Annotated in this window: 96 protein-coding genes and 3 pseudogenes (1 of these 99 running past the window's edge); 42 read left to right on the top strand and 57 right to left on the bottom strand. The window is 70.4% G+C overall.

The window, feature by feature from the left end; translation table 11 throughout:
* Nucleotides 1–115 precede the first annotated feature (115 nt).
* On the bottom strand, nt 116–643 hold the full coding sequence (locus ABZS51_RS05630) for a pyridoxamine 5'-phosphate oxidase family protein (RefSeq protein WP_355436797.1): 528 nt from the start codon (nt 641–643) through the stop codon (nt 116–118).
* Nucleotides 644–905: 262 nt separating this feature from the next.
* Nucleotides 906–1,760: a MarR family transcriptional regulator gene (locus ABZS51_RS05625; protein ID WP_355436794.1), complete on the bottom strand. Its 855-nt coding sequence runs from the start codon at nt 1,758–1,760 to the stop codon at nt 906–908.
* A 140-nt stretch (nt 1,761–1,900) separates the two neighbouring features.
* Here ABZS51_RS05625 and ABZS51_RS05620 point away from each other — a divergent pair, with 140 nt between their 5' ends.
* Nucleotides 1,901–2,791: a haloalkane dehalogenase gene (locus ABZS51_RS05620; protein ID WP_355436792.1), complete on the top strand. Its 891-nt coding sequence runs from the start codon at nt 1,901–1,903 to the stop codon at nt 2,789–2,791.
* 544 nt (nt 2,792–3,335) lie between these two features.
* Entirely contained in the window at nt 3,336–8,129 is a 4,794-nt protein-coding gene (locus ABZS51_RS05615; protein ID WP_355436789.1) for a HEAT repeat domain-containing protein, read from the top strand.
* A gap of 341 nt (nt 8,130–8,470) precedes the next feature.
* On the opposite strand, the gene ABZS51_RS05610 is transcribed toward ABZS51_RS05615, so the two are convergent.
* From ABZS51_RS05610 to ABZS51_RS05595, 4 genes are all read right to left on the bottom strand, one after another.
* Nucleotides 8,471–9,100: a maleylpyruvate isomerase family mycothiol-dependent enzyme gene (locus ABZS51_RS05610; RefSeq protein ID WP_355436786.1), complete on the bottom strand. Its 630-nt coding sequence runs from the start codon at nt 9,098–9,100 to the stop codon at nt 8,471–8,473.
* A gap of 133 nt (nt 9,101–9,233) precedes the next feature.
* On the bottom strand, nt 9,234–9,662 hold the full coding sequence (locus ABZS51_RS05605) for a crosslink repair DNA glycosylase YcaQ family protein (RefSeq protein ID WP_355436783.1): 429 nt from the start codon (nt 9,660–9,662) through the stop codon (nt 9,234–9,236).
* Nucleotides 9,649–10,782, bottom strand: coding sequence for an epoxide hydrolase (locus ABZS51_RS05600; RefSeq protein ID WP_355436779.1), 1,134 nt, complete (start codon nt 10,780–10,782; stop codon nt 9,649–9,651). Before ABZS51_RS05600 ends, ABZS51_RS05605 begins: the two co-directional genes overlap by 14 nt.
* Nucleotides 10,783–10,949: 167 nt before the next feature.
* Nucleotides 10,950–12,068, bottom strand: a complete 1,119-nt coding sequence (locus ABZS51_RS05595) for an epoxide hydrolase family protein (protein WP_355436776.1) — start codon at nt 12,066–12,068, stop codon at nt 10,950–10,952.
* A gap of 125 nt (nt 12,069–12,193) precedes the next feature.
* Here ABZS51_RS05595 and ABZS51_RS05590 point away from each other — a divergent pair, with 125 nt between their 5' ends.
* Nucleotides 12,194–13,177, top strand: coding sequence for a YafY family protein (locus tag ABZS51_RS05590; protein ID WP_355436773.1), 984 nt, complete (start codon nt 12,194–12,196; stop codon nt 13,175–13,177).
* A gap of 81 nt (nt 13,178–13,258) precedes the next feature.
* On the opposite strand, the gene ABZS51_RS05585 is transcribed toward ABZS51_RS05590, so the two are convergent.
* Together ABZS51_RS05585 and ABZS51_RS05580 are read right to left on the bottom strand one after the other, a co-directional pair.
* On the bottom strand, nt 13,259–14,095 hold the full coding sequence (locus ABZS51_RS05585) for an NAD(P)H-binding protein (RefSeq protein WP_355436770.1): 837 nt from the start codon (nt 14,093–14,095) through the stop codon (nt 13,259–13,261).
* A 141-nt stretch (nt 14,096–14,236) separates the two neighbouring features.
* Entirely contained in the window at nt 14,237–15,640 is a 1,404-nt protein-coding gene (locus tag ABZS51_RS05580; protein ID WP_355436767.1) for an MFS transporter, read from the bottom strand.
* A gap of 200 nt (nt 15,641–15,840) precedes the next feature.
* On the opposite strand from ABZS51_RS05580, the gene ABZS51_RS05575 reads away from it, so the two are divergent.
* Nucleotides 15,841–16,155, top strand: coding sequence for a helix-turn-helix domain-containing protein (locus ABZS51_RS05575; protein ID WP_355436764.1), 315 nt, complete (start codon nt 15,841–15,843; stop codon nt 16,153–16,155).
* Nucleotides 16,156–16,517: 362 nt separating this feature from the next.
* On the opposite strand, the gene ABZS51_RS05570 is transcribed toward ABZS51_RS05575, so the two are convergent.
* Entirely contained in the window at nt 16,518–17,468 is a 951-nt protein-coding gene (locus ABZS51_RS05570; protein WP_355436761.1) for a helix-turn-helix transcriptional regulator, read from the bottom strand.
* A 238-nt stretch (nt 17,469–17,706) separates the two neighbouring features.
* On the opposite strand from ABZS51_RS05570, the gene ABZS51_RS05565 reads away from it, so the two are divergent.
* Both ABZS51_RS05565 and ABZS51_RS05560 read left to right on the top strand, forming a co-directional pair.
* Nucleotides 17,707–18,552 (top strand): SDR family oxidoreductase, encoded by an 846-nt coding sequence (locus ABZS51_RS05565; RefSeq protein ID WP_355436758.1) that lies wholly within the window; start codon nt 17,707–17,709, stop codon nt 18,550–18,552.
* Between the two features lie 236 nt (nt 18,553–18,788).
* On the top strand, nt 18,789–19,769 hold the full coding sequence (locus ABZS51_RS05560) for an aldo/keto reductase (protein ID WP_355436755.1): 981 nt from the start codon (nt 18,789–18,791) through the stop codon (nt 19,767–19,769).
* A gap of 312 nt (nt 19,770–20,081) precedes the next feature.
* On the opposite strand, the gene ABZS51_RS05555 is transcribed toward ABZS51_RS05560, so the two are convergent.
* From ABZS51_RS05555 to ABZS51_RS05520, 8 genes are all read right to left on the bottom strand, one after another.
* The gene (locus ABZS51_RS05555) at nt 20,082–20,915 is read right to left on the bottom strand and encodes an ABC transporter permease (protein ID WP_355436753.1); all 834 of its coding nucleotides are present in this window, start codon (nt 20,913–20,915) and stop codon (nt 20,082–20,084) included.
* A complete protein-coding gene (locus ABZS51_RS05550) occupies nt 20,912–21,805 on the bottom strand; it encodes an ABC transporter ATP-binding protein (protein ID WP_355436750.1) in 894 nt (297 codons plus the stop codon). The genes ABZS51_RS05555 and ABZS51_RS05550 overlap by 4 nt, the downstream gene beginning before the upstream one ends.
* 121 nt (nt 21,806–21,926) lie before the next feature.
* Nucleotides 21,927–22,409 (bottom strand): Clp protease N-terminal domain-containing protein, encoded by a 483-nt coding sequence (locus ABZS51_RS05545; protein ID WP_355436747.1) that lies wholly within the window; start codon nt 22,407–22,409, stop codon nt 21,927–21,929.
* Nucleotides 22,406–22,639: a hypothetical protein gene (locus ABZS51_RS05540; protein WP_355436745.1), complete on the bottom strand. Its 234-nt coding sequence runs from the start codon at nt 22,637–22,639 to the stop codon at nt 22,406–22,408. The genes ABZS51_RS05545 and ABZS51_RS05540 overlap by 4 nt, the downstream gene beginning before the upstream one ends.
* A gap of 10 nt (nt 22,640–22,649) precedes the next feature.
* Nucleotides 22,650–22,832 carry a hypothetical protein gene (locus ABZS51_RS05535; protein ID WP_355436742.1) on the bottom strand — a complete coding sequence of 61 codons (183 nt, stop codon included), beginning with the start codon at nt 22,830–22,832 and terminating at the stop codon, nt 22,650–22,652.
* Nucleotides 22,833–22,960: 128 nt separating this feature from the next.
* Nucleotides 22,961–23,593 (bottom strand): hypothetical protein, encoded by a 633-nt coding sequence (locus ABZS51_RS05530; RefSeq protein WP_355436739.1) that lies wholly within the window; start codon nt 23,591–23,593, stop codon nt 22,961–22,963.
* A gap of 20 nt (nt 23,594–23,613) precedes the next feature.
* Nucleotides 23,614–24,399, bottom strand: coding sequence for an FAD-dependent monooxygenase (locus ABZS51_RS05525; RefSeq protein ID WP_355436818.1), 786 nt, complete (start codon nt 24,397–24,399; stop codon nt 23,614–23,616).
* Between the two features lie 37 nt (nt 24,400–24,436).
* Nucleotides 24,437–25,165, bottom strand: coding sequence for an FAD-dependent monooxygenase (locus tag ABZS51_RS05520; protein WP_355436736.1), 729 nt, complete (start codon nt 25,163–25,165; stop codon nt 24,437–24,439).
* A gap of 76 nt (nt 25,166–25,241) precedes the next feature.
* Here ABZS51_RS05520 and ABZS51_RS05515 point away from each other — a divergent pair, with 76 nt between their 5' ends.
* The gene (locus tag ABZS51_RS05515; RefSeq protein WP_355436733.1) at nt 25,242–25,907 is read left to right on the top strand and encodes a TetR/AcrR family transcriptional regulator; all 666 of its coding nucleotides are present in this window, start codon (nt 25,242–25,244) and stop codon (nt 25,905–25,907) included.
* 112 nt (nt 25,908–26,019) lie between these two features.
* Here ABZS51_RS05515 and ABZS51_RS05510 read toward each other — a convergent pair whose 3' ends face one another.
* Entirely contained in the window at nt 26,020–26,616 is a 597-nt protein-coding gene (locus ABZS51_RS05510; protein WP_355436730.1) for a helix-turn-helix domain-containing protein, read from the bottom strand.
* A 173-nt stretch (nt 26,617–26,789) separates the two neighbouring features.
* Here ABZS51_RS05510 and ABZS51_RS05505 point away from each other — a divergent pair, with 173 nt between their 5' ends.
* On the top strand, nt 26,790–27,935 hold the full coding sequence (locus ABZS51_RS05505; RefSeq protein WP_355436726.1) for an NAD(P)/FAD-dependent oxidoreductase: 1,146 nt from the start codon (nt 26,790–26,792) through the stop codon (nt 27,933–27,935).
* 12 nt (nt 27,936–27,947) lie between these two features.
* Here ABZS51_RS05505 and ABZS51_RS05500 read toward each other — a convergent pair whose 3' ends face one another.
* On the bottom strand, nt 27,948–29,345 hold the full coding sequence (locus ABZS51_RS05500; RefSeq protein ID WP_355436723.1) for a PLP-dependent aminotransferase family protein: 1,398 nt from the start codon (nt 29,343–29,345) through the stop codon (nt 27,948–27,950).
* An 83-nt stretch (nt 29,346–29,428) separates the two neighbouring features.
* Here ABZS51_RS05500 and ABZS51_RS05495 point away from each other — a divergent pair, with 83 nt between their 5' ends.
* Together ABZS51_RS05495 and ABZS51_RS05490 are read left to right on the top strand one after the other, a co-directional pair.
* On the top strand, nt 29,429–30,022 hold the full coding sequence (locus ABZS51_RS05495; protein ID WP_355436720.1) for a dihydrofolate reductase family protein: 594 nt from the start codon (nt 29,429–29,431) through the stop codon (nt 30,020–30,022).
* A 31-nt stretch (nt 30,023–30,053) separates the two neighbouring features.
* A complete protein-coding gene (locus ABZS51_RS05490; RefSeq protein WP_355436717.1) occupies nt 30,054–31,247 on the top strand; it encodes an MFS transporter in 1,194 nt (397 codons plus the stop codon).
* A gap of 31 nt (nt 31,248–31,278) precedes the next feature.
* Here ABZS51_RS05490 and ABZS51_RS05485 read toward each other — a convergent pair whose 3' ends face one another.
* On the bottom strand, nt 31,279–31,788 hold the full coding sequence (locus ABZS51_RS05485) for a helix-turn-helix domain-containing protein (RefSeq protein WP_310712589.1): 510 nt from the start codon (nt 31,786–31,788) through the stop codon (nt 31,279–31,281).
* A gap of 79 nt (nt 31,789–31,867) precedes the next feature.
* Between ABZS51_RS05485 and ABZS51_RS05480 the strand changes: the two genes are divergently transcribed.
* Nucleotides 31,868–32,707: an NAD(P)H-binding protein gene (locus ABZS51_RS05480; RefSeq protein ID WP_355436714.1), complete on the top strand. Its 840-nt coding sequence runs from the start codon at nt 31,868–31,870 to the stop codon at nt 32,705–32,707.
* Here the strand turns inward: ABZS51_RS05480 and ABZS51_RS05475 are convergent.
* Together ABZS51_RS05475 and ABZS51_RS05470 are read right to left on the bottom strand one after the other, a co-directional pair.
* Entirely contained in the window at nt 32,679–33,203 is a 525-nt protein-coding gene (locus tag ABZS51_RS05475; RefSeq protein ID WP_355436711.1) for a hypothetical protein, read from the bottom strand. The two genes, ABZS51_RS05480 and ABZS51_RS05475, sit on opposite strands and share 29 nt — an antisense overlap.
* A 70-nt stretch (nt 33,204–33,273) precedes the next feature.
* The gene (locus tag ABZS51_RS05470) at nt 33,274–34,023 is read right to left on the bottom strand and encodes a 2OG-Fe(II) oxygenase (protein ID WP_355436707.1); all 750 of its coding nucleotides are present in this window, start codon (nt 34,021–34,023) and stop codon (nt 33,274–33,276) included.
* Between the two features lie 260 nt (nt 34,024–34,283).
* On the opposite strand from ABZS51_RS05470, the gene ABZS51_RS05465 reads away from it, so the two are divergent.
* Nucleotides 34,284–34,601, top strand: a complete 318-nt coding sequence (locus ABZS51_RS05465; RefSeq protein WP_355436704.1) for a hypothetical protein — start codon at nt 34,284–34,286, stop codon at nt 34,599–34,601.
* A gap of 157 nt (nt 34,602–34,758) precedes the next feature.
* Here ABZS51_RS05465 and ABZS51_RS05460 read toward each other — a convergent pair whose 3' ends face one another.
* The 12 genes and pseudogenes from ABZS51_RS05460 to ABZS51_RS05405 all read right to left on the bottom strand — a co-directional run bounded on the left by ABZS51_RS05460 (nt 34,759) and on the right by ABZS51_RS05405 (nt 48,650).
* A complete protein-coding gene (locus tag ABZS51_RS05460; RefSeq protein WP_355436701.1) occupies nt 34,759–36,624 on the bottom strand; it encodes a hypothetical protein in 1,866 nt (621 codons plus the stop codon).
* A gap of 2 nt (nt 36,625–36,626) precedes the next feature.
* The gene (locus tag ABZS51_RS05455; RefSeq protein WP_355436698.1) at nt 36,627–37,457 is read right to left on the bottom strand and encodes a carbohydrate ABC transporter permease; all 831 of its coding nucleotides are present in this window, start codon (nt 37,455–37,457) and stop codon (nt 36,627–36,629) included.
* Complete coding sequence (locus tag ABZS51_RS05450; protein WP_355436695.1) at nt 37,447–38,382, bottom strand: sugar ABC transporter permease; 936 nt, start codon at nt 38,380–38,382, stop codon at nt 37,447–37,449. The genes ABZS51_RS05455 and ABZS51_RS05450 overlap by 11 nt, the downstream gene beginning before the upstream one ends.
* 7 nt (nt 38,383–38,389) lie before the next feature.
* Nucleotides 38,390–39,652 (bottom strand): sugar ABC transporter substrate-binding protein, encoded by a 1,263-nt coding sequence (locus ABZS51_RS05445; RefSeq protein WP_355436692.1) that lies wholly within the window; start codon nt 39,650–39,652, stop codon nt 38,390–38,392.
* A gap of 19 nt (nt 39,653–39,671) precedes the next feature.
* On the bottom strand, nt 39,672–41,276 hold the full coding sequence (locus ABZS51_RS05440) for an FAD-dependent oxidoreductase (protein ID WP_355436689.1): 1,605 nt from the start codon (nt 41,274–41,276) through the stop codon (nt 39,672–39,674).
* 8 nt (nt 41,277–41,284) lie between these two features.
* Nucleotides 41,285–42,298 carry a LacI family DNA-binding transcriptional regulator gene (locus tag ABZS51_RS05435; protein ID WP_355436686.1) on the bottom strand — a complete coding sequence of 338 codons (1,014 nt, stop codon included), beginning with the start codon at nt 42,296–42,298 and terminating at the stop codon, nt 41,285–41,287.
* Between the two features lie 349 nt (nt 42,299–42,647).
* The gene (locus tag ABZS51_RS05430) at nt 42,648–44,960 is read right to left on the bottom strand and encodes a molybdopterin-dependent oxidoreductase (protein ID WP_355436682.1); all 2,313 of its coding nucleotides are present in this window, start codon (nt 44,958–44,960) and stop codon (nt 42,648–42,650) included.
* 414 nt (nt 44,961–45,374) lie between these two features.
* Entirely contained in the window at nt 45,375–45,833 is a 459-nt protein-coding gene (locus ABZS51_RS05425) for an EF-hand domain-containing protein (protein ID WP_355436815.1), read from the bottom strand.
* 18 nt (nt 45,834–45,851) lie between these two features.
* Nucleotides 45,852–45,926: pseudogene (locus tag ABZS51_RS05420) on the bottom strand (hypothetical protein); the annotation flags it as partial.
* Between the two features lie 277 nt (nt 45,927–46,203).
* Entirely contained in the window at nt 46,204–47,382 is a 1,179-nt protein-coding gene (locus tag ABZS51_RS05415; protein WP_355436678.1) for an erythromycin esterase family protein, read from the bottom strand.
* Between the two features lie 102 nt (nt 47,383–47,484).
* On the bottom strand, nt 47,485–47,868 hold the full coding sequence (locus ABZS51_RS05410; protein WP_355436674.1) for a PPOX class F420-dependent oxidoreductase: 384 nt from the start codon (nt 47,866–47,868) through the stop codon (nt 47,485–47,487).
* A gap of 188 nt (nt 47,869–48,056) precedes the next feature.
* Nucleotides 48,057–48,650, bottom strand: coding sequence for a dihydrofolate reductase family protein (locus ABZS51_RS05405; RefSeq protein ID WP_355436671.1), 594 nt, complete (start codon nt 48,648–48,650; stop codon nt 48,057–48,059).
* Between the two features lie 91 nt (nt 48,651–48,741).
* On the opposite strand from ABZS51_RS05405, the gene ABZS51_RS05400 reads away from it, so the two are divergent.
* On the top strand, nt 48,742–49,194 hold the full coding sequence (locus ABZS51_RS05400; RefSeq protein WP_355436668.1) for a helix-turn-helix domain-containing protein: 453 nt from the start codon (nt 48,742–48,744) through the stop codon (nt 49,192–49,194).
* Between the two features lie 126 nt (nt 49,195–49,320).
* On the opposite strand, the gene ABZS51_RS05395 is transcribed toward ABZS51_RS05400, so the two are convergent.
* Nucleotides 49,321–50,064: a response regulator transcription factor gene (locus ABZS51_RS05395; protein ID WP_355436665.1), complete on the bottom strand. Its 744-nt coding sequence runs from the start codon at nt 50,062–50,064 to the stop codon at nt 49,321–49,323.
* Entirely contained in the window at nt 50,045–51,232 is a 1,188-nt protein-coding gene (locus ABZS51_RS05390) for a histidine kinase (RefSeq protein WP_355436662.1), read from the bottom strand. Before ABZS51_RS05390 ends, ABZS51_RS05395 begins: the two co-directional genes overlap by 20 nt.
* Nucleotides 51,233–51,395: 163 nt before the next feature.
* Between ABZS51_RS05390 and ABZS51_RS05385 the strand changes: the two genes are divergently transcribed.
* The gene (locus ABZS51_RS05385) at nt 51,396–52,370 is read left to right on the top strand and encodes a hypothetical protein (RefSeq protein ID WP_355436660.1); all 975 of its coding nucleotides are present in this window, start codon (nt 51,396–51,398) and stop codon (nt 52,368–52,370) included.
* Between the two features lie 37 nt (nt 52,371–52,407).
* Here the strand turns inward: ABZS51_RS05385 and ABZS51_RS05380 are convergent, their stop codons facing one another.
* Complete coding sequence (locus ABZS51_RS05380; protein ID WP_355436657.1) at nt 52,408–53,166, bottom strand: SDR family NAD(P)-dependent oxidoreductase; 759 nt, start codon at nt 53,164–53,166, stop codon at nt 52,408–52,410.
* A 209-nt stretch (nt 53,167–53,375) separates the two neighbouring features.
* On the opposite strand from ABZS51_RS05380, the gene ABZS51_RS05375 reads away from it, so the two are divergent.
* Nucleotides 53,376–53,879, top strand: a complete 504-nt coding sequence (locus ABZS51_RS05375; RefSeq protein WP_355436654.1) for a hypothetical protein — start codon at nt 53,376–53,378, stop codon at nt 53,877–53,879.
* A 134-nt stretch (nt 53,880–54,013) separates the two neighbouring features.
* Here the strand turns inward: ABZS51_RS05375 and ABZS51_RS05370 are convergent, their stop codons facing one another.
* On the bottom strand, nt 54,014–54,163 hold the full coding sequence (locus ABZS51_RS05370) for a hypothetical protein (RefSeq protein ID WP_355436651.1): 150 nt from the start codon (nt 54,161–54,163) through the stop codon (nt 54,014–54,016).
* A 129-nt stretch (nt 54,164–54,292) separates the two neighbouring features.
* Between ABZS51_RS05370 and ABZS51_RS05365 the strand changes: the two genes are divergently transcribed.
* Together ABZS51_RS05365 and ABZS51_RS05360 are read left to right on the top strand one after the other, a co-directional pair.
* Nucleotides 54,293–55,243 carry a sugar ABC transporter permease gene (locus tag ABZS51_RS05365; RefSeq protein WP_355436648.1) on the top strand — a complete coding sequence of 317 codons (951 nt, stop codon included), beginning with the start codon at nt 54,293–54,295 and terminating at the stop codon, nt 55,241–55,243.
* Between the two features lie 11 nt (nt 55,244–55,254).
* Complete coding sequence (locus tag ABZS51_RS05360; protein ID WP_355436645.1) at nt 55,255–56,136, top strand: carbohydrate ABC transporter permease; 882 nt, start codon at nt 55,255–55,257, stop codon at nt 56,134–56,136.
* A 43-nt stretch (nt 56,137–56,179) separates the two neighbouring features.
* Here the strand turns inward: ABZS51_RS05360 and ABZS51_RS05355 are convergent, their stop codons facing one another.
* Nucleotides 56,180–57,571 carry a DUF4832 domain-containing protein gene (locus ABZS51_RS05355; RefSeq protein WP_355436642.1) on the bottom strand — a complete coding sequence of 464 codons (1,392 nt, stop codon included), beginning with the start codon at nt 57,569–57,571 and terminating at the stop codon, nt 56,180–56,182.
* Between the two features lie 146 nt (nt 57,572–57,717).
* Between ABZS51_RS05355 and ABZS51_RS05350 the strand changes: the two genes are divergently transcribed.
* The 3 genes from ABZS51_RS05350 (at nt 57,718) to ABZS51_RS05340 (ending at nt 61,866) form a co-directional block, all read left to right on the top strand.
* A complete protein-coding gene (locus ABZS51_RS05350) occupies nt 57,718–59,088 on the top strand; it encodes a sugar ABC transporter substrate-binding protein (protein ID WP_355436639.1) in 1,371 nt (456 codons plus the stop codon).
* Between the two features lie 79 nt (nt 59,089–59,167).
* Nucleotides 59,168–60,661, top strand: a complete 1,494-nt coding sequence (locus ABZS51_RS05345) for a glycoside hydrolase family 36 protein (RefSeq protein ID WP_355436636.1) — start codon at nt 59,168–59,170, stop codon at nt 60,659–60,661.
* A gap of 56 nt (nt 60,662–60,717) precedes the next feature.
* Complete coding sequence (locus ABZS51_RS05340) at nt 60,718–61,866, top strand: ROK family transcriptional regulator (protein WP_355436633.1); 1,149 nt, start codon at nt 60,718–60,720, stop codon at nt 61,864–61,866.
* Nucleotides 61,867–61,941: 75 nt separating this feature from the next.
* On the opposite strand, the gene ABZS51_RS05335 is transcribed toward ABZS51_RS05340, so the two are convergent.
* The 4 genes from ABZS51_RS05335 to vanY-N all read right to left on the bottom strand — a co-directional run bounded on the left by ABZS51_RS05335 (nt 61,942) and on the right by vanY-N (nt 65,395).
* Nucleotides 61,942–62,697: a GntR family transcriptional regulator gene (locus tag ABZS51_RS05335; RefSeq protein WP_355436630.1), complete on the bottom strand. Its 756-nt coding sequence runs from the start codon at nt 62,695–62,697 to the stop codon at nt 61,942–61,944.
* Nucleotides 62,694–63,509, bottom strand: coding sequence for a tryptophan synthase subunit alpha (trpA, locus tag ABZS51_RS05330; RefSeq protein WP_355436627.1), 816 nt, complete (start codon nt 63,507–63,509; stop codon nt 62,694–62,696). The genes ABZS51_RS05335 and trpA overlap by 4 nt, the downstream gene beginning before the upstream one ends.
* Complete coding sequence (trpB, locus tag ABZS51_RS05325) at nt 63,506–64,711, bottom strand: tryptophan synthase subunit beta (protein ID WP_355436624.1); 1,206 nt, start codon at nt 64,709–64,711, stop codon at nt 63,506–63,508. Before trpB ends, trpA begins: the two co-directional genes overlap by 4 nt.
* Before the next feature lie 111 nt (nt 64,712–64,822).
* Complete coding sequence (gene vanY-N / locus ABZS51_RS05320) at nt 64,823–65,395, bottom strand: D,D-peptidase/D,D-carboxypeptidase VanY-N (protein ID WP_355436621.1); 573 nt, start codon at nt 65,393–65,395, stop codon at nt 64,823–64,825.
* A gap of 190 nt (nt 65,396–65,585) precedes the next feature.
* Between vanY-N and ABZS51_RS05315 the strand changes: the two genes are divergently transcribed.
* From ABZS51_RS05315 to ABZS51_RS05305, 3 genes are read left to right on the top strand one after another with little or no spacing between them, the layout of a single operon-like run.
* Nucleotides 65,586–66,260 (top strand): response regulator transcription factor, encoded by a 675-nt coding sequence (locus ABZS51_RS05315; protein WP_355436618.1) that lies wholly within the window; start codon nt 65,586–65,588, stop codon nt 66,258–66,260.
* Nucleotides 66,261–66,267: 7 nt separating this feature from the next.
* The gene (locus tag ABZS51_RS05310) at nt 66,268–67,740 is read left to right on the top strand and encodes a HAMP domain-containing sensor histidine kinase (protein ID WP_355436615.1); all 1,473 of its coding nucleotides are present in this window, start codon (nt 66,268–66,270) and stop codon (nt 67,738–67,740) included.
* A complete protein-coding gene (locus tag ABZS51_RS05305) occupies nt 67,737–68,222 on the top strand; it encodes a hypothetical protein (RefSeq protein ID WP_355436611.1) in 486 nt (161 codons plus the stop codon). Before ABZS51_RS05310 ends, ABZS51_RS05305 begins: the two co-directional genes overlap by 4 nt.
* Before the next feature lie 9 nt (nt 68,223–68,231).
* Here ABZS51_RS05305 and ABZS51_RS05300 read toward each other — a convergent pair whose 3' ends face one another.
* The gene (locus tag ABZS51_RS05300) at nt 68,232–69,767 is read right to left on the bottom strand and encodes an MDR family MFS transporter (protein WP_355436609.1); all 1,536 of its coding nucleotides are present in this window, start codon (nt 69,765–69,767) and stop codon (nt 68,232–68,234) included.
* A gap of 6 nt (nt 69,768–69,773) precedes the next feature.
* The gene (locus ABZS51_RS05295; RefSeq protein WP_355436606.1) at nt 69,774–70,367 is read right to left on the bottom strand and encodes an NAD(P)H-dependent oxidoreductase; all 594 of its coding nucleotides are present in this window, start codon (nt 70,365–70,367) and stop codon (nt 69,774–69,776) included.
* Between the two features lie 121 nt (nt 70,368–70,488).
* Here ABZS51_RS05295 and ABZS51_RS05290 point away from each other — a divergent pair, with 121 nt between their 5' ends.
* On the top strand, nt 70,489–71,214 hold the full coding sequence (locus tag ABZS51_RS05290) for a TetR/AcrR family transcriptional regulator C-terminal domain-containing protein (protein ID WP_355436603.1): 726 nt from the start codon (nt 70,489–70,491) through the stop codon (nt 71,212–71,214).
* A pseudogene (locus ABZS51_RS05285) lies at nt 71,214–71,339 on the top strand (ABC transporter ATP-binding protein); the annotation flags it as partial. The gene ABZS51_RS05290 and the pseudogene ABZS51_RS05285, both read left to right, overlap by 1 nt.
* Nucleotides 71,340–71,354: 15 nt before the next feature.
* Here ABZS51_RS05285 and ABZS51_RS05280 read toward each other — a convergent pair.
* Complete coding sequence (locus tag ABZS51_RS05280) at nt 71,355–72,347, bottom strand: YafY family protein (protein ID WP_355436600.1); 993 nt, start codon at nt 72,345–72,347, stop codon at nt 71,355–71,357.
* An 81-nt stretch (nt 72,348–72,428) separates the two neighbouring features.
* Between ABZS51_RS05280 and ABZS51_RS05275 the strand changes: the two genes are divergently transcribed.
* Nucleotides 72,429–73,136, top strand: coding sequence for an alpha/beta hydrolase (locus tag ABZS51_RS05275; RefSeq protein ID WP_355436597.1), 708 nt, complete (start codon nt 72,429–72,431; stop codon nt 73,134–73,136).
* A 92-nt stretch (nt 73,137–73,228) separates the two neighbouring features.
* On the opposite strand, the gene ABZS51_RS05270 is transcribed toward ABZS51_RS05275, so the two are convergent.
* Nucleotides 73,229–73,876 (bottom strand): nitroreductase family protein, encoded by a 648-nt coding sequence (locus ABZS51_RS05270; protein ID WP_355436594.1) that lies wholly within the window; start codon nt 73,874–73,876, stop codon nt 73,229–73,231.
* A gap of 225 nt (nt 73,877–74,101) precedes the next feature.
* On the opposite strand from ABZS51_RS05270, the gene ABZS51_RS05265 reads away from it, so the two are divergent.
* Entirely contained in the window at nt 74,102–74,581 is a 480-nt protein-coding gene (locus ABZS51_RS05265) for a MarR family winged helix-turn-helix transcriptional regulator (protein ID WP_355436591.1), read from the top strand.
* A gap of 188 nt (nt 74,582–74,769) precedes the next feature.
* Nucleotides 74,770–75,249, top strand: coding sequence for a hypothetical protein (locus tag ABZS51_RS05260; RefSeq protein ID WP_355436588.1), 480 nt, complete (start codon nt 74,770–74,772; stop codon nt 75,247–75,249).
* Here ABZS51_RS05260 and ABZS51_RS05255 read toward each other — a convergent pair.
* Both ABZS51_RS05255 and ABZS51_RS05250 read right to left on the bottom strand, forming a co-directional pair.
* On the bottom strand, nt 75,203–75,523 hold the full coding sequence (locus ABZS51_RS05255; protein WP_355436585.1) for a hypothetical protein: 321 nt from the start codon (nt 75,521–75,523) through the stop codon (nt 75,203–75,205). The genes ABZS51_RS05260 and ABZS51_RS05255 overlap by 47 nt on opposite strands.
* A gap of 81 nt (nt 75,524–75,604) precedes the next feature.
* A complete protein-coding gene (locus tag ABZS51_RS05250; protein WP_355436583.1) occupies nt 75,605–76,555 on the bottom strand; it encodes a YafY family protein in 951 nt (316 codons plus the stop codon).
* Nucleotides 76,556–76,718: 163 nt separating this feature from the next.
* Here ABZS51_RS05250 and ABZS51_RS05245 point away from each other — a divergent pair, with 163 nt between their 5' ends.
* The gene (locus tag ABZS51_RS05245) at nt 76,719–77,168 is read left to right on the top strand and encodes a carboxymuconolactone decarboxylase family protein (protein ID WP_355436580.1); all 450 of its coding nucleotides are present in this window, start codon (nt 76,719–76,721) and stop codon (nt 77,166–77,168) included.
* Nucleotides 77,169–77,295: 127 nt separating this feature from the next.
* Nucleotides 77,296–77,943: a YdeI/OmpD-associated family protein gene (locus tag ABZS51_RS05240; protein WP_355436578.1), complete on the top strand. Its 648-nt coding sequence runs from the start codon at nt 77,296–77,298 to the stop codon at nt 77,941–77,943.
* Between the two features lie 100 nt (nt 77,944–78,043).
* Here ABZS51_RS05240 and ABZS51_RS05235 read toward each other — a convergent pair whose 3' ends face one another.
* Nucleotides 78,044–78,289, bottom strand: a complete 246-nt coding sequence (locus ABZS51_RS05235) for a Tn3 family transposase (RefSeq protein WP_355436812.1) — start codon at nt 78,287–78,289, stop codon at nt 78,044–78,046.
* A gap of 415 nt (nt 78,290–78,704) precedes the next feature.
* On the opposite strand from ABZS51_RS05235, the gene rox reads away from it, so the two are divergent.
* Nucleotides 78,705–80,129: a rifampin monooxygenase gene (rox, locus tag ABZS51_RS05230; RefSeq protein ID WP_355436809.1), complete on the top strand. Its 1,425-nt coding sequence runs from the start codon at nt 78,705–78,707 to the stop codon at nt 80,127–80,129.
* 322 nt (nt 80,130–80,451) lie between these two features.
* On the opposite strand, the gene ABZS51_RS05225 is transcribed toward rox, so the two are convergent.
* Entirely contained in the window at nt 80,452–81,156 is a 705-nt protein-coding gene (locus ABZS51_RS05225; RefSeq protein ID WP_355436576.1) for a helix-turn-helix domain-containing protein, read from the bottom strand.
* Nucleotides 81,157–81,254: 98 nt separating this feature from the next.
* Between ABZS51_RS05225 and ABZS51_RS05220 the strand changes: the two genes are divergently transcribed.
* From ABZS51_RS05220 to ABZS51_RS05205, 4 genes and pseudogenes are all read left to right on the top strand, one after another.
* Nucleotides 81,255–82,193 (top strand): NADP-dependent oxidoreductase, encoded by a 939-nt coding sequence (locus ABZS51_RS05220; RefSeq protein ID WP_355436573.1) that lies wholly within the window; start codon nt 81,255–81,257, stop codon nt 82,191–82,193.
* Nucleotides 82,194–82,228: 35 nt separating this feature from the next.
* Nucleotides 82,229–82,909 carry an SDR family NAD(P)-dependent oxidoreductase gene (locus ABZS51_RS05215; RefSeq protein ID WP_355436570.1) on the top strand — a complete coding sequence of 227 codons (681 nt, stop codon included), beginning with the start codon at nt 82,229–82,231 and terminating at the stop codon, nt 82,907–82,909.
* Nucleotides 82,910–83,103: 194 nt separating this feature from the next.
* A pseudogene (locus ABZS51_RS05210) lies at nt 83,104–83,346 on the top strand (DoxX family protein); the annotation flags it as partial.
* Between the two features lie 37 nt (nt 83,347–83,383).
* Nucleotides 83,384–83,593: a hypothetical protein gene (locus ABZS51_RS05205; protein ID WP_355436567.1), complete on the top strand. Its 210-nt coding sequence runs from the start codon at nt 83,384–83,386 to the stop codon at nt 83,591–83,593.
* A 24-nt stretch (nt 83,594–83,617) separates the two neighbouring features.
* Here the strand turns inward: ABZS51_RS05205 and ABZS51_RS05200 are convergent, their stop codons facing one another.
* Nucleotides 83,618–84,823: an erythromycin esterase family protein gene (locus ABZS51_RS05200; RefSeq protein WP_355436565.1), complete on the bottom strand. Its 1,206-nt coding sequence runs from the start codon at nt 84,821–84,823 to the stop codon at nt 83,618–83,620.
* 327 nt (nt 84,824–85,150) lie between these two features.
* On the opposite strand from ABZS51_RS05200, the gene ABZS51_RS05195 reads away from it, so the two are divergent.
* Nucleotides 85,151–85,822: a hypothetical protein gene (locus ABZS51_RS05195; RefSeq protein WP_355436563.1), complete on the top strand. Its 672-nt coding sequence runs from the start codon at nt 85,151–85,153 to the stop codon at nt 85,820–85,822.
* The gene (locus tag ABZS51_RS05190; protein WP_355436560.1) at nt 85,726–86,010 is read left to right on the top strand and encodes an amidohydrolase family protein; all 285 of its coding nucleotides are present in this window, start codon (nt 85,726–85,728) and stop codon (nt 86,008–86,010) included. Before ABZS51_RS05195 ends, ABZS51_RS05190 begins: the two co-directional genes overlap by 97 nt.
* Nucleotides 86,011–86,169: 159 nt before the next feature.
* Here ABZS51_RS05190 and ABZS51_RS05185 read toward each other — a convergent pair whose 3' ends face one another.
* The 5 genes from ABZS51_RS05185 to ABZS51_RS05165 form a co-directional block, all read right to left on the bottom strand.
* On the bottom strand, nt 86,170–87,354 hold the full coding sequence (locus ABZS51_RS05185; RefSeq protein ID WP_355436557.1) for an NAD(P)/FAD-dependent oxidoreductase: 1,185 nt from the start codon (nt 87,352–87,354) through the stop codon (nt 86,170–86,172).
* Between the two features lie 321 nt (nt 87,355–87,675).
* A complete protein-coding gene (gene infA / locus ABZS51_RS05180; RefSeq protein ID WP_310714548.1) occupies nt 87,676–87,900 on the bottom strand; it encodes a translation initiation factor IF-1 in 225 nt (74 codons plus the stop codon).
* A 208-nt stretch (nt 87,901–88,108) separates the two neighbouring features.
* Nucleotides 88,109–88,879, bottom strand: coding sequence for a GNAT family N-acetyltransferase (locus ABZS51_RS05175; RefSeq protein WP_355436553.1), 771 nt, complete (start codon nt 88,877–88,879; stop codon nt 88,109–88,111).
* A 401-nt stretch (nt 88,880–89,280) separates the two neighbouring features.
* Nucleotides 89,281–89,700, bottom strand: coding sequence for an MFS transporter (locus ABZS51_RS05170; protein ID WP_355436549.1), 420 nt, complete (start codon nt 89,698–89,700; stop codon nt 89,281–89,283).
* Entirely contained in the window at nt 89,697–90,644 is a 948-nt protein-coding gene (locus ABZS51_RS05165) for a zinc-binding dehydrogenase (RefSeq protein WP_355436546.1), read from the bottom strand. The genes ABZS51_RS05170 and ABZS51_RS05165 overlap by 4 nt, the downstream gene beginning before the upstream one ends.
* Before the next feature lie 90 nt (nt 90,645–90,734).
* On the opposite strand from ABZS51_RS05165, the gene ABZS51_RS05160 reads away from it, so the two are divergent.
* The 5 genes from ABZS51_RS05160 to ABZS51_RS05140 all read left to right on the top strand — a co-directional run.
* Nucleotides 90,735–91,421, top strand: a complete 687-nt coding sequence (locus ABZS51_RS05160) for a TetR family transcriptional regulator (RefSeq protein WP_355436543.1) — start codon at nt 90,735–90,737, stop codon at nt 91,419–91,421.
* A gap of 202 nt (nt 91,422–91,623) precedes the next feature.
* Complete coding sequence (locus ABZS51_RS05155) at nt 91,624–91,842, top strand: ferredoxin (protein ID WP_355436541.1); 219 nt, start codon at nt 91,624–91,626, stop codon at nt 91,840–91,842.
* Nucleotides 91,839–93,242, top strand: coding sequence for an FAD-dependent oxidoreductase (locus ABZS51_RS05150; protein ID WP_355436538.1), 1,404 nt, complete (start codon nt 91,839–91,841; stop codon nt 93,240–93,242). Before ABZS51_RS05155 ends, ABZS51_RS05150 begins: the two co-directional genes overlap by 4 nt.
* 59 nt (nt 93,243–93,301) lie before the next feature.
* A complete protein-coding gene (locus ABZS51_RS05145; RefSeq protein ID WP_355436535.1) occupies nt 93,302–94,564 on the top strand; it encodes a cytochrome P450 in 1,263 nt (420 codons plus the stop codon).
* 489 nt (nt 94,565–95,053) lie between these two features.
* Nucleotides 95,054–97,063: the 5' portion of a prolyl oligopeptidase family serine peptidase gene (locus tag ABZS51_RS05140; RefSeq protein WP_355436532.1), read on the top strand. 96 nt of this gene lie beyond the right edge of the window; the window shows 2,010 of its 2,106 coding nt (coding positions 1–2,010); its start codon is at nt 95,054–95,056; the stop codon falls past the right edge of the window.

Genomic DNA, 97,063 nt, shown 5'->3' with positions numbered 1-97,063 from the left:
TATTTTTTTCGTTTTCTCCCCCCGCGGGGGGCGCTGCCGCGCCCCTGCCCCCCCCGCGGCCGTTTGATCAGATCCCTCAGCAGGTGACCGGTCTCGACGCGGCCCGTGCCGCAGATCAGGACCGGGACACCCCGGTGAGCTTGTCGATGCCGGGGGCGTAGGCGGTCATCCAGTGCGGATGCAGCCGGTAGTAGACCACATCGTTGTCCCAGTCGAAGTAGTCGTCGCCGTAGAAGTCCTTGAAGTAGGCGAGCAGGTCCGGCCAGTCGGCGGCCGGCTCGCCGTTGTCAGGGTTGAGGATTTCCACCGTGCCGTGCGTGAACACGCCCAGGTCCTCACCGCGCATGTGCGCAATGCTGACAGCGGGGCGGGCAGCGAGATGGCGGGCCTTGGCGGCGCTGCGCGCCGTGCCGAAGTGCCACCTTCCGTGCAGGAAGTGCCCGTCCACACCGCTGATCCGCGGCTCTCCCTTCGCCGTCACGGTGGACAGGGCGAGGGTGCACATGCCGGTCAGGATGTGGGTGACCTGCTCCGCGGTCAGGGTGTTCGCGGTGACGATCGAGCGGAGGTGCGAGGTCGAGCGGGAAAGGGAGGTTTCGAGGAGAGCCTGAAGCTCCTTGAGCTCCTCGGGCGTTTCGCGCATTGAAGTCCTTGTCTATCCGTGAGGCCCCGGTCCACACCCACATCGGCGCCGACCGGTGGATTCATGATTCCTCTGAAACCCGACGCCTCGTGTCATGTTTTCCAGCCGTTCTGCGGACGCCGTCAGGTCGCCCTCCAATGAGCAGATGGAGCGGCTTCGGTCGTATCCGGACGTCGGCAGTTCATCTGGTCGGTGCCGCAGGCGGCGGTACAGCCGCTGGCGAACCAGCTGGCGGGGTTTCCGGGGGCCCTGCGGACCCGTGCTACAGCAAGAGCTTGGTGAGAAGGGTGCGAAGTTCTTGAGCGCCGTCCGGGCCGAGGATGTCGTCGATGTCGCGCTCCATGCTCTCCAGGGCTTCACGCACTCTCGGGATGCGGGCGCGGCCGAGGTCGGTGAGTTGCAGGGCATAGCGGCGCCGGTCGTGCGGGTCCTGGCCGCGGGATACGATGCCGGCCTGCACCAGCTCCTCGATGAGTGATGCGGTGGCCGGTTCGGTGAGGTGCAGGTATCGGGCCAGTTGCTCTTGCGGGCAGGGGGCGAGCCGGTCCAGGGCGGGCAGCAAGGCGAAGTGGCGGGTGCGCAGGCCGTGCGCCGCGAGCCGATGATCGCCGAGACGACGCAGCCGGTAATGGGCTTGAGCTATCAGGTGCTCGATGCTGTGGATGGCGGATGGCCCGTCGTCGGCGACGAGCTTGGTCAGCAGCGCGGTGAGGCGCTGCCGTTCGGGCTCGGTGAGTGCGCCGGTGAGCCGCGCGTCGCGAGCGGCGACGGCGTGGCGCATGCCGTCCAGGGCGGCACGGCCCGCCTCGGTCAGCGACAGCACGTAGGTGCGGCGGTTGGCCGGGTTGCGGGTGCGGACGACATGGCCCGCCTCCTGGAGCCGATCGAGCAGCCTGACCATGATCGTACGGTTGATGCCAAGTCGGTGGGCGAGGTCCTGCTGGGAGGGGGCGTCCTCATCGGCGAGGATGTCGAGCACCACAAAGTCGCGCGACTGGGGCCCGTCCTGCACGGCATGAGCGGTGACGGCAGTGAATACGCGGCGCATCAGGTGGCCGGTAGTTGCATGCAGCGGTCCGGATTCGTCGTCGACGACGCTCCCTGTCTGGTCGGGCACGAGCCTCACCTCCGGGCGTGATGTTAGCAGGCTGATGATTCCGCTGGTGACGGTTGGGCCAAGATTAGTTGGGATGTTGACAGTTGGATAAGTGCGGTCCTAGAGTCCAGACGCCAACTCAGCGAAGGGTCTGAACGATCATGCGTACTGTCGCCGTCATCGACTCCCATCTCGCCTACGCGGAGACCGGGCAGGGCGAGTCGCCCGTGGTGTTCCTGCACGGCAGCCCCACCTCGTCCTACATCTGGCGCAACGTCATCCCGCACGTCGCCGATCGCGCCCGGGTCCTGGCCCCTGACCTGATCGGGATGGGCGCCTCCGGAAAGCCCGACATCGGTTACCGCTTCGCCGACCATGCCCGCTACCTGGATGCGTGGTTCGAAGCCGTGGGGCTGGAGGAGGCCGTCCTGGTCGGCCACGACTGGGGCGGCGCACTGGCCATGGACCGTGCCGCCCGCCACCCCGGTCAGGTGCGCGGCGTCGCCCTCCTGGAGACGTTCCTGCGGCCGCAGATGTGGGCCGAACTGCCGCAGGACGTGATCGACCACTCCAAGGCGCTACGCACCCCCGGGCTCGGCGAGCGGCTACTGCTGGAGGAGAACGCCGCCATCGAATACGCCCTGCCCCACCCCTTCGCCATCAAGACAGGCCTCAGCCCGGAGGACCACGACGTCTACCGCGCGCCCTACACCGACCCGGCGTCGCGCCGTCCGCTGCTCCAGTGGCCTCGCGAGATCCCTTACGACCGCGAACCGGCCGATGTGGCCGAGCGCATGGACGCCTACGGTAAATGGCTCGCCACCAGCCCCGAGGTACCCAAACTGCTCCTCACGGTTGAGGACGGTGTCGGTATCGCCTCCCCCGAAATCGTGGACTGGGCCCGCCAGAACATCGCCGCCCTCGAGATCGAAGGGATTGGACCTGCCGGTCACCAGGCCCCCGAGGACCAGCCGCACGCCATCGGCCAGGCCATCGCCAACTGGCTGGATCGCCATCACCTCCTCTCTCCGACGTCGCCCTCCCGGACATGACCCCAGTCCCGCACCACCCGGCCTGCGCCGTCACGGTGGTAGGGGAGTGGTAGATGCTCCAGGCGGGCGAGGCCCGCTCGAACCCGTGCGCGCGACGTCGACCTCGTCTGCGGAGCCGGCCGGACGGCCCCCGGACGAGGCTCAGCCTGGCCCAGGTCGTCATCGCGGAGGACTACCCGGCATGCGTCGCCGAATACGGCGAGCTCGCCTGGTCACAGGGGCTGCATGGCGGCTGGGGAACCGTTCGGGAGGCGGTGGTTCACGAGGGCGTCCCGCCATCGGCACCCTTTCGTCGACTAGTAAATCTACAATGTAAAGGCGCCGGGCTTGGTAAAAACCCCAAAACACCACAAAAGGGACGGGCTTCGCCCGTACGTCCAACAACAACCGGGGCGCCGCCTGTCGTGGGTCGCAGCGGCGCGTGGCCATGGGACGACGGGGCACCCAGTCGACCCGGCCGTGAGCGCGTCCCGTCCGGGTCGGGCGTGGCGAGCGTTTCGCTACGCTTGGCGGTATTCGCTGGTCCGGCTGGAGTTGATAGCGCATGACGTCGGTCGACGATGCGGTCCTTACCGCCATACGCCGCGGTGATGTGGATGTGCTTTCTGCCGGCCTTGATCCGTTGAGCTGTCCGCCGGCCACCCTGCGGCTTCTCATCAGGCATGAAGACCCACGACTGCGGGGACTGGGCCTGGTCGGCCTTGCCGAACGCCTTGACGCGAGGCGAGCTGAAGACCGTTGCGAGCAGGCCGCATTCGCGGCGTCGTTGCCGGGCTCGCTGGAGGGTCCGCCGGAGGCGGCGCTGGCTCTGGCCCACCTTTATCTCCGGCTTCGGGCCCACGTCCGTCCGCGGCCCTGGCCGCAGTGGCGCGCGGCGGATGTGCCGGCCCGGGTTCACATCGCCTGGCTGCGCGCCGAGATCACTGACCGGCCTGAGATCCTGCGCAACGAACCCGTGGGTGAGCTGCTGTACCAGGCTGTCCGCGGGATCGGTGCGGTCGATGTGGAGGAACCAGAGGGTTTCGTCCGGGAGTTGTCGGGCCGGCAGGATCTTGTGTTGTGGTCGGAGGCTCTGCGGGTCACGCGCGAGGCCGTACACGCCGGTCTGCTGGCACCGGCGCGGGCCCGGCGGCTCGTGGTGGGGCTCGTCGGGTCGATTGTCAGGGAACCGGGCGGTGAGCCCGGTGCGGGCGCTGCCGGGGCTTGCTTTGCCGCGGCAGCGCTGCGTGAGCTGTCTGAGCCGTGGGCCGCGTTGGATCCGTTGCCGCAAGAGCTCCTGTATCGGCTCCTCGACATCGAGCCTGGTTCTGCCGTCTGCGCGGTGGCCGACGCGGTGATCGATGCCGCGGCGCGTCACGGGCATCGGGACGTGCTCCGCGACGTGGCCGCCGACCGGGATCGGCCTTCGGGGCTCCGGGGGCGCGCGCTGGAGCTGCTTGGCGACCTTGCGAGCCGCGATGACGTCCGTGATCTCGTGGGCATCGCGGCGGTGGATCCGCTCATGCTCGCCGGGCCGGCCATGCGGTGCCTGCGCGGACTGCACCGGCGTGGGCATTTCCCAGCGGGTGAGGACGTGCCGGCGATCGTGTGTCTGGCGCTCGCCGACCACTCGGTGCCTGCGGGTGAGGTGGCCACTGTCTTGTTCACGTGCCGGCGACAGATGCTGCAGGAGCTGACCACGGCGGCCGTGGACGATACGCACTGGCCGCGGCGGCTGGAGCTTCTGGTCGCTTTGGCTGCTCAGGGGGCGGGGGATCTGCCGGTGGGGGAGAGGGTCGCCGGCCTGTTGCGTGTCGCGCCGGATCCGCGGCCGTTCCTGGGGGCGATTCGTGCGCTGCGCCACACGGCGGGTGAGGACGCTGTCCTGGCCGTGTTACCGCGGTCATCCGCGGCGGCGCTGGAGGCTCTTGAAGCGGTGGGCGGTGCCCGGACGGTCTCGGTGCTGCGAGCCGGTCTGGGTCTGGACGCGCCGGAGGGCGCAGACGTCGCGGGCGGTGTGGTGTCGTATCTGCGGCCGGTGCGCCGCCGGGCCTTGGAGGTGCTGTGGCATCTCACCGAGGACCCTGACGGGCGGCAGTCGATCCTGGTGCGGCTGGATCCGCGGGATGTGCCTGGTCGGATCGCCGTCGATCTGGGTGGTCCGGACGAGCGGGAGCTGGCGTTGCTCCGGGCGGCTTTGGACCGGGACGAGCCTGTGGCTGCTCTGTGCAGGCTGGCGCGAAACGGTGGTTCGGCCACGGTGCCCGCCATCGCCGACCTGCTGTTGCGGGTGGTGTCGGATCTCGCGGCCTCCTGGGCGCCGGGGGCGTCGGGCGGTGGCGGCGAACCGGAGGTGCCGTCGGAGGTCGTCGCGGCTGTTGCTGATCTTGGTGGTCGTCTCCACGACAGGGGGAAGATCCGGCCGCGCTGTCTTCTGGACGCCGGGGACGCGCGGGAGGCCGGCGACGCGCTCGTGGCGGGTATCGCGCTGGATCTGCTGGACCGTCCGGCGCTCACGGCGGCTGAGCAGATGATTCTGCTCCGGCTGCTTCTGGAGACGTCTCATCGTGGAATCCGGTCACGAGTGCATGGGCTGCTGCGCCATCGTGACCGTCATGTTCGTAAGCACGTCATCGCGCTGCTCGCCCGCGACGCCGACGGCGAGGACGCGCAGGCGTTGTCGGCGAGCCTGATCCCGCTCACCACTGCTCCGGATGTGCAGACGGTACGGCAGGCGCTGCTCGCGCTCGGGCATGCGCGCGCGTGCTGGGCGGCCGCGGCGATCGCGGCGTGTCTCGACCATCCCAACATGAATGTGAAGAAGACGGCCGCGACTGTGCTGGTCCGTGCCGGTGCCCCGGTGGCCGTGCCGAAGCTGTTGTTCTGGCTTGGTCGGCATGACAATCCGGGCCTGCGGGCGGCGCTGGTCGAGGCGTTGCGGGCGATCCTCGGCGACGCCTATGCCGCGACTGTCGTCGCTGCGGCTGACGGTGCCGTGGATGACCGTACCCGTGACCTGCTGCTGGGGGGTCTGGATGGGGCGTTGTCCGCGCGTGCGGTCGGCGCGCTTGCCGACCAGGGGTCGTCGGCCGGGGCCGGCTTGATCCGTCTCGTTGCCGCGGGCCGGCTCGCCCTTGGTTCGGGTACGGCTGCGGAGTTGGCGGAGCGGATGGCAGTGCGCGGTGTCTCGCTGCCGGCCGCTCCGATGGCCGCTCTGCCGGATGCTGATGTCGTCGCCCTGGCGGGTCGTGGTTGGGACGCCGAGATCGCATGGCGCCTGGTGGAGGGGTATGAGCGTTACCCTGACGGGCCGGCCGTGCATGGGCTGGGCGGGCTGCGGCCGGTGCTGGCACGTTGGCTGGAGTTGGCCGCGGAAGGGGCAGAGCGTCGTGGTGGCGTCCTGCGGTTCGTTTTGGCGCTGTGCCCGCCGCCGTGGACGGCCGGCGAGATGGAGGTCTTGGTCCGGTCGGCGCGGACGCTGGTCGCGGGGTTGGCCGACGTCGGTGATGCTCATCGCGGTCGTCTGCTGGCGCTGCTTGAGGACATGGTCGCGCGGCCGTCGTTCGCTGATTTGTCCTGCACGGAGAGGTTCGACATCGCCGCGCGGATTCGCGCGCTGCCGTCGGGGGCAGCGGGGAGCCGGTCGATGCTGGTGCTGTTGCGCCGATGCGGCGCGGTGCTGACCCGTACCGATCTTGGGCGGGCGCTGGCTGCCGCCCGTGCGGGTGCGAACGCGTGGCTGGCTGAGGAAGAGGTGTTGTGGGAGGCGTTCGGGCTGTCGCGGCCGGTCACCGGCGTCGCGTCGGGGGGCGTCGCATCGAGTGGCAGGGGTGAGGTGGATGAGGGTCCCGCCGTACGCCGATGGCGTGAGGCCCTGGCTGTGGCCGCCCGCACGCCGGACGCCCTCGGGCGGTTCCGTCTCGCGGACCGGTCGATGGACGGTTTCGACTTCTCGGGCTCTGTGGGTTCGCGTGATCGGCTCAGCGCACTGATCGGTCTCTTCGCGGCGGCCGGCACGGGGGTGCGGGACGTCCTGCTGGACTGGATGATCGAGCTGCAGCCGTTCGACGCGCCGCCGTGGACGATCTCGGAGGGCGCCCGCCGGTCCGGGTCGGGCGTCGGTGTCCCTCGTCCTGCTGATAGGGGCGGGCTCCGCTCGGCGGCTCTGCGTGAGCGGCTGTTGGAGATGCTCGACGATCCCGTGCGGGATCAGCGGGTTGCCGCGGCTCGGGTCTTGCTGGCCTGGCCCGAACCCGGGTTCCGGCTCACGGTGCTGCGTGCCTTCGTCCGTGGCCGGGTCGATCTGGCCGTCACCGCGGATCTCGCGTATGCCTTGACCCTCATGGGTGAGACCGAACTGCGTGAGGCCGGCGGGCTCGGCTCGGGTGGCGACGCGGTTCGTGAGCGGATCGCCAGGGTCGCCGCCCTCCTGGATCCGCCGGACGTGGAGCAGCTCGTTCCCCTGCTGTTGTCATGGTGGGAGCGGGGTGGGCCGGCCCTGCGCGCGTCGGCCGAGCGGGCGTTGCGCGGGGCGGAGCCTGATGTCCTGGCCGAGGTTCTGTCCGGTCGCCTCGAAGCCGGGGCGTGGGGGCTGCTCGATCTCGTCTCCGGCGTCGCGCTGCTGCGTACGCCGGCGTTGGTGCGGGTGCGCCGGCGGCTGCGCGAAGAAGGACGTGACGACCTCGCGGACAGGGTCGTGCTGGTGGAGGGGCCGCTGCGTCATCCCGATGCGGCCCGGCAGGATTCCGCTGTTCTCTCGGCGTTGCGTAGCCGAGCTGGTGTCCCGCTTGTGGCGGCGCGGGAGCAACGGCCGCCCCGGGCGGAGCTGCTCCGCCTGGCCCGTACGGGCGGTCCTGAGCAGATCCGCCGGGCGTTGACGCTGCTCGCCGAGTGTTACGACGACGACCCTGCTCGCCTGCGCCGGCACGACGGGGACCGGCGGGCGGGTCGCGGTGCCGAGCGGCGGGATCTGGAGTTCGAGGAGTTGCTCGTCGAGTCGCTTGGCCATCCCGAGGCGAGAGTCCGGCTGCATGCCCACCGGATCTCCCGCAAGGTGCTGAGTCGCGGGGACTATCTGGAGCAGACTTCGCTGCTGCTGGACGATCGGCAACCCGACATCGTGCGTTCGGCGGTCAGGATCTTGTGTCACGCGGCGTGGGAGCCGGCCATCCCCGCGTTGGTCGGCTTGCTCACGCACTCCCATCCCGTGGTCCGAAGGGCTGCCTGCGACGGGCTCGTTCTTCTGGGCGCGCCGGCGATCCCTGCGCTGAGGTATGCCGCGGGGAGGGCGCGTCCGGACAGGCGGCAGCTGTTCACCTCTGTGCTGGAGAGGATCGTGTCTTCGGGCGCCGCTGGGTGATCGAGGTGTTCGGGGCGACTCAGGTCCAGATCAGGTCTCGCCGGGGCACGTCCCCGGCCGCGTCGTCCGCGTGATCGCGGCCAACCGGGGCGACCGCCTGGAAAGGTTCCAGCCCTCGGCCGACCCCGCCCGGCGTGACTCTGCCCGGCGCCGGGTCTGGGTCACCCGCTACATGCGCTCAGGGCACGGCGATGAGTTCAGCGCCCGCGACGCCATGTCCGCCGCCCGCGCGGCAATGACCTCGGTCAAGGACATGCACCGCGCCACCACCTTCGAAGCCGCCAACCCCCACTCGATCGCCCGCAAGGAGTTCGAAACGATGGCCCAGGCCGCCGACGAGGTCATGTCATGTCGCGCCGATCGCGCAGGATTTCGACGCCGTCGCCGTCAAGCTCATCACAGAACACCGAGCGTCCGGTCGTGGCCATCACCAGCGCCAGGGTGGTGCCGGACACCAGCGGGCCGGAGCCCGTGGTGAAAGGGCCGTCGGTGGCGACGAGTCGCAGGCCGGCGATCCGTCTCTTGGCGGCGACGACCAGGTCCGAGCTCCGGTAGTACTCGGCTACCCGAGTGAGGGTCTCGATCGGGTACGCATAGCGAATGCCCAGCGGTCGCCGGATGTCCTCGGCATGCACGATCGTCTCACCCAGCATCGCAATGACCGGGAGAGGCGGCTTGGTGGTGCTCGTGATGATGCGGCGGAACCTGTCATGCGTCTCAGCCGCGGTCGCGCCCAGCTGCTCAGCCAGCCGCATGGCGACCTGCTTGTCGAAGTCGAACCGGCAGCGGATCACCCCCGCCAGCCATCGCACACCATTAAGGCTCGCCCCTGCAGTGAGGTGCGCCAGCACCTCCCGCACCGTCAACCCGGCACACAACGACGGCGTCGCCCACTGCTGGTTGACCAGATCCACCAGGTCGCCCGCCAGGGCCGCTCGCTCGGCATGCACCAGCGGCCAGAGGTCAGCCATGCGACTGCCCCGTGCCTTCGGTGCCGGACTGGTCATGTCAGACAGCCTTTTCTCGTCAGTCACAGGAGTCCTCGCGTCAGGTCGGTTAGGACGGTCAAAGGTGAAGACTTCCGCCAGGGGGCGAAATCGTCGCTCATGAGCGACGATTCTGGCCAGGTTGAGGCCGGGTCAGTGTCCGGCCGGTCAGCAGCTCGGTGGCCGCCGCTGCCAGCTCGGCAGGGTCCAGGTCGGCGGTCTGCCTGCCGAAGGCGGCCTGACGGCCGCGGGCCAGGGCGGGTTCGATCAGCCGACGCAGCCACCAGTAGTCGTCGGCGCGCACCAGGTGCTGGGTCCCGCGCAGCATGGAGGCCCGTACGAGTGACCGGTCGGTGAGGCGGTCGCTCAGATCGGCCAGGGCGAAGCCGGCGAGCCGCGTCCACAGACCGAGGTAGGGGTCGTTGCTCGCCTGGGCCTGTGATCCGACGAGCCGGCCGACCGCCTCCAGGGGCGGCATCGGCGAGCGTCGCAGCAGGAGTTGCCGCTCAAGCGTCACCCGGTTCAGCGTGCGATCATCGATACGCACGCAGGAACTCCCGCAGGTCCTGAGCCAGCAGTTCCGGCACCTCCAGCGCTGGGAAGTGCCCGCCGCGGCCGAACTCCGTCCAGCGTGCCGCTGTCTTCGCGGGATCGACGAGCGAGCGGATCGAGTGGTCGGTCGCGAACACCGCCACCCCCATCGGCACGCCGCCCGGCGCGAGTGTTGCCGCGCCCGGGTCTGTGTTCGCGTGCTCGGCGAACGCGCGGAAGGCCTGCATGCCCTCGTAGGTGAAGTGCGCCGAGGACGCGCCCGAGCGGGTGAACCAGTACAGGCTCACGGTGGTCAGCAGGTCGTCCACGTCCATGGGCACGTCGCTCCACTCGGTGAACTTCTCGGTGATCCACGCGAGCTGCGCGATCGGCGAGTCGGTCAGCGCGTAGGCGAGTGTGGCGGGCCGGGTGGACAGCAGGTGCAGGTAGCCGAGCCCGTCGCGCTGGAACTGGTTGAAGCGTGCGGCCCGCGCGGCGTCGGCCTCGCTCAGCCCCTGCGGGTCCACCGGGGGTCCGAACGGGTACGGGCCGGGGCCGTTGATGTGCGTGGCGACCACGCGTCCCGGCGCGGCCATCGGCAGCATCCCGGTGATCCCGGCGCCGACGTCGCCGCCGTGCGCGGCGAACCGCTCGTAGCCGAGCCTGGTCATGAGCTCGGCCAGCGCCGAGGCGACGCGGAACAGGTCGCCCCATCCGCTCTGCCGTACGGGCGTGGAGAACGCGAAGCCCGGCAGGGAGGGGATCACCACGTCGAAGCCGTCGGTGGTCAGCGGCTCGACGAGGGGGAGCAGTTCGGCGAACGAGCTGGGGTAGCCATGGATGAGCAGGACCGGTAGCGCGTTCGCGGCGCCGGAGCGCACGTGCACGAAGTGGAGGATTTGGCCGTCGAGGTCGGTCACGTACTGGGGGAAGGTGTTGAGCCGCGCCTCCTGCGCCCGCCAGTCGAATCGGTCACGCCAGTGCTCGGCCAGGGCGCGCAGGTCGGCGAGGGGGACACCGCGGCCGGACCCGGCGCCGCGCGGCTCGTCCGGCCATCGGGCCTGGGTGAGCTGCCGCCGCAGGTCGTCGAGGTCGGTCGTGGGGATGGCGATGCTGAAAGGTTCGATCGCGGTCATGGTGATCACGGTAGGAGGTATTGCGGCAGGGATCGTTCCGCGATTTCCGGACGGGCATGCCGAGGTCACCACTCGGACCTCCGGCTCGGAGGTGACCGCGTACGGATCTCCTCCGAACCGTCTCTGACGTCGCGGGTACGGCTGCGCTGGGGCTCCCGGTCGGATGTTCAGCGGACGGTGCGGAAGAAGGTGCGTACTTCGTCGGTGAACAGGTCGGGGACCTCGAGCGCCGCGAAGTGCCCGCCGCGGTCGTACTCGGCCCAGTGGGTGATGGTGTTGAGGGGTTCGGCGAAGCGGCGGATCGCGATGTCCTCGGCGAAGTTGGCCACGCCGGTGGGCACCTGTGAGGGTGTGGGCCAGGTGCGGGTGTGCAGGGATTCGTAGTACATCTGCGCCGAGGAGGCGCCGGTGTTGGTCAGCCAGTAGATCATCGCGTGGGTGATGACGGCGTCCGGTCCGATGGAGCCGGCCGGGTGGGCCCAGCCGTGGAACTTCTCGCCGATCCAGGCGAGCTGGCCGACGGGGGAGTCGGCGAGGCCGAAACCGAGTGTGTGCGGACGCGTCGCCTGGATCTGGAAGTAGGCGTTGCCGTCGGAGAGGAACCGGTTCATCCGGTCGAGCCGGGCCTGTTCGGCGTCGGTGAGCTCCGTGCCCTCGGGCACGCCGCCGAACGGGATGAATCCGGCGGTGGCGGCGTTGACGTGCACGCCGGCGACGTGTTCGGGGTCCACGCGCCCGAGGTCGGGGGCGATGAACGCGCCGAAGTCGCCGCCTTGTGCCCCGTACCGGTCGTAGCCGAGCCGGGCCATCAGCTGGGCGTAGGCGCCTGCGATGCGACGGGAGTCCCAGCCCGCCGTGGCCGGGCCGGTGAAGGCGAAGTTCGGGTGTGAGGGGATCACGAGGTGGAAGGCGTCGGCCGGGTCGTCGGGGTTGGTCAGCGGCTCGATCACCTCCAGGAACTCCGCGACGGAGCCGGGCCAGCCGTGCGCGAGGATCAGGGGGAACGCCTGCTCGTGGCGCGAGCGGATGTGCAGGAAGTGGATGTCCAGTCCGTCGATCTCGGTGGTGAACTGGGGGTGGTGGTTGATCCGCTTCTCGGTCGCGCGCCAGTCGTAGGTCGTGGTCCAGTATTCGGTCAGTTCCTTCAGGTACGTCAGCGGCACGCCGCGGCTCCAGCCGGCGTCCGGGATCTGGCTGGGCCAGCGGACGGCGGTCAGGCGTCGCCGCAGGTCGTCCAGGTCGGCTTGGGGGATGTCGACGCGGAACGGCTTGATCTCGCTGTTCAAGAGATGGCTCCTGGGGTCGACGCGAGGTGTTCGGCCTCGCGCGGGGGTTCGGTGTGTGCTCTGCGAGACGATTGTGTCGGCCAAGGAGGTCAGGTGCGGTCCTCGTTGCCGGGCACAATGCAGGGGTGCTTGAAACGTCTGCGCGGTTGCTTCGGTTGTTGTCGTTGTTGCAGCAGCATCGGGACTGGTCCGGTCCGCAGCTGGCCGACCGGTTGGGGGTGACGGTGCGCACCGTGCGCCGTGACGTCGATCGGCTACGTGAACTCGGTTACCCGGTGCACGCCACGATCGGCAACATCGGCGGGTACCGGCTGGGCGCCGGGGCGGCCATGCCGCCGCTGTTGCTCGACGACGAGGAGGCCGTGGCGGTCGCGGTGGGGTTGCGGACGGCGGCGAACGGGACGGTGGCGGGGATCGAGGAGACGTCGGTGCGGGCCCTGGCGAAGCTGGAACAGATTCTGCCTCCGCGGCTGCGCTCCCGGGTCTCGGCGTTGGACGGGGCGACCGTGGCGCAGCATCGGCCGGCTGCGGTGGTCTCGGCGGAGGTGCTGACCACGATCGCCGCGGCCTGCCGCGGCCATCAGCGGCTGCGTATGGACTACCGCGGCCACGACGGCACCGACAGCACCCGTACGGTGGAGCCGCACAAGCTCGTCCATGCCGGGCGCCGCTGGTACCTGGTGGCCTACGACCTCGACCGGGACGGCTGGCGTACCTTCCGGGTCGACCGGCTGCAGCCGAAGGTCCCGTCCGGCCCGCGGTTCACGCCGCGCGAGCCGCCGGCCGGCGACATCGGCGGGTACGCGTCCTGGGCGGTGGGTGTCGACCGGTATCGCTACCAGGCGCGGTTCACGATGTACGCCCCTGCGGCGCAGGTGGCCGAGCGGGTGCCGGCCGACGCTGGGGTGGTCGAAGCCGTCGATGAGCGCACCTGCACCTTGCGGGCCGGCTCCAACTCCCTGGACGGGCTCGCCCTGCACGTGACCCTGCTCGGCTTCGACTTCACCGTCCACGAGCCGGCCGAGCTCGTCGAGCATTTCACGACGTTGCACGCGCGCATCGGCCATGCGCTCGGCACGCCGAGCGAGGGCGGCCCGCCGGCCGGATGACCGGCGGGCCCCGCCAGGCGGACGCTGCCAGGCGGACGCTGCCAGGCGGACGCTGATCGGCCGGGAAACGGCCTGCCTGCTTCAGGAGAAGTCGGCGGCGCGGTCGGCGGCCCACTGGGCGAAGGTGCGGGCGGGGCGGCCGGTGAGCCGCTCGACGGTGTCGTACACCGGCGCGGGATGGCCGACCGACTGCTCCCACTGCTCGAACAGGGTGTCCAGGACGAACGGCGGCATGAAGCGGCTCATCTGCTCGCGGGCGACCTCGGGGGTCAGCTCGTGGTAGGCCAGCGGGCGGCCGAGTGCCTGGCCGATCAGGGCGACCTGCTCGGCGGCGGTGAGGGACTGCGGGCCGCTGAGGGGGTAGACCTGGCCGGCGTGGCCGTCCTGCGTCAGCGCGACGACGGCGACCTCGGCGAGGTCGGCCTCGTGGACGGGTGCGCTGGTGGCGCCGGCGTAGGGGGCGCGGACGACGTCGCCGGCGCGGATCTGGCCCGCCCACGGCAGGGCGTTGGTGGCCATGTGCGCCGAGCGCAGGAACGTCCAGGCCGGCTCGGCGGCGCGCAGCGCCTGCTCGATCTCGGCGTGGTAGGCCGCGATCGGGTTTGCCTGCTCGGTGGCGGTGTCGTCGACCCCGTTGGACGACAGCAGGACGACACGCTCGACCCCGGCCCGCCCAGCCGCCTGGGCGAAGGCCGGCCCGCTGCCCGGCACCGCGTACAGGAACGCGCCGGTGACACCGTCGAGTGCCGCGGCGAGGGTGTCCGGGCGGGACAGGTCGCCCTCCGCCACCTCGACGCCCTCCGGCAGGTCGGCCCGCTGCGGGTCCCGCACCAGCGCCCGCACCTTCTCACCACGGGCGAGGAGCCGCTCGACGACGATGCGTCCGACGTTGCCGGTGGCGCCGGTGACCAGGAACATGCTCACTCCACAAGGTGTTCGGGCCCGGACCGGATGTCCGCTGCCGTGCTGAGAACTCTGTCAGCCAAGCAGGACAGTTCCGGTCCTCGTTGAGCCATGACGTCGCGTATTTTTCTCGGCGGGGCTGTGGGGCGGGCGATGTCAGGAGGGCGTCGTGACCGTGGGTGAGTCGGTGGATCGGGCATGCGGCGTGGAGCCCTGCGCCGGCTTGGACCTCACCAGCCACAGGCCGGTGAACACGGCGCTGACCAAGGTGACGGCACCGGCCGCGATGAAGGCGCTGTTGAGGCCGGATTCGAAGGAGGCGCCGCCGGATTGCCGGGTGCGGACGATCGCTCCGAGCACTGCCACGCCGAGCACCGCGCCGATCTGCCGGGTGGTGCTGCTGACGCCCGAGGCGAGGCCTCCTTCCTGGGGACTGACCGCCTGGATGGAGGCGCCGGTCAGCGGGGACATGGTCAGAGCGAACCCGATGCCGACGACCGCCAGCCGCCACCACACGTTCCCGTAGCCGGTGTCGGCGTGGACGTTGCCCAGCGCCAGCAGCCCCAGTCCGGCCAGCGCCAGGCCGGCGGTGACGACGATCCGGAAGCCGTACCTGGCGGCGAAGCGGCCCGCGAACGGGCTGACGATCACCATGGCGAGGGTGGCGGGCAGGGTCCGCAGCCCGGCGACCAGAATGGAGCTGCCCTGGACGTAGACGAAGAACTGGGAGAAGAAGAACGACGAGCCCATCAGCGCGAACCCGACCACGACCATCGCCGTGTTGGACACCGTGAACAGCCGCTGCCGGAACAGTCGCAGCGGCAGCATCGGCGTCGACACACGACCCTCGACCACGACGAACGCGGCCAGGAGCGCCAGCCCGGCGGCGAAGCTGCCGAGGATCACCGGTGAGGTCCAGCCTCGGGAACCGCCCTCGATCAGCCCATAGGTCAGCGCTCCCACGCCCAGGACGGACAGGACCGTCCCCGGGATGTCGATCGCCGGCGCGTTCGGATTGCGGGACTCGCCCAGGACACGCAGACCGGCCAGCAGCAGGACCGCGCCGATGGGCACGTTGACGAGGAAGATGGCGGGCCAGCCGAAGGCGTCCACCAGGACGCCCCCGGCCAGCGGTCCGGCGGCCAGGCCGATGCCGCTGAATCCGGCCCACAGGCCGATCGCCTTGACTCGTTCCTGCGCGAGGGGATAGGCGGCGGCGAGCAGGGCCAGCGAGGCGGGGCTCAGCGCCGCGGCCCCGACGCCCTGCACCACCCGTCCGGTGATCAGCCAGCCGATGGAGGGGGCGACGGAGCAGAGCACGGACGCGAGGGTGAACACCACGACGCCGGCCAGGAACACCCGCTTGCGGCCGAACCGGTCGGCGAAGACGCCGCCGGACAGCAGCAGCATGGCCACCAGCAGCACGTAGGCGTCGACGATCCACTGCAGCCCGGTCAGCCCGGTGTGGAGCCGCTGCTGCATGTCGGGTAGCGCCGCGCCGACGATCGTGCTGTCGAGCAGCACCATGAACTGGCCCAGGCAGGTCACTGTGAGCAACACCGCCCGGTTCGATCGAATGCCTCCGGCCTCCGGCGATCCGGCCTTTGTCGTGCTTTCGTGTGCGGTCAACGTGGTCCCTCTCACGATGCGGATGCTCTTTCCATCATAGTTCCATAATTCCGAACTATCGAAGCATCGGGTAGTGTGGAGGCATGCGACCGCTACCCGAGCCGGCGCGCGAGTCATTGACCCTCGCGCCGGTGCTGCACGCGCTCAGTGATCCGGTTCGCCTGGAGCTGGTGCGGCGGGCCTGGGCCACTCCCGGGTTGACCTGTGCCGTTCTCGCCGACGGTTTGGAGGTGCCGGTGTCGACGCTGTCCAATCACTGGCGGATCCTGCGCGAGGCGGGGCTGATCAGCATGACCGTCGAGGGCCGGCACCGGCGGATCCGGCCGCGCGAAGCCGATATGAGCGAGCGCTTCCCGGGCCTGCTGGAGCCGATCATGCGCCTCGGCGCGGCCGAGTCGCCGGACAGCGCTCCGCTGCGAGGCCGCTTCCCGACGTCCGCGGCCTGATCCCGCCGCACTGGGCACATGTCGTCCCGTGCGGGGGAGCCGTCACTGGCCGGCGCGGCCGTCGACGCATTCCCGCAACAGGTCGGCGTGCCGCGGTTCCTGGCCTACTCCTCGATCATGTGTCCCAGGAGCTCCCTGACGGCCGCTCCACGATCTACAAGTTTCTGCCCGAGCTCAAGCCCACGGTCCTACGGCCATCGAGATCCCGCTTGCACGGGTCGAGCTGGAAGCCCCTGGTGGGTGATGATTGAGTGGCGCTGGCCGCCCGTGAGGTCATGGTCGCTTTGGGCGCCCCGACATCGGCAAGGTCCACGAGGTCGGCCGGCGTCAGGTGCGCAGTGCGGCGCGCAGTGCGTCGGCGATCAGTCTGTTGTCTCGGCCGATTCGGGGTCGTTGGTCGGGGCGTGCTTGTCGATGGCGTCGTGGGTTGCGGCCCAGCTGGCCAGGAGATTCAGGGCGTCCTGGGTGGGTGAGACGGGTTCGGCGGTGTAGGTGAGGAGGAACTGGCTGGGGTCGGCGCCCAGAGGGAAGGTCTCGAACGGCAGGTCGAGGTCGCCGACGACCGGGTGGTGGAGGAGCTTCACGCCAGTGGTGTGGATCCGGACGTTGTGGGCTGCCCAGCGGCGACGGAAATGCTCGCTGCGGGTGGACAGCTCGCCGATCAGGTCTGTGAGTCGCCTGTCGTACAGGTCGCGGCCAGCTTCGGCGCGGAGCATGGCGACGGTGTCGCCTGCGACCTTGTCCCAGTCGCGGAAGAACTCAGTCGCCTGCGGGTCGAGGAAGACGAACCTGGCGTTGTTGGGCGGCCGTACCGGGCCGGCGTAGACCGGGGAGAACAGGGCGCGCCCGAGAGGGTTAGTGGCCAGGATGTCCCCGCGTCCGTTGAGGATGAACGCGGGTGTGCCGGTCATGGAGTCCAGGACGCGCTGCACCGGGGGGCGGACGCGTTGCTGGACCGGGCGGCGGCGTGGTGGGCGGGGCGGGCCGGCACCGCGCAGGAGGTCGAGCAGGTGGATTCGTTCGGCCTCGTCGAGCTGTAGCGCTTGGGCGATGCCCTCGATGATGCTCTCGGAGACACCGGTGGCGTCGCCGCGTTCCAGCCGGGTGTAGTACTCGCTGGAGATGCCCGCGAGCAGGGCCACTTCCTCACGGCGCAACCCGGTGACCCGCCGGCGCTCTCCGCCGTACACGGGCAGTCCGGCCTGCTCGGGGGTGACCTTGGCCCGTCGCGTGCCCAGGAATTCCCGGATCTCCGCCCGAAAATCACCACGAAAGTCGCGATTAGTGCCATAAGGGTCGTTTCTGCTCGCCATGTGCTCCACTCTATGAGCGCTTCATTCTGCCTGGGGGTCCCTCTCAGTGACCCCCTCATCAGTGACTCCCACACTCCCGTGACAACGGGTTTTATTGGTAGTGCGCCGCCCCGCGGTGGCGTGAATGGGCCGGATACGGCGCTTGTACCGCTGGTTTCCAGCCTTCTGCGGCGCCGTCGGCCGCTGTGATCATTGAAATCACCCAGGTGCCCGATCAGGGCGCCTGAAAGGAAATCTCATGAGCAAGGTCATTTTTGTCACGGGTGCCGGACGCGGTCTCGGCACGGACATCGCCCGCGAGGCCCTCGCCGCGGGCCACCAGGTCGTCGCCACCGGCCGCCGCCCCGAAGAGGTCGAGAAGACCCTGGGCGGGCCGCAGGACAATCTGCTGGTCGCCAAGCTGGATGTCACCAGCCTCGAGGACGCGCAGGCCGCCGCGCAGGCCGCCGTCGACCGTTTCGGCCGCATCGACGTCCTGGTCAACAACGCCGGGAACCTCTTCACCGGCTACTTCGAGGAGATCTCTCCCGCGCAGATGCGCCAGCAGTTCGAGACCAACCTCTTCGGCCCGATGAACGTCACCCGCGCCGTCCTGCCGCTCATGCGCCGGCAGCGCGCCGGCCACGTCGTCACCATCACCTCGACCGCCGGCCTGGTCGGCATGGAATTCACCGCCGCCTACGCCGCCTCGAAGTTCGCAGAAGAGGGCTGGATGGAGTCCCTTCGCCACGACGTCGAGCCCTACAACATCCATACCACGGTCGTGGAACCCGGCTACTTCCGCACCGAACTCCTCACAGACGGCTCCACCACCTGGCCCGAGCTGTCCATCGACGACTACGCCCCGCGCACCGCCCGGAGGATCGAGGGCATGGTGAGCATGAACGGCCGGCAGCCCGGCGACCCCGCCAAACTCGCCCGCGCCCTGCTCACCATCGCCAACCAGGACAAGCCTCTGCAGCGCTTCGTCGCCGGCGCGGACGCCATCGAGGCCGCCCAGGCCAAAGCGAAGGAACTCCTCGCCCAGGCCGAGGCCTCCCGCGAGCTGGGCGGCAGCCTGGCCTACGACGATAGCCAGGCTTGAGCAACACGCCCCGCACCCCGGCGAGACGGAGGCCGCCGCCGGGTAGGCCTGCGTCAGCTGACCCGCTGTCCGGGGAACGGCACCGGCGCCGGCAGCGCGGGCCACCGAAGCACGGCCCCTCGAAGCACGGCCCCTCGAAGCACGGCCCTTCAGCGGGTGGGCACCGCACTGGTCATGGCGCGCACAGGCCATGACCACCGACCGGGCCTGATGACCGCTACGACAAGGAGTACCTGATGAAGCACGTATCACTGGGTGGGCTTGATGTCTCCCGCATCGGCCTGGGAGCCATGACCATGGCCGGGACCTACACCACGGGCGGAGGGCTCGATGACGCCGAGTCGATCCGCACCATCCACCGGGCGCTGGAACTGGGGGTCACCCACATCGACACCGCCGAGATCTACGGCCCCTTCCACAGCGAGGAAATCGTCGGCGAGGCCATCAAGGGCCGGCGCGACGACGTTGTTGTGGCGACGAAGTTCGGCCTGGTTTCCCACTCCGGTGGTGGCCCCGGCGTGATCGACAGCAGCGCCGCCAACGTGAAGGCCGCGGTCGAAGGCTCGCTCAAGCGGCTCGGCACCGATCACATCGACCTCTACTACCAGCACCGCGTCGACCCGAACACGCCCATTGAGGAGACCATCGGCGCGCTGGCCGAGCTGGTCGCCGAAGGCAAGGTGCGCCACATCGGACTCTCCGAGGCCGGCCCCGAGACGATCCGCCGGGCACACGCCGTGCATCCGGTGGCCGCGCTCCAGACGGAATACTCTCTGTGGACCCGCGACGTCGAGGCCGAGATCCTCCCCCTGCTGCGCGAGCTCGGCATCGGGTTCGTGCCCTACTCCCCGCTCGGCCACGGCCTGCTGACCGGGCAGATCCGCACCGTCGAGGACTTCACCGATGACGACTGGCGCAAGACCAACCCGCGGTTCACCGGCGAGAACTTCCAGCGCAACCTGCGCATCGTCGACGAAGTGCAGGCCATCGGCGCCGAGATCGGAGCCACCCCGGCACAGACCGCGCTGGCGTGGCTGCTGACCCGCGGCGACGACATCGCCCCGATCCCCGGAACCCGGCGGGTCTCGCGCGTCGAAGAGAACACCGCCGCCGACGGCATCGAACTCAGCGCCGCTCAGCTCGACCGGTTGAACAACCTCACGCCGGCCGCGGGCGAGCGCCATGACGAGGCGAACATGGCCAGCATCGATCGGTGACCGTCGGCGCCGCTGCGCACGCTTGAAGAGGCAGAGGTCACGAATCCGCGGCTGCGGTTGCCGTTCTAAGCACCCGCTCACGGCCGCAGAAACCCATCCCGTACGGGCGCATGTATGGCGTGTACTCGCAACGCCACCACAGCGCCGGCCCGGTGCCGCAGCCGCCCCGCATCGAGGTCGACCTGCACCAGCCGCGTACGGCGGATCTGGCCGCGAGCCTGCCCGGCGTCACCCGGAGCGGGCGCACCATCACGCCCCGGGCCAGGTCCGGCGCCAGGGACCGGCCGGTCACCGTCGTGACGGTCACGGCCTTCACCCGACCCGCTGCAGGGCACGCTCACGGCGTGCCGCCACCGTCGAGCCGGACTCCCCGCGTGCCGTCCGCCGCAGCACGACCGGCGCCAGGAGCAGGCCGAGCACCGCCCAGGCGCCCAGCACGCCGGCGGTCTCCAGGTGCCGCCACGACTCGCCGATCTCGACGGCGACCGCCGAGTCCGGCAGCAGGGCCGACCGCATGCCGAGCCCCATCCAGTAGATCGGGAAGACCTGGGCGATCCACTGCAGCCACTCGGGCAGCGAGCTGATCGGGTAGAAGATGCCGGAAATCCCGATCAGCGCGAGGAACGGAAGCTGGACCAGCCCCTGGGCACGGGCGCTGGTGAACACCGAGCCCAAGACCGCGCCGATCGGCAGGGTCGCGACCAGGCCGAGCGCCAGCGCCCAGGCCAGTCCGGGCCAGGAGCCCGGACCGATCCGCAGGCCCTCGACGAGGAGCACGGCGGGCACGAGGAAGATCACCAGATCGGCCAGCAGGCCGCCGGAGACCGAGATCACCTTGCCGATCAGGTAGGCGGGCATCCCGTGCGGGGTCGCCTTGGCACGCAGCAGCGTGCCGTCCTCGCGGTCGGCGGTGAGCTGCTGGCTCATGCTGATCATGCCGGTCGCGGCGTTCATGCCGAGGATGCCGGGTAAGGCCAGGGTGCCGAGCAGGAGAGCGCCGACCGACAGGTCCCGGATGAAGAACAGCGTGGCCACCATCAGCCCGGGCCACAGGAAGTGCGACAACAGCTCGGTGCCGTTGGTGAACGACTGCCGCAGCTCGATCAGGCCCCGGGACCATCCCGCGCGCACTACGGTCGCGTTCATCGGGCCACCCCCTCGGCCTCGCGCACCAGCGCCAGGTACGTCTGCTCCAGCGAGGCCCGGTGGACCTCCAGCTCCCGGACGTCGTCGCCGTAGCGGGCGAACAGCTCGCGGGCGAACGTGGTGGAGTCGGGCGTCCTGTCGACGTACCGCCGCCCGTCGCGCACCCAGCGCACCTCGTCCTCGCCGGCGATTCGCCGCGCCAGCTCGGCGGCGGTGCCGTCGGCGACGATCCGGCCGCCGTTCAGCACGAGGATGCGGTCGGCCAGCTTCTCGGCCTCGTCCAGGTCGTGGGTGGTGAGCAGGACGGTGGTCTCGCGGGCGTCGGCCAGGTCGCGTACGAGATCGTGGAAGTCGGACCTGGCCTGCGGGTCGAAGCCGGTGGTCGGCTCGTCGAGGAACAGCATCTCGGGGCGCCCCACGAGGCCGATCGCCACGTCGAGCCTGCGTCGCTGGCCGCCCGACAGTGTCTTGAGCTTCTTGCCGGCGTGCTCGGTCAGGCCGACCCTCTCGATCAGCTCGTCGGGGTCCCAGGGCCGCGGGATCCCGCGGACGGCGTAGGGGGCGTAGTAGGTGCCGAGGTGGGCGAGGAACTCGCGTACCCGCCATTTGCTGTGGTCGCGCCAGGACTGCAGCACGATCCCGAGCCTGGCCCGCCACCGCTCGTCGCCGTGCGTGGGATCGGCGCCGAGCACCGAGACCCGGCCCTGCGACCTTGTGCGGAAGCCCTCCAGGATCTCGATCGTGGTGGTCTTGCCCGCGCCGTTCGGCCCCAACAAGGCCAGAACCTCGCCGTGGCGGGCCTGGAACGTGACGTCGTGCAGGACGTCGAGCGAGCCGTAGCGCATGCGCAGCCCGTCGACGTCGAGCACGATACCGTTGCTGTGCGTCATGATGACCTCTGTTTGTGATCGGATGACCTCGTGCCGGAGCACATGCCGGCGGAAGCCCGGCACGAGGGCATGACGCATCGCGGCCCGAGCCGGGGCCGGAGCGTGGGGGCAGGGGTGCTGGTTACCAGCTTTCGTGCGTGAGCGTCTCCTCGACGCGATCGATCAGGCCGGCGCGGTCGACGCCGGCCAGGGCGAGCGCGCGCGGCACGGTGCCGACGTCGGCGCTCAGGACGCCGAGCAGCAGATGGGCGGGACGCAGGTCCTTCTTGCCCTTGGCGGCGGCGAAGCCGCGTTCGAGCGCGAGCCGGGCGGAGGCGCCGGGCTTCGGGTGATCTGTGGGGTCGCGGAAGGGCTTGGGAAGGTCGTAGGAGGCGAGGGACACCCCGACCGCGTCGAGGCTGTGCTCGAACTCCCGGTCCAGCGCATCCCTGATCGCCTGCCGCCTGAGCCCCGCCGCCGTCAGCACGCCGTGCGCGGCGGTGCCCTCGACGGCGGCGATGGCCAGCAGGAGGTGGTGGGCCTCGGTGGCGGCAGAGCCTTCCTCGCGCGCCTCGGCCGCCCCCCGCATGATGATGTCGTTGATGTAGTGGTCGATCGTGCTCACTGTCGTCTCCTCAGCGTCACGCCGGCGGCGATGAGCCGCTTGGCGTGCTTCTTGTGGACGGCCTGGCGGGTGACGCCGAGCGCCTCGGCGACCTCCGGCCAGCCCCACCCGGCGCGCATGGCCTGCTCCACGGCGGCGTCCTCGAGCTGGTCGGCCAGGCGCCGCAGCGCCGTGACCGCCGCGAGCGCGTCGGCTGGATCCTGGGGTGCGGGTACGTCTTCTGCCGACATGTAAGCAACCTTAGTTGACTGATCCGCCGATAGTCAACTGTGGTTGCTTAAACTGCCCGAGGCTGTTGAGTGCGCCGTCGTAGGCGAACACGGCGGCGGCCGACGGCCTGGAGAGGGGCGGGGCGGCGATGGCGGACTGATGGGTCTCGGCCAGCCGCAGCGTCGCCGCAGCACCGGTGAACTGATCGCCCATCGGGCCGGCTCGGGCGCCGGGATGTAGTCATCTTCGGCGGTCTTGGTGGTCGTGGTCGTCGTCCGCGGCAGCGCGTATGGGATCGGCGTCCCCGCCGTCCTTCCAGGGTCCGGGGCATCACGGGTTGATCAGGAAGGTGGTGCCGGACTCGTTGACCGGTGTGGGGCGCAGCGGTCGCCGGCCGGCGTCCAGTTCGGCGAGTTCCGCTTCGATGTCGACCTCGATGAAGAGGTGATGCGCAGGCTGGGCATGAGGATGACGGCGGCCAGGGCCGGCAGGCCGCCAAGGCCGCCGATCCAAGCAAGGCTGGTTCCGATGCCGGTCGTGACGGCGTCTGCGATGGCCTCGGGGCCGTTCGGGGTGAGGTGGTGAGCGAGCAGGGATTGGCCGCAGGCGAGGCTGACGGCGCCGCCGAGCTGGGAGACGCCGGCCCGGCCCGCGGACATGCTGATGAACATGAAGGTCTCCGCGGCCACGTCGACCGGCAGCCGCAGCGCGTCGTGATCGGGCTCCATCAGGTCGGTCAGGGCATCGCGGATCACGGCCATGGACTCGGCGCGGCTGCCGGCGCCTTGGCCGCGGTGCTCGGCCCGCTCGCCTCGGTGTCCGGAGGTCATCAGCGCTCCGGCGACCGCGCCCATCCGCCGCATGTGGGGCTGCATCGCGTCCAGGGCCTCGGTCAGGCGCTCGGCGAGCGGTTGCTCCAGGCAGATGCAGGCCAGTTCGCGCAGCAGGCCCGCGGGATTGGCGGCCTCGGCCACACCTGGGACGCCACGTTCGATCAGGGGTCTTCGCGCGCCTGCGTGCCCGGGCCGAACCAGCGGGTGAGGGCTGTCTCCAGGCTGTCGGGGTCGGCGCCCGCCCAGGCGACGTAGCCGTCGGGCCGGATGAGCAGTGCGGGTGCCGGGGGGTCGTCGGCGGTTGCGGTCACGCGGTGCACCCGGCCGTTCCAGGGCTCCGCGGCGGCGGCGAGGTCGTTCCCGCCGGTGAGGTCGAGAAGCAGGGGGCGGGCCTCGCGCAGGAGCTGGGCGAGCCGCCGTGTGTGCCCGTCGCCGGTGGTGAGGTCGAGGGGCGGCGCGAACCAGCCGGTGGGCGCGGCGGGGTGTTCCTCTCCCATGTCGTGGCGGACATCGGCGCCCGCCATCAGGGCGGCGACCATGTGCGTGTTCTCGGTGCGGTCGAGGAGTTCCGCGAAGAGCAGGCGTAACGCGGTGACATCGTCTCCGGGGGCCATCAGGGCGGCCCCGGCTCGGGTATGCATGAGCACGCGTTCTCCGCTCGCGCGGCGTTCGGTCTCGTAGCTGTCCAGCAGGCCTTCCGGGGCCCATCCCTGCAGCGTGGCGGCGAGTTTCCAGGCGAGGTTGGCCGCGTCCTGCAGTGCCGCGTTCAGCGTCGGACCATGGCTGACGTGCGCCGCGTCACCGGCGATGAAGACTCGACCGTCGCGGTAGCGCTCAGCCAGCCGCCAGTTGCGGCCGCACAGGCGGCGAAGCAACGTGGGGGCGCCCTCGGGCGGGGGAGTCAGGGGCAGGCGCACTCCGAGGACCCGTTCGATGCTCTCCTCCATCTCCTTCAGCGTCATCGGCGCACCCGGCCCCGGGAAGTCACCCGCCGGGTGATCCTCCCATTCGGCCGTGTTGACCAGCGGCCGCTCCGGGTCGTGCGCGAGAAGGGTGAAAACGCCCCGCTCGGTGCGGTGGAACATCGCCGGGATCTCGCCGAGGCCATCGATCACCACGCGTCCCCCCCGTCGCGAGACGGAACCGGTCACTCGGCCCGATCAGGGCCGAGCGGTCGACGACGTTGTCGTCGCCGGTGCCGGGGAAGGCGATTCCTGCCTGCCTGCGCGTCAGGCTGCGGCCGCCGTCGCAGCCGACGAGGTATCGGGTGGTGTATGTCGTCTCGATGCCGTCGGAGCCGCGTGCCACGACGTCGACCTGGTCATCGGTCTGGCTGAAGGACAGCACCTCCCAGCCTCGCCGGACATCCGCGCCGAGTTCTGAGGCGCGCTCATGGAGCACATGTTCAAGGTCGCGCTGGTTGACCGGGAGGAGATACATCGGGTTCTCCTTGCCGAGCATGTGCAGAGGCAGCGGCATCCCGCCGAAGAAGAGCCCAGGCGCGGGCGCCGGTGCCCCTCGGCCCCCGCAGCGTTCGAAGAGGCCGCGGTTGTCCAGCAGTCGCACGACCTGGCCGGCGAGGCCGTGTGCCTTGTCCGACAGGTCTGGTCGCGGCCGTCGTTCCAGCACCAGGGGCTGGACTCCCGCGAGGCGGAGCTCGCAGGCCAGGAAAAAGCCGGCGGGTCCACCGCCGACGACGATGACGTCGAACATCACTGACATCCCCCTTTTAAGATACGCGTATGTATCTAACGGGGGCCACCGTAGGTGAGGGCGATAAGATACGCAAGTGGCTCCAAACCACGAGCAGATCGCGGCGGAACGCCGTGCCGGCGGCGGCTCGACCCGTGACAGGACCCGTGACGGCGGCGCATCGCGTCGACGCGGCGCCGAACTCCAGGACGCGATCCTCGCCGCCGCGTGGGACGTGCTGATCGAGCACGGATACCACGGCTTCACCTTCGAAGCGGTCGCCGCGCGCGCCGGCACGAGTCGTCCCGTGCTCTACCGGCGCTGGCCGCAGCGCGGCGATCTGCTGATGGCCACTCTCACCGCGTTCTGGCAGCCGATCGCGGTGCCCAAGACCGGCGGCCTCCGCGACGACGCGATCGGCTTCCTGCGCAACGCCAACGCCGACCGGGCGCCCACGATCACGTTGCTGAGCGTGCAACTGGTGGACTACTTCCGCGAGAGCGGTACCAGCTTCAGCGAGCTGCGCGACACCCTCCTGCCGCCGGGCGAGGAGAGCGCCTTCGAGACGATCGTCGCCCGCGCGGTCGAGCGCGGCGAGCTGCCCGACGTGCCACGATCGTCTCGCGTGGTGAACCTGCCGTTCGACCTGTTGCGCCACGACATGCTGACGACGATGCGCGCGGTGCCGGACGAGTCGATCGTCGAGATCGTGGAGGAGGTGTGGCTGCCGCTGCTGGGGGTGCCTGGAACCCCGTCGCCCTGAATCACTCGTACCGATCCCGCGCAGGCCCCACCCCTCACTCCGGCGCGTCCGCCATCGCCATCGTCGGCGCCGCGCCGGTCGCCTGCTCCACCATCGCGCGCGGCTCCGCCCGTCATGGTGATCGCCTTGGGCGAGGCGGGCGCCAGCCGTGTGCGAGGAGGTCGAAGACCTCCTCGACGGCCGTTCGAGGATCCTGCCGGCCTCGGCTGAGTGCCGGTATCTCCAGGATGAACCGGGCGAGCGCGTGGCAGGCGACGTCGTCATGGCTCACGCCGGCGTCATCGGCGATGGCCGCGCCGAGCGCGGCGGTGTGCCGGGTCCACATGCGTTCGGCGTACTCCTGCAGGGCCGGCGTGGAGTCCACGAGCTCGGCGAATTCGGCCCAGCGCGGGTGGGTCGCGACCGGGAGCCAGGTCGTGAGGACGTGCTCGCGGAGCGCATCGATGACACCCTGACCGGCGGGGCGGCGACGGACCGCCGCGATCAGCTCCGCCTCGCGGTCTTCGTCCTTGTCGAAGACCAGTGCCTCCTTGCCCGGGAAGTGTTTGAACAGCGTCGTGGTCGAGACGTCAGCCGCTTCGGCGATGTCTCTGATGCTCACCCGGTCGTAGCCCCGCTCCAGGAACAGGCGCAGGGCGGCGTCGGCGATCGCTTGACGGGTGGCCGCCTTCTTGCGTTCGCGGCGACCGACGACAGGTGTCTTCTCCATGCACGCACCCTACCAAAAAGTGGTCGCGAGCAATTAGTGGACTTGTTGCACTTTTTGCCTCGTTCTGCTTTTCTGGTGTCGCGGCGTCGTCCGCGGCCTCGGGATCGCGAGGACGACGTGCACGAACGCGCCGCGCCGCGGCTCCCACCACCCTCATGACGAGAGGAACAGTCATGGACTCACCAGCACCGGCCACCGCGAGGATCAGCATCGTCGGAGCAGGCCCCGGTGGCCTCACCTGTGCCCGCATCCTGCAGCGGCACGGCATCCCCGTGACGGTCTATGACCGCGACCCGCACCCGCAGGCGCGCCCTCAGGGCGGCACCCTCGACCTGCACGCGGGCGACGGGCAGCTCGCCCTGCGCGAGGCCGGCCTGATCGACGAGTTCTTCGGGCTGGCACGCCCGGAGGGGCAGGAGATGCGCCGGTTGGATCCGACGGGGCGGATCCTGAGCCACCACGTCCCGGCCGAGGGCGAGCTCTACAAACCGGAGATCGACCGGGGCCAGCTGCGCGATCTGCTGCTCGGCTCGCTGGAGCCGGGGACCGTGCGGTGGAACCACGCCGTCGAGAAGGTCGCCGGCCCGGCCGGCGGGCCGCGGCGGGTGCACTTCCTCGACGGCGCGAGCGTCGAGACGGACCTGGTCATCGGTGCCGACGGCGCGTTCTCCCGAGTCCGCCCGGCGGTGTCGCCGGCCGCGCCGCGGTACACCGGGGTCAGCTTTCTGGAGGCCTGGTTCCAGGACGTCGAGAACGCGCATCCCGACCTCGCCGCGCTCGTCGGCCAGGGGAGCGCCGCCGCGGCCGACGGCGACCGCGGCCTGTTCGCCCAGCGCAACAGCGGCGACCACATCCGGGTCTACATCATGCAGCGCCTGCCCGCCGACTGGATCACCGCGAGCGGCCTGCGCGCCGACGACACCGCCGGCATCCGCGCCCGGCTGCTCGACGCCTTCTCCGGCTGGTCGCCACCCATGCTCCAAATGATCACCGACAACGACGGACCGTACGTCGATCGTCCGTTGTTCGCCCTGCCGGTCCCGCACGCCTGGGAGCACACGCCGACCGTGACCCTGCTCGGCGACGCCGCCCACCTCATGCCCCCGCTCGGCGTGGGCGCCAACCTGGCCATGCTCGACGCCTGCGAGCTTGCCCTCGCGCTGGCCGGCTCCACCACGGTCGGCGAAGCCGTCCGCGCCTACGAGAAGACCATGCTTCCCCGTGCGGCGGACGCGGCCCGGATGCTCGAAAACGGCGCCGAGGCCCTGCTCGAGCGCCACGACAGCGGCGAGATCGCAGGAGCCGGGTGGAACGGCTGACGTAAGGTTCCCTCAGCGCAGGAGGTCCGCGATGCGGGCTATGCCGGACCGGATGGCGTGCTCGCTGAGGTCACCGAAGCCGAAGACGACGGCCGGCGGTTCGCTGCCGCGATCGACCCGGTAGCGCCGCATGCCGTGCAGGTGGATCGAACGCCGTCCGGCGGCCGCGATGACCGCGGCCTCGTCCGTGCCCTCGGGCAGCGCCGCCGCCGCGTGGAAGCCGGCGTCGAGTCCGGTCAGCCGCAGGTGGGGGGCATGCCGGCGCAGCGCTTCGGCGAGGGCGACCCGCTTGGCGGCGTACGCTCTGCGCATCCGGCGCAGGTGGGCGTCGTACCGGCCGGACTCGATGAGCCGCGTGAGCGCGAGCTGGTCGAGGCCGGGTGATCCACGGTCGCTGCGGTGTTTCTCCTCGGCGATGGCCGGCGCGAGATGCGACGGCGCGAGGATCCACCCCAGTCGCAGGGTCGGTCCGAGGGATTTGCTGACCGACCCGATCAGCACCACCCGGTCGGGCGCCAGACCCTGCAGCGCCCCGACCGGCCGGCGGTCGTAGCGGAACTCCGAGTCGTAGTCGTCCTCGATCATGACGCCGTCGCGTTCCTCGGCCCACCGCAGCAGCTCCTGGCGTCGGCCGGGGGCGAGCACGACGCCGGTGGGTGTCTGGTGGGCCGGGGTGAGGATGACGGCTGTGGCCGGGGTCCGGCGCAGCTCGCCGACGCGCACGCCCTGCGCGTCGACGGGCACCGGCACCGGGGTCAGCCCGGCGCGGCGGACGTGCATGGCCATCTGGGGGTGGCCGGGGTCTTCGACGGCCACGGTCTCGGTGCCCTGTTCGCGCAGCACGTCGAGGGTGAGTGCCAGGCCCTGGGTGAAGCCGTTGCAGACGATGACGTCGTGGGCGCTGATCGACGCGGCGCGGACCCGCTGGAGGTAGGAGGCGAGCACGTCGCGCAGACGTGGTGAGCCGGCTGCCTCGCCGTAGCCGATGTCGCTGCGCGACGCGGTCCGCGCGGCCTCGCCCCAGGCCCACAGCCAGTCCCGCATGGGAAAGCTGCCCAGGTCCGGCCGGCCCGGAACGAACGCGATGCCCGCCTCGACCGGTGAGGAGAGCGTGACCTGCTCGACCGTCGACTGCCGCAGGGCCAGGGCGACCCGTGTCGTGCCACCGCCCGTGGCCGTCAGGTATCCCTCGGCCGCCAGCTGCTCGTAGGTGCCCTGGACCAGTCCGCGCGAGACGCCGAGGTCCGCCGCCAGCTTCCGCGAGGACGGCAGCCGCTCGCCGGCCTGCAGCCGTCCGGACCGGATCGCGGTACGCAGTGCCTCCTGCAACTGCGCGCCGAGGGTGCCGCGGACACCCCGGTCCAGGTGCAGCATGATCTCCGGGGTGAGACCGGACCATTCGACTGCCATGGAAGTGGACCTTAACAATGTGCCAGTGGCCCCCGTACGGTCGAGTCACCGAACCCCAGGGCGCTGATCACAGGAGGCCACGCATGCACGACACCGAGCCGCAGACCGCAGGGGGGAAGGTGCTCTGGCACTTCCTGATGTCGCTGGACGGTTTCGTGGCGGGGCCCGGGCACGAGATGGACTGGATGGCCGGGTTCTCGGTCCGTCCGGGCCTGCACCAGGAGTACATCGAGACCACGGGCGCCGTGCTGGGGGGCCGCGATGGCTGGGACGTCGTGAACAACAGCCGCCCGTACGGCGGCGCCTGGCAGGGGCCGATCTTCGTGCTCACGCACCACCCCGACGACGCGACGCCCGCCGACGATGTCACGTTCCTGAGCTGCGGCCCCGCTGAGGCGGTACGGATCGGCCTGGAGGCGGCCGGCGGCAAGAACCTCGAAGTGTTCTCGCCGACCATCGGCCGTCAGCTGCTGGAACTGGGCCTCATCGACGAGATCGACCTGCACATCGCGCCGATCCTGCTCGGCGAGGGCATCCGGCTGTACGACAACCCCGGCAGTGCGCCGATCCGCCTGCACCGCCTCGGCGAGGACGATCCCATGTCGGTGGTCAACGTACGGTACCGGCCCACCACAACGGCGAAGATCCCGGCCGGGACACCACAGGCAGCGCACTGACGGCGGACGAAAGGTCAGGAGAGCGCCGCCCATGCAGACCTACCGGGAGCTGTTCCGCACGCCCGAGTTCACGCCGCTGTTCGCGGCCTCGTGCGGGCACGTCGCCTCCACCACGCTGAACGGGCTCGCGCTCGCCACGCTGGTGTACGCCCGCACGGACTCCCCGCTGCTGGCCGCGTTGAGCATGTTCGGGCCGTCGTTCGCCGAGCTGATCGGCGCCACCATGCTGCTGTCCGTGGCCGACCGGGTGCGGCCGCGTGCGGCGCTGACGCTGATCGCGCTCGCCGGCGGCGCGGCCGGCCTGGTACTGGCCATGCCGGGCATGCCGCTGTGGGCGATGTTCGCGGTGATCCTGGCGCTGGGCCTGGTCACCTCGGTCGGCGGCGGCGTCCGGTACGGCCTGCTCAACGAGATCGTGCCGCAGAGCGGGTACGTGCTCGGCCGCTCGGTCCTCAACATCTCGGTCGGCGCGATGCAGATCGCCGGCTTCGCGCTCGGCGGCGTCCTGCTGGCGGTGGTGTCGCCGCGGACGACGCTGGCGATCAGTGCGGCGCTGGCCTTCGGCGCGGCGCTGGTCCTGCGGTTCGGACTCGGCTCCCGGCCGCCGCGGGCGGCCAGCCGCCCGTCCGTCGCGGTCACCTGGCGGGTCAACCGGCACCTGCTGTCCACACCGGCCCGCCGGGCCGTCTACCTGTCGATGTGGGTGCCCAACGGCCTGGTGGTGGGCTGCGAGGCGCTGTTCGTGCCCTACGCGCCGCACGCGGCGGCCGCGCTGTTCGTCGCGGCGGCGCTGGGCATGCTGCTCGGCGACCTGGCCGCCGGGCGGTTCCTGCCGCCGGACACGCGCTGGCGGTTCGTCACCCCGCTGCGGTTCCTGCTCGCGCTGCCGTACCTGCTGTTCGCGTTGCCGCTCGGCACACCGGTGGCAGCCGGCGCGGTCGCGGTGGCCTCGATCGGCTTCGCCTCCACGCTGTTGTTGCAGGAGCGGTTGATCGCGCTGATCGGCGAGGATGTTCGCGGCCAGGCGCTCGGCCTGCACGCCTCCGGCATGAAAGCGATGCAGGCGGTCGGCGCCACGCTGGCCGGCCTGACGGCGCAGTACCTGCCGGCCGGCGTGACGATGACGGTGATGGCGGTGGCGTCGCTCGCCGTCACGGCGGCGCTCACTCCGGGCCTGCGGCTGTCGGACAGCGAACCGTCGAAGCTGGAGCTCGGAAGGCTGTGACCCGACGGGAGGCGGCTGCCGCCGCGGCAGGCTAGCGCCGGTCGAGGCCGTCGAGCATGAGGGGCAGGAAGCGCTCCGGGATGACGCCCGGGTGGCAGGCGAACACGTTGAGCAGCTCCATGAGGTCGCCGGTGCCGACATCCGCACGCATCGCACCGTCCGCCTGCGCCTGCCGTACCAGCTCGTCGAGTCGCTGCACCAGCGCCTGCCTGGCCTGCGGCGCGGAGGTCCCGGCCAGCGCGGCCGCGATGGCGCCGCGGCTCTCGGCCACGCTGTGGAGGACGAAGGCGCGAACGGCCGTCCACGCGTCGGGCTCGGCCGCCACGGCGCTGTCGAGGGCGTCCATGAGCCCGTGGACATACTGCTCCGCCAGGGCGGCGAGCAGCGCGCCGCGGTCGGGAAAGCGGCGATAGAGCGTGCCGACGCCGACGCCGGCCCGGCGGGCGATCAGCTCCATCGGCGCGTCCGTGCCGCGCTCGGCCACCGCGTCACGTGCCGCCTCCAGAATCCTGTCCCGGTTGCGGCGGGCATCGGCGCGCATCGAACTCCCCTTGAACTGGACGACAGGCTTCCGCTTAGTATAGAACAGGAAGCCTACATTCCGCTTAGGGGGCTGCGCGATGATCGTCGTTACGGGTGCGACAGGCACGATCGGGCGTGCGCTGATCGAGGAACTCGGTGGTGCGGTGCGAGCCGTGGTACGCCGCGTGGAACAGGGCGAGGAGCTGGGATGCGACTACGTGGTCGGCGACCTGGAGCGGCCGGAGAGCATCCCTCTGGAGCCGGGTGACCGGCTCTTTCTCAACAGCGCGCTGTGGCCGGGTTTCGTGCGAGCCCACCGAGCCGTCATCGATCACGCGGCGACCGCGGGCGTGGCGCAGGTGGTGACCGTCTCCGTGCGTGGCGTGACGTCGGGCAGCCTGCTCGGGTTCGGCCAGCACGGGCAGGTCGACGAGCATCTCAAGGCATCGGGAGTGCCGTGGTCGATCCTGGCGCCCGTCGGGTTCATGCAGAATCTCCCGGGCGACGTCGACGAGGAGGGGCGGATCTTCGGCTCGTACGGCAGGGGCGGCGTCGGCTACATCGACGCGCGTGACATCGCGGCGGTGGCGGCCGTGCTGCTCACGCGTCCCGTCGGGGCCGACGCCACGTACGAGCTCACCGGGCCGGTGGCGCCCACGCATGACGAGGTCGCCGCGGAGCTCACCCGAGCACTCGGCCGGACCGTGCGTTACGTGGACCTGTCGGTCGAGGAAGCCGCCGTTCACCTGGAGAAGCGCGGCATGCCCGCTCGGGCGGCGCATGACCTGGCCGAGCTCATGTCGCAGATCGGGGATGGGCGCTGGGCGAGCACGACCACGGCCGTGGCCGACATCCTGGGTCGCGAGCCGCGTTCGCTGCGGGAGTTTCTCGGTGAGATCCGTCTGGGCGTCATGACGCCTCCGGTCCGGCGTAGGTGATCGAGTGGCGGCCCAGCTGCCAGGTGCCGCCGTCGGCCGCGGCGCCGCGCAGACCGTCCAGGGTGCCGGGGCCGGCCAGTCGCACGATGTCGGTGCCGCCGATCGAGGCGAAGGCGAAGGTCCGCGCCGGGTCCCAGGTGGTGCTGTGACGCAGGCGGCGGCTCATCTGCGCCCATCCCAGCGCGGCGCCGGCGACCACCCAGGCGTCCGGGTCGCCCGCGGCGAACCGTCGGGCCGGGCGCAGCCAGGACGCTGCGGTCTCCGGCCAGCTCACGACGGTCAGGACGGCTCCGCCACGCGCCCGCCAGGCGTGGGCGAATGCCTGGACGGCCGCCGTGGAGGCGGGGTCGCGGCCGTGGCCGAGCGTGACCGCTTCGATCCGTGGCCGCCGCGCGGCGAGCAGGTCGATCAGCGTGGCCAGTTCGGCGGCGGTGTGACCGGCCGGCGCGGCAGCGGCGACCTGCGGGGCGCGGACCAGCGGCGAGGGTGATGGCATGGTTCGCCGCCTCCTTTCGTATGCGTCTGCGGGAGTCGTATGCGTCTGCGGGAGCCGGTGTCCCGCGCGGTCAGCGAGCGTTGTGGAAGATGACGCCCAGCACGGTGCGGCTGCCGGACTCCACAGCGCCGGTGCCGTGCCGCATCGCGTGCCGGCGGTAGCCGTTCCTGCCCTGGATCGGGCGGTGCCGGACCGGGAAGATCATCGCTTGGCCGAGTCCCGGCTTGACGACGATCGCCTTGGACTGGAAGCGGGGGCGCTGCTCGACGAACACGTTCTCTCCGCCGGTGAAGTCCACACCCGGCTGGTTGAGCATGATCGCGATCTGCAGGGGGAAGACGATGTCGCCGTAGATGTCCTGGTGCAGGCAGGCGTGGTCGCCGGGGCCGTACCGCAGGATCAGGGGCGTGGGCCGCCGCTGACCGGCCGCGGCGCACTCGGCGACCAGTTCGGCGTGCGTGGCGGGGAAGGTGCGCTCGCCGAGCATCGGCGCCCATTGGTTGGCCATCCACGCCATCGGCGGATACAGGCTCTCGCGCAGCGCCTGCACCAGCGGGACCGCCGCCGGATCGGCGTAATACTTGTAGGTGCCGCGGCCGAACTGGTGGCGCTGCATCACCACGGTCGAGCGGAACAGGCCCGGCTCGTCGAAGGTCGCGATGAGCTGCCGGCACTGCTCTCGGGTCAGCAGCGGCGGCGTCAGCGCCACGCCGCCCTCGCCCAGCTGCCGGTACAGATCCTCCCCATCCAGATCCGCCAGCGCGGGCAGCTCCTCGCTGCGCGAGACGACGGGTGGCCCGTCGAACAGCGTTGTCATCATGAGTGTCGGTTCCTTGCCTGGGAGCGTGGATCAGCGCGACGACGCGTCGCGCTTCTTCCGGTTCGTCAGGTATAACGCGGTGAGCGCCGCCGACCTCGGCGGTATTCGGACATCGCGCTCTTGATCGGTGCCACCCGGACGACTAGCCTGATCGCCGTGCCGCCGGAAGGCGGGGCCGAGCTGATCGCGGCACGCGGGAAGCGCCCCGACCACCACGAGCTGCTCGACCACGCCACCATGGAGTTCGGGACCGACTGACGATGAGCGCAGAAGCGGATTTCAAGCAGGTCGGCGCCGAGCTGGCCGACCTGGGTGTACAGATCTCCAGGATGATGGGGAGTCCCGCGCTCAAGGATCAGGCGGGGAAGGTCTTCGCGAGCCTGCAGCGCGACGGCGCGATGGTGTTCCGGCTGGTCAGGGACACCCCCGAACACACAGCCGCGCTCCAGCTGGCCGGGGCGTCCCTGTTCGACCCCTCGGGGCAGGGCAGGACGATCAAGGACTGGGTGGTCGTGCCGCACTCCTCGGTCGAGAAATGGACGGATCTGGCCGAGGCCGCCCTCAGCCGCCCACGCTGATCAGCAGGCCACGTCGAGATGATGGAGGCCTACGTGATGGGTGAGGAAGAAGTCCCCCGGCCGCGGAGCTCCGCGAGAACAGACCGAGGCCGTCGGCGCGCGATGCGCCGGCGGCCTCCGTCGTCCCCGGCGGGTCTGATCCGGGCAGTCGGCCAGGTCACCCCATGATGAGCGTGAGGTCGAACGTGCCCTGGTGGGGGATGCGCAGGGCGTGGAAGCGGCGGGAGCCGTCGCGGAAGTAGCGCACGGTGCCGGCCGCCAGGGTCGACGGCAGGGGAGTGCCCCAGCGCAGGCGGATCGTGGTGCGGCCCCGGCGCAGATCCAGGCCGTCGGCGGTGGCGGTGGTCGTGCCGCCGAACGCGGCCCGGGTGCCGTCGGTGAAGGTGAGGACGTCCGTAGGACGGAGGACCAGGGGGATCTGCTCGGTGGCGGCGGCGTTCGCCGTGACCGTACGCCGGACCGTACGCCGGGTGACCAGGACGTCCGTGGTGACGTTCGCGTTGCCGTAGCGGATGCCGAAGGCGGCGGGGGCCGGGCCGCCGGTCCACTGCCCGCCGCCGGGGGCGCCGTGGAAGTAGGCGGCGGGCAGGGGGCCGTCGGAGTCGGGCGCCTGCCCCGGGAAGACGGTGGACCAGCAGGCGTAGTTGTTGTCGTTGAGCCCGCAGATGATCGTGCCTGCTTCGGGATGCCACAGGAAGGTCAGGCCGGTGCGGGCGAGTGAGGCGCGGTCGCCGAAGTAGCCGCCCAGGTACAGGCCGGGCTTGCGGACGTACAGGAAGTCCTGGCCGCGGTCCTTGCGCAGTTCGACGAAGTCGTCGGAGCGCAGGTAGGGCAGGTCCGCGATGGCGGCGGCCCGCTGCCGTCTGCTGGGGAACCCCTCGCCGTAGAGGCCGTGGGTGAGGATGCGCGGCGAGGTGTCCTGCTTGGCGAGCGGCGTCACCGGCTCGGTGGACGCGGCCCAGGCGGCGCGGGCCTCGGCGAGGTCCTCGCGGGCGGTCAGGAAGGCCGACAGCAGCGGCACCTGACGGGTGAACGTCCAGTTGAGCGCGGTCCGGTCGGGGTCGGGCCGGACCTCGTCGTACCAGCGGGCGCTGGTACGGGTGGAGGGGGCGACGTTGACCATGTACCCGGCGCCGTCGGGCTCGCGCAGCAGGTTGTAGGACAGGAAGCCGGTGAAGGCGCGGGCCATGTCCACCAGGTTCCGGTCCGAGGTCTGCTGGTAGGCGTCGGCCATCTCGGGGAGCATGACCTCGAAGTTGTAGTTCATGTCGTGGCCCCCCTTCTCGTGGAAGAACCCGGCAGAGCTGACGCCGGTCGCGGCCAGCCGGGGGAACGCCTCGGCCAGGCCCCTGACCAGCGCCGGGTCGGGGTCGAGCTTGAGCGCGAGCGAGGCACCGGCCAGGCCCGAGGTGGTCTGGTTGGCGTAGCCGAGGGGCTCCTGCCAGACGGTGTGGTTGGCGGGGTCCAGGAACCAGGTCATGGACGTGTGCAACGCGGCGGTGATCTGGGCCTGCCTGGCGGGCAACGCCCCGGACGCGCGCAGGATCTGCAGCGTCTTGGCCAGGTAGCCGAGGCCGAACCCGGTGGGCGCCAGGCCGTGCTCGTTGCGGTTGTACTCGGGGAAGGAACCGTCGGGGTGCTGAAGCGACAGGTAGTGGCCGAGCGCCGCGTCGAGCGCGGCCAGCAGGCGCGCGTCCCCGGCGTACGGGTTCCACGGGCGGGCGTTGGCGTGGAACCAGGCCAGCGTGAAGACGTGCTCCTGCACGCGGGCGTTGAACGACGCCGCCGGCGAACGCCACCAGCCGCCGGCGAAGAAGCCGCTGTCGGCCATGTCGTTGACCATGGGCGAGAGGGTGGCCAGGTACGGCGCGAAGCGCTGCTCGTGGGGGACGAACGAGGCACGGTTCAGGATGGTCAGCGGCGGAAGGTCGGGGACTTCGGCCGATGCGGCGCCGGGGACGAGCACGGGGGCGGCCACCGGGAGCAGGGCGGTGGCGCGGAGCAAGGTGCGGCGGGAGAGCATGGTCAGCCTTTCAGACCGGTGTGCGCGAGCCCCTCGATGAACTGCCGCTGGGCCAGGACGAAGACGACCAGGATGGGCAGGGCGGTCATCGTGGCGGCGGACAGCTGCACGTTCCACAGGGGCGAGCCGTAGGCGTCGACGAACTGGGTGAGCGCCTGCGGCAGGGTGAACTTCGACGGGGTCGACAGGAACACGATCGGTTCGAGGTAGAGGTTCCACGAGTGCAGGAACGTGAAGATGGCGACGGCGCCGAGCGCCGGCCTGGCCAGCGGCAACGCCACCCGGCAGAAGGTGCCGAAGCGGCCGAGCCCGTCGACCCTGGCGGCCTCCTCCAGCTCGCCGGGCAGCGTGATGAAGAACTGCCGCATGATGAACGTCGCCAGCACGCTGGGCGCGCCCAGGATCGGCACCAGGATCAGCGGCCAGTGCGTGTCGGTCATCCCCGCCGTGTGGAACATCTGGAACAGCGGGACGATCGTCACCTCGCTGGGGATCAGCAGGCCGACGAGCACGACCAGGAAGAGCGCGTTCTGGCCGGGGAAACGGATGCGGGCGAAGGCGTAGCCGGCCATCGCGGCCACCGCCATCGTGCCGACGGTCACCACCGCGGCGATGTAGAGGCTGTTGAGGTACTGCTGCCCGAACGGCTGCAGCTCGAAGACCCTGCCGTAGGTGGAGAAGTCGAACCTGGAGGGCACCAGCGCGGGCGGGAAGGCGAAGATGTCGCTGATCGGCTTCACCGACGAGGTGACCATCCACCAGGTCGGGAAGACGAACGGCACGCACAACACGCACAGCAGCGCGTACAACGCGAGCTTGACCCTACGACTCATGGAAGACCCACTTCCGGCGCAGCCGCCACTGCAGCAACGTCAGCGCCGCGACGATCACGAACAGCAGGACCGACAGGGTGGCGCCGTAGCCGAGGTGCCGGAACTGGAAGGCCTGCTGGTACAGGTAGTAGACGAGGACGGTGGTGGACATACCGGGCCCGCCCTGGGTGAGCACGGCGATCTGGGCGAACACCTGCAGTGACCCGACCACGGTGATGATCGAGGTGAGCAGGATCGTCGGGCTGATCAGGGGCACCGTGACGCGCCGGAACCGGGTCCAGGCGCCGGCGCCGTCGAGCTGCGCCGCCTCGTACAGCTGGCGCGGCACGCCCTGGAGCGCGGCCAGGAACAGCACCATGTTGAGCCCCACGTTCTTGACGACCTGGACGACGACGACCGACAGCAGGGCGGTGCTCTCGCCGCGCAGCCAGTTGGGTCCGTCCACGCCCGCCACGCCGAGCAGGCCGTTGACGCCGCCGTCCTGCTGGAGCAGGAACTGCCAGACGATGGTCCAGGCGACCAGCGACACCAGCACCGGCGAGAAGAACACCGTCCGGAAGAACGTGGTGCCGCGCAGCCGCTGGTTCAGCAGGATGGCCAGGGCGAGGGCGAGGGCGAGGTTGAGCACGACCAGGCCGACCGAGAACAGCGCGGTGCTGGTCAGCACCTGCCCCATCTTCGGGTCGGCGAGCAGCTTGGCGTAGTTGTCGCCGCCGACGAACTCGAACGTGCCCGCCAGCACGTTCCACTCCTGGAGGCTGTAGTAGCCGACCAGGCCGAGCGGCAGCAGGACGAACAGCGCGCTCCCGGCGAGCTGCGGCGAGATCAGCAGGTAGCCGACGAGGGCGTCGCGCCGGGGGATGGTCCAGAAGTGGCGGGGCCGGGCGGCGGCGCGCTCCGCCACCCGGTTGCCGAGATCCGTCACCGCCACCTCATCCGCCCAGCAGCGGCTGGATCTTCGCGCACACGCCGTCCAGCACCGCCTTGACGTCGGCGTCCGGCTTCCACAGCGGGTCGAGTGCGGCCCTGGCGGTCTGAGCGAGCTCGGCCTGTCCCGTGTGGCTGGGCTTGACCACGCCCTTCTGGATGCCGTCGATCACCACTTTCTGGAGCTGGTCGCCGTTCAGCATGGGGCTGGTCTTGGCCATGGTGTCGGCGGTCAGCAGCGAGCCACGCGCGGGCGGGAAGTACGCGGCGAGCTTGGCCGAGTTGGCCGCGTTGGTGAAGTAGGCGAGGAAGTCGGTGGCCTGCTCGGCCCTCGGCGACTTCTTCAGCACACCGATCCCGGCCTGGCCGATGACCGCGTACTCGCCCTTGGGCCCGGCGGGCAGCGGCACCAGGTCCCACGTGAACGTCGCGTCCTTCAGCATGGCGGCGCGGGAGATCTGGGCGACGGCCATCGTGGTGTCGCCGGAGAAGAAGTCGACGGTGGTGCCCGGCCCCGGCATGGACTTGTCGGTGAAGATCGCCTTGTGCATGAAGGTCATGGCTTCGACCATCTCGGGAGCGTTGAACTGGCAGGTGCCGCCGTCGTCGCTCCACGCCTTGGCGCCCCAGCCCTGCCAGACGGTGGCGAGGTTGTCCCAGGCCTTGTAGTCGAAGTTGAGGATGGTCAGGCCGTTCTTGCCCTTCGCCGCCACGGCCTTGTTGATCTCGTTGGCGTGCTCCCAGTCCCACTGGCCGGCCTTGATCAGCTCGCGCGGCGTCTTCTGGCCCGCGGCCTTGACCAGGTCGGTGTTGACGAAGACGCCGAAGGGCGAGGTGGAGAACGGGTAGGCGTACAGCTCGCCGTCGCGCTCCCACAGCCGGGTGGCGGAGGGGACCAGCTCGCCGGCGTTCTCGACCTTGCCCTTGAGCGGGGCGAGGGCGCCGGATCCGACGAAGTCGGGGGCGGAGTTCTCGAGGATCCATGCCAGGTCGGGGGCGTTGCCGCCGGCGATCTGCGTGGTCAGCGTGGTGGTGTAGTTCTCGAACGGGATCGGGTCGAAGGTGATCTCGCCGACCTGCGGGTGGGACTTGCGGTACTCGGCGGCGATCTCCTTGAACAGCTTCAGGTGGGCCTCGTTGGAGGTCCAGATCGACATGCGCAGCGGCTGCGGGCCCTGCGCGGCCGGCGCGGCGTCGCCGCCGCCGCAGGCGGTGACCGTGAGCAGGGCGGTCAGCGTGAGGGCCGCCAGCTTCCCGGGTGCTTTCATGGGGGTTCTCCTTCTGGCGTCAGTAGCCGGTGACGTCGGGCCAGCGCAGCTCCACGCCGTCGCGGACCAGCCGGTCCTGGTAGTCGGCCAGGAGCCGGCCGTCCGCGTGCACGGCGTGCGGCGTGGTGGCGCGGTCCAGGCAGAAGGCGGCGAGCGCGCCGGCCGCCTCGCCGACGTTCCACTCCACCGGGTGCAGGCGGTAGGCGCCGTTGGTGATGTGGGTGGTGCCGATGTTCTTGCAGGCGGGCAGCAGGTTGCTCATCCGCTGCGGGATCAGCGCCCCGAGAGGGATCTCGAACGGGGAGCAGGCGACGTCGATGTAGTTGTCGCCGCCGGTCGACGGGTGCAGGTCGATGCGGTACATGCCCACGCCCACGGAGTCGTGATAGGAGACGGCGCCCTTGTCGCCGCGTACCGCCACGGACAGGTCCTGCTCGGTGACGGTGGTCAGGGCCCGGACGCGCCGGGACTCGCGGATGTAGGGGGCCTGGGCGAGCCCGTCGGCGCCGCCGGTGACGTCGCCGCGCAGCCGCAGGCCCGGGTAGCCGGTGCCGCCGTCGTGGCGGGGGGCCTCGGTCTGCAGCCAGTACAGCGCCGACATCGACAGCTCACGGGCCGCCGCCAGGTGCCGATCGGCGTCCGGCACGTCGATGACCGGCCCCTCCAGGTAGTCGATCATCGGCCAGTTGACCAGCGTGATGTCGCTGTCGTACGCGCCGGGCCGGAAGTTGTCACGGGCGGCGATCCTGCGGAACGTCCACAGGTTGCCGTCGCCCGGGTTGACCCGCTGGTCGGCCTGCACCAGGCGGGGGTCGTCACCCGGGTTCGGGGTGAAGGAACGCTCCATGATCTCCAGCGTCCGCGGGCTCGGGCAGCGCCACGACAGCAGCCGGTCGCCCCAGAAGGGCGGCTGGTAGGCGCGCCAGAAGTCGTACGAGGCGGGCCTGTCGACGGTGTGGTCGCCGTCCACGTGGTCGATCGCGAAGCACACGGACACGGCCTGCATGTTCATCGGCTGCGCCGTCGCCGGGGCGCTCGGCTCGCCCGTGTCGTCCTGGGCCTCGAACCCGGTCACGTACTCGGCCCCGGCCAGCGGCAGCAGCTCGCCGGTCTCGGTGGCGTCCAGCACGTACGGCGCCACCGCGGTGATCTCGTCGCCCCCGTCGCGGTGCGCGAGCCGCACGGCCGTGACGCGGTCGCCGTCCACCTCGGCCCCGACCGGCCGGTACGGCTGGAGCACGCGCAGCCTGCCCGACCCCCGGTACGGGGCCAGCATGGCCTCGATGACCGCGACCGCGACCCGGGGCTCGTGACACAACTTGCTGACGTGCCCGGCGCCCGGGTTCAGCTCCGGCCACGCCCGCGCCCGCTCGGTCAGCGGGTAGTGGTCGCGGTAGTAGCGCCGGATGCCGTCGCGCAGCGCGCGGTAGCTCGCCGTGACGCCGAACCGCTCCACCCAGGTGTGCTCGTCCGGCGGCACCGCCTGGCTGGTGAGCTGGCCGCCCAGCCAGTCGTACTCCTCGGTGAGCACCACCGATCGCCCGGCCCGCAGCAGGGCCAGCGCGGCGGCCACGCCGCCCAGCCCGCCGCCGACGACGAGCGCGTCTGCCGATATCTCAACCACGTGGGGGATTACCTCTCCTCATGTACGGGTGCCAGCGTCGATCCCTCGACCAGCTCGCACACCAGCAGTTCCTGGGGGATGCCGCCGCGTTCCAGCACCTGGGTGAGCAGCTCGACGGCCCTGCGGCCCATCTCGCGCCGGGGAATGCGGAACCCGGCGAAGTCGATGTCGGTCGAGACCGGCCTGGTCGGCGCGCCCAGCGCGAGGATGGACAGGTCGCGCGGCACGTCCAGCCCGCGGGCCTTGGCGGCCTCGGCGATGGCCACGCCGTCGGCCAGCTCCTCGGCGAACACCACGCTCGCGCCACAGTCGAACAGCCCGTCCGCGGCGGTCAGGTGCAGCCCTTCGACACCCGTCGCGGCCACGCCTTCGGTGAAACCGCGCAGCCGGTCGGCGTAGGACTCCGGGCCCGACCCCGCTCCGACATAGGCCATCCGCCGGTGCCCGAGCGCCGCGGCCCGCTCGACCAGCGCGCGCACCGCCGGCGGATAGTCCGCGCCGACGTACGGCACCGGCCCGCCCGCGTCGTCGCGGCGGCCGACCGAGACGAACGGAATGCCCTCCGACAGCAGCCTGGACAGATCTTCGCGGTCGATCGTCCGGCCGAGCAGGACGCAGCCGTCGGCCAGCCGGATCCGGCTCTCCGCGCTGAAGATCCGCCGCCGCTCGCCCTGCTCCGCCTTGGCGCTGGTGAACAGCAGAAGGTCGCAGCCCGCCTCCTCCACGCACTCCTCGATCCCGACGAGGAACGGGTGATAGAAGTCGGCGCTCTCCGCGGGGAAGACGGCCTCGTAGGTGAACACGCCGTAGATGCGGTTGCGCCGTTCGACGAGCCGGCGCGCGGCGGGGTCGGCCACGTACCCGGTCTCCCTGATCACCTGAAGCACCCGATCGCGGGTTTCGGGCGAGATCCGCACCTCGCCCTCGGCCCTTCCGTTGAGCACCAGGGACACCGTCGTCTGGCTCACTCCAGCCATGCGCGCGATGTCCTGCTGCGTCAGCCGCCGCCCCGAAGCAGTCACAGTGCGTATCACCCGCCGTGTCGGTAATGCGTATTAGTTCGGTCATTCTGCGACCGGGCATAACGGGACGTCAAGAGATAATCACTGGGTAATTCGTATTAGCAGCGGTGTGGCCCCGTCTGGGCATGACGACGTACAGTGACGCCGAGGGGCGACGGCGCGTCGCGGGCCTTGCCGGCCGCGTGACGTGGCGCGGTGGCCGCCTGACAGGTGGGCGGCTACCGGATGTGCGGTTCGGGCCGGCTGGTCCTGCGAGCCCGCAGCCGGCGGTGGTACCTCGCCGACGAAGCACAGGTAGCCGAGCTTGTTCGCAAAGTCGTGGAAGTCGTCGGGGAACAGCTCCCGTGCGTCACGGTTCGAGCCCGGGTGGTGAGTAGGCGAGCATGCCGGGCACGGGGGCGTCATAGCGCTCGATGTCGACCAGCGCGCTGAGAGCACTCGGTCCTTGTGACAGGCGCGAGCAGGGTCGGTCCGCCGTGAGAACGTTCGGGTTGCTGTGACGATCCAGCGTTCCGCTGGTGCCTGGCTGGACCGGATCCCACCACGCCCCGGTGGACAGTTGGACGACGCCCGGCATGACGTCGTCGGAGAGGATCGCGCCCGCGAGGCAGCTCCCCCGGTCGTTGTAGATGCGCACGATCACGCCGCTCTCGATGCCGCGTGACGCGGCGTCCGACGGATTGATCGTCACGGGCTCACGGCCGCGGATTTTGGAACTGAGGCTGTGGCCGCCGTTGTCGTATTGGCTGTGCAGGCGTGAGGCGGGTTGATTCGAGATCAGGTGCAGCGGGAATCGGCCCGACAGATCGGCGCGAAGCCATTCCACCGGTTCGAACCACTGGGGATGGCCGGCGCAGTCGTCGTAGCCGAATGAGTCGATCTCCTCGGAGAAGATCTCGATTCGGCCCGACGGTGTCAGCAGGGGGTGACGCTGCGGATCTGAGCGGAGGGCTTCGAAACTGCCGGGAAACGGTCCGGTCAGCGCGGGCAGCTCTGCGGTGGTGTTTCGCCAGAAGTCCTCGAAGCCCGGCAAGGCGGCGTTGCCGCCGAGCTTGGCCCTCGTCTGCTCGTAAAGGTGCCGGACCCATTCGATCTCCGAGCGTGCTTCCGTGAACTCCTGCTCGTATCCGAGCCGGGAGGCCAAAGCGGCGAAGATCTGGTGGTCGGTGCGCGACTCGCCCGCCGGCTCGCGGACTTTCGGCATCGCGACGAGGTGGGGGTCTGAAAATCCGGCGGCGAAGTCGTCGCGTTCCAAGCTGGTGGCGACGGGCAGGACGATGTCGGCGAACTTGGCGGTGGTGTTCCACCAGGCTTCGTGAACGACCACCGTGTCGGGGGCTTGCCAGGCGCGGGTCAGCCGGTGGAGATCTTGGTGGTGGTGGAACGGGTTCCCTCCGCACCAGTAGATCAGGCGAAGGTCGGGCAACGTCAGGCGTTGGCCGTCGTAGTCGATGATCTCACCTGGGTGCAGCAGGGTATCGGCGATCCTCGCCACAGGGATGAAGCCCGCAACGGGGTTGGGAACCTCGGGTATCGTCGCCACGAAGGCGCGGTCCGGGGCGACGCCGGTCGCGTCCATCGTCGCGTAACCTGCACCCCAGCCGCAGCCGGCCCGGCCCATCGAGCCCGCCATGGCGGCCAGCACGACGGACATCCAGATCGGCTGTTCGCCGTGGTCCGCTCGTTGCACCGCGTAGTTGACCATGATGAGAGAACGTCGGGTGGTAAGGCGGCGAGCGAGGTCGGTGATCGCGTCGCGACCGATGCCCGTGATCTTCGCCGCCCAGGCGGCGTCCTTCCGAACGCCGTCGAGCTCGCCGACCAGGTAGGAGGCGAAGCGGTCGAACCCGACGCAGCACCGGCGAAGGAAGTCCTCATCGTGCCACCCGTTGACCAGCATCGTGTGGGCGACGCCGAGCATCGCGGCGGTGTCGGTGTTGGGGATGACGGGCAGCCACTCGGCGTCGAGGAAGTCGGCGGTGTCGCTGCGGATGGGGCTGATGTTCACGAACCGCACCCCAGCCTCACGACACCGGCGTTGCAGGTTCAGCGTCTGGTGTCTGGCCAGCCCACCAGGGTTGATCTGGCTGTTCTTCAGGGCCAGCCCTCCGAACGCCACCACCAGCTCGCAGCTGTCGGCTATCTCGTCCCACATCGGCATCCGGGACTGGTAGCTCCATGGATGGCCGCCGATCACATGGGGGAGGATGACCTCCAGAGCCGCGGTGCTGTAGGTGTTGCGAGAGTCGGTGTATCCGCCGCCCAGTGCCAGGAACCGGTGCAGTTGACCCTGCGCGTGGTGGAACCTGCCCGCGCTCGCCCAGCCGTAGGATCCGCCGAACACCGCGCTGTCCCCGTGCTGGGAACGAACGCGACGGAGTTCATCACTCACCAAAGTGATCGCGTGGTCCCAGCTCACCTCCACGAAGGCGCCCCGGCCTCTGGCCGTGTCGTGGGCGCGCGGCTCGCCGTTCAGCCAGCCCTTGCGCACCGCGGGCCGTAGCACGCGAGCGCTGTCGTCGGCGGCCGCCACCATTCCGGGGCCGATGGGCGATGGACTGGGATCATCGTGCCTCGGCTCGATGCGCACCAGCCGGCCGGAATCGACTACGGCGATGTAACTCCCCCAGTGCGTCGCAACCGACATGCGCTGTTCCACCATGCATCAACTCCGTCTCCGAAGTTTCCGCTGATTGCAGCCAGCGGTTGCTTACGTTGCGGTGAGGTGCTGCGAAGAGGCCCGGTCGCTTACGCCGGCGTGATTCGCGGATCATGTTCGGCTGTTGGAGGGCTTGTGAAGTAAATACCGGGATCCTGGATACACCCTGTCTTCGGACTATAGGCGTGAAGTCGACGCTCGAAGAGCGCTCCCACAGCACCGTCTCTCGGCGGATAGCCCCTTCGCGCACAGGTAGAGGCCGGGGCTCCCGAATGACTTCGACTTCGGACCACGACCTTGCCGGCGTTCCGCTCCAGGGGGCCGCCCTCCACGGGCCGCACATCCCTCCCTGCCGAATCGCGGCCCTTTGGTGCGATCGTGAAACGGCCCCCCTGCCGGTGTGGCGGGTGCGTGCTGTCACTCGGCGAGCCTGCCGAACAGGTGGTTGGCGGGGGCATCGGGGTCGTCGCCGTAGAAGAACTCCGCGACCGCCTTGTGGAACTCGGCGCGGTCCAACTTGCCCGAGCCGTCCAGGTCCAGCGCGGCGAAGACCGCTGCGCAGTCCTCGCTGGGAACGTCGGCGACCGACGCGAAGATCTGCCGGAACTCCACCTGGTCGATCTTGCCGTCCGCGTCGAGATCACTGAGGTCGAGAAAGCAGTCGGTCACCCGCTCGATCTGCTGCGGGTACAGCGCGGGATCGGTCAGGACCCGCCGGAACCCTTCGGTCATCTCCCGCAGATCGACCTTCCCGTCGCCATCCTGATCCATCGGCGCGATCACATTCGACCAGAACGCGTCCATCCCCTCGGTGAGCCGATGGGCGGTTGCGGCGTCCGCTGCGGCGCCACGAGCGGCGATGTAACGCTCGCTCATCAGCCGGACGTCCCGCTGAGTGATGAATCCGTCCCCGTCGACGTCAGCGCCCCTGAACCACTGCCGGTATTTGAGGCCTTGAAGCACAGTCATGGAAACGCAAAGTATCTACTCCATCACTTTAAGTCAACATCGCGTCGCGGCGTCGGCAGCCCGATGAGATCAAGGCGCCGATCGGTGCGCAGCTGGATCTCCCCGTACAGGGTCATATGGATATGGAACAGCGGGGTGCGCGTTCTCGTCCTCTGAGACGCCGATCAGATAAGTGCGATGCTCGCGTCGCCGCCACGCAGCGGCGCGAGCACACTCCTCGAAGAGCAGGCATTCGCTCCTTGCAAGAGATGATCAACCCCAGCTCAAGCCGTGCCTGTCAACCCAGCCGCCCCAGCCTGACCGCCTGCTTGAGGAAGACGACGCCGTCGATCAGGTCAAGCTGGGCCGGGTCCAGCGGGAAATAGGCGAAATCGCGGGAGACACGGGGGACGGCGGGCGTCGTGAGGGCTTCGGCCAGGCGGCGGGCGTCGACGAGAGAGTGGTCCCACGGGAGCGTGGACAGGATGCCCTCGATGGTGTCCGGGGGCGGGATGTCGTCGCCGGCCGTGCCGAAGGCGGAGGCCAGGAAGACGTACCGGTCACCCAGGTGCGCCCCGGTGATCGCCCCCGCGCTCCACCACTCCAGAGCCTGGTCGCCGAAGGACATGAGGCTCTTGTTCCGCTGCAGGTGGAGGTTGGCGGAGAAGACCAGGGCCGGGCCGTGCTCGGCGACGGCACGCAGGTTGGCGGCCATCATCGCGTCCCGCAGGGCCGACAGCCGGGTCCACCGCTCCGGGGACGCGTCTGCCATCCAGTAGTGGTAGCGGAGCAGGCCGGTGGCGGTGCGCCCGTACAGTGCCGCCCGCTCCCTGTCCTCCGCGCTCAGCTGCGGCGCCTGCGTCTCGAGCAGCGCCACCAGGTCGTCGGCGATCACCCGTAGCCGCTGGGCGTCGGCGGACTGGCCGATCGACCGGGACGGATCCACGGCCGTGGCCTCGTTCTCCCACCGGTCGTCCGGGCCCAGCAGCGTGTCGAGCGTTTCCCTGGTCACCACAGTGTGGGGGAGTGGGCCGTCGAGGAGGGCGTGGAGGGCGGTGAGCGCCTGGCGCGGACTGGCCGCCCAGTACTCCAGAGGGCCGTCGAACCCGAAGAACCGGAGCTTTTCGTCATGCTCCTCGTTGTACGCGCGCATCCAGCGTACGAGGTCGCGATTGGCCGGCGAGGCGCCGAAGCCGTGGCTGAAGCCGCGTTCCATGGCGTCGTCGAGCGTGCCGGCGCCCGTCGTGACGTAGTCGTCCACCACGAGCCCCATGAGGCAGTCGCTCTCGATCGCGAACGACCGGTAGCCCTCGTGCTCGACCAGATGCCGGAAGATGCCGTTGCGCAGCTCGCCCAGCTCGTCCACGAAGTGCCTGGCCTCGCCCAGGCCGAGCAGCAGGGGCTTGGCGGGCAGCGAGCGGAGGAACGCCGAGACGCCCGCGCCATCGAGCGGAAGCGCCGTGTCCTTGATGTCCATGCCTTCAACGGTATCGTTGAACCTTCGGTGGAGACTTTTCGCGGAAAATGCCGCTCGTATCGCGATGAACCTTCAATCGGCGACGCGTCCATGCTGAGCTGCTCAGCCGACACCGACGGTCTGCCGCTCGGGCTCGATCACGACCACGATGCGCTCTTGTCCTCGGGGATAGGGCGTACCGGTGTACTTCGTGGCCAGCCGGTCGATGATCTCCCAGGCCGCGTCGCCCTCGATCCATTCGACGGCCTTACCGCGGACGACCACGGGCTCGAAGGGGTTGTCGACGGGCGCGATGGACAGCGCCATCCGGGGGTCGCGGCGCAGGTTGCGCGCTTTGCGCATGCCCGGGCCGGTGAAGAAGACGATCCGGTCGCCGTGGGTGCCGACGTAGACGGGAGTGGAGTGCGGCGAGCCGTCCGGGAGGACGGTGGCGAGGTGCGCGATCGAAGCGCCATCGAGTACACGGCGCACGTCGGGGTGAAGCATGGGTGGACTCCTTCAGCGGGGGTTCTCGGCGCGCCACGCGACGTGGTCGGCGACCGTCTTGGCGATGTCGAAGGCCGGCGCGAAGCCGGTGTCGTGGGTGAGCCGGGTGATGTCGGGGGATTCCACGGCGACCAGGACGGTCCGGGGGGGTGTGGGCGCCGATCATGCCCAGCCCTCCGGTACGAGGATCATCGGGCCACCTCGTAGCGGAGGTGGGTGACACCAGGGGCCGGGACGACCTCCAGCAGGCGGAGGTGCACGTGCTTCGGGAGGTCCCGGAAGTAGCTGCGACCGCCGCCCAGCAGGACGGGCACCTGGTGCAGGATCACCTCATCGACGAGGTCCGCCGCCAGCGCGGAGGCCAGCACGCCGCCGCCCATCAGGCCGACGTCCTTGCCCCCGGCGGCCGCGCGTGCCGCCGCGACCGCGTCCTCGATGCCGGTGGTGACGAGCGTCTGCGACTGGCTGATCTGGGGCGCGGGCCGGTGGCTGAGGACGAACAGCGGGGCCGTCGGGTGCGGGCTGCCGCCGCCGAAATGGTCGGAGTCCTCGTAGGTGTTGCGTCCTGCCACGACCGCGCCCACGCGTCCGGCGTGGGTGTCGAAGACCCGGGCACTGGGCGCGCTGAGCCTGAACCCGTCGAACACCTGACTGGGCGTGTCGCCGGCGAAGTACCAGTCGAACAGCATCGGCGCGTCGCCGAGCCCGCGCCCGGCGCCCGGGTCGCGCCCGGTGATGTATCCGTCGACCGACACCGCGTGCGCGCTGAAGACCTTGCTCATCGTGGCGACTCCTTTTTGGGTTCCTTGAAGAGACTCCATTACCGTAACACCCCAAGTTCCTTGAGGGAACCCCGCTTGCTAGACTGATCCCATGCAACGCACGAAGTTCGGGGAGATGGCCTGCTCCATCGCGCGCACCCTCGACGTGATCGGGGAGCCCTGGTCGCCGCTGATCCTGCGTGATGTGTGGGTGGGGGTGAGCCGGTTCGACGAGCTCCAGGCCGACCTCGGGATCTCCCGCAAGGTGCTGACCGAGCGGCTCAACCACCTCGTCGACCAGGGCGTGCTCGAACGCCGTCCCTACGACAATCGGCCGCGTCACGAATACCACCTGACTGCCAAGGGTGCCGAGCTGGTCGACCTGCTCATGGTCATGACCCGCTGGGGAGACCGGTGGCTGTCGGGTGAGGCCGGCCCGCCGGTGCTCTACCGCCATCATGCGTGCGGGGAGATCAGCCATGTCGACCTGCGCTGCGCCCACTGCGGCGAGCCGATGCACGCCGGCGACGTCGACCCGCTGCCGGGCCCGGGCGCGGCCGTCTGACCGAGGCGGGTCCGGCCGGTCGTCAGGTCCTGGCGGGGACCGGCAGGCTCCATCCGGGTTCTTCCTCCGACGGCGGCGGACGCGGCCCGCCTCTCCCGCCACACCCGGCTTCGGGACTCCTCGGCCTCAGGAGGCGTCGTGGACGACCAGGGCCAGTTGGACCCGGTTGTCCAGGCCCGCCTTGGTGAGGATGCGGGAGATATAGCCCTTGACCGTGCCCACGCTCATGTGCAGCTCGCCGGCGATGACGGCGTTGGCCTTGCCCTGCCCGACCGCGAGCGCCACCTCCCGCTCACGGTCGCTGAGTGCCGACAGCACCCGCCGGGCGTCGGCCCGCCGCCGGTCGTCCTCCTCCGGCAGCAGGTGGGCGATCAGCCGCCGGGTGACGCTCGGCGACAGGCTGGGCTCGCCGGCCGCGACGCGCCGGATCGCCTCGACGATCCCCTCGGGCGGCGTGTCCTTCAGCAGGAACCCGCTGGCACCCGCGCGCAGCGCCCGGAACACGTGCTCGTCGGCGTCGAACGTGGTCAGGATGATGACCTCCGGCGCGTCCCGGCGCGCGCGCAGCCTGCGGGTCGCGTCGATGCCGTCGACGCCGGCCATCCGGATGTCCATCAGCACCACGTCGGGGGAGTGCTCGCCGACCGCGGCCTGGACCTGCGCGCCGTCGGCCACCGCGCCCACCACCTGGAGGGCGGGCGCCCCCCTGAGCATCAACGTCAGCCCCGCGCGGACGAGCGCGTCGTCGTCGACGATGAGCACCCGGATCGCGCCGGACGCACTCCCGGTCCCGCTGGCGGGCGCACCCGCACCCTCACCCACGGGCGCATCCGCGGACCCGCTCACCGGCTCACTCATGGGGCCGCTCACGTGGCCATGGTAGCCGCGCCGCCAGCCGGAACCCGCCCCCATCGGTGTGTTCGCGCTCCAGGCGCCCGCCCGCCAGCGAGACCCGTTCCTCCAGCCCGGCCAGCCCGGCTCCGGCCCCGGTCGTGGCCAGCCCCGCCGCCTGCCGCCCGGCGGGCAGCGGGTTGCGCACCTCGACCGTCAGCTCGCCGCCGGCCGCGCCGGAGACCTCGACGGTGACGGGCCGGCCGGGCGCGTGCTTGCGCGCGTTGGTCATCCCCTCCTGTACGACGCGGTACGCGGTGCGCCGGATCGTCTCCGGCAGATCGGCGAAGCGTACGTCGTGCTCGTGCAGCTCGATGCGCATCCCGGCCCGCCGCGACTCCTCCACCAGCGGCGCGAGCCCGGTCAGCGGAAGCTCGGCCGACGGGCTCCGGCGCAGCACGGAGATGACCGCGCGCAGCTCCTGCAGGGCGTGGTGGGCGCTGGTCCGGATCACCCCGGCCGCCTCGGCGACCTCGTCCGGCCTGGCGGCGGCGTTGAACTCCAGCGCTCCGGCGTGCACCGCCAGCAACGACAGCCGGTGGGCGAGCACGTCGTGCATCTCGCGGGCGATGCCGAGGCGTTCGGCGCGGCGGGCCTCCTCCGCGCGCAGCCGCTGGTCGGCCTCGGCGCGGCGGGCCCGTTCCGCCAGTGACGCCAGCAGCTCCCGCCGGGTCCTGGCCAGGATGCCCCAGCCGGTGATCGCCCCGCCGAACAGTACGCCGACCAGCGCCCACACCGGGTACGGCGCCAGCCCGGGCGGCCGCCAGGCGAACCTGACCAGTGTCGCCGCCACCCACGCCATCCCCACCGCGACGGCCGCGGGCGGCCGCCGGTACAGCGCCGCGACGAGCGTGGCGATCCCCGCGGCCACCGACGCCGCCGCGGCCGGGACGGACAGCGCGATGACGGCCAGCGAGGCGGCCACCGGCCACCGCCGGCACCACCACAGCCCCGCGCACGCCAGGGCCCCGCCGGCCACGTCGGCCCACAGGTACCAGCCGGGCGTCCCCGGGACCAGATCCCCCCAGACCACCGCGCCGGCCCCGGCCATGGCGAGCACGATGCCGCCGGCCCCGGCCGCCCAGTCACGCCGCGATCTCCCCGGACCCGGCTGCCCGCCCGTCCCCGGGCCCTGTCCTGCGAACACAACCGCAGATCGTATCCGCCGGCCTTCCGCCTGGTAAGCAACCAAGGTCACCATCGCCGCCCCGCCATGGCAACCAAAGTCACCCTCCGGAAGCGACCGAAGGGGCCACGGAGCGGCCTGGCGGCAGCAGCGCGCCGCGCCCGCCGCGGGAGACCGTGGGCGCATGGTCACCTCACGAGCACGCGGCCGGTGGGCCGCGCTTCTGCTGGCCGGGCTCACCCCGGTCGTCGCCGAGCTCACGCTCGGCAATCCGCCCCTCCGCCAGGCGTGGCTGCTGCTGCTGTGGACGCCGATCTACGGCGCCGGCACCGTACTGATCCGCGAGCTGGTACGCCGTACCGGCCGGGGCTGGCCCGCCATCCTGCTGCTCGGGGCGGCGTACGGGATCGTGGAGGAAGGGCTGGCGCTGCAGGCGCTCACCAGCCCGACGATCTACGGCGTGGCCGGCTGGGCGCCCAGGATCCTCGGCCTCAACAGCGCCTACACCGAGCTGAACATCCCCTACCACGCGGTCTTCAGCGTGGCGCTGCCGATCCTGCTGGTGGATCTCATCGTCCCGGATCTTCGTCATCGCCCGTATCTGGGGCGGACCGGGCTGGTCGTGGCGGGAGTGGTGTTCGTGCTGGGCGCTCTGCTGCTGCGGTGGACGACGGCCTTCATCGACCCCGGCTACCAGGCGCCGCCGGCGGCGCTGGCGGCGTTCGTGCTGGTGATCGCGGTGCTCGCGGTGCTCGCGCTGCGGTTCGTCCCCCGCCCGCCGGCCGCCGCGCCCAGGACGGTTCCGACGCCGCCGGTCGTCGCGTGCCTGGCCGGGGTGGTGGCGTTCGGATATCTCGCGCTGCTGTTCCCCTTCGGCGGCGCCCGGCATCCGGCCTTCACCGAAGGGGGCTGGGTGGTGGTCCCGATGGTGGCGGCGGCGCTGCTGGCGGTGGTGGCAGGGGTGCTGCTGCGCCGGTGGACGGCGCACGGCGGGTGGGGCGACCGGCACAGCCTCGCGCTGGCCGGTGGGGCGCTCGTGGCGCACACGGTGTTCGGGCTGATCGCCAACGGCGAGAACGTCATCGACCGCGTGTCGCTGGCCGCGCTCGGGCTCGTCATGATCGGCCTGCTGGCCCTGCTCGCCCGGCGTACCCGGTGACCATGGCGATGGCACACAACGGTGCCTGGCTCACGGGTCACGCCAGCACCGCGCCACCGGCGATGTCGACGATGACGCCGGTGATCCAGCCGGCGTCGTCGGATGCGAGGAAGAGCGCGGCCCGTGCGACGTCTTCGGGTGTGCCGAGCCGCCGCAGCGGGTGCGACTCGGCCAGCGTGCGCTGAACGTCGGTCGGGATCCACTGCTCGTTCGTCTCGGTGAGGATCGTCTCCGGGGCGAGGCAGTTGGCGCGGATGCCGTACGGGCCCACCTGGGCGGCCAGATCCTGGGTGAAGATCTGCACACCGGCCTTCGCCGCGGCGTACGCGACGATCGTCCGTTCGCTCGGCTTGCGCCCGGCCGCCGAGGACAGGGTGATGATGTTGCCGCTCCGGCGCTGCTTCATGTCCGGCAGGAAACACTTGACGGTCAGGAAGGTGCCGGTCAGGTTCCGGTCGATGTCGGCCCGCCAGCTCTCCTCCGTGATGTCCTCGATGGGCGTGGGGCGGCTGTCCGAGCTGCCGGCGTTGGCGACCAGCACGTCGACGGGGCCGTACCGGTCGAGGATCTGCCCGCGGATGCGGGCGAGGTCGTCGGCGACGGTGACGTCTCCGGTCACGCTGGCGGCCTCCCCGCCGAGGTCGTCAATGCGTGCCTGGACCGCAGCGAGCGCGGCCTCGTCCCGGCCGTGCAACACGACACGGGCGCCGGCCCGGGCGAAGGTGGTCGCGATGGCTGCGCCGATCCCTCGGGAGCTGCCGGTCACCAGTGCCACCCGGTCCTTGAGAACGCTCATCGGCTGTCATTCCCTTCGGGGTCAGGCCGTTGCCGTCAGGACGATGATCGCCACGACGGGGGCGGTGTGTCGAGCACCGGACAGAACTCGCATCGGTGACCCAGCCGCCGGCGTACGGAAGGCGCCTGACACATTCTCAACGGATCCTCAACAACCGCGGGCCTACCGTCCTTCTCGCAAGGCACACCGACGGAGAAAGGGACGATCTCATGGCTTCGGTCAGCACGCGGCTCATCACTCTCATGGGCGCCGCCGGCGCGGCGTCCGCACTGCTCATCGCACCCGGCTCGGCGACGGCGCAGACGGCCCCGGCCACGACGGCCGTGACCGCCCCCGCGGCCCAGAACTGGAGCTACGCCCAGCCCCAGGCCACCCAGGCGCGCACGGCGGTGGCGACGACCTCGTCCAAGCGCTGCCTCACACTGCTGCGCCCCTGGGGGAGGTACGAGGGCGGCAAGTGGCGCATGTACGGCACTGTCCGGGCCCACTGCAAGGGCAGCAAGGCCGGCCGGTGGACGATGGAGCTGCAGAAGAAGACGAAGATCATCGGCATCCCGCACTGGCAGCGACTGGCGGGCAGGACCGTGCGCAGCGATCAGACGGGTGCCTTCCACGTCCGCGCGACGTGCAAGAGCATGAAGAAGAACACCTTCCGCGTGGTGACCGTCGGCAGCACCGCGCTGACCGGCCCCACGCTCACGGTCAAGTGCTGACCCCGCCCAGGTAGCGGGCTCTCCCGTGGACGGCGACGGACCCTGATCACAGAGTCCGTCGCCCCGGGAGGTCTTGCCGGTCGTAGCCGGCTGCGATGAGGGCCTGCTCGGTGCCGGCGCGGCGGCGTCGGTGATCAGGAGGTTGACCTGGGGAGCTCGCAGATCGGCGCCAGACCGATCCGGTCCGGTTTCGTGGAGTCCGCCAGGACGATCCGGCGCTCGGAGGCGTTGACCATGCGCTGTTCCAGCTCCGCCGCGACCCGCAGGCTGTTGGTGAGGATCACGACATGGACGGGTCGCCGCGGGCCACCGCAGATATGATGAGCCCTTGACAAAATATCGATAGCTCGCATCATTATTACCGACGACCGGCACCGTGGAACGCCGGCGAGCGGCTGTCGACAGGAGCGCCCATGCACGCGGTTGAGACACGACTCGACGCCGGGACCGACCAGCGTCGAGGGCTTCTCGGCCGCCACGGCCGACCGGGGCGACGGCGGGACGATCGCCATGTCGCCTGGTTGTTCCTGCTGCCGGTGATCGTCGGTTTCGCGGTCTTCTACGCCTACCCGACGGTCCGGGGCGTCTGGTACTCGTTCACGGACTACAGCCTGCTGAACGATCCGACGTACGTCGGCGCCGACAACTACCAGAAACTGGTCGGCGACGAGCAGTTCTGGAACGCGCTGAAGGTCACGGGCTACTACGTGGTCGTGAACATCGTCTCGCAGACGCTGGTCGCGCTGGGACTGGCGGCGCTGATGCACCGGCTGACCCAGTCGGTCGTCCTGCGCGCGACGCTGCTGGTGCCATGGCTGGTGCCGAACGTGACGATCGGCCTGCTGTGGGCGTGGCTGCTGGATCCCGAGCTCGGGTTCGTCAACCACCTCATCGGCCTGACCGGACTCGACACGACCCTCTCCTTCAACTCGCCGAGCTGGGCGATGCCCCTGGTGGCGCTGGTCAACAGCTGGACCTACACGGGCTACACCGCGCTGCTGCTCTACGCGGGGATGCTGCAGATACCGCAACACCTGTACGAGGGCGCCGCGATCGACGGCGCGGGTGAGTGGCGTATGTTCCGATCGATCACGTTGCCACTCCTGCGGCCGATCCTGGCGCTGGTGCTGGTGGTGTCGTTGATCGGCTCGTTCCAGATCTTCGACACGGTCGCGGTCGTGTACGGCGGCAAGCCGCCCATCCCCGAGACCCGGGTCATCTACTACTACATCTACCAGCGGGCGTTCACCTACTTCGACATGGGATACGCCGCCGCCGTGGCGATGGTCCTCGTGGTCGTCCTCGGCGTGCTGACGACCATGCAGATGCGGATGCTGCGCGCGTCGCGTTCGGACCTGGGCTAAGGAGCCTTCGGATGTTCTCCGGAATGAAGATCAGCAAAAGGGCCGCCTGGCTCGCCCTCCTCGCCGCGGTCGTGCTCACCGTCTTCCCCTTCTACTGGATGGCCCGCACAGCCCTTACTCCGGCTGCCGACCTCTACCGCGACTCGACCGGGCTGTGGCCGGACAACCCCACGTTGATCAATTTCGCGCGGGTGCTGGGCCTGGTCGACGCGGAGGAGGCCAGAGCCGCGGGCGGGTCGGGAGCGCGGATCAATTTCCTGCGGTACACGATGAACTCGATCGTCTACAGCGGGCTGATCGCCGTCGTGCAGACCTTCTGCTGCGCCATGGCGGGTTACGCCTTCGCCCGGCTGCGCTTCCCGGGCAGGGACCTGGCGTTCGGCGTCATCATCGCCGCGCTGATGGTGCCGCCGATCTTCACGATCCTGCCGAACTTCGTCCTGGTCAAGCAGCTGGACATCCTGAGCACCATCCCGGGACTGGTCCTGCCCAGCCTGCTGATGACGCCGTTCGCGGTGTTCTTCCTGCGCCAGTTCTTCCTGTCCATTCCCCGGGACGTGGAGGAGGCCGCGACGCTGGAGGGCATCAGCCGGTGGGGGATGTTCTGGAAGATCGTGCTTCCCATGAGCCGCGGTCCACTGATCACCATCGGGCTGACCACGGTCGTGTGGAGCTGGAAGGACTATCTGTGGCCGTTGCTGGTGGGAAAGGCCGAGAGCACCCGGGTACTCACCGTGGGGCTGGGCGTGTTCCTCCAGCAGTCGCCCAACCGGGCGCCGGACTGGACCGGGCTCATGGCCGGATCGGTCCTGTCCATCATTCCGGTGCTCGTCCTGCTCGTCTTCCTGGGCAAACGGCTGGTGCAGTCGATGAACTTCTCCGGCATGAAGTGACGAAGCGGGGTGCGGCCGGAGCCGCACCCCTTTCGTGGTGACGTCAGGGCACCGGGACGCGCCCGAGGGTCAGCCAGCCGGGAACGGTCGTGTCCTGGTCGGCGTTGGCGAAGCGCAGCGGCATGCCGTTCGGCAGCGGGTTGGCGGCCCGCAGGACCAGCGTGTACTCGCCCTTCCGCAGCCCGTCGACCGGCAGGGCCGCGGCGAGCTCGACCGGCTCGCCGGGCATGACGTCGGTCAGCTTCCAGGACGTCGTCCAGGTCCGCGCGATCCGTCCGTCCCGGCCGGCCACGGCCAGCTGAACGGGCCAGTCGTAGGAGAACGGGGCGACGCCGTCGTTGCTGATCCGGACGGTGACGTCGAGGCCGCGGCGCCGCTGCTCGGCCCGCACCGCGGTGACCCGCAACTCGTAGCCCAGCGACTTCGCGCCCTTCAGCGCCTGGTCGTAGGCGGCGCCGGTGTATCCGGGGCTGAAAGCGTGGTGGTTGAGCAGCCAGGTCGCATGGGTCTGGGCGACGCTCGTGTCGAAGTTTTTGTCCCCGTCACCGGGACAGTCCATCGGAACGTCGAACAGGCAGCCCTGCAGCTCGGGCCGCAGCTCGCCGGCGACCGTGTTGGTCCGCCACTTGTCGGTGGTGCCGGCCTGCCGCATCAGGTCCATGAAGTGCCAGCCGGGGCCCGGCAGGGTGGAGTAGGCGAAGGAGTCGTCGTGATAGCCCAGGTCGTGCGCCTTGTTATCGGCATCCGGGTAGCGGACCATGAGCCTGGTCCGGTCGAAGGCCTTGTCGTAGGCGTTCAGCACCCTAAGTTGCTCGGCCTGGGACGCGAACCAGTTCTCCGTTCCCGGGTCCCCGTTGTGCGGCCAGGTGTGCCACTCACCCCAGAAGCCCAGCAGGCCGAGCTGGACGAACCCGATCCGCGGATCTCCGTCGTAGCGACGGCCGAGAGCGGCGATGAACCGATCGAGCGCGGCGGTCAGGTTCGGGTCGTCGTAGTCAGGCGACACGCTCTGCCCGTCGTTGCCGAAGTCGTCGTACGGCCGGGTCAGCAGACCCTGGTCGCGCAGGAACTGCGGGACGCCGCTGGGCTTGCCCGGATAGTCCAGATAGAAGCGGAAAGCCGCCTGGTGGCCCCGGGCGGCGATCGCGTCCAGCTGCTCTTCCAGCGCCCGCCAGTCGAATCGGTCCGGGCCGGTCATCACCGCGTTCAGCGGCAGGTAGAACCACTCCATCGAGTGCGGGAACGTCGTATAGGCGCCGGCGTAGGGGATGAAACCCTCCAGCGGATTGGCGTCCGGAGCCTGCGCCGCCGCCAGATTCCGCCAGCCCGGTTGACCAGCCGCGGCCGAGCTCGGGGTGGGCAGCGCCGTGACGGCCGCGGCCAGGAGGGCGGCGAGCGCCATCCTGGCAGGCCGGCGGATCGCAGAGTGGACCATCGAAGCCTCCACATGACGATTGCCAAAGCACTTATGAGCTGGCCTTGACAAATTTTCGATGAGCCACATCATTATTCGAGAGAGCCAACAAGGCAAGAGGGAATTCTCTCGGGCCCTCGGTCCCACCCCCAGGAAGAGGCACCTCGATGATCAACAGGAAGCGGGTTGCCGCAGCGCTGCTGTGCGGGCTGCTGGCGGGCACCACGCTCACCGCGTGCGGCGGTTCCGAGACGGGCAAGCCGGCGGGCGGCGACGCGGGCGGTCAGGTCACGCTCGACTACTGGCTGTGGGACGACAACCAGTTGGCCTCCTACCAGGCCTGCGCCGATGCCTTCCATCAGGCGAACCCGAACATCACCGTCAAGCTCACCCAGACGGCCTGGGCGCAGTACTGGCAGAACCTGACCACGCAGCTGGCGGCCGGCGAAGCCCCGGACGTGTGGACGAACCAGGTGTCGTACTACCCGCAGTTCGTCTCCAGCCGGCAGATCCTCGACATCCAGCCCTACGTCGACGCCGACAAGGTCGATCTGAGCCAGTACCAGGACGGGCTCGCGGACCTGTGGACCAAGGACGGCAAGCGGTACGGGCTGCCCAAGGACTGGGACACCGAGGCGGTCGTCTACAACACCGAGCAGCTCGACAAGGCCGGTGTCAAGCCCGACGAGCTGGCCGACCTCACCTGGAACCCGGCCGACGGCGGCACCTTCGAGCACCTCATCGCCAAGCTCACCGTCGACGACAAGGGCCGCAACGGCCTGGACCCGGACTTCGACAAGGACAACGTCGCGGTCTACGGATACCAGCCGGAGTGGAACGACGGCTCCCAGGGCCAGAACGGCTGGGGCGAGCTGGCCGCCGCCAACGGCTGGACCTACCTCGACAGGAACCCGTGGGGCACCCGCTTCAAGTACGACGACCCCAAGCTGATCGAGACCATCAGCTGGTACAAGAAGATGACCGACAAGGGATACGCGCCCCGCTTCGACAAGCAGTCCACGCTCGGCATCGACGCCGTGATGAACTCGGGCAGGGCCGCGCTCACGATAGCGGGCTCCTGGACCATCAACACCTACATGGGTGACGGCGCCAAGCAGAAGTTCGCGCTCGCGCCGCTGCCCGTCGGGCCGGTCGGGTCCCGTAAGAGCGCCATCAACGGCCTGTCGGACGCGATCTGGGCGGGCACCGAGGACAAGGACGCCGCCTGGAAGTGGGTGAAGTACCTCGGCTCGGCCGCCTGCCAGGACGTGGTGGCCGGCGACGCCGTGGTGTTCCCCGCGATCAGGACCTCGGCGGAGAAGGCTGTGGCCGCCCACCAGGCCAAGGGCCGTGACGTGCAGGTGTACGTCGACTACACCAAGACTCCCGGCGGCACGTTCCTGCTGCCGATCACCGACCACGGCACCGAGATCAGCCAGATCGTGCAGGACGCCCTGCAGGCGGTCATCCTCGGCCAGATCGAGCCCGCCGAGGCACTGAAGAAGGCAAATCAGCAGGTCAATGGCCTGTTCGGCTGATTGTTCCGTCCTCTGTCCCGTCCGGTGGGAGCCACATCAAGCCTCCCGCCGGACGGGCGCCGCTGCTCGAAGGAGAACCATGCCCCTGCTCGTCAACCTGGCCGGCCGTGACTTCGCGGTCGAACTCACCGGTTCCGAGCCCCCGACGCCCGTCACCGGCGGTCTCGTCCTGCCGCCTGGCCGGGTCGCGATCCTGCACGGCCTCGCCGACGCCCTGTTCTACCGCCACGGCCAGAACTCCTGGAGCCCGTGCGGGTGGCGTCGCCTCAGCGAGCCCCCCTTGCGGATCGCGAACCCCCAGCGGCGCCTGACCGCGGACGACACGGTCTGGGACGACCCGGCCCGCCACCACTCCTCGGCCGTGGCCGCGCTGCAGGGCGACGACGGGCGGGTGCTGCTGCTGGGCTCCCTCGGGCTGGGCACCCCCCGCCTGGCAGCCGACCTCGACACTCTCGCCGGCTGGTGCGAGGACGACGGGGCCCCCTGGTTCCTCGCCTACGGTCCCGAGCAGGAGGTCTTCGCCCACTACGCCGACCAGCTCGCCGTACGGCTCGGCAGCAGCGAACGGCGTGCCGGAAACGTGTGGTCCACCTGGTACTCCTACTACGAAGGCATCACCGAGGAGACGCTGAACAAGGACATCTCCGCGCTGGCCGGCCTCCCGTTCGACGTCGTCCAGATCGACGACGGCTGGCAGTCGGCCGTCGGGGACTGGGAGCCCAACGACAAGTTCCCCTCCGGCATGCGCGCCCTGACCGAGCGGATCACCACCGCCGGGATGAGAGCGGGCCTGTGGCTGGCGCCGTTCATCGTGCTGCCCACGTCGGAGACGGCACGCGAGCATCCCGACTTCCTGCTGCGTGACGCCGGCGGGCAACCGGTCGTCGCCGGGCACAACTGGGGCGCCTCCTACTGGGCCCTCGACCTCACCCACCCCGGCGTCCAGGAGCACCTCACCCAGCAGATCCACAAGGTCGTGCACGAATGGGGTTTCACCTACCTCAAGCTCGACTTCATCAACGCCGGCGCCGTCCCCGGCGTCCGGCACTCCGGGGCGCCTCGCGAGCAGGCATACCGGGACGCGCTCGCCCTGATCCGGCGCGTCGCCGGCCCGGAGGTCTACCTGCTCGGCAGCGGCGCCCTGCTGCTGCCCTCGCTGGGGCTGGCCGACGGGCTGCGCAGCGGCCCCGACGTCGCCCCGCTGTGGACCAACTACGCCAGCGACGACCCCTCGGATGCCATGGCCTGCAACGCCGTCGTGAACACGCTGCACCGGCTGTGGCAGTCCCGTCTCGTCCAGGTCGACCCTGATGCCGTCTACTTCCGCAGCCGGCTCAACCTGCTCACCGAGACCCAGATGCGCTGGCTGCAGGACCTGGCCGCGATCTGCGGATTCAAGGCCGTCTCCGATCCGCCGTCCTGGCTGAGTTCCGACGAGCTCGAACGCATGACCGCCTACCTCGCCGAGCAGCCCGAGATCGTGCAGGAAGATCGATACAGTTTCGCCATGGATGGCCGTCCCGTCGACTTCACCGCCGCGCTGAACCCGGGGCAGCAGTATCCGATCACATGACGAGCAGCTAAAATTTCACTTTGGCTAAGCATAATCGGGGGGTAGCGGTGTCCGAGGTGGCCGGAGTCGATGTCAGCAGGCTCCGCGAGATCAACTCGCTCAGCGTCGTCCGGGCGATGCGGGGTCAGCCGCCCGCCACCGTCACCGAACTCGCCGCCCGCACCGGCCTGTCCCGGCCCGGAACCGACGTCGTGGTTCGCGGGCTGGTCACCGACGGATGGGTGAAGGTCGTCGAACCCGACGGCAGCAGCGTCGGCCGTCCGGCCCGCCGCTACCGCTTCAACGCCGACGCCGGGCACGTGCTCGGCGTCGACGTCGGCGGCCACAAGATACTCGTCCTGCTCGCCGACCTCGAGGGACAGGTGCTGCACAGTCACCGGCTGCCGGTCGAGCCCGACGCGGACCCGGCAGCCCGGCTCGCGGCCGTCGACACCGCCATCTCCCAATGCCTGTCGGACGCCGGGATGGGGTCCGACCAGATCTGGGCGGTGACGGTCGGGGTGACCGGCCCGGTCGACGCCGACGGCCGTACCACGCTGTTCACCCCGCTGCCGGGCTGGGCGAGCGTTTCCCCCGCCGAGCACCTCACGACCCGGTTCACCTGCCCGATCCTGGTCGAGAACGACTGCAAGCTCGCCGCCGTCGCCGAACGCTGGCAAGGCGCCGCGCAGGACGCCGACGACATCGTCTACCTGCTGGCGGGTATGCGGACCGGTGCCGGTCTCATCCTCGACGGCACCCTGCGGCGCGGGTACGGGGGAGCGGCCGGCGAGATCGGCGCGCTCAAGGCGGTTCGCTGGCTCTCCGCCCCGTCCCACATCGAGAGATGCCCCGGAGTGCCCGAGGACATCCATCCGAACGACAAGGCCGCCTGGGTCTTCGAACGCGCCCGCGAGGGCGACAGCGACGCCAGAAAGGCGCTCCGCCGCTATGTCAAGGATCTGGCCGTGGGCGCCGCGGCCCTCGTGCTGACCCTGGACCCGCAGGTCGTCATCCTCGGCGGCGGCTACTCCCGCTCCGCCGACCTCCTCATCGATCCCCTCGAGCGGGAGCTGCGCCGCCTCTGCCTGCGCGTCCCCGAGATCCGGGCGTCCAACCTCGGCGCGGACAGCGTCGCCCTCGGCGCGTTGCGCGTCGCCCTTGACCAGGTCGACGCGCGACTGTTCACGGACGGGATGCCGGCCCCTCTCACCCTCCACGCCTGACTCACACCCTTCCTCGGTTGAGGACTCGAAGGCGGGTCGAGCGGAGGAGTGGTGGGATGGGCCGCACCCAGGTTCTCAGCTGGAGGCGCCCCAGGTGAGGGAGAGGCCGGTGGCGGCGCGTTCGGTGCGGATCTCCATCATGCTGCCGAGGATGGTGGCATGGTCGGACACCACGGGCGTGGCGTCGAGCGTGTAGGTGATCCGGGTGCTGACGAGCACCGGGCTGCCCTCCGGCTCGTGGAGGTGGCGGGCGGTGTCGGGGTCGAGCAGACCGGGCCGGACCACCTCGGACGCCCGGGCGACCGTCACTCCCGCGTCGGCGAGGGCCGTGTAGAGGGAGACGGCGGTGAAGTCACGGTCGTGGATCCGGTCGGCCACCGGCCGGCGGACCCAGGACACCTGGTGCAGGGCGGGACGTCCCGCGAACTCGCGGACCCGCTCCAGCCGCAGGGCGGTGTCGCCGGGGCGCAGCCGCAGCTCCGCGGCGATCCGGGCGGGGGCCCGGCGCACCGCCCGCCCGGTCACCGAGGTGCGCACGTCGTGGCCCTGTTTGCGCAGGTCGTCGACCAGGCTGCGGAGCGAGTCGAGCTGGTACGCCAGGTGGGGCGGGGCGACGAAGGTGCCCCTGCCGGGCTGCTGCACGATCAGCCTCTCGTCGCTGAGCTCCCGCAACGCCTGGCGCAGCGTCATGAGGGTCACCCCGTAGGAGGCGCTCAGCTCCCGTTGCGGCGGCAGGGCCTCACCGGGGGCGTAGTGTCCCGACCGGATCTTCGCGGCGAGGTCGGCGGCGATGGCGCGGTATCTCGCCTCGTGCCCGGCGTCGGGGGTCATCGTGGTCGGTCACACTCCTGGTCGAGGGCTTGCCGCAGGGTCGCGAGGAAGGCCCGCAGGTCGTCCGGCCCGGCCCCGTCGAGCACCCGCCGCATGACCGCGGCGCCGACCACCACGCCGTCGGCGTGCCGGCGGGCTTCGCGTGCCTGGTCCGGGGTGGAGATGCCAAATCCTAGCAAGACCGGCCGGTCGGTGGCGCTCCTGATCCGCTCGGTGAGCTCCGCCGCCGAAGCGGCGAGGGCCGTCCGTTCACCGGTGGTGCCCATGAGCGACACCGCGTAGACGAATCCGCGGCTGCGGCACGAGATCTCCGCCAGCCGCGGCTGCGGCGTCGCCGGCGAGGCCAGCAGGACCAGCTCGATGCCGACGGCGGCGGCCGTGTCCGTCAGCTCGTCCGCCTCGTGGACCGGCAGGTCGGGCACGATCAGGCCGCCGACGCCGGCCCGGCGCAGCGCGGCGCAGAACGCCTCGGGGCCGTCGTGCAGCACCAGGTTGTAGTAGGTGCTGACGACCAGCGGCGCACCCACGTCCGGCATGCCGGACAGGTCGGCGAGGATCCGGCGGGTGCTCGCCCCCCGGGCCAGTGCCGTCTCGCTGGCCTGCTGGATGGTGACGCCGTCCAGCGTGGGGTCGGAGAAGGGCAGGCCGACCTCGATCGCGTCCGCGCCGGCGGCGGCGAACGCCCGCAGGTACTCCGTCCAGCCGGGGGTGATCCCCGCGGTGACGTACGGCATGAGCAGGCCGCGGCCGGTGTCCCGGCGGGCACGCAGGTGGCGTTCGACCGCGCCGGCGGCCGGCGTGGGGTTGGTCACAGCAGCTCCTTCAGGGTTGAGGCGTCCTTGTCGCCCCGGCCGGACAACGTCATCAGCACCGTCGATCCCGCGGGCAGGTCGCCGTCGCCCGCCGCGCGGATCACCCAGGCGAGGGCGTGCGCCGATTCGAGCGCCGGGACGATGCCTTCGGTACGCGCCAGCCGTACCGCCGCGCCGATGGCCTCGTCGTCGGTCACCGTGACGTAGCGGGCCCGGCCCAGGTCGCGCAGGTGGGCGTGCTCCGGGCCGACCCCCGGGTAGTCGAGCCCGGCGGCGATGGAGTGCGCCTGGGTGATCTGCCCGTCCTCGTCCTGCAGGAACAGCGAGCGGCTGCCGTGCAGGACGCCGAGCCGGCCGCGGGCCGCTCCGGCGCCGCCCTCCGCCTCGACGCCGACCAGGCGCGCCGGGGTGTCGGCGAATCCGGCGAACGTGCCGGCCGCGTTGGAGCCGCCGCCGACGCACGCGACGACGTAGTCCGGCACGCCGGTCCGCAGCTCGGCGGCGCACTGCCCGCGGGCCTCGTCGCCGATGACCCGCTGGAACTCCCTGACCATCCATGGGTACGGGTCCGGCCCGACGACGGAGCCGATGCAGTAGTGGGAGTCGCCGGTCGCGCCCACCCAGTGCCGCATGGCCTCGCTGGTCGCGTCCTTGAGGGTGCGGCTGCCCGTGGTCACCGGGACCACCTCGGCGCCCAGCATGCGCATCCGGAAGACGTTCAGCGCCTGCCGCTCGATGTCGCGCTCGCCCATGAACACCGTGGCCTCCAGCCCGAGCAGCGCGGCGGCGGTCGCGGTGGCCACCCCGTGCTGGCCCGCTCCCGTCTCGGCGATCAGCCTGCGCCGTCCCATCCGGGTGGCCAGCAGGGCCTGGCCCAGCACGTTGTTGATCTTGTGGGATCCGGTGTGGGTGAGATCCTCGCGCTTGAGGTACAGCTGCACGCCCAGGGCCTCCGACAGCCGGTGGGCCGGTGTGAGCGGGGTCGGCCGCCCGGCGTTCACGGCGAGCAGCCGCGCCAGGGCGCCGCGGAACCCCGGATCCGCCCAGGCCTCCCGGAACGCCTCGTCCACCTCGCGGCACGCCTCCACGAGGGACTCCGGCGCGTACCGTCCGCCGTACTCGCCGAATCGGCCCCGAGCTCCTGGCTCGCCCATCGTCCCGTCCAGCGGGACCGGCTCCCGCCGGGGCAACGCGTCTCGCATGCCATGCTCCTATCGTTCTATAACTCTATAGAGAGTTCTATAACAGTGAGTGTGGCACAGGAAGGGGTGGACGTGCCACCGCCGGGTGCTCGGCACGGCAGCACGGGATGGTTAGATCTGGTCCCCGTTCTCGACGACGTGGCGCACGCCGGGGTGGGGTCGTCGTCGTGGTGGCGTGCCGCCGCTGTCCGGGCGGTACTCGAAATGCCACCACTCGTTGTCGTACATGCGGTAGAGGTGGTAGCGGGCGCCGTGTTCCTCGAGCCAGCGCGCGCCTTCGTGGGGGCGCACGTCCAGCGCGATGCCCTTGACGTGCGGGGATTCCGCCGGTGGTAACACGAGCATGCGTGCCGAGGCAGGGGAGCCGGAGCGGCGCACCTCCTCGTCGAACATCCGTTGCTGGACAAGGGGATCGCGGTATCCGGAGGTGAGGCCGATGAGCTGGCCGTGGCGCCAGAGCGCCTCGGTGCGCGCCGCGATGAACGCCGCCAGGGCGCCGTCGGTGAGCCCGGTGAGGTCCTCGGCGGGGAACCGCATCCGCAACGCCCAGTGGCAGGCCAGTTCGCGGGCGCGGCCGGGATGCCGGACGAGCGCCGCGGGCAGCAGGAGCACGGCGAGCACCAGCGTGACCGCGGCGAACAGCCGGTCTCGGGGCCGAGGTGGGATGGTGCGTGGTTCGCTCATGACAACTACGATTGGCACCGAATATGCGCGCGTTGTCCGCCGCATGTCACCGTTCATCGACGGCGCCAACCGTCGGCGCGACCGTGACACAACCATGACACGGCGCGCACGAGGCGGGGACACGGCCGGCCGACAGTGGACGGGGTCGACTGGCGGGCGAGCTACGGAGCGTACTGTGATACTCGGCGGCGTGTCGCGAGTGTTGTTGATCGAGGATGACCCGGCCGTGCGAGAGGGCCTTGAGCTGGCCCTGACCCGGCATGGGCACCGGGTGCGCGCGGTGGAGTCCGGCGAGCAGGGGCTGGACCGGCTGCGCACGGACCTTCCCGACGTCGTCGTGCTCGATCTGATGCTGCCCGGCATGGACGGGTTCGAGGTCTGCCGCCGCATCCGCGCCGCCGGCGAGTTACCGATCATCATGCTGACCGCGCGCGGCGACGACATGGACGTGGTGGCCGGGTTGGAGGCGGGCGCCGACGACTACGTGGTCAAGCCAGTACAGCCCAGAGTGCTCGAGGCACGCATTCGCGCGGTGCTCCGGCGGATCGGCCGGGACCAGGCGGAGCTGGAGCGGCACGGGGACCTGACGATCGATCGGGCCGGGCTGGTGATCTCCCACCGCGGCGTGCCGGTCAGCCTCGCCCCGACCGAGCTGCGCCTGCTGCTGGAGCTCTCCGGCACGCCGGGCCGGGTGCACAGCCGCCAGCAGCTGCTGGAGTCGGTGTGGGAGCACGGGTACTTCGGCGACTCGCGTCTCGTGGACGCCTGCGTGCAGCGGTTACGCGCGAAGATCGAGGACGACTCGGCCGCACCCGTCTACGTGCAGACGGTGCGTGGGTTCGGGTACCGGTTCGGGCCGGTGTGAGCAGCCGGTGGCACCTCGACCGCGCCCGGGGCTGCGTGCCCGGCTGTTGTCCGCCTTCGCCCTGCTGTGTGTGCTCACCGCGACGGCGGTGGCCGGCGGGATGTACGTCCAGGCCCGCATCGACATCCTGCAGCGGGCCCAGGACGCCGCGGTGGAGTCGATGAGAAGCCGCCTGCAGGCGGTCTTCCCGTTGCGGAGTCCGGCGCCGGGCCCGGACGAGCTCGACGCGATCGCCCGCGTGGTGACCGACCAGTACAGCTCCGCGGTCGCCATCTACCACGGGGCGCACTCGCCGGTCATGCCGGCGCCGGGGCGCTGGAGGCCGGGCGGGAACGTGCCGGTCCTGGAACCCGGGATGATTCCAGCGGAGCTGCGGCGGGCGGTGGCCGCCGGCGACATCGCGTGGCAACGCGTGGTGTGGCGGGGCGAGCCGCACCTGATCATCGGTACGCCGTTGCTGATCGTCGAGCGGGACCGGACGACGCGGATGTCCGGCATCGAGGTCTACACCGCGCGCAGCCTGCTTGCCGAACAGCTCAGCATCGACCGGCTCGCCACATCCGCCTGGCTCATCGGCGGGGCGGCCCTGGCGTTCGCGGTCGTCCTCGCCTTGCTGGCCACCCGTGGCGTGCTGCGCCCGGTGCGCGAGCTCGGCCGGGCGGCACGCCTGCTGGGCGAGGGCGAGCTGCGGACCAGGATCGCGGTCCGCGGCTCCGACGAGCTGGCCGATGTGGCGCACACGTTCAACAACACCGCCGCGGAGCTGGAACGGCACGTCGCGCAGCTGCGCGAGATGGAGGCCGACGCCCGCCGGTTCGTGGCCGACGTCTCCCACGAGCTGCGCACCCCGCTGGCCGCGCTGACCGCGGTCGCCGACGTCCTCGACGAGGAGGCGGCCCGGCTGCCCGAGCCCGCCGGCCGGGCCGCCAGACTGGTCAGCCAGGAGACGCTCAACCTCACCGCGCTGGTGAACGACCTCATCGAGATCAGCAGGTTCGACTCCGGCGTGGCGGCCCTCGCGCTGAACGATGTCGACGTGGCCGAGCTGGTACGCGCGACCCTGCGTGTCCGGGGCTGGTCGGAGCTGGTGGACACCGAGCTTCCACCCGCGGTGACGGCACGGCTGGACCCGCGGCGGGTGGACGTCATCCTCGCGAACCTGGTCGGCAACGCCCTGCGACACGGCGAGCCACCGGTGTCGGTACGGCTTTCCGCCGACCCGCACTGGATCGCCCTCGAGGTCCGCGACCACGGGCCGGGGCTGGACGGAGCGGTGCTGCCGCACGTGTTCGACCGGTTCTACAAGGCCAGCGCGGCCAGGGCCAGGTCCGAGGGCAGCGGCCTCGGCCTCGCCATCGCACGGGAGAACGCGCGCCTGCACCGAGGCGGCCTCACCGTCACCAACGCCCCGGACGGCGGCGCCCTCTTCACGCTGCGCCTGCCACGCCCGGCACCCGACCCGGACGGAGGCCCCGAATGAGGACCGGGCTCGCCCGCCGCATGCTCGCCGCGGGCCTCGTATCGCTCGTCGCCATGGCCGGCTGCGGGGTGCGACCCAGCGACGCCATCCGCGCCGGCGACCCGCCGAGCGGAGCCGTCGAGCCGACCATGACCACCACCCTCTACCTGGTCAAGAACGGCCGGCTCCGCGCGGTGACGCGGCCCACCGGCCGTCCGATGTTCCCGGCGGACACGCTCGCGCTGCTGGCGGCCGGACCCACCGCGGTGGAACAGGCGAACGGACTGACCACCGACGTCCCACCCGAAGCCGGCCCGTTCTCGGTGACCGCCAAGTCCGCCAGCCATCTGGTGGTCACGCTGTCCACCGCGGCCGGCGAACTGTCCACACTGGCCGTCGAGCAGATCGTCTGCACGGCCGCCGCCAGGGTGCCGGAAACCCCCGCCCAGGTCACCGTCGTCGGCGCCGGGCAGCGCGTCGGCCCCCGGAGCTGCCCGGGATGACTCTCCTGCTCAAGCCCCCGTCACGGCGGCGTGGGCGTCGGGTTCGGGGGCGTCCGATGATGGGGTGTGGTCGCGGAGCGGGACCTCGCGGATGAGCCAGGACGCCGCGAAAGCGATCAGCGCGAGAACGGCCGCGCCGATGAGGATGCCGTGCAAGCCGCTGGTGACGGCCTCTCGCACGGCGTCGGCTGTCCGAGCGGGCAGGCTGGGCAGCAGTTCCGGCGTGAGTTCACCGCCTGTGGCCAGCCGGTCGGCCGCCGCCGGACCGAGCTGCGTACTGAGGTCGGCCCACATGCGGCCCGCGAACACACTGCCCAGCAATGCGATGCCGAGGGAACCGCCGATGGTGCGCAGCAGGGTGACCGTCCCGCTGGCGGCGCCCATGTCCCGGGGATCGGCACTGTTCATGGTGACCAGCGTCGTACTCTGCATCACCAGGCCCATCCCGGTGCCGATGACCAGGCTGAGCGCGGAGGCCGCCGCCGCCGGGGTGGCGACGTCGAGCAGCAGCAGGACCAGAGCGCCCGCGATCATCAGTGCGCCGCCGAGGATGGGATGGACGCGGTAACGGCCGTTGGCGCTGATGAGACGGCCGGTGACCAGTTGCGCGCCGAGCATGCCGAACATCAGGGGCAGCAGCAGCATGCCGCTGGCCGCCGGCGAGAATCCCTGGACGAACTGCATGTACTGCGGCAGGTAGTTGGTCACGCTGAGCATGATCGCGCCGACAAGGAAACTGAGGACCTGGACGAGCGTGAAGTTGCGGTCGTGGAACAGGCGCGGCGGGATGATCGGTTCGGCGGCGCGCCGTTCGACGGCCACGAACCCGGCCAGGGCGAGAACGGCGACGGCGGTCAGGGCCAAAGCCTGGGGTGAGGACCAGGAGTAGGTGGTCCCGCCCCAGCTCGCCAGCAGAGTCAGGGCCACGATGGCGGTGGTGAGCAGGGCCGCTCCGCCGTAGTCGATGCGGACTTTGACGCGTTCGACGGGTGGCAGGTGGATGCGGGTGGTGATGATCAGGAGGGCGACGGCGCCGAGCGGCAGGTTGACGTAGAAGGTCCAGCGCCAGCTCAGGTAGTCGGTGAGCAGGCCGCCGACGAGCGGGCCACCGATGTAGGCGATCGGCATGATGACGCCGATCATCGACTGCAGGCGGCCGCTGTGGCGTGGTGGTACGAGCACGCCGATGATGGCCAGCGCGCCGACCATCAGCCCGCCCGCGCCCAGGCCCTGGACGGCGCGGAAGGCGACGAGCTGGCTCATGTCCTGCGACACGCCTGACAGCACGGAGCCGGCCATGAAGAGCGCGATCGCGGTGATGAAGCTGGCCTTGCGGCCGTACAGGTCGCCGAGTTTGCCCCAGATCGGGGTGGTGGCCGCGCCGGCGAGCATGTACGCGGTCACCACCCACGGCAGGTGGTTCAGGCCGCCGAGGTCGCCCACGATCGTGGGGAGCGCGGTGCCGACGATCAGGCCGTCCAGCATGGCCAGGAACATGCCGAGCAGCAGGCCGAACACCGCGAGATACGGCAAACGGTCGTTCATCGCGGTTCAGGCGGCGTAGGGGCGGACGGCCTTGGCCTCGCGCAGGGCGTGCGCCCACCAGGCAAGCTGGTCGAGCATGACCTTGACCGCGGCGCCGGCGGCGGGGTCGACGGCCTTGCCGTCCCCGTCGAACTGCTCCCAGGCGCGCTGGAAGCCGACGCTGTCGCGGATGGTGACCGCGTGCAGTTCGGCCAGCACCAGGCGCAGCTGCTCGACCGCGCGCAATCCGGCGGAGAAGGCGCCGTAGGACACGAAGGCGACCGGCTTGGCGTGCCATTCCGTGGTGTGCCAGTCGATGGCGTTCTTCAGGGCCGCCGGGAAGCTGTGGTTGTACTCCGGGGTGACGATGACGAAGGCGTCGGCCGCAGCCAGCCGCGGTGATACGGCTGCGAGCAGGTCCTTGGCCTCCTGCGAGGCCGGGGGCTGTCCGAGCACGGGGAAGACGGTGGGCAGCGGGGTTTCGACGAGATCGACGAGATCGGCGGTCATGTCGTCGCGCTGCGCGATGTGGTCGAGGGTCCAGCTTGCCACTCGGGTGCCGAAACGGCCGTCGCGGGTGCTGCCGAGGATGACTGCGATCTTCAGGCGGTCGTCGTTCATGAGTGGTCTTCCTTCTCGTGTGTACGGCGTATCGGAATGAGATACAACGTACACAACAGAGTGTACGTTGTCTACTTCTGATACGTTGTATCTGGGACGAGCCGGAGGGAAGCCGCACGCCATGCCAACCGAGAACGACAAACCGCGCGTATCACTCTGGGAACGCCTGGAACGCCCCACCCCTCCTCAGCGTCAGACGCTCTCCCCGCAGCGCATCGCCACGACCGCGGTCGCGATCGCCGACGCGGAAGGCCTGGAAGCCATCACCATGCGCCGTCTGGCCACCGAACTGGGCGTCGCCCCCATGGCGCCCTATCGCTACGTCTCGGGCAAGGACGACCTCCTGGAGCTGATGGTCGACCACGTCTACGCCGACCTCCACCTCCCGATCGACCGCGAGTGGCGCGAGACCATGCGCGCCCTGGCCCTGCGGACCCGCGAGCTGATGCTCCGGCACCTGTGGCTGGCTCAGCTGTCCCCGCAGGCGAGGCTCTCGCTCACACCCAACAGGATGACCGTCGCCGAGCGGGCCCTGTCGGCTCTGGACGGCCTGGGCCTGGACGCCGACGCGATGATGAGCATCTTCCGCGCGGTGGACGCCTACGTCCACGGCGCCATGAACTACGAGAGCGCGGTGCGCAACCTCATCGACGAGCACGGCTGGTCCGACGGCGACGACCTGCGTTCGGAACTGGCCCCTGAGATGATGTGGCACATGCGGACCGGCCGCTATCCCACCTTCCGGCGCTACCTGCACACCGCCACCCGCAAGGACGACGCGCAGTGGCAGTTCGAAACCGGCCTCACCTACGTCCTCGACGGCATCGCCGCCACCCTGGCCATCTGACGCCTGGGGCAGGCAGGACCACGGCCGTGGACATTCTGTCCACGCTGCTCAGGGCTGACGCGGGCACGGCCAGGGTCAACGGCTTCGACGTCGCCACGCAACCGGCGAACGTGCGGGAGTCGATCAGCTTCCGGGCCCCCCTACCGCTCCGGCGGGCCGGTCGCGGGGAGTGTTCGTTCCCCTGTCTGTTCCAGTGTCTGTTCCAGCAGGCTCTCGGCCAGGCGCCGGACGGCCGTGCGCAGTTCCTGCGGCGACAAGATCGTGAACGGGAAGCCGAGCCCGGCGAGCATGGCGGCCATGCCGTCCAGGGACTCGGCACGCGTCCGCAGGAGGACTCCGTCCGGGGTTTCGGTGAGTGTGGCCACCGACGGCGGGATGCGGCGGGACGCCTCTGCGAGGGGAACGTGCAGAGTGACCTCGACAGTGTGCGCATACGGCACCTGGGCCAGCGACGCGGTGACCTGCCGCACCGGGTCGGACTCCTCGGGGATCTCATAGGAGGCCGTCCCCGGGACGACGGAGGAGATCCGGTCGACGCGGAAGGTCCGGATCTCGCCGGAGCGGTGGTCGTGGCCGGTCACGTACCAGCGGCCGGAGTGGAAGACCAGGCCGTGGCCGTCCAGTTCGCGTTCGGTCTGGGCGCCTTTCCAGGAGCGGTGGCGCAGCGTGACCCGGCGGCGGTCGCGGATCGCGGCGGCCAGGGTCAGCACGGCCCGGCTCGCGGGCGTCGGCGCCGCGCGCTCGGCGAGGGTGAAGTCCAAGGTCTCCTCCAGCGCGCCGACCTGTTCTCGCAGCGTGGCCGGCAACACTCGCCGGATCTTGGCCAGGGCGGCTTCGGTGGCCTGGGCGGCAACGCCCAGGCGACGTCCGGCGAGCAGACCGAGAACCACGGCGGTCGCCTCGTCGTCGGTGAGCATCAGCGGTGGCAGCTTGTAGCCGGGCATCAGCCGGTAGCCGCCGTAGCGCCCGCGCTCGGCGGCGACCGGGATGCCCAGTTCGGCGAGCCGGGCGGCGTAGCGCCGGACGGTCCGCTCGTCCACACCGAGCCGCTGCGCCAGGTCGCGCCCGCCCATCCCGTGGTGCGCCTGGAGCAGTTCGAGCATCGCCAGCATCCGGGTCGCCGGATATGACACAGGTCACCCACTTAATCCGGGCGGATTCTGTCCGCTATCGGCTTTAGCGTAGCGACATCGGCTCACTGGAAGGACGATGAGATGGCGAACTACGTGCTGGTTCCCGGCTTCTGGCTCGGCGCCTGGGCTTGGGACCAGGTGGCGCAGCAGCTGCGCGCCGCCGGACACCAGGTGCGGGCGGTCACCCTGACGGGGCTGGGGGAGAGGGCTGGGGAGCTGTCGCCGGAGGTCGGCGTGGAGACCCATGTCCTCGACATCCTCGCGGCGATGGAGGGATGGGAGGAGGTCGTCCTGGTCGGGCACAGCGGGGCGAGCGTCCCGGTGACCGCGGTCGCCGACCGGCATCCCGAGCGGCTCAGCCGGGTGGTCTACGTCGACACCGCGCCGCTGCCGTCGGGTGTGGCGGTGATCGACTTCAATGACGAGGACACGCAGAAGGCCTGGCGCGCTCAGGTCGGGGACGGATATGCGCTCGATGTGCCCAGCTTCGAGCAGGAGGAGAGGATGTTCGCAGGACTGACCGAGGAGCTTTGGGCGCAGATCCGTGCGAAGGCGACGCCGCAGCCGTGGGGCGCGGTCACCCAGTCGATTCAGCGGCCGCAGCAGATCCCGGCGACGCCGAAGACCATGATCGCCTCGACGATGCCGCTGGCGGTGATCCGCGAGCTGATCGCTTCGGGGAACCCGGCGTTCGCCCCGCTCGGCACACCCGAATGGACCTTCGTCGAGCTGCCGACCGGCCACTGGCCGATGATCTCGCGACCGGCGGATCTCGCCGCGTTGCTCTGACGACCCGGCGCAACGATCCGTCCGGGTGTTCAGCTCCGGCATGTCAGAACCAGGCCGCACCGGCGTCGTCAGGGCGGCCTGGCAAGGCCCGCTCACCACCGGTCCCAGTGCAGGACCTCCTCGCGCGGGATACGGGGGGCGGGCTTGAAGTCGGTGCCGATGGTGAAGGCCAGCGGGATGAAGGCCGCCAGCATGACTTCCTCGTACGGAACGCCGAGCACCCGTGCCAGCTCGCGTTCGAGCGGCCCCTGCGCCGTGGTCCACACCGTGCCCAGGCCCCGTGCCCGGGCGGCCAGCATGAAGCTCCACACCGCGGGCAGGATCGACCCCCACGCACCGGCCTGCACGGCCACTGGGGCGCGGTCGGTGCGTCCCTCCACGCCCGGGATGACGAACGCGGGCACCCGGTGGATGTTGGCGGCCAGGTGGCGCAGGCCGTCGAAGACCCGCTCGGTGGAGCCGGAGTGGTAGTTCATGCGCCACACATCTCGTTCGGTCAGCGGCTGGCCGCCGGCCACGGTCAGGGCGCGCAGGAAGATGTCGGCCACGGCCCGGCGCTGAGCGGGCTCGGTGACGACGAGGAAGTGCCAGCGCTGCCGGTTGCGCCCGGTTGGCGCCTGCACGGCCAGGTCCACGCACTCCTCGATCAGCTCGCGGGGCACCGGGCGGGTGAAGTCGAGGCGCTTGCGTACGGCGCGGGTGGTGCTCAGCAGCTCGTCCGGGGTGAGATCCAGTGTCACGATGTGTCTCCTTCAGGCGGTGGGGGTGGGCACCGGTGCGAGGCGGAGGTGACCAGGGCCGCCCGATGGCGGCCATCGGTCCGGGCCATGATCACATTCCATCTGCATGCAAACCATTGGTGGACAGACGGTTCGGACCGTATGCCTGCAAATCATCTGCTGTCAAACAGTCTCTTCGGAGATGGATGCGCGGTAGGCTGACGGCTGAACGCACGAGGGAGAGTGATGGCGGCAACGACCAGAACGACGGACCGTGGGACGGCGTACTTTCCCCGGCTCGCCGCCGAGCGGCTCGACATCGCGCTGTGCCGGGCGTCGGCCGCCGTGGCCCGCGCCGCCGACGTGCATGCCACCGAGGAAGGGCTCGGTGTCGGGCAGCACCTCGTGCTCCAGATGCTCGACGCCGTCGGTCCCTGCTCCCAGCAGACGCTCAGCGAGGAGCTCCGGATCGACCGCAGCGTGATGGTCGGCATCTGCGACGACCTGGAACAGGCGGGTCACGTCCGCAGGGAACGCAACCCCCGCGACCGGCGCTCCTACGCCGTCACCATCACCGACTCGGGCCGCCGGCGGCTCGCCGAGGCCCAAGCCTCGATCCCGGCCTTCCTCGAGGACACCTTCCAGGCCCTCACCCCCGAGGAGCGCGGCCAGTTGAGCGCGATCCTCGCCAAGCTGCTGCAGGCCGGCACCGTCGGCCCTCGCTGACGGCGGCTGCCGACCACTGGTGAGCAACCGCGAGCGTCTCTGGCGGCGCCGTTCCTGACGATCGACGACATCGCCTGGCCCGACCGTCTCCGGCCCGTTCAACATGCGCTCAACACATCCTCAACACGCCCGGCCATACCTTCGCGTTCGAACAGAGAACCTGACTCGATCCCGAAAGGCAGGCACCGATGCGTCCCACGAGAACCGCCCTCGCCCTCGCCGCCACCGCCTCCAGCCTGGCGCTGCTGACGGCCGCGCCCGCCGTCGCCGCCCCGGCCGCGCGCACACAGGTCACGGCCCCGGCGACCACGGCTCAGGCGAGCGCGGCCCTGGCCAGCACGGCCCTGGCGAGCTGGCACACCCAACGGCACGAGGCGTTGGGCCCGTACAAGGGGTACTTCGACACCTCGGCGTGGACTCGGCCCTCGGGCGTACGCGTCATGCAGGTCAAGGCCCGCTGCTGGGGCAACGACGCGCGCATCAAGGTCGACCTCTGGTTCCTGCGCCGCTGGGGCGGCGGCGAGAAGATCGCCAAGTCCGGCACGTGGACCTGCAACGGCAAGTACGGCATCGTCCGCATCAGCAACGCCGGCCACTCGAAGTACTGGGCGACCTTCAACATCAGCAAGAAGCACACGGTCGAGTACTGGGTGCAGTACTACAAGTGACCTTCAGCCGTGGCCCGTGAGCTCCGCCGGCGCGCGAGAGCTCACGGGCCTCGTCGAAGGCGGCACTGGGGCGGCGTCGATCGGCGATGGTGTAGTCGCCGGTGGCGTGCATCCGCACCAGCTCGGCTTGCTGCCTGGCGGTGAGCTTGGGCTGTTTGCCCTTGCGCCGGCCGCGGGAGCGGGCGATGGCCATGCCCTCGCGGGTGCGCATCTTCAGCAGGTCGGCTCCGAACTCTGCGAACACGGCCGGCAGGTTGAAGAACATCTGCGACATGGGGTCGGCAGTCGCACTTCATGGTGGCCGGCAACACCCGTCACCGCAGGTAGCCGTGTCAGCTGTCGGCGGGTCTTTGTGTCACTGGTTGTCCTTGAGGAGTTGTTGTGTGCGGGTGAGGAATGCCTGACGGACCTCTTCTGGGTGCAGTATCTGGAGTGGCCGGCCGAGGCTGAGCAGGTAGCGGGCCAGGCCGTCGGCGTCTGGCCCGCCGATGTCGATGATCGTGGCGTCATCGCCGTCCGGGTGGTGGACGCCGACCGTCAGTGGTACCAGCCTGCGGGCCTCATCGGCAGGTACGGCCAGGCGGATGGTCACCCGCACCGGGTAGGGCCTCAGCGCGATGCCCGTGCTGACCATCTGCGCTGGATCTGGCGGGTCGGGCAGGGCAGTGGCCTCCCCGGTGGCTGTGGCATCGATGACGCGATCGGTACGGAAGGTGCGCCAGTCCTGCCGCGTCAGGTCGTAGGCGAGGAGATACCAGCGGCGGCCGGTGTAGATGAGCCGGTAGGGGTCCACTCGGCGGGTGGACGTCGTTCCGGCCGGTTCGCGGTAGGTCAACCGGGTGCGTTCGCCTCGCCGGCACGCGGTGGCCAGGTCGAGCAGCAGCGCGGGGGAGATCTGGCTGTCGTCGGGCCGTGCGGTGTGGGTGAACGCGGCGTCCAGCTCGCCGAGCCGGTCGGCGATCCTGGCCGGCAGCACCTGGCGTAGTTTCAGCAGCGCCGACAGGGCTGCCTGGTCGCTGCCGGAGACCCCGCTGAAGGCGGCGGTGCGCAGCCCGACAGCGACCGCGAGGGCCTCCTCCTCGTCAAGGATCAGTGGCGGAATGCTGGTTCCGGGCCCGAGGTGGTAGCCGCCCCATGGGCCCATCTCCGACTCGATGCCGTAGCCGAGTTCACGTAGCCGGGCGATGTCCCGGCGAACCGTCCGTTCGGTGATCTCCAACTGGGCGGAAAGATCAGCGCACGTCCAAGACTGCCGCGTTGACAGCAAAGACAGCAGCCGCAGCAGCCGCGCCGAGGTGTTGACCATGGCTGACAGTCTGCTCGATAACCAGGACCGTTTCTGACCGGGTCATACCGTAACGTCGCCGGCATGACCGAGAACTCCTCGGCCGAAAAGACGATGACCTCCGCCAAGGTGCGTCAGATGGCGGGCCCGGATGGGCGCACGTAACCGACGAGGGGCGGGACCCATGGAAGCACGCATGAAGAGCGTGGCGAATCCCGACGTGATCACAGCGATCCAGCATCTCCACAAGGCGATTCACGCCGGTGGAGTCGACCCGCTCGTGCTCGAGCTGGTCCATCTGCGGGCCAGCCAGATCAACGGCTGCAGCCCGTGTGTGTTCGCCGGCGTCCAGTCGGCGAAGAAGCTTGGAGAGACCGAGGAGCGGCTGCACAACGTGGTCAGCTGGCGCGAGACCCCGTTCTTCACCGAGGAGGAGCGGGCAGCGCTCGCGCTGACCGAGGCCGCCACCCGGATCCAGGACGGCGCGCCGGGTGTGACCGACGAGATCTGGGACGGTGCTGCCACCTACTTCGACGAGAACCAGATGTCCGCGATCATTCTGAACATTGCGATCACCAACTTCTTCAACCGGATCAACCACACGATCCGGGAGCAGGCCGGCAAGACCTGGTGAAGGCGGGTGGGCGTCATCCGTCCAGAGGCCGCGGTGGCGACGTGGCGAAGGACGTGATCGGCCCGCTCCACCGCTGACCGATCCAGCGCCACTTCCGCCAGGCCCCGTCCTGGGCTCCCACCTTCGGGTGACCGCCGACAACCATCCCTTTGATGATCATCAGGGGCACATGACGATGAGCAACGAACTATCGGAACTGACCGTTACCGATGCCCTGGCCTGGCGGGAGTGGCTCAGCAGGCACCACGACAGCTCGGCAGGGGTGTGGCTGGTCCTCGCCAAGCAGAACACGACCCGGCCCACGAGCTTGACCTATGACCAGGCGCTCGACGAAGCCCTGTGCCACGGCTGGATCGATGGTCGGCTACGACGGCGGGATGAGATCACCTTCTGTCGGCGCTTCACCCCTCGTGGAAGGCAGAGTCCCTGGTCAGCGCGTAACGTTGGCATCGTCACCCGTCTGATCAGCGAGGGCCGGATGCATCCGGCCGGAATGACCGAGGTCGAGCGCGCCAAGGCCGACGGCCGTTGGGACGCGGCCTACGCGGGACAGGCCGGCATCGAGGTACCAGCCGACCTGGCCGCCGCATTGGCCGCGGAACCCCAGGCACAAGCGATGTTCGACATCCTCACCTCCCAAAACCGCTACGCCGTTCTCTATCGGATCTCGAGCGCCAAACGCGCCGAGACCCGAGCCCGCCGTATCACCCAGTTCGTTGACATGCTCGCCCGCGGCGAGGCGATCCACCCACAAAAGCGCGCCCTCGGCAGTTGAGTGCGGGCCCACTCCTCTCCCCGCCTCGCTCCTCCAAGCCCACGCACATGGCGGCTCGGCGTTCGGCCAGACTCCGGACCTACCAGCCCCCAGGAACCCGTCATGGGCGCAGGCTCGGCTCAACAGCGGGGCGCGGGGGGCGCACTCGCTGTGGGTGGGGGGAGATGTGGGCCGGCAGCTCATCAGGCACATCCCGGCCGCCGGCGCGCAGGTTTCTGACGGCGGGCTGGTCGTACTCGGTCGTCCACGTGATGACCGCGTCGGTCGGCACCGTGGAGCACCACGCTTGTTCGGTCTGGTCGGCAAGGTGCGGCGTGGTGATGGTGCCCTGCTGGGCGTGGCGCAGGTCCCGGCGCAGGCAAACGGTACGAACCGTCGGTGGTGATCAGAACGCCCGACACTGACTCCGCATCACTGCAGGTGAGCGATATCCGTTCGGAGTCGTGAGCGTGGCTGGAAAAGGGTTGGACGGGGTGATGCTCGGGCTTGTAGCTTCCAGTTGACCGTGACACCGCCCGAGGAGGTGAGACCCATGAACGCTGTAGCGATGTGGGTGCTCCCCCTCCTGTCACGGCCGGGCGATTGACGTAGGTGTCGCCGGGAGCGCCTCGCCAACAAGGCACTCCCGAAGGGCATCACCTATGCACTCTCCGCAGTTCACCGCCGAGCCGTCGTCGAACGATTCGGTCGAGCGCGACTTCACCGTGGGCGGCGTCCCCGGAGTTCTCCGGTCGCCGGCCTCCGGCGCCGATCGCACACCCATGTTCGACGTGATCATCGCCGGGTGCGGGCCGACCGGCGCGATGCTGGCCGCCGAACTGCGGCTGCACGATGTGCGGGTACTCGTTCTGGAGAGGGAAACCGAGCCCAAGTCGTTCGTCCGCATAGTCGGCCTGCATATTCGCAGCCTTGAGCTGATGGCCATGCGCGGACTGCTGGATCGCATGCTCGAACACGGAAGACAGCGGCCGGCCGGCGGTTTCTTCGCCGCCATCGCCAAACCCGCGCCCAAGGGCCTGGATTCCGCGCACGCCTATCTGCTGGGCATCCCGCAGCCGGTCATCGAGCGCCTGCTCGAAGAGCATGCGATCGCACTGGGCGCGCAGGTCCGGCGCGGCTGCGCGGTCGCCGGTTTCGAGCAGGACGACGAAGGTGTGACCGTCGAGCTGGCCGACGGTGAGCAGCTGCGTTCGCGCTACCTCGTCGGCTGTGACGGCGGGCGCAGTACAGTGCGCAAACTGCTCGGCGTCGGCTTCCCCGGCGAGCCCTCACGGACCGAGACGCTGATGGGCGAGATGGAAGTCGGCGTACCGCAGGAGGAGATCGCCGCCAAGGTGAGCGCGATCCGCGAGACCCATCAGCCGTTCTGGCTCCGGCCCTTCGGCGAAAGGGTCTACAGCGTCGTGGTCCCCGCCGCGGGAGTCAACGACCGCGCGGAACCGCCCACCCTCGAGGATTTCCAACAACAGTTGCGCGCCATCGCCGGAACCGACTTCGGTGTGCACTCCCCGCGCTGGTTGTCCCGCTTCGGGGACGCCACCCGGCTGGCCGAACGTTATCGGGTCGGGCGGGTGCTGCTGGCCGGCGATGCGGCACACATCCATCCACCCACCGGCGGACAGGGCCTCAACCTGGGCGTGCAGGACGCGGTCAACCTCGGCTGGAAACTGGCCGCACAGGTCCGCGGCTGGGCGCCGGAAACACTGCTGGACACCTACCAGACCGAACGCCATCCGGTCGCCCAGGACGTGCTGGACAACACCCGCGCCCAGATGGAACTGCTGTCCACCGAACCGGGCCCGCGGGCCGTGCGCAGGCTGCTCACCGAGCTGATGGACTTCGACGAGGTGAACCGCCATCTGATCGAGAAGATCACCGCGATCGGCATCCGCTACGACTTCGGCGAAGGCCCCGACCTGCTCGGCCGCCGCCTGCGCGACATCGACGTGAAACAGGGCCACCTCTACGGTCTGCTGCATCGCGGCCGCGGCCTGCTGCTGGACCGCACCGAACGCCTGACAGTAGGCGGCTGGTCAGACCGGGTCGATCAGCTCGCGGATCCCACTGCGCCCCTGGATGTTCCGTGCGTCCTGCTACGCCCCGACGGCCACGTCGCCTGGATCGGCGACGATCAGCAGGACCTGGACGACCACCTCTCCCGCTGGTTCGGCAAGCCCGCCGACTGATTGAGCGTGAGCAACCGAAGGGCCCGCGAGGAGGGTCGGAACGACCAGTAGCGACTGACCATCGGAGGGCTGGAGACAGCATCGGGCTGGATCGGCGCAGACGGCCGTGCGTTCGTCCAACGGTCCGTTCGACGAACGCACGCCGAGCGGGCGTCGGCGATGCCGCCGTGTCGGGTTCGGGCGGCGGTGGCGGGTATGGTTCCATCCCTCGGTGGCAAGCGTCTACCGGGTCCTGGCCGACGACCGTGAAGGTGCGGCAGCGACCTGAGCACAGCCCAGCGGTCGTCGCCGGGTCAGGCTTGCACATGCCGCGGCCGCATGCTCACTTCGTGTCTCCATCAGGACCGGAGGGTGGGCGGGTGAGGCGGACCATGGCGCGGTACAGCGCGGTGGGTGCGGGGGCCGGCTCCAAGGGCGGCAGGTGGGCGCCGGGGGTGGCGTAGGCGCGCAGCATCTGGCCGACCAGGCGGCGCCAGGTGTCGGGGGCGGCGTCCTGGCTGGCGGCGATGACGCCGGCGTTGGCCATCAGCAGTATGACCATGTCCTGGTCGGTGAAGTCCTCGCGCAGGTGGCCGGTGGCTTTGGCTCGCGCGATGAGGTCGAGGAAGCCGTGGTAGGCCTCGGCGCGGCGCTCCTCCAGTGCTTTGGCGGCGGGGAAGGTCATGGCCAGCACCTCGGCGAAGCCGCGGTCGGCGGCCTGCATGGCGCACACGGCCTGGACGTAGCCGGTGAAGCCGTGCCAGGGGTCGGGGTCGGCCAGAGCGACGGCGACGGCGGCGGCGTAGGCGTCCATGCGGTCGGCGAAGACGGCGTTGATGAGCTCTTCGCGGGTGGCGAAGCGGCGCGACAGGGTGGCCTTGCCGACGCCTGCCTCGCGGGCGATGCAGGCCATGGAGACGCCGAGCCCGTGACTGGCGTACAGGCGGCGGGCGGCGGCCAGGATGCGTTCGCGGTTGCGTTCGGCGTCGGCACGCAGTCCCGGTCCGGGCTGCTCGCCCGAAGGCGCGGGGTCTGCGGAAAGATCCATGCCTCCTACTCTACCCAAGTGGAACAACCTACCCACTTCTGTTGTTACGCTGGGCAGCATAAACCGGGTAGCCCGTTCCACTTCGAAAGGTGCAGCTCATGCGCGCTGTAACGCTGAACTCCGTCCCCGAGACGCCGGCCGTGGCCGAGATCCCCACACCCGCCCCCGAAGCGGGGGAGGTGCTGGTGAAGGTGGCCGTCTCCTCGGTCAACGGCTTCGACCTGTCCGTCGCCGCCGGTCACGTGCAGCAGATGATGGAGCACCGCTTCCCGCTGGTGGTGGGTAAGGACTTCGCCGGCACCGTCGAGGCGCTCGGCGAGGGCGTCGCGAACTTCACGGTCGGGCAGGCGGTCTTCGGCGTGGTGATGACGCCGTTCCTGGGCCCCGGCGCGATGGCCGAGTACCTCGCCGTGTCCGCGGGCTACGGCATCGCCCCTATTCCCGACGGGCTGGCCGTTGCGGAGGCGGGCGCGCTGGGCCTGGCCGGCACCGCGGCGCTGGACAGCCTCAATGCCGTAGCCCTGGCCGAGGGTGAGACGGTGCTGATCTCCGGGGCGACGGGGGGTGTGGGTGCGCTGGCCGTGCAGCTGGCCGCCGCCCGCGGTGCCCGTGTGATCGCCACCGCCCGCTCGGGCGCGGAGGCCGACTTCGTCACCGGTCTCACCGACGCCAAGGTGGACCTCGTGGACTTCAGCGCCGACCTGCCTGCCCAGGTCCGCGCGCTCGCCCCGGAAGGTGTGGACGCGGTACTGCACCTGGCGGGCGACGGCGTCGAGCTGGCGGGACTGCTGCGGTCCGGTGGCCGCCTGGCCTCCACTCGGGGTCTGACCCCGGATGCCGTCGCGAGTTTCGACGTCACCGTCCACACGATCATGGCCGACCCGAACCCGCAGACCCTGACCGCCCTGGCCACCCAGGCCGCCTCGGGCGCGCTGCGCGTCCCGGTCACTGCCACCTACCCGCTGGAGCAGGCTCCGGAGGCGTTCGCCGCCTTCGGCGCCGGAACGCTCGGCAAGCTCGCCGTCACCTGCTCCTGAAGCCTGCTCCTCCCTCCCACGGAAGAGGTCTGATCGTGCCCACCATCGCCATCGTTGGCGCCGGCCCCGGTATGGGCCTGGCCATCGCCCGCACCTTCGGCAGCCGCGGCTTCGACGTCGCCCTGATCGCCCGTACCAAGGACAAGCTCCAGATCCTGGTCGACCAGCTCGGAAAGGACGGCATCACCGCCGAGGCGTTCACCGCCGATGTCCTCGACCGGCCCTCCCTCACCGCCGCCCTGCAGGTCGCCAAGGACCGCTTCGGCAGCATCGACGTGCTGGAGTACTCCCCATCCTCGGCCATCCCCGGACCGGATTTCATCCTGGCCGATCCCTCGGAGGCGACACCGGAGAACCTGCAGCCGTATCTGGAGTACACCCTTTTCGGTGCGGTGGCCGCCGCACGCACAGTGCTGCCCGCGATGCGTGAGGCCGGCGCGGGCACGCTGCTGTTCACCACCGGCGGCGGCTCGGTGGATCCCCTCCCGATGCTCGCCACCGTCAACGCCCCGGCCGCGGCCCTGCGCAACTGGGTGCTCAACCTGCACAAGGAGCTGGACGGCAGCGGCGTGCAGGCCGCGCACGTGGCGATCAACGTCTGGATCGGCGAGGGCGGCCCTGAGGGCATCCCCACGGCCACGCCCGAGCAGATCGCCCCCGTGTACTGGGAGCTGCACGAGCGCCGCGACCAGTCCGAGATCGTCTTCACCGGCTGACCAGCCGCCACCTCCACGCCGGAGGCCCTCGCCCCGGCCACCCCCCAACCGCGAAGGAACCCGTGGTGAACATCGTCCTGTGGATCGTGCAGGCCGTGCTGGCCGCCATGTTCGGCATCGCCGGAGTGACCAAGTCCACGCAGCCCAAGGCCAAGCTTGAGCCCAAACTGCCCTGAGCCGAGGACTTCACCGCCGGCACCGTCCGCCTCATCGGCATCGCCGAACTCGCCGGCGCGCTCGGGCTGATCCTGCCCGCGGCCACCGGCATCGCCCCGATCCTGACCCCGCTGGCCGCGACCGGTCTGGCCGTGGTGATGGTCCTGGCCGCGCTCACCCACGTCCGTCGTAAGGAAAGCGCCGCGATCGCCTTCAACGCGGTCCTGTTCCTGCTGGCCGCGTTCGCCGCCTGGGGCCGCTTCGGCCCGTACTCCCTGTAGAGCCCACCACTCGCGAACTCCGGCCCTCGGTGATCAAGTGTCGCTGGCAGGCTCCGCATTCGGCCTGGACCCGGTCCAGGGCCAGATGGAAGACAGCGGCGTGAGCATGGGCGAGGTCGTCCGGGAGCCCTTCGAATCCGCCCTCGACCGCCGGCAGGTCAGCCATCCCGCGCTCGCCGACATCGGCTTCCGTCTGTTTCCCTGGACTGCGGAGTTCGAACCGGTGCACGCGGGACTGGAGCGCTGAGTGACACCCTGGCCAGAGGGTGGCTCAGATTTCCCTGACGAAGACGATGGCGTCGCTCTGGTCGGCGGTGGCCGGGTCGAGGGGGAAGTACGTGTGGTCGGCCGGGACGCGGGGGGCCGGCTTCCGGTCGAGGACCGCGGCCAGGCGGACGGGATTGATGACGGCGCGAGCGTCAGGGAGGGACGACAGCAGCCCTTCGAGGGTGTCGGGCTGGGGGACGTCGGAGCCGCGGGTGCCGAAGGTGATGGCTGCGAAGGCGTACTGCTCGCCGAGGCGGGTGCCGACGATTGCCCCGGCGCTCCACCACTCCAGCGTCCGGCCCGCCAGCGGGCCCCAGCCTTCCGGCAACAGCCAGCGGCTCCTGTCTTTTTGCAGGTGGCGGGTGTGAGCGAAGGCGAGGGTGGGGCCGCGACGGGCCTCGCGGCCCACGATGGCGTCGAGGTTGTCGGCCATCATCGCATCGCGCAGGCACATCAGCGTGCCGACGCGAGTGCCCGCGGTGTCGGCCATGCCTGCGTGGTAGCGCAGGAGCCCCGCAGCGGTGCGGGCGTACAAGTCAGCGCGCCACCAGCCGTCCGGGGAGATGATGGCCGTCAGATCGGGGAGGTGCGCGGTGAGCAGCGCGCGCAGATCGTCGGCGATCAGGCGTAGTTCCTTGGCCTCAGGGGTGCGGCCGACGGACCGGGTGGGATCCGTGGTGGCGGCAGGGTTGGTCCAGCGCTCGTCGGGGCCGAGCAGTTCGTCGAGGGTCTCGCGACTCCAGGGCAGGTCGAGGTGGGCGGTGAGGCAGTCGTACAGCGCGGTCAATGCTGGGCGGGGACTGGCAGCGCCGGTCATCTCCAGAGGGCCGTCGAAGCCGTAGAAGCGGAGCTGCTCGTGCGGCGGACGCTGCTCGTTGTAGGCGCGCATCCAGCGCACGAGCTCGCGGTTGGCGGGTGAGGTGCCGAGGCCATGGCTGAAGCCGCGGCTCATCGCGTCGTCGAGGGTCCCGATGCCGTCGGTGACGTACGCGTCGGTGGCCAGGGCCGCCAGGCAGTCGCTCTCGATGGCGATGGAGCGGTAGCCCTCTTGTTCGACGAGGTGGCGGAAGAGTTCGTTGCGTAGTTCGAGGAAGGCTTCAACGCCGTGGGTGGGCTCGCCGAGGCCAAGAACGCGGGTGGCGGAGGGCACGAGCGAGGTGAGAGCACCGCCGGTGAAAGGACGCGCGGCGTCCCGGATCGAGGCTGTCATTCCTTCAACTGTATCGTTGAACCTCTTGTGTAAGCTTCGGCGATATTTTCGGCTGTTGACAAGGGCATACCTTCAAAGCGGGTTGCGGCCCATCGAGCTGGTGCGCGAGCACAGTCTGCACACCCGGGCGGTGCGCGATCTCGAGGAGGCCCACAGCCGGTGCTCGTCGACCACGCCGAGCTTGATCAGGGAGTGCATGAACTTGGTGCCGCCGGCGGCGACGAGGTCCTTGCCGGGCTCGGCCTTGAGCTTGGCGATCTCGTCCGCGGTGTCACCGCTTGCGATCCGGGTCTCGGATCAGCGCCGAGCGGCCACCCCAGCCAGATCATGGCCGCCGAGAGCGAGGCGCTGGCATGGCTGGGCGACGCGGTCGGCCCGTTCGACATCATCGGCGACGCCGGTCGGGCCAAGGAGTTCGTGGAAGCACGGCTGGCCGAGGGCATCGACTACCTCAAGATCGTGATCGACGACGGCTGCACCGCCGGACTGGATCTGCCGGTCCTGAGCCCCGGCGTCGTGGCCGCCCTGGTGGAAGCCGGCCACGCGGCCGGGCTGCGGACGATCGCGCACGTCGCCACGGCGCGCGACACCGTGCTCGCGCTGGACGCGGGCATCGACGGGCTGGCGCACGTCTTCTACCACAGCGAGCCGGGCGACCCGCCCGTGGAGGACCTGGCCGCCCGCATCGCGGCCCACGGAGTATTCGTGATCACCACGCTCACCTACATCGAGACGATCGCGCAGAACCCGGCGGGGGCGGAGCTGGTGCGCGACGAGCGGATCGCCGTCCGGCTGTCCGAGCGGGACAGGGCCGCCATCGGCCGGGACCACTCGGCGGTGCCCGTCCACCCGGACGGCGTCGCCCACGCCCGGCGCTCCACCGCGCGCTGCACGAGGCCGGGGTGGCGTTGCTGGCCGGCACGGACGCGAACTTCTTCGCCCCGGTGCACGGAGCCGCCATGCACCGTGAGCTGCTCATGCTCACGCAGGCGGGCCTGAGTCCCGAGGCCGCTCTGGCCGCCGCCACGAGCGGCCCCGTCCGGGCGTTCGGGCTGACCGACCGCGGCCGGGTCGCGCCTGGACTCCGGGCCGATCTGCTGCTGGTGGACGGCGACCCGACCCGCGACATCACCGACACCCGCGCCATCGCCGAGGTGTGGCGGCGCGGCGTCCGCCGGTTCGGCTGACACCCCGGGCCTGGGGAAGGTCAGCCCCAGGACTACAGCAGGCCGCGCAGGATCCGGTCCAGCGCGGCGGCGTCCTGCGGCCCCAGGATTACGGCGGTGCCGGGCTGTCCCCGTGAAGCGGTGGCGAGCTGGTGGCGCTGGTGCTCTCGCGCCGGGCGGTCAGGATGACTGCACTTCGTCGAAGAGGGCGAGGGCTGCGGTGGGATCCGGGCTCACGAGGCGTTCCAGACCAGCCATCGTGAACTCCGCCCACTTGCCGGCCCGTGCCCACATCTGTTCCTCGAAAGCGCGGACGGACTCGTCCAGCTCGTCCGGGCCGGGGGCGGCGATGACGGACTCGGCGAGTTCGGCGCCCTCCAGCATCGCGAGGTTCGCGCCCACTCCCAACGGGGGCATCAGGTGGGCGGCGTCGCCCAGGAGCGTCACCCCGGGGACGTGGGCCCAGGTGTGGGACACGGGCAGGACGTAGAGGGGGCGGTGGACGAAAGCGGTGCCGTGGCGGAGGAGGTCGAGGACGGGAGCGGCCCAGCCGTCGAACAGAGCGAGCAGCCTTGATCGCACGGCCTCGACGTCGGCCAGGTCCACACCTGCGTCCACGCCTGCGTCCAGACCCGCGCGCCGGTTCAGGCCCAGATGACGGTCCGGGTTCGTGTGCCAGTCCAGAGGAGCGCGGAACTGGGCGTACACCTTGACGTGGCCGCCACTGTTGCGCTGGGCGACGAGGCTGCGGTTCACGCCGTACACAGCCATGGAACCGTCGCCGATCAGCCGGGCGAGGTCGGGGTGGCGGGTGTCGACGTCGTCCAGGGAGGTCTCGACCGCGGTGATGCCGGTGTAGTGCGGCGTCGCGGACGAGACCGCCGGGCGGACCCGGGACCAGGCGCCGTCCGCGCCGACCACGAGGTCGAACGTCTCCTGTCGCCCGTCCGCGAAACGGACCAGCACGCCGTCCCGGGTCCCCGGCTCCACCTCCGTCACGCCCCGCCCCCACTGAACGTCCAGAGGGCCGAGCAGCAGATCACGGAGTTGCCCCCGGTCGATCTCGGGATTGGCCCGGTCATCCGGACCGGGTTGCCAGTCGCGGAGGACGGTCCCGTCCGTGTCCAGGATGCGCATGGCCTGCCCCTCTGGACGGGACAGCGCCTGGAACTCCGCCAGCAGCCCCGCCTTGCTCAGCGCTGACTGACCCAGCCCTTCGTGCAGGTCCAGCGTGCCGCCCGGGGGACGGGCATCGGGGGCGGGATCGCGTTCGAGGACGGTGACGGGGTGATCGTGGCGGTGCAGGACGCGGGCGAAGGTAAGGCCGGCGGGTCCGCCTCCAATTACGGCGATACGGTGTCTCATGTAGAGACACTGTATTTTAGTGAGACGGTGTATCGCAACAGGATGATGTATCCATGACGGTGTGGGACCGGCCGGAGCCGCCGGCTCGGCCCGCGGCTGTACGGATACATCCACGGGCCGCTCCCGCGCTGGCCGAGGCCGAGGCGGCGGGCCGGCGCGCAAGACGCGCGCTCATGCCGCTGTCGCATCAGGCCGGTGACATGCCTACCCGGCGGAGATGCCGGACGAAGAACAGAGCCGAGTCGTCGACTCCGATTGCCGCATCGAGCACGTTTCCGATCCAGATCGGAGACTTCTTCTCCTGATTCGGCGCGCCCGCCGCTACGTCCTGTATCGGAAGAGGATCCGGCCGCGGGTGAGGTCGTACGGGCTGAGCTCGACGAGCACCCGGTCGTACGGCAAGATCTTGATGTGGTTCTTCCGTATCTTCCCGCTGATGTGCGCTAACACCTTGTGCCCGTTCTGCAGTTCCACCTTGAAGTTGGCGTTGCGCAGGCACTCGACCACGGTGCCCTCGACTTCGATGCCGCCTGCTGTTCTTGCCATATTTTCGCCCTTCTCCGGTCGGTGATGGTGAGGTCGGGGAGGCAACGAATGCCGTTGACGCCACCGTGATCGAGGCGCCTCGGCAGACGTGGTTGCCGCGGACGGCGGCCGCGACCGGCCGCCCCGCGCGCTACGGGAACCGATGCTCGCTCATCAGTGCCACGCGTGCTTCCGGTCCGGCCCCCTCGCGAGGTGATGCGGTGGGGCATCAGCGGAGCACCAACTCCAGGTTGCTGCTCGCACGCCGGGCGCCGACGCCCTCGAACAGGGCCATGGCCGCCGCGTTGGACTCGTTCACCTCGGCTGATGCTGTTTCGATCCCCGAGCGGTGCAGCGAGCCGAGCACCTGGGCGAGCAGCGCCCGAGCGATACCGCGGCGGTGGTGGTCGGACCGGACTGCGATCAGCCCGATCCGCGGCTGCCTGGTCACCGGCGCCAACCGGACCAGTCCCACGTAATCATCGGACTGCGCTGCCGCCGCGTACTTCGACGGGTCCAGCAGGGTGACGCCGTCCGGGCGCGGCGACACCTCGGCCGGCATCTCCTGCCATCCGACGGTGGCCTCGACCTCGTCGCGGATCGCCTGGTCCAACGTGCGCAGAGGGTCCTCCTCCGCCTCGCCGACCGCCACCATCGTCACGCCCGGCGGCGGTGGCACCGAGTCGAGTCCCGTGACACGCGGGTCGGTGGGCACGAGGTACTCCCACTCACGGCGTCGGGTCGTGAAGCCGGCTCGCCCCCAGTGGGAGGTCACGTCGAGGTCGGCCTCGTCGACCAGCGTGTACAGCGGACCGGGCAGGTCCGCCAGCATCGCGTCGGCGAGCCGGTCGAAGACCGCGCAGTGCCATGCGTCGATGCTGACGAAGATCCGCCCGTCGGGCCTGCGCGAAGCGTCACCGCGGCCGACCACCCGGTCGTCCGCCACAGCGTGCCATTGCTTCTCCGCGACCCGCGCGATGGTTACGGCATGCTCGCCCATGCCCGAAGTGAAATGCACAGAGTCCATAGGTGTTGCCTTTCGGGATTGCCTGATCGAGGCGCTCCCGGCGACACCTACGTCAATCGCCCGACCGTGACGACGAGGGGAGCACCCACATCGATACAGCGTTCATGGGTCTCACCTCCTTACGTGATGTCACGGTGCGCGGAACGCTAGCAGCCCGAACGTCGTCCGGTCCAACCATTTTCCGCCGGCCAACGCGGCGGGCCGCCAATGAGCTCATCTGGCCTTGAGGGCCGAGGTGGACCCTCGTCGCGAAGACGTGCTGCATGTCCTGAGTGCCGAGTTGTTCCAGGGGGCATGCCGTCGGCGAAGACGCTGTGCACCAGAGACTGAATGCGACCGGTGTCGGCGGCGATGCCGAACACCTCCTCCAGATATCACCCGGCCCAGGCGTTCGGGCACCCCGCGGCCCGGGCCAGGACAAGCTGCGTCACCGGCAGGATCATGCCCCCGCCCAGCCCTTGCAGCGTCCGCAAGGCGATGAGCGAGCCCGCCGACCACGCGGCGCCGCACAGGATCGATCCGAGCAGGAACAGTCCCAGGGCCGTCAGCCACGCGGCGCGGGCGCCGAAGCGGCCGACCGGCCAGCCCACCAGCGGGATGACGGCGGTCATCGCCAGCACGTAGGAGGTGGTGACCCACTGGATCGTCGTCACCGGCGCGGCCAGGTCACTGGCCAGTTCGTCCGGCGCCACCGCGACGATCGTGGTGTCCAGCAGCGCTGCGATCGCGCCCACCAGGACCGTCGCGGCCAGCGGCAGCAGGGGGCGTGCGCTGGTGGAGGCCGGCGTGCTCACGGGACCAGCAGGGTCTTGCCGATCGTGGCGCGGGCTTCGATCGCCCGGTGCGCCTCGGCGGCCTCGGACAGGGGATAGGTCTGGCCGACGATCGGGCGCAGCCGACCGGCCGCAGCGTGCGCGAGCGCCTCCTCGGCCAGCGCCCGGATCTGCGCCGGGGCGGGCACGCCGCCGTCGGGGACGACGGTCACATGAGCGGCCGGCTCGGTCCAGGAGCCGGAGGCCATGCCGTACACCCTGGCCCGGCCGCCGGGCCGCACGGCGCGCATGCCCTGCGCGCCCACGACGCCGCCGACTCCGTCGAAGACCAGATCGACGCCTCCGCTCATCTCGGCGACCTCGCGTTCCCACCCCGGCTTGGAGTAGTCCACGTAAGCGAAAGCACCCAGCGAGGTGACCAACGCCTCCTTGCCGGGACCGCGGGCGGCGCCGACCACCTTCGCCCCCGAGGCGGCGGCCAGCTGGACCAGCAGACTGCCGACACCACCGGCGGCCGCCTCCACCAGCACCCACTCGCCCGGACGCACCTCGGCCTGCCGGTGCAGGAGCACCGCTGTCCGCCCATCGGCCAGCAGCGCCACCGCATCCCGCAGCATCACCTGCGCCGGGACGGGGACGAGGTCCTCCGCCCGGGCCACGACCAGCTCCGCATAGCCGCCGGTGCCGCCCGTCGTGGTCACCACGGTCCGCCCGACCAGCGCGGAATCCACCCCCGGGCCGACAGCCGAGACGCGGCCGCCCACCCCGTTGCCGGGGATGCGCGGAAGCGGTGGCCGCTGGTGGGCCGCGGGACCGCGCCCGGCCCGCACCTGTGTCTCGACGTACGTGATCCCGGCATAGTCCACCGCCACGAGCACCTGCCCCGGCCCCGGCACCGGGTCTTCGACCTCCCGGATGCGCAGCACCTCCGGCTCGCCGAAGCGGTCCATGACCACAGCACGCATGACTGCCTCCTCAGCAGGAGCAGAACGCTCCGATTGGAAGGGACTCTATAACCGGAGTAATTCGCTCCGCAAGTTCGATATGCTGCCGACATGACTGAACCCCAACGCCGCGGTCCCCGGCAGGCGGAAGCCGAGCGCAACGACCGGGCCCTCCTGCGGGCGGCACGCCAGGTGCTGGCGGCCGACGGGGAGCACGCTTCGGTCGCGGCCATCGCAGCGGCCGCCGGGGTCGGTATCGGCAGCCTCTACCGCCGCTACCGCACGAAGGAGGAGCTCTTTCAGCGGCTGGCCGAACTGTCCCTCGACAACTGGAACCAGGCCGCCGAACGAGGTCTCGCCGAGGACGATCCATGGGAAGGGCTGGCCTCCTTCATCGTCACCTGCGTCGAGTTCGGCCAGGGTTCGCTCGCCCCAGTCGCCGGAACCATCGAGGTCACCAAGGAGATGCAGGCCAAGTCCGACCGCTCGGACGAACTGCTCGCCGCGCTCGTCACGCGCGCCCACCAGGCCCGCGTGCTCCGACCGGACGTCACCGCCGTCGACATCTCCCTGCTGATCGAGCAGTTCGGCAGATCGCCCGCCCTGGACCAGTTGCGCAAGCAGGGGCGCGACGACCTCATCGAAGCCGCCGCCGACGCTCACAAGCGCGTTCTCGCCATCGCCGTGGACGGCCTGCGTGCCTGCCACCCGCGTCCGCTACCCGGCGACCCGCCCACCGACCGGCTCTTCACCGAACGCTGGAGCCGATCTCGCCGCGCGTCATCGACGAGCGACTGATCCCTTCCCAGGTCACGATCCAGCGACCACCCGTGATCCTCGCACCCTCACCGCGCACGCCGTCCGCGTCGGCCAGAACGCTCGGCGCAGAGCATGTTTTCCCTGGTAATGGTTGTGTCGGTGAAAGTGGGCGGCGGAAAATCGTCTCGTGTCGCGTCGGCCAGGGCACTCCTCGGTGCCGACGCAAAAAAGGGGGCGACTCATGCGTATCGTCGTGGACCTGAACCGGTGCCAGGGATACGCACAGTGCGTGTATCTGGCCCACGAGATCTTCAAGCTGAACGGGACAGAGGCGCTCACCTACGAGCCCAACCCCGACGACGCGCGGCGCCTGCAGGTCCAGCGGGCCGCCGCCGCCTGCCCGGTGCAAGCGATCATGATCGACCGCTTGGACGGTGCGGATCGGGGCACGCCGTCATGACCATGTCGGCGACGCTCGCCGAGTTGGTGCGCGACTTCAAGGCCAACGGCCGGATCGTCATCGTCGGCGCCTCCCTGGCGGGGCTGCGGGCCGCCGAGGCCCTGCGCGAGGAGAGCTTCCGGGGGTCCCTGACCATCGTCGGGGACGAGCCGTACGAGCCCTACGACCGTCCCCCGCTGTCCAAACAGGTGCTCAAGGGCTGGGTCCGGGCTGACCACACTCTGCTGCCCCGCTTTCGAGAACTGGACGCACAGTGGCGGCTCGGCGTGGCCGCCGCCGGGCTGGACAGAGCCACCAGGCAGGTGCGCTTGGCCGACGGCGAGCAGATCCCGTACCACCGGCTGCTGATCGCCACAGGGACCCGCGCGCGACCATGGCCCAACCCGGCCGAGGCCGCCCTGGAGGGGGTGTTCTCGCTGCGCTCGCGTGATGACGCCGCTCGGCTGCAACAGGCGCTGGCCGCGCGGCCATCACGGGTACTGATCATCGGCGGCGGGTTCATCGGCTCGGAGGCGGCCTCCGTCTGCCGGGAACTCGACATCCCGGTGACCCTCACCGAGCGAGGCTCGGCCCCCCTGGTCGGGGCGCTGGGCGGGGTGATCGGCGAGATCGCCGCCGAGATGCAGCGCGACCACGGCGTGGACCTGCGCTGCGGGGTCGGCGTGTCGTCGCTGGAGGGCGACGCGCACGGACATGTACGGCGTGCCCGGCTCTCGGACGGGACCACCATCGAGGCCGACGTGGTCCTGGCCGCGCTGGGGTCGATCCGTAACGTGGAATGGTTGGAGGGCTCCGGGCTGGCAGCCGGCTTCTGGGGGGTCGGCTGCGACGCCGGGGGTCGCGCCTTCGACATCAACGGCGTGGTGACCGACACCGTCTACGTTGCGGGGGACGTGGCGCGCGCGCCCCACGTGCTGTACGAGTACCAGTTCCTGGCGATGGAGCACTGGGACAATGCCGTCTTCGGTGCCGAGGTGGCGGCCCACAACATGGTGAGTCTCGAGCCCGACTACCGCCCGAATCTGTTGCTGCCGGGCTTCTGGTCCGGTCAGTTCGGCGTCAACATCAAGTCCGTCGGCGTACCACCGTTCGGCGACGAGATCGTCTTCACGCAGGGATCCGTGAAGGAGCGCCGCTTCGCCGCCGCCTACGGTCACCGCGGCCGCATCGTCGCCGCCGTCAGCTTCAATCACGGCAAGTGGCTGGAGTACTACGCGCGGCTGATCGAGCAGTCGGCTCCGTTCCCGCCCCCGCCGCCGGGCTGGGATCGGCCGGACGTCATGAAGCCGGTCCCGGCGGAGTTCCCGGCACCGGGTGTCCCGACGGCGATACCCGACGTCGTCCTGACCGGCCACGACCCGAGCGGGCGGAGCGCCGAGTTCCGGCCTCGGGGCCACTGACGCGCCTCAGCGGGATCGGCGGGTGACCCGGCCGACGCAGCAAGAAGGAGAGGAACAGCATGGGCGAGGAAACACCCTGGCAGCAGGCGCTCCGCTACGCCAACCGTGCCAATCCGTACCCCTTCTACGCCGAACTCCGCAAGACCCCGGTGGCGCGACAGCCGGACGGCACCTACGTCGTCAGCACCTACCAGGAGGTCGTCGCGCTTCTCCACGACCCCCGGGTCAGCTCCGATGTCAGGAAGCTCCCGGCCCGCGCCCCGGCCGCGGCGGAGCCGGGAGCCGAGCCGATCACCGAGGCCGTCATCGGTCTGGAGCCGAACATCATCACCTGTGACCCGCCCGAACATGATCGTGATCGCCGCATGATGACGCGGCACTTCTTCGGCCCGCCCCATTCGCCGCACCAGATCTCGGACCTGGAGCCCGACATTCGCCGCATCGTCGCCGGCCTGCTGGACGGGATGCGGGGCAAGACCCGGATCGACGTCGTGGACGAGTTCGCCTACCCCCTGCCGGTGGCCGTGATCTGCAAGGTTCTGGGCGTGCCGCTGGAAGACGAACGGCGCTTCCACGCCTGGATCGAAACGGCCCTGGACGCTCTGGATTTCGGCCCGGAGGCGGCCTCCGACGAGATGCGGAGCCGGCTGGAGGGCGGCCGCCGCAGCGTGAAGGAGTTCGAGCAGTTCCTGGCCGGGCTGCTCGACCAGTACGCCGGGCAGCCCGGCCCCGGCATGCTCTCGGCGATGGTGCACGACGACGGCCCGGACGGGAGCATGTCCGCGGGTGTGCTCGCCAGCAATGCCGTGCTCCTGCTCTTCGCCGGGCATGAGACCACGGTCAATCTGATCGCCCACAGCGTGCTCACCCTGCTGAGGCACCCCGAGGCGCTGGAGGAGCTGCGCCGCCGGCCCGAGCTGATCGTGCCCGCGGTGGAGGAACTGCTGCGGTTCGAGTCGTCGGTCCAGTTCTGGCACACCCGCTCGGCCGTCGAGGACATCGAGATCGCGGGCACCACCATCCCGAAGGGCGCGCCGATCTTCCTGGTGTACGGCTCGGCGAACCGCGACCCGGTACGGTTCACCGACCCTGACCGGCTCGATCTCGAACGCCCCGACAACGAGCACCTCGGCTTCAGCCAGGGCATCCACTTCTGCTTCGGTGCTCCGCTCGCCCGGCTCGAGGTCCAGGTCGCGGTCGGGGAGTTCGTCCGCCGCGTGGAAAACCCCCGGCTCGTCGTCGACCCGCCGCCGTACCGCCACAACCAGATCTTCCGCGGCCCCCGCCACGTCCTGGTCGACATCGACGGGATCCGCGACTGACCCTCGGTCGGCACGCACCAGTGCTTGGTGAAGCTGGAGGAGAGAAGCTGCGGTCGGTTCCGGAGGAACGGCTTCCTCCTGGCACTCGCCATGACGAGCGACACGATCCCCATGGGCGTGCCGCCGGGCTCCGCCCGGACCGGCATGCGCGAGGCGTCGACGATGTGGTGGTGGTTCCTGGCGTACGGGGAACCATCAACGATTTGATCTTTGGTGTGGTTTCCGCAGACAGACGCACGGTTAGTGGTCGACTGTGATCCTTGTGAGGCTGCGCACGCGGGCACACCACGATCGCCGTACATTCGACGCTGTCGGGGGTACGGCGACGCCCAGCCTCGACGAGCTGCACCAGGCCGGGTCGGATATGGCCGGTTGCATGACCCGCTGCCGCGTCATCGACTCGCGTAGCCGAGTGCGACGGCACGGCGGCGATCTCGGTCACCGTCACCAGCTCATCCGGCTTCGCGAGCGTCGCTTATGATCATGCGGATGAGGGACATCAGCGGCCCCCCGATCGCCCGAGTGGACGTGGTGCGCGACGTTCACCACGGCATCACGCTCGACGATGCCTACCGGTGGATGGAGGCGGACGGCGAGGAGTTCCACCGCTGGCTCGACGGCCAGGCCAGCCATGCCCGCGAGCAGCTGGACACCCTGCCCCGCCGGGAGGAGCTGCTGACCCGGATCCGCGAGCTGGGCGGCGCGCTCCCGCAGTACTCGGACTTCACGCCGGCGGGCGACAGGATCTTCTACCTGGCGCGCGAACCGGGCGCCGGCGTACTCGTGCTGATGGTGCGTGAGCCCGAGGGAGCGAGCAGGGTCCTGTTCGACCCGGACACCGTGCCCGGCGAGGCGCACCACGCCATCGCCTGGTACGTGCCCTCCCTCGACGGCCGGCACGTCGCCTGCGCCGTCTTCCCGTCCGGGTCGGAGGAGAGCACGATCCAGGTCATTGACGTCGGCTCCGGTGCCATCCTGGAGACGATCCCGCCCACGACGCGCTTTGCCTTCCTGAGCTGGCTGGAGGACGGCCGGTCGTTCGTCTTCCACCGCTTCGTGGCTCCTCCGGCGGGCGCTCCGCCGGAGGAGCGCCGCCTGGACAGCCGTTCCTTCCTGCACCGGCTGGGCACCGACCCGGCGCGGGATGAGGTGGTGCTGGCGCGCGGGCTCAACCCCCACGTCGAGCTGACCCCGCAGGATCGGCCCTTCCTTGTGGTGCCGCCGCGCGGTGAGTGGATGCTGGCGATCGTCTCCCGCAGCGCACTCGGCCCCTGGACCAGCGAGCAGTTGAGCGATTGCTCGCTGTACGTGGCGCCACGAGCCGCGCTCGCCGATCCGGCCACCTGCCCGTGGCGGAAGGTAGCGGGCGTGGCGGACGGCGTGACCGCCTTCGCCACCAGCCACGACACCCTCTATCTGGTCTCCCATCGGGACGCGCCCCGCTCCCACGTGCTGGCCGTTCCGTTCGCCGTACCGGATCTGTCTCGTGCACGGGTGGTCGTGCCCGCGGGTGAGCGCGTGGTGGAGGCGGTGCGGGTCGTCGGCGACCGGCTGCTGGTGCGCGATCTCGACGGTGGCGTCCATCGGGTACGGCATGCGCCCCTGTCCGGCGGCGAGCCCGCCGACCTCCCGCTACCGGTAGAGGGCGCCATCTGGGAGTTGACCACCCACCCGGAACGGCCCGAGGCCCTGCTGCTGGCGGCCGGTTGGACGGACGCGCCGCGGCTCTACCGCTACCACGGCGAAACCCTCGAGGACACCGGGCTGGCGCCCCGCTCACCGGTCGACTTCGGCGACGTGCACGCCCGGACCCTGCATGTGCCCGCGAGAGACGGAACACAGATCCCGCTCACCGTCATCCACCGCAAGGACGTGGAGCTGGACGGCGACAACCCGGTCCTGCTCACCGGCTACGGCTCCCATGGCATGTCCGATCTGCCTGAGTTCCGTCCGGAGATGCTCGCCTGGTACGAGCGTGGCGGCGTCTACGCCGTGGCGCACCTGCGCGGTGGCGGCGCCTACGGCCGGGAGTGGCACGAGGCCGGGCGTGGCCTGCGCAAGGAGGCCACCATCACGGACTTCATCGACTGCGCCGAGCACCTCATCGCCCTGGGCTACACCCGGCCGGGACGGCTGGCGGGCGAGGGCGTCAGCGCCGGCGGCATCCCCACCGGCGGCGCGCTGGTGCGCCGGCCGGAGCTGTGGTCTGCCATGTCGATGCAGGTGCCGACGGTCAACGCCACGCGGACCGAGTTCAGCGAGAACGGGCCGATCAACGTGCCGGAGTTCGGCAGCGTCACCACTGAGGATGGCCTGCGCGGTCTGCTGATCGCCGATGCCTACCTGCGGGTCGAGGACGGCGTGCCGTACCCGGCGGTGCTGCTGACCACCGGACGGCGCGACGCGCGGGTGCCGCCGTGGCAGCCGGCCAAGCTGGCCGCCCGCCTGCAGGCGGCCAGCGCCTCCGGCCGGCCGGTGCTGCTGCGTGTTGAGGAGCAC

Source organism: Nonomuraea sp. NPDC005501 (genome assembly GCF_040605905.1).
Taxonomy (GTDB): domain Bacteria; phylum Actinomycetota; class Actinomycetes; order Streptosporangiales; family Streptosporangiaceae; genus Nonomuraea.
This window is presented reverse-complemented; position numbering and strand designations above follow the sequence as displayed.

Coding starts and splice junctions, on each gene's coding strand:
- ABZS51_RS05600 (WP_355436779.1), bottom strand. CDS start 10,782: ATGACCGCGATCGAACCTTTCAGCATCGCCATCCCCACGACCGACCTC.
- ABZS51_RS05295 (WP_355436606.1), bottom strand. CDS start 70,367: ATGAACGACGACCGCCTGAAGATCGCAGTCATCCTCGGCAGCACCCGC.
- ABZS51_RS05445 (WP_355436692.1), bottom strand. CDS start 39,652: ATGAAAGCACCCGGGAAGCTGGCGGCCCTCACGCTGACCGCCCTGCTC.
- ABZS51_RS05375 (WP_355436654.1), top strand. CDS start 53,376: ATGGCTTCGGTCAGCACGCGGCTCATCACTCTCATGGGCGCCGCCGGC.
- ABZS51_RS05465 (WP_355436704.1), top strand. CDS start 34,284: ATGAGCGCAGAAGCGGATTTCAAGCAGGTCGGCGCCGAGCTGGCCGAC.
- ABZS51_RS05560 (WP_355436755.1), top strand. CDS start 18,789: ATGAAGCACGTATCACTGGGTGGGCTTGATGTCTCCCGCATCGGCCTG.
- ABZS51_RS05475 (WP_355436711.1), bottom strand. CDS start 33,203: ATGCCATCACCCTCGCCGCTGGTCCGCGCCCCGCAGGTCGCCGCTGCC.
- ABZS51_RS05630 (WP_355436797.1), bottom strand. CDS start 643: ATGCGCGAAACGCCCGAGGAGCTCAAGGAGCTTCAGGCTCTCCTCGAA.
- ABZS51_RS05430 (WP_355436682.1), bottom strand. CDS start 44,960: ATGGTGGAACAGCGCATGTCGGTTGCGACGCACTGGGGGAGTTACATC.
- ABZS51_RS05220 (WP_355436573.1), top strand. CDS start 81,255: ATGCGCGCTGTAACGCTGAACTCCGTCCCCGAGACGCCGGCCGTGGCC.
- ABZS51_RS05585 (WP_355436770.1), bottom strand. CDS start 14,095: ATGTTCCTGGTCACCGGCGCCACCGGCAACGTCGGACGCATCGTCGTC.
- ABZS51_RS05555 (WP_355436753.1), bottom strand. CDS start 20,915: ATGAACGCGACCGTAGTGCGCGCGGGATGGTCCCGGGGCCTGATCGAG.
- ABZS51_RS05410 (WP_355436674.1), bottom strand. CDS start 47,868: ATGCTTCACCCCGACGTGCGCCGTGTACTCGATGGCGCTTCGATCGCG.
- ABZS51_RS05290 (WP_355436603.1), top strand. CDS start 70,489: ATGCCAACCGAGAACGACAAACCGCGCGTATCACTCTGGGAACGCCTG.
- ABZS51_RS05345 (WP_355436636.1), top strand. CDS start 59,168: ATGCCCCTGCTCGTCAACCTGGCCGGCCGTGACTTCGCGGTCGAACTC.
- ABZS51_RS05460 (WP_355436701.1), bottom strand. CDS start 36,624: ATGCTCTCCCGCCGCACCTTGCTCCGCGCCACCGCCCTGCTCCCGGTG.
- ABZS51_RS05400 (WP_355436668.1), top strand. CDS start 48,742: ATGCAACGCACGAAGTTCGGGGAGATGGCCTGCTCCATCGCGCGCACC.
- ABZS51_RS05155 (WP_355436541.1), top strand. CDS start 91,624: ATGCGTATCGTCGTGGACCTGAACCGGTGCCAGGGATACGCACAGTGC.
- ABZS51_RS05305 (WP_355436611.1), top strand. CDS start 67,737: ATGAGGACCGGGCTCGCCCGCCGCATGCTCGCCGCGGGCCTCGTATCG.
- ABZS51_RS05470 (WP_355436707.1), bottom strand. CDS start 34,023: ATGATGACAACGCTGTTCGACGGGCCACCCGTCGTCTCGCGCAGCGAG.
- ABZS51_RS05500 (WP_355436723.1), bottom strand. CDS start 29,345: ATGGCAGTCGAATGGTCCGGTCTCACCCCGGAGATCATGCTGCACCTG.
- ABZS51_RS05610 (WP_355436786.1), bottom strand. CDS start 9,100: ATGGCTGACCTCTGGCCGCTGGTGCATGCCGAGCGAGCGGCCCTGGCG.
- ABZS51_RS05250 (WP_355436583.1), bottom strand. CDS start 76,555: ATGGTCAACACCTCGGCGCGGCTGCTGCGGCTGCTGTCTTTGCTGTCA.
- ABZS51_RS05490 (WP_355436717.1), top strand. CDS start 30,054: ATGCAGACCTACCGGGAGCTGTTCCGCACGCCCGAGTTCACGCCGCTG.
- ABZS51_RS05480 (WP_355436714.1), top strand. CDS start 31,868: ATGATCGTCGTTACGGGTGCGACAGGCACGATCGGGCGTGCGCTGATC.
- infA (WP_310714548.1), bottom strand. CDS start 87,900: ATGGCAAGAACAGCAGGCGGCATCGAAGTCGAGGGCACCGTGGTCGAG.
- rox (WP_355436809.1), top strand. CDS start 78,705: ATGTTCGACGTGATCATCGCCGGGTGCGGGCCGACCGGCGCGATGCTG.
- ABZS51_RS05505 (WP_355436726.1), top strand. CDS start 26,790: ATGGACTCACCAGCACCGGCCACCGCGAGGATCAGCATCGTCGGAGCA.
- ABZS51_RS05425 (WP_355436815.1), bottom strand. CDS start 45,833: ATGAGCGAGCGTTACATCGCCGCTCGTGGCGCCGCAGCGGACGCCGCA.
- ABZS51_RS05260 (WP_355436588.1), top strand. CDS start 74,770: ATGCGTCCCACGAGAACCGCCCTCGCCCTCGCCGCCACCGCCTCCAGC.
- ABZS51_RS05335 (WP_355436630.1), bottom strand. CDS start 62,697: ATGACCCCCGACGCCGGGCACGAGGCGAGATACCGCGCCATCGCCGCC.
- ABZS51_RS05485 (WP_310712589.1), bottom strand. CDS start 31,788: ATGCGCGCCGATGCCCGCCGCAACCGGGACAGGATTCTGGAGGCGGCA.
- ABZS51_RS05380 (WP_355436657.1), bottom strand. CDS start 53,166: ATGAGCGTTCTCAAGGACCGGGTGGCACTGGTGACCGGCAGCTCCCGA.
- ABZS51_RS05195 (WP_355436563.1), top strand. CDS start 85,151: ATGGCCGCCGAGAGCGAGGCGCTGGCATGGCTGGGCGACGCGGTCGGC.
- trpB (WP_355436624.1), bottom strand. CDS start 64,711: ATGCGAGACGCGTTGCCCCGGCGGGAGCCGGTCCCGCTGGACGGGACG.
- ABZS51_RS05570 (WP_355436761.1), bottom strand. CDS start 17,468: ATGGCGAGCAGAAACGACCCTTATGGCACTAATCGCGACTTTCGTGGT.
- ABZS51_RS05245 (WP_355436580.1), top strand. CDS start 76,719: ATGGAAGCACGCATGAAGAGCGTGGCGAATCCCGACGTGATCACAGCG.
- ABZS51_RS05620 (WP_355436792.1), top strand. CDS start 1,901: ATGCGTACTGTCGCCGTCATCGACTCCCATCTCGCCTACGCGGAGACC.
- ABZS51_RS05200 (WP_355436565.1), bottom strand. CDS start 84,823: ATGACAGCCTCGATCCGGGACGCCGCGCGTCCTTTCACCGGCGGTGCT.
- ABZS51_RS05540 (WP_355436745.1), bottom strand. CDS start 22,639: ATGTCGGCAGAAGACGTACCCGCACCCCAGGATCCAGCCGACGCGCTC.
- ABZS51_RS05350 (WP_355436639.1), top strand. CDS start 57,718: ATGATCAACAGGAAGCGGGTTGCCGCAGCGCTGCTGTGCGGGCTGCTG.
- ABZS51_RS05175 (WP_355436553.1), bottom strand. CDS start 88,879: ATGGGCGAGCATGCCGTAACCATCGCGCGGGTCGCGGAGAAGCAATGG.
- ABZS51_RS05255 (WP_355436585.1), bottom strand. CDS start 75,523: ATGTCGCAGATGTTCTTCAACCTGCCGGCCGTGTTCGCAGAGTTCGGA.
- ABZS51_RS05300 (WP_355436609.1), bottom strand. CDS start 69,767: ATGAACGACCGTTTGCCGTATCTCGCGGTGTTCGGCCTGCTGCTCGGC.
- ABZS51_RS05385 (WP_355436660.1), top strand. CDS start 51,396: ATGGTCACCTCACGAGCACGCGGCCGGTGGGCCGCGCTTCTGCTGGCC.
- ABZS51_RS05535 (WP_355436742.1), bottom strand. CDS start 22,832: ATGGGCGATCAGTTCACCGGTGCTGCGGCGACGCTGCGGCTGGCCGAG.
- vanY-N (WP_355436621.1), bottom strand. CDS start 65,395: ATGAGCGAACCACGCACCATCCCACCTCGGCCCCGAGACCGGCTGTTC.
- ABZS51_RS05455 (WP_355436698.1), bottom strand. CDS start 37,457: ATGAGTCGTAGGGTCAAGCTCGCGTTGTACGCGCTGCTGTGCGTGTTG.
- ABZS51_RS05525 (WP_355436818.1), bottom strand. CDS start 24,399: ATGGAGGAGAGCATCGAACGGGTCCTCGGAGTGCGCCTGCCCCTGACT.
- ABZS51_RS05565 (WP_355436758.1), top strand. CDS start 17,707: ATGAGCAAGGTCATTTTTGTCACGGGTGCCGGACGCGGTCTCGGCACG.
- ABZS51_RS05405 (WP_355436671.1), bottom strand. CDS start 48,650: ATGAGCAAGGTCTTCAGCGCGCACGCGGTGTCGGTCGACGGATACATC.
- ABZS51_RS05225 (WP_355436576.1), bottom strand. CDS start 81,156: ATGGATCTTTCCGCAGACCCCGCGCCTTCGGGCGAGCAGCCCGGACCG.
- ABZS51_RS05165 (WP_355436546.1), bottom strand. CDS start 90,644: ATGCGTGCTGTGGTCATGGACCGCTTCGGCGAGCCGGAGGTGCTGCGC.
- ABZS51_RS05360 (WP_355436645.1), top strand. CDS start 55,255: ATGTTCTCCGGAATGAAGATCAGCAAAAGGGCCGCCTGGCTCGCCCTC.
- ABZS51_RS05615 (WP_355436789.1), top strand. CDS start 3,336: ATGACGTCGGTCGACGATGCGGTCCTTACCGCCATACGCCGCGGTGAT.
- ABZS51_RS05520 (WP_355436736.1), bottom strand. CDS start 25,165: ATGTTCGACGTCATCGTCGTCGGCGGTGGACCCGCCGGCTTTTTCCTG.
- ABZS51_RS05415 (WP_355436678.1), bottom strand. CDS start 47,382: ATGGACATCAAGGACACGGCGCTTCCGCTCGATGGCGCGGGCGTCTCG.
- ABZS51_RS05160 (WP_355436543.1), top strand. CDS start 90,735: ATGACTGAACCCCAACGCCGCGGTCCCCGGCAGGCGGAAGCCGAGCGC.
- ABZS51_RS05150 (WP_355436538.1), top strand. CDS start 91,839: ATGACCATGTCGGCGACGCTCGCCGAGTTGGTGCGCGACTTCAAGGCC.
- ABZS51_RS05265 (WP_355436591.1), top strand. CDS start 74,102: ATGGCGGCAACGACCAGAACGACGGACCGTGGGACGGCGTACTTTCCC.
- ABZS51_RS05185 (WP_355436557.1), bottom strand. CDS start 87,354: ATGAGACACCGTATCGCCGTAATTGGAGGCGGACCCGCCGGCCTTACC.
- ABZS51_RS05355 (WP_355436642.1), bottom strand. CDS start 57,571: ATGGTCCACTCTGCGATCCGCCGGCCTGCCAGGATGGCGCTCGCCGCC.
- ABZS51_RS05550 (WP_355436750.1), bottom strand. CDS start 21,805: ATGACGCACAGCAACGGTATCGTGCTCGACGTCGACGGGCTGCGCATG.
- ABZS51_RS05495 (WP_355436720.1), top strand. CDS start 29,429: ATGCACGACACCGAGCCGCAGACCGCAGGGGGGAAGGTGCTCTGGCAC.
- ABZS51_RS05145 (WP_355436535.1), top strand. CDS start 93,302: ATGGGCGAGGAAACACCCTGGCAGCAGGCGCTCCGCTACGCCAACCGT.
- ABZS51_RS05365 (WP_355436648.1), top strand. CDS start 54,293: ATGCACGCGGTTGAGACACGACTCGACGCCGGGACCGACCAGCGTCGA.
- ABZS51_RS05510 (WP_355436730.1), bottom strand. CDS start 26,616: ATGGAGAAGACACCTGTCGTCGGTCGCCGCGAACGCAAGAAGGCGGCC.
- ABZS51_RS05275 (WP_355436597.1), top strand. CDS start 72,429: ATGGCGAACTACGTGCTGGTTCCCGGCTTCTGGCTCGGCGCCTGGGCT.